The sequence below is a fragment of the Aestuarium zhoushanense genome (assembly GCF_056431045.1).
The window spans coordinates 704471-816121 of record NZ_JBWKMA010000022.1 but is presented as its reverse complement, the minus strand read 5'-3'; the positions used below and the strand labels follow the sequence as shown (position 1 = coordinate 816121).

Sequence of the window (111651 nt, the reverse complement as noted above, 5' to 3'; positions counted from 1 at the left end):
GTCCTCAGCCAAAGAATGATGAGTGGCAAGTCTCAGGTAGTGTTGCCGTGTCATCAACCTCTTGACTGTCGCATCGGATAAACGTGCAACACAAGTGTTCTCTATTTCTTGAACAAGAGTTTCGACTGGACGGAGTGCTAATTTTTTATCTTTCGTTTTAAGCGGCACCCTAAATTCCTGTGTCAAAACTAAAGGAGGCTGTTTCTTCTCAGCTTGCAGATAGCCAGCATCGGCAAGCACTATAATAATCGATCGAGCAAGACGTTCGGGAACGCCAAACTTCATCAGCTCAGATGTCAGGTAGTCCTGTATTCTGATAGCCGACCATCCAAAAATGAGAGAGCGAACAACTTTCATGAAGCCTACATCACGGACAAAAGCGGCATAATTATGACTAATCTGTGGTCCACTAAGGCATCGACAGTTCCGAGCTTACAGAGTCTAAGCAATCAAATGCTCGAGCAGGCAATGGAAGGTGAAGATCATGCGTTTCTATAAACATAATGTGGAGCGACTTGCTCAACTCCTCTCGTCTTCAGATGCTACCGCGCGCATCGATATGAAGCTCAGTGAGCTGGATGGGTATCTGACGGCAGTGTTCTTGTGTCCAGAGTTTATACCTCCATCAAGCTGGCTCACAGATTTATTCAAAGGAAAAGTTCCTGAGAAATTCCCTCGTGGCAAAGTTGCTGATCTGGTCGTTGAAAATATTGTCGGCCACCTCGAATACATCGCCGATAGGGCAAAGACTCGGCAGCGATTGCAGCCTATTTTTTCAAATGTTGAGGACACGGATCAAGTTTCATGGCAGCCTTGGGTTCAAGGCTTCAACCGTGGCGTAGCTCTTCGGAAAGATGTCTGGGAGGCGTTGTTTGATCATAGCGACGAGATAACTCGAAGTGCCTTGAGCCTTTTTTTGGTCCTGTATGAAATCGCAGAAGGTCAAAGTGATTTTGACGATCAGCTCATTCGAGCATTTTCTGAAGAAGCGCTAGACCTCATTCCAAATGCCATAACTGAACTGTTGCAACAGGCTCGTGCGGACTTATTTGAAAACACAACAGCCGGTCAAAAGCGCCGAATTAAAAAGCCCAAACGTAAAGATCCATGCCCTTGTGGGTCGGATTATACATATAGTTCTTGTTGTGGGAAGAACTAGATTTAGAGATATCCATTTGGTTATTATAATTTCTCTATTTGCTCCTTAAGTGTCAATTTTTTGACATAGTATTAAATGTTTTTCCGTGATTTTTTAAATCTACTATTCTTGAATGTGAATCGGAAAAACAGGGTGGGAAAAACTTGGAATTAAGAACTTTATTTTCTGAAATCGAGGATGGTGAGGTTTTCTTTCCATATCGAACGAGGGAAGATATAATTTCTCTCAAGTCAAGGGCTAATGCCTATTTTCACCCCATCACCAAAGATCTCCATTTTGGTATATATAGGCCGTCCCCCAATGTTTGCAATTGGATTTACAGAAAGCGTCTGGGTGTTGAAAGGTATGAGCAGAGGTCATTGATGGTGGCATTGGAGGGCGGAGTTCTTGTGAATTCTCTATCTGATGCCTTTGAGGAATTTAACCGGTATAATGTTAATGTTGGAGTGGATGAAAGTCGCAGAGGAAGAGTGCGTTCAATTTACTATTGTCCTATTTCATCGAGTGCCGATACTTTTGGAAAAATTCTTCTTGATTATTGTGACTGGTTGCAGGTGGCTAGATCAAAAAGTACACATTATGGCGCGGTTGTTTTGCTTAATTATCACATAATTCCTTATTTCGCTAATATGCAGATTTCAGAATTAAGGTCTAGACATCTTGTGGAGGTTGCGAAGAGGATCTATCAGACGCCCCCTAAGCATGGTTTTGTAACACATGTATGTCGAGACAGAAATATTGTTCTCTCGGATGATGACCTCATGAAACGAAGGCGTACTTTTAATTCAATCATGACACACTTGCGTGGCTCCTTGAGGTATGCTGCGGACAATGGTGTGCGGGGTGCTCTTGATGCTTCTTCTATTGTAAAAAATGTTTCAGTTAATACTAAGCCAAAAATATTTTTCTTAAATATTACAGAAGTGCGAAAAGTCTTGGATAATTGCGCGGAGAATTTAAAAAATATTGCCTTGGGTGCTTTGTACAGTGGGTGTAGAGTGGGCGAATTGGCTCGACTAACTGTTGGGGATGTTGGTTGTGGCGGATTCGGTTTGAGAGTGCCTGCCTTCAAACGTGGTGCGGGTAGATTTGTGTTTTTATCGGAGGATGGTATGAATTTTTTTCAAAAAATTATTAAAAATAAGGATAAGGCAGATTTAGTTTTTACGACCGTCAGAGGCAAAAAATGGCGAAAGCACCACGTTGTGCCGTTCCAAGAGGCTGTGCGAGCTGCCGGAGTGTCGGAGAAATTTACATTTCATGGGCTTCGACATACATATGCAAGCTATTTACTTATGAGTGGAGTTTCTTTGGAGGTGGTTGCTAAGCAATTAGGACACAAAAGCATTTTAACGACGGTTCAAACATACGGACACCTTTCTGATAGCTTTCGAGAGCAAGAGGTTCGATCGAAGTTTTCATTCAGTGTTGGTCATTCAGCTCATTTATTGAACTGTGATAGGCCATTTTTGTCAGAGGCAGAGGAACCCTCGATGGAATATAATTATTTTGATACCTTAGTTTAATTATATTGAATTTTCGAGTCTAATTTTATATCTTCAATTTAATTTCAATTTTATTGATGGATTGTAAAATTTCCGGATTTCCGGATTTCCGGATTTCTAGATCTCTGATGTCGATTTATTGTTTAATGTTGGGGTAAGGGGTGGAAATGATGTGAATGTGTCATTCCTGGTGTCTTGTGTGTACATGTATCCGATCTTTTTATTATTTTAGAGAAGGTCTATTGCTCCCTGCACCGTGTGTGGGAATTAGAGGTCCTGTTATGGTTTCTGCGAAAATAGTGGCTCAGTTTTCGAAGGAGGACATCATGGGTTTCGTTCATAAACCTTTTCATCAACGAAGATGAAGTGGTCGCATATACCTGAAGCACTACCAAACATGTCCCTCAACTTTGCATAAGAAAAATTGATAGATTAAAGAGGTGCGGTAGGCTTAGTCAAACTTGTCTGACGTCAGCCCTTGTGGGACAGATTTGAGGATTTGAACAACGGAGGGTTTCTGGTTCATCGTAGCCTTTAGGGAGCGAAGATGAACAAGAAGCCCGGAACATCGAAAGACGCAGCTGACAAGCTTGTCAAAAGCATCCGCCGCAAGACCCGCCAGACCTACTCAGCGGAGGAGATGATCCGCATTCTTTTGGCGGGCCTTCGTGGCGAAGAAAGCATCTCTGCGCTGTGTCGCCGCGAGGGGATCTCTGACAGCCTGAATTACAGTTGGTCTGAGCTGCCCCCCGAAATTCGGACACTGACGTAAGCTACGATTTGTTGTCTGCTGATCTTCGACGAGAAGGAGATCAGAGATGTCGAAACGGAAGCAGCATTCGCCTGAGTTCAAGGCGAAGGTAGCGCTTGAAGCGCTGAAGGGTGAGCAGACGGTGGCCGATCTGGCGAGCCGGTTCGGGGTTCATCCGACGATGATCCACACATGGAAGCGGGCGTTGCTGGAAGGTGCGTCTGGCGTGTTCGAGCGCGGCAGCAGGAAAACCCCCGAGATCGACGAAGAGCAGTGAAAGAATTGCACGCCAAGATCGTGGGGTGAGCCTGTGAACGCCATCGGTTCGAGTGAACAGGTGAACGCTGTGGCCAACGATTTTTTGTCACGAAAGCTCAAACCGTGGACTGGCAAGTGAGGCGCGACATGATTGAGCCGAACACTTCCACTTTGTCCATTGGGCAGCAATGCAGGTTGCTGTCGATCTCGCGCTCGTCATTCTATTACAAGCCTAAGGGCGAGACGGAGCAGAACCTTGGCCTGATGCGGCGGATTGATGAGCAGTTTCTCGAGACGCCGTTCTTCGGTGTCCGACAGATGACTTGGCATTTGCGCAACGACGGCCATTTGGTGAACGAGAAACGGATACGCCGCCTGATGCGCCTTATGGGGCTGATGCCGATCTACCAAAAGCCCAACACCAGCAGGCCGGCGAAAGGGCACAAGACCTATCCCTATCTGCTGAGAGGTCTGCGGGTGGAGCGTCCGAACCAAGTTTGGTGCTCGGATATTACCTATCTGCCCATGCGCCGAGGGTTCCTGTATCTTGTTGCCATTATGGATTGGCACACGCGAAAGGTTTTGTCCTGGCGCATCTCGAATACTCTGGAGGCGGACTTCTGCGTTGAGGCACTGAACGAGGCCATCCACAAGTTTGGCGCGCTGGAGATCATGAACACCGATCAAGGATCGCAGTTCACATCCTTTGCCTGGACAGATCGACTGCGACAGACCGGCGTCCGCATCTCAATGGATGGCAAAGGCCGCTTCCTCGACAATATCTTCATCGAGCGGCTGTGGCGAACCCTGAAATACGAGTGCGTCTACCTGCATGCCTGGGAGACCGGATCAGAAGCGAAGGCAGGCATCCGGAAATGGATGACCTTCTACAACAACCAACGCCCACACTCAGCCCTTGGCGGTAGGCCTCCAGCCGTGCTCTATTGGCTGGGAAATGATAAAACCCAAACCGATCAGCAGGAGCAGAGAGTAGCTTAATTTACGCCAAATACTGTCCAAACATCGGGGAGTAGCTCAGTCCTTCACCGTCGTGTAGCCGCCGGTGAACCCTCTCTCCTCGCAAAGCCGGTCGCAAATCCGCTTCGCCGTGTGGCGCTGTTTCTTCGGGACCTCCAGATCCTTCAAGAGCCACGCATCAATGTAAACGGTGAAACCGTCCAGCTTCGGGCGACGGATTGCCTGCTCCCGCCGATACCCAGGCGGCACCGGAAACGCGCACATCTTGTCAACCGTTCCACGCGCCAAACCAAAATCACGCGCAATCGAACGCTTGCTGCGCCCCTCATCAAAATGTGCTCGACGCACCTGCAAATAAACTTCCACAGTGTAAATCCTCCAGCCCTCCCTGCTCAATCAGTGAGGACAAAAAGTGGACGACTTTTGCGCCGCCCGCACCGGCGAAATACCGGCGCTATTGTGGTCTAATTTTGCACCGCCCTATACACGCACTTTGATTTTTTGATCATAATGCAGGCCTGATATGTCTATAATAATTTAATCATTAACTTTCCGTTAACCTTGTTCAACAATATGCAAGATATCTCCTTTTTGAGATTATTTCTTAATCCAGCCCTCGTCAGAAATGACGGGGGCTGTTGTCGGTGAGGGCATAACCAGAACCTTAATCGTGTGTTAATTATCATGTTCTAAATCTCTTTCATGGAAACGTTTTTCTGTTTGGTTTCGTTTCCGTTGAAGAGGGGGCTGTCACGGGGACGGCTCCCTTTTCTGTATTCGTCGCATCAGCAAGTTGAACGCACTGCTCACTGCAAGGTAAGCTCTCTAAGTGACAAGATCTCTTTCACCTGCCTTTTGAGAACTCGAATGGACTTGTGGGTTGCATAGCTTTCAATAAGTGCGGACTTCTCAGCTTCGTCAAACCCAGGAATGAATCTTGGATCCAACCCATCGTCTAGCGCCAAGTCTTGCCTGATTGTGTTCAGAATTTGAGGAATGTGCTCAAGTTCTGGTGTGGGCATGCGCATAATATGGCACCTACTTTTCAGTGGTTCACTGATAGTGCTCAGCGTGTTTGCCGTCATAAGCCAGCCTACGTAGTAAAGGTTTACTGGAGCCTGGAGGTACGGCTCATGCCAGTTCATCGCTTCTTCCTTCTCAAGCAACCCGAGGAGCTTGTGCTGAACGTTCGCAAACTTGCTCTCTTGTGCCTTGTCGATTTCATCCAAGATGAACACAGGGTTCCCGATTTCCTTGTCATGAATGACAGTTGACATGATTGAGGGCATAGCAGTGGCATAGCCCTTCGAGACGCCAAAAATTTGGTCGTCCTGCATGCCTGCGACAGAAATCTTGCGATGATAAATGTCTAGCTCTTCCAGAAGGCGTGACAGTAGTCTGGTCTTTCCAAGTCCAGGCTCACCCACGAGGATGGTAGGCTCGAACACGATGCCTTCTTTGCCTGCACTCATGCGGCGAAAAGTAGGCTTCAGCAAGTTGTCGATGATGTGGGCTGCGTAGGGGAACTCTTTGACGAGTGCTTGTCTAACTTCAACGAGCCCATCACGATGAAACAGGGGAACGCCAACGCCTTGCAGGCGGGCAAACTTGTCGTGAGCAGTTTTGCTTTCCTTGTTGAAGCTTGCAGGAAGCTTCTCAAGGAAGATGACTTTATTGAACGGGATATCAGGGTTCAGGAGTTCGTCTTCTGAACTCTTGAACAGTTCTTCTACGAGCTCTTCAACAGATTTCTGGAGTGCTTGGGTGGGCTGCTTTGTGGACGCTTTGGGCATGCGAATTCATATCCTTTGGGGGGGGCATTGAGATGTTGCGAGTCATCTCGAAGGATATGAAAAAGAGATCGTTCATAGATTCTGATTATCACGAATTGGTATAAGGTCCAAGCGTCTGAGGTGTGCTTTCCGCAGAGAAGGAAGTCGTTATTTAAGCTAATATTGAATTGTCCGAAAAAGTATTGGGGCTGGACTGTTGGTAGAGCTTTCCGAGTTGCTGTATTTTGCTACACATTTTGCTACACAATACCGAAGTGTTATACCTTATAAACCCATGATAAATAATAAAAAATTTTCCCACATTTTGCTTTGTGGCGCTTCCCCAGTCCGCCATTTAACTCCCCTTACATAAAACGTTTGTAAGCGTGAAATACGCTGCGTCGGTCCTGCTTTGTTTGCTGGTCAAAACATTTTATTTTGTTTATGTTTTGGCATCACATTTCAGAGGCTGACATGTCCAACACTGCGTCCCCACAACTCCGCCATTATCCAGTAACGCTCTTTGCTATCGGCATGGGGATGCTTGGCCTAACCTTGGCTATTCACGCTGCCGAACTTACCTACCGGACCGGGGCGCACTATTCGGCCTATGCGCTATGGGTGAGCGTCGCCTTACTGGCGGTCATCAGCCTTGGGTATCTGGCGAAAATCATCCGTCATCCTGATGCGGTAAAAGCCGAGTGGAACCACCCTGTTCGAATCGCCTTTTTTCCAGCGATTTCAATTTCTCTTCTGCTTTTGTCCGCAGCGCTGCTCACGGACCACAAGGCCATTGCTGGACCTCTGTGGTGGATCGGAATGGCATCGCAGGGTGTGCTGGCTCTCTCAGTGATTTCGGCGTGGATCGGGCATCGTAGTTTCGCGCCAGTCCACGTCAGCCCCGCATGGTTCATTCCTGCCGTTGGCAACGTAATTGTTCCGCTCGCTGGTGTGCCATTGGGGCACACAGAACTTTCGTGGCTGTTCTTTTCCGCCGGTGTGATGTTCTGGATCGTATTACTGACGCTGGTGATCAATAGGCTCATGTTCCACGACCCACTGCCAGGTCGCCTTGTGCCAACCCTTGTCATCCTTATTGCGCCGCCTTCGGTTGCGTTTATCGCGTGGACGCGACTGTCTGGCGGCGTCGATTCTTTTGGCCATATTCTGTTGAGCTTGGCTTACGTGTTTGCGCTGATCGTTTTGACCCAAGCGCCGAAATTTATGCGTTTGCCGTTCGCATTGTCGTGGTGGGCTCTCTCGTTCCCGATCGCAGCGCTGTCGACCGCATCGTTCCTCTATGGCCGAGAGCTGCAATCACAGAGCCACATCGTGATCGGCACAGTGCTCCTGATGCTATTGCTAACTATCGTCGGGGGATTACTCATGCGCACGGCAATCGCTGGGCGACGTGGTGAAATTTGTCAGCCTGAGTGATGGCGATCCCACGAGGACTCGAACCCCGAACCTGCTGATTAGAAGTCAGCTGCTCTATCCAGTTGAGCTATGGGACCGCTGGATGCTCTTTAACTTTGGCGCGCCATGACGTGCAAGCGAAACTCTAAGGCCGTTTCGGCTTTGGTGACGCAACGGTTAACTGATCTGTCGCAGGCAGCCCTTGTCAATCTTGGGGAAGGTTGGCATTAAAACCGTGTTCTCAGGGCGGGGTGAAATTCCCCACCGGCGGTTAAAGCCCGCGAGCGCCCATCAAAGGTGGGGTCAGCAGATCCGGTGAAATTCCGGGGCCGACGGTTAAAGTCCGGATGAAAGAGAACGTTCGGGGCAGCGCAGCAATGCGTCTGTGTTCGGGCGGCTGCGCCTTGGGACCATTTTGATAAGACAAAGGAATGGTTCCATGACTGACAAACTAAAGATCGCCTTCATTAAGGCCCGCTGGCATGCGGAAATCGTCGATCAAGCATTGGTCGGCTTTGAAAAAGGTATGGCTGACGCTGGCCGTGCTGTAGACATCAAATCCTTCGATGTTCCAGGGGCATTCGAAATGCCGCTACTGGCGAAAAAGCTGGGCGCGTCGGGAAAATACGACGCAATCGTCTGCGCTGCGCTGGTTGTTGACGGTGGCATTTACCGTCACGATTTCGTCGCTTCGGCTGTCGTCGATGGCCTGATGCAAGCGCAAATGGAAACAGGTGTGCCGACGTATTCGGTATCCCTGACGCCACATCATTTCCAGCCGACTGAAGAGCACATCGGGTTCTATCACGCACACTTCGTCAAGAAGGGCGAAGAGGCTGCATCGGCTGTTCGAATGATCGCTGATCTCGATATCTGATTTTTGAAGACGGGCCGCCAAAGTGCGGCCCGTTCTACTTTGCTTGGCAAAGACCTTAACCGATTGAGACGGTTGTTTTTCGAAGCCGTAAAGTCTCGTTCGGTCCCATTCCCATCTCATAGCCAACATTTCACAACGCGGCAGTTCCTGCTGCGTCTTCTCCTTTGTTCATGTGGCACGAAACTTGCGACTAATCCCCGCCTGATACCTTCGCATTTTGGCTCTGCGTCGTCGGGCCCTATTGGGCACCTGTCGATACGAAAGAGATGCGGTGGCTTGGCATGGAGAAGTAAAGTTTTTGCCCCTTCGACCGTTACCGACATGTGGGCCAATTAAAATCAGTCCGTTTTGGGCGTGTTGAGGAGAAGAAGTGTACATGTCTGACGTCGAGATTTCTTTGTCAGGAGAACTGTTTCACTCGGATGCGGCTGAACTGCTCGAGTGTCTTAAGGATGCCTTGGACGAAGGTGGATGCATCGTTGATGTGGCTGAGCTGGAAAAGATCGAATTCGGTCCGCTTCAGGTTCTTGTCGCAACAGCGGCAGCAGCACGCGCACGTCAGATCGGTTTTGAGGTTCGTATGTCACCTGAAAACACCACGGTTCTCAATGCTTTGGCGGCCCATGCGCTGAACGCTGAAATGATAGCCGGCTCAATGTCTGGCGCACAAGAATAACTCGGATATCGATATGACTAAAACTGTACTGACCGTTGATGATAGCCCGTCGATCCGCCGGATGATTGCCCTGACGCTCCGCGAAGCGGGGTATAACGTTCTCGAGGCGTCCGACGGCCAAGACGGTTTGGAAAAAGCAACCAGCTCGCGCGTTGATGCCATCATTACCGACCAGAACATGCCGCGCATGGATGGGATTTCCATGATCAAGGCGCTGCGCCAGCACCCGAACGGGCGCGGCGTGCCGATCGTCGTTCTGTCGACAGATTCCGCGGACGCGCTGAAATCTCAAGCTCGCGAAGCGGGCGCATTGGGTTGGATGGTTAAGCCGTTCACCCAAGACAAACTTCTCGCTGTTGTGAAAAAGGTATTGGGCTGATGTCTGATGATCTGATTGCAGTCTTTCAGGAAGAGCTCGCAGAGCTGCTCGAGAGTCTCGAAAGGGGCTTGGTTGATCTTCAGGAGAGCCCTGAGGATGCGGGGCTGATCAATCAGGTCTTCCGTGATCTTCATACCGTTAAGGGAAGCGGCGCGATGTTCGGGTTCACCGATCTTGCGGCGTTTATCCATGATTTTGAAACCGCCTTTGAAAAGGTCCGCGCTGGTGCAGTTCCTGTAACACCTGAATTGGTGCGTCTCGGCCTTGCGGCACGTGACCAAATTCCGGGGCTGGTCAATGGCGACGCTGATCCAGACGGTGATCGTGTCGCGATCCTGAATGCCTTGCGCGATCTGACATCGGGTGGAGGTGTTGCGGCAGCCGATATCGACGATGAAATCGAGGCCGAAGCTGTCGCATCAAACGCGCCCGCGACCCTTCGGTTCAAACTCTCCGAGGATGCCCTCGCGCTGGGCGCACGCCCTGATATTTTGCTATCGGAGTTGAAGGACCTTGGCGCGACCCAAATCGTTGCCGACCTTTCTGACATTCCAGCATTAGACGATCTGAATGCGGATCAGTGCTACGTCGCGTGGCAGATGCAATTGCCTGCTGGTGTTTCAGAGGGTGATGTCGAAGACGTATTCATGTTCGCGGACGCCGACTGGACGCTGACCGCTACCGAGGTCAACGAGGTTGTCGAGCGTGACGAGATTGATGATCTCCTGTCCGAGGCACCCGTCCTCGACACCCCAGCCCCACAACAGCAAGTGCCCTCTGACAAAGCGCTTGCCGCAACTGAACCTGCTGCCTCTATTCGTGTGCCTGCTGCGCGTCTTGACGCGCTTATGGACTCTGTTGGGGAACTGGTGACTGTTGAGGCCCGTTTGACGGAACTGGCGCGTCACAGCCGTGACCCCGCGCTCTTGTCCACCGCAGAAGAAGTCACCCGCCTTGCTGCACGTCTGCGGGATGCGACGATGACCATGCGAATGGTCCCGATGCGGACTTTGGTGTCGCGCTTCCGCCGTTTGATCCTTGGTCTTTCGTCTGATCTGGGCAAACCTGTGGAATTTGTGGTCGACGGTGAGGATACCGAACTCGATAAAACGGTGATCGAAAAGCTCGCTGATCCGTTGGTGCATATCCTGCGCAATGCCATCGACCACGGTATGGAAGATCCCGCTGCTAGAGCGCAGACGGACAAAGATCAGGTTGGGCGGATTGAACTGTCCGCAACTCATGTTGGTGGCGAGGTTCACATCGTTGTTCGTGATGATGGGCGTGGCATGAGCGCCGATAAAATCCGCGCAAAGGCGATTGAGCGCGGCTTGATCACCTCTGAAGCCCAACTGACAGCGGGTCAGGTGTTCGCGCTGGTTCTTGAACCTGGGTTCTCGACCGCCGAAACGATCACAGAGCTGTCCGGTCGTGGTGTCGGCATGGATGTTGTCCGACGCACCATCGAAGGGCTGCGTGGTGTCATCGAAATCGACAGTAAACTGGGTCAAGGAACGACAGTTACCCTGCGCCTCCCACTGACCCTCGCGATCATTGATGGTTTGCTGATTGAGATTGCGGACGAACGCTACACACTGCCGATGTCGTCAGTGAAAGAGATTTTCGAACTGCCGTTGGACAAACGCATTGCGTCTCGCAACGGCGACTACCTCGATATCCGCGGTCAGTTCGTGCCCTTCGTTCGGTTGCGTCATCTGTTTGACTGCGAAGGTGAGCCACCGACCGAACAGAACGTTGTCGTGGTCGAGTCTGGCGACGCCCGCATGGGGGTCGTTGTCGATCGGATTATCGGCACGAACCAAACGGTGATCAAACAGGTCTCTAAACTTCAGCAAGGTGCACGCGCGATTTCTGGCGCGACCATTCTGGGGGATGGCACCGTGTCTCTGATCGTAGACGTTGCGCAGCTTCTCGCGATGTCGGGGCCATTGATCGAACCTAAGAAAGAGGTGGCCGCATGACCCTCGCCGCATCTCATAAAATCGTAATCACCTTTTCGATCGGCCCTCAGCGCCTCGCTATTCCAGCGACCGATCTGCGCGAGATCATCGACCCGCTTCCGACAACCCGCGTTCCGGGTGCAGGTGATTTTGCACCTTGGGTGGTTAACGTCCGTGGGGCAGTTTTGCCACTGGGCGACCTGCGTTTGCCCTTGGGGATCAACGACCCCAATCCAGCCGAACGCCCCGAGGATGCCCGTCGTTTCCTCGTCCTAGAAGCCGTCATCGGCGGCGAACCAACAACGGTCGCCGTGATGGCTGACATCGTCCACGAAGTCGCGACCATCCCGTCGAAATCCATCGAACCACTACCCGCCACGTCTATGTGGCCCTCTGAATTTGTCGAAGGCCTGTTCAAGGGCCCAGAGGGCGAATTCGTTCTCATCCCCGACCTATCCGCAATCTTTACAGCAATGGCGCAGCGCGCCGCTGTTGCCTAACTTGGGAACTGTGACATGCGTCTGAGCATCAAAGTTAAACTCGCCGCCACCTTTTTGTTCGTGTTTATCCTCTCGTCGATTTCGATGGGGATCGCCCTTAGGGACCTCGATAAGGTCAACCAAAACTACGACGCGGTTGTCGCTGACGAACTGCCCGTCTTGTTGCTGATCGAAGATCTGACCCGCATTAAATTGATGGTCCGTACCACTGTTGCGGAAATTCTCATCGGTCTTCCTGATGCGCCAGCGAACCACATTCCGAACCTTCGCGCGCACTTGAATGAGCTGAATGAGGAAGCCAAGCAATATGTGGCTGAAATTCGTGCTGTCGCTACGCCCGACATGATCACGATCTTAGATAATTTCGAACAGGCCGATGCTGAAGCGCTGGCGACCGCTCAGCGTGTCATAGCATATGAACTTTCGGGTCAGGGCGATCCAGCGAACACCATGTTCCACGGCGCTTTGCGCGACGAAACAGAAAATCTGCAGAACATGCTCGTGCAACTGCATGAACTCGTTCACGGTCGCCTCGAAGCCAGCGTCGCTGCAGACCAAGCGAGTTTTGTCGCCGGTCGTCGCAATCTGATTATCATCGTTGCCGCAACGATGCTGGTGGGTGCTATTTCCGCGCTCTTCATCGTTCTGAGTATCTCGCGTCGCCTTGGTGTGGCTTCGGCAATGGCTCGTAGCGTTGCCAAAGGTGATCTTCGCAACACAATTGACGTTCAGGGCCGTGACGAGATCGGTGATCTGCAGACCGCAATCAACGACATGGTTGTAAAGCTGCGTGATATCGTCGGTGAAGTGACCCATTCGGTGCGCAACGTGAACAACGGCGCGACCCAGATGGCCGCGACCTCCGAAGAGCTGTCGCAGGGCGCAACAGAACAGGCATCGTCGACCGAAGAAGCGTCAGCTGCTGTTGAGCAGATGGCTGCGAACATCAAACAGACCGCTGAAAACGCGAGCATCACTGAACAGATGGCTACCAAATCTGCCGAAGATGCGCGCAACAGCGGTAAGGCTGTGACCCAAGCTGTTGATGCGATGCAGACCATCGCTGAACGCATCATGATTGTTCAGGAAATCGCGCGTCAGACCGACCTGCTCGCTCTTAACGCTGCTGTTGAGGCTGCACGTGCGGGTGAGCATGGTCGTGGTTTCGCGGTCGTTGCGGCTGAAGTTCGGAAACTCGCAGAACGTAGCCAAACCGCAGCAACTGAAATTTCGTCGCTCTCTGCGTCGACCGTTCAGACTGCTGCAAGCGCTGGTGAAATGCTTCAAGGTCTTGTTCCTGACATCGAACGCACATCGTCGCTTGTCACTGAAATTTCGGTGGCTGCGCGTGAACTGGCAACAGGTTCGTCCCAGATCAACATGTCGATCCAACAGCTCGACCGCGTGACCCAAGAGAACACCTCGGCGTCCGAGCAACTTTCGGCGAGCGCAGTTGAACTGGCTGATATGTCCTCTGAGCTGGAACGCATCGTTGGGTTCTTTGAGATGGATGGCGCTGCTGCTGAAAAACCTGCACCGCGTAAATCTGCTCCTGCTGCAAATGCTGCCAAGAAACCGATGCGTCCATCGCGTCCGCAAAAGGCTGATGGTGGGTTCGATTTCGATCTGGGTGAAGATGATCTGGACTCGCTCGACGATCAATTTGCTCGCAGTAAATCCTACTGATCCGGAGCGGATGTATGTCGACTTGCACTGACATCGTCACCTTCACAATCGACCGCGCCATCTATGGTGTCGCGGTCGATCGGGTTCGAGAGATTCTGGACATTCGTCCCATCGCACCGTTGCCGAAGGCTCCGAAGTATCTGATGGGCATCATTGATTTGCGCGGGGAAAATATCCCTGTCGTCGATCTGCGGAGTTTGCTGAACCTCGAGCCGTTAGAGGACACGCCCAATACGCGTATCCTCGTGACCTTGATGGACTATGGCACGGGCTCTGGCGTTGTTGGCGTGCGGACAGACCGCGTGATCGAAGTTACCCGTATGGACGACGAAGAAATTCGTCCGTTGACCGAAGCTGAATTGCTGCGGTGGGACGGTGCTGCCATCGCGGGGATCGGGCGTCGCAACGGTGAAATCGTGAGTGTCATCGACCTTGATCATCTGTTTGGTGATCCTGCACTTCTAGCTGGGGTCTCGACTTCTGCTGCGATTGACGCCGCTTGAGGATTCCACCGTGGTCATGACGTCATTGCAAACTGATACCAGCGAAAGGTTCCGGCATATCATCCGGACCCTGACTGGCATTAGCTTGCCCGCGTCAAAGGCTCCAATGATCGAACAGCGTTTGCGCAAGCGGATGGTGATGTGGCAGCTTCCCGACGTGAACAGCTATCTTCAGGCTCTCGTCAACGGGCAGTTGCCCGAAGATGAACTGCGCCAGGTTATTGATCTCATCACTACAAACACGACGAGCTTTTTCCGCGAGAAGGAGCATTTTGACTTCTTGCGCAGCCATATCGTGCCCGAGCTAATCGCCAATGCGGGTATGAAAAAGGCACGCATGAAGGTTTGGAGCGCCGCGAGTTCCGAGGGCGCCGAAGCCTATACAATCGCGATGGTTCTGTCCGAGGCCTGCCGCACAGGCGTGCGATTTGACTGGGGTGTTCTGGGTACTGATATCTCGCGTCGCATGATCAAAAAGGCGACGATTGGCGTCTACGATGAAGAACAGATTTCGACCGTCGCCCCTGATTTAGCGCGGCGCTACATCATGACTGCGCAGACCCCGCGAATGGATGGCAAAGTGCGCATCGTCCCCGAGCTACGTCAGCGCGTTCGGTTCCGTCACATGAACCTGATCGATCTGTCCTACCCCGTTGACCGCGATGTATCTGTGATTTTTCTGCGCAATATCCTGATCTACTTCGATGCGCCTGACAAAGCAGCTGTCGTACAAAGGCTGGCAGATCACTTGCAGATAGGCGGTTATCTGATCGTGGGGCACGCTGAAAGCATGGTCGTTCGATGTGACAGCCTCGAACAAGTAAAACCTACAATTTTTAAGAAGATCGCAAGATGACCAGTGCCGAAATTGACCCCATCAAAGTTCTGATCGTGGACGATTCATCGTCAGCACGCGTCATGATGCGTAAAATCGTTGAAAGCGATCCAGCGTTGAGCGTTCAGGCCATGGCGCAGGATGCTTATTCCGCAGCACGTTTGATGAAAGAAGCGTTGCCTGATGTCATCCTGCTCGACCTTGAAATGCCGGGTGTCGATGGGATCACATTCCTGAAAAAGATCATGGCGCAGCGTCCATTGCCCGTCATCATCTGTTCCTCGCTTACGCAGAGCGGATCCCAGCGTAGTGTCGAGGCAATGGAGGCGGGTGCCGTTGATGTCATCCTCAAGCCGTCGATGGCAGACGCGAAGGTATTCCAAGAGGCGTCGGCCAGAATTTGTGATGCAATCCATGCCGCCGCTCAGAGCAATCGCGCGCCCGGTCGCAGGCTCCCGCGTCGTGCGGCAGCGCCAGTTCAGCCCACGGCTAAACTCTCAGCGGATGTCATTCTACCGCCGCCCAACTTCTCGCGCCCGATCCCAAAGACCGAACCGATCGTTTGCATCGGTGCCTCGACTGGGGGGACTGAGGCTCTGCGCGAAGTCCTTTGCGCTTTACCTGCGGATGCTCCTGGGATCGTCGTCGTGCAGCACATGCCAAAAGGTTTTACCAAAGCCTTCGCCGATCGTTTGAATAGCCTCGCTCAGATCGAAATTTGCGAAGCCGAAGACGGGATGACTGTCACACAAGGGCGCTGCATCATCGCAGCGGGTGATCGTCACATGCTATTGCGCCGTGGTCCTTCGGGGTACCGCGTCCAAGTGGTGGAAGGCGAAAGTGTCAGTCGGCACCGCCCCTCTGCTGATGTGCTGTTCCGCTCTGGGGCCGCTGCGGGTGGCGCGAATATTCTGGGTATCATCATGACGGGCATGGGCGATGATGGGGCGCAATGCTTGGGCGAAATCAAACGGGCGGGTGGGCACACTATCGCCCAAGACGAGGCCACTTGTGTCGTCTACGGTATGCCACGCGAAGCGGTGAACCTCGGTCACGCAAAGCAGGTTCTGCCTCTAGGCCGTCTTGCACTTTCAATCACTACATTTGCCCGTATGCACGGGTATCACGGGGCCGGCTCATGACGCATTTTACCCCTATCCAATCGCCCATTCGCGCGACGATTGACCACTTTGTTCGGCTCAGATCAGAGATCGAAACAACCTTTGTATCAACGAGCTCAAGCCTAGAAGGCGCCCTAGATCGGCTTGGTCATTTGTCGTCGGTGTTTGGCGAATTGCGCGAGGGACTCGGTGCGGAAACCGAAGCGCAACTGTCCGCATTGATCGACACCGTCAACGCGCATCTTTCGACGCTTCAGGCCAACTGCGGCAGCTTTACGACGGCCTCGTCAGAACTGCATAAATCGGTGCGACTGATTTCGTCCGAAGTCCATGAATTGGACCGCGTTGTTCGGACCATCGCCAATATTTCGATTAACGCGCGTATTCAGGGCAACAGCCTTGTTCCCGCACGTCCGCAAGTGACGGCTTTTATCGATAGGCTCGCGGCTATGTCGGAAGAGTCAGAGAACATCCTAAGCGAAATCAACGACTCGATGGCAGAAATTGCCTATGACGTCAGAGCGATGGACTACGAGCAGCGGCTGATGCTGGGCGAATTGCGCCAGAACGTTATGCCGTCCATTGCTGCGTTCTCGACCATGTCGACCAAAATCCGTGACGGTCAGGCAGGCATGGTTTCTGCCGCGCAGGACATGGATGAACAGGCCAATCAGATCGCGTCTGAAGTCGGGCGTATCATCGTGGCGCTTCAAACCGGCGATTCCGCGCGTCAGCGTATTGAGCGGGTCGAAGAAACACTGGCGATTGCGGAAACTGTTGATGGCCGCGATGCGTCCCGACTGGCTGATCTCGCGATTGCATTGTCCGAGCGTATGAAGCTTCGGACCCAAGAGGACATCCAAACGGCGATTGCCTCTTTGCGTGCCGTTCAGGAGCGTGGCGAGCAGGCTATTCTAGCGGCTTCGCGAACGACCTTGGGTGGGACAGGGCTTTCGTCGACGGCGGGTGGGAAGGAACACAAAAAGCTCGAACAGAGCTTGCGTGGGAACGGTGAACACTTCGCCGCCATGAAAGGCCGCGCAGAAGCAGTCCACAACCGTTTGTCAGTTATTCTGAAACACGAAGCGACCCTGCGTGGCATCGCGCATCAGATCCGTCTGTCTGGTATCAACGCGGTGATCATCTGCGCAAAACTCGGTACCGAAGGCCGCGCGCTTCGCGAGCTGGCGCATTGGCTCCGCGATTTGACGGATGAGAGCGACCTCATCATCGCGCGGCTTCAGTCGATTTTGGCCGATACGCGTGAAACGATCCGTGTCTTGACCGAAGATCGTATAGGTGGCCTCGAAAGCTGCCTGTCGGATTTCTCAAACGACGGCCAGTCGCTGTTCAATATGATCGAGACAGCAAATGGGCTGATGGTTCGCACCAGTTCTGGCTTTGAAGCAGCGGCCTCTTCGCTGCCAATTCAGATCGCATCGGCAACGGGTGAGTTGGAGCGCTTTAGCGAACGTCTTGACCGCCTTGGGTCGCATCTGATGGGACTGCAATTGTTCAAAGATACGGTTTCCGATCAGGGCGCGAGTGACCCTGATCGAATGTCGGACATCCTTTCATCACTCCGTTCGAAATACACCATGGAAGGTGAACGGATCATCCACGACGAACTTTTCGGTGGCGATTTCGTAACTCTCGAAGTTGTCGCCGATACCGCGCCTGACGCTGGTTCGGATGATCTGGACGATATCCTTTTTTAAACGTCTGTGAGTTCACGGGCGGCGCGTGCGATCACGAGCTCTTCGTTGGTTGGAATGACCATGACCGTTGTTCGGGACATCTCTGTCGAGATGACCTGCGCATGGGCGTCGTTCTTACTGTGATCGATTTCGATGCCCATCCATGCCGTTCGTTCGCAGACGCGATCACGGATAAAGGCTGAATTTTCACCAATCCCGCCGCAGAATACCAAGGCATCAATCCCGCCCATCGCAGCGGCCATCCCGCCCAGTTCGCGCTGAATGCGGAAGACAAAATAGTCGATTGCCTGTCGGGCCTCGAGGCTATCCGACGCTTCCAACGTCCGCATGTCGTTTGACAAATCAGACAGCCCAAGAAGGCCGGATTTCTTGTAGAGCATGTCTGAAATGTCGGTCGCCGAAAGGCCCTCTTGGTCCATCAGATATAGAACGACACCCGCGTCGAGTTGCCCGCATCTGGTTCCCATCGGCAAGCCATCGAGGGCCGAAAACCCCATTGTCGATGCGACTGACTTGCCGTCTTGGATCGCACACATTGATGCGCCGTTCCCGAGGTGGGCAACGACTACACAACCTTGGGCGATTGTCGGCGCGATGCGGCGTAATTCGCCAGCAATGTAATCATAAGACAGCCCATGAAACCCATACCGCCGCACGCCTTTGTCGTAATAGGCGCGGGGTATAGCAAAGGTATCGTTTACATAAGGGTGGTGACGGTGAAATGCGGTGTCGAAACAGGCGATCTGAGGCGCGTTAGGAAACGCCGCTTTGGCTGCCCTGATCCCACTGAGGTTATGCGGCTGGTGAAGGGGCGCAAACGGTTCGAGTGTGGTCAACCGCTCTAAAACTTCATCCGTGACCATCACGGGTGCATCATACCACAGTCCACCATGAACGACGCGGTGCCCTACGATATCGATCGTCTTTCCATCCAGTTCTGGCTCGATTGCTGAAAGCACAGTGGTGAGCGCTTCTTGATGCGTGCTCAGACCGTCAGTTTTCGTTGGTAGGTCGAACCCCCGTTGATCCTTTAGTTTCAACGTTGCATTCGTCCCGATCCGGTCCACCAATCCAGTGACCAAGGGTCGATCGCTATCTGACGAGTAAACTGCAAATTTCAGCGATGAAGACCCCGCATTCAGCGTTAGAACGGTCGTCATTTCACGCCACCTGCTTTGACGCCATTGAGCCGTGCGTCATGGAGCGCAGCAACAGCGCAGGATGCGAGGCGCGACATTTTGCTGTCAGACCGCGAGTTCAGGATCACGGGCACTTTCGCCCCTAGAACGAGGCCAGCCCCTTCGGCATGGCTGATAAAGGCGAGCTGTTTGGCCAACATATTCCCCGCATCAAGGTTGGGAACAACAAGGATATTCGCGTGGCCAGCCACATCGCCGCTTAGCCCCTTTGTGCGGGCAGCACCTATGTCGACCGCGTTGTCCATCGCCAGCGGGCCGTCAACTTTGCCGCCCGTGATTTGTCCGCGCTCTGCCATCTTGGACAAAAGCGCAGCGTCGATTGAGGACGGGATAGACGGATTAATGGTCTCAACAGCAGACAAAACAGCGGCAAGCGGTTCTTCGGACCCAATAGAAATCGCGAGGTCGATTGCGTTCTGAACAATGTCAACCTTGGTTTCGAGGTCAGGCGCGATGTTAATCGCGGCGTCTGTGACCATCACAGGGTGCCGCATGCCCGGAACGTCCATGACAAAGACATGGGTAAATCGACGGCCGACCCGCAGACCGTTTTGTTTGTCGAGCATCGGGCGCAACAGATCGTCCGTGTGTAGATGCCCCTTCATTACGGCAGCCGCTTTTCCGTCATGGACCAGCTTGCAGGCGATCGATCCAGCTGAGTGATGGTCCGCCGCGATGATTTCAAAGGCAGAGATATCTTCACCCAGTTCGTCTGCCGCGGCTTTGATCTTGGCAGGATTGCCGATCAGGATGGGCGTGATGATGCGCTCTTGCGCCGCAAGTAGCGCGCCCCCCAAGGATTTAACTTCCTCGGGGCAGACGACCGCTGTTGCAAGTGGGGGCAGGGGCTTTGCCTTCTCAAGAAGGGCCTCAAAATGCCGATGCCTTTCGACGATGAGGCGCGGCACGTCTACGTTGTCTTGGTCAAACTTGACCGTTGGGGCATGGACCTGCGCCTCACCACGCAACACGAGGTTGCCGGTGTCAGCTTGGGTGATGTCGGTGGATAGAGTGACTATCCCTTCCTCATCTTTGGCGGTGACAGTGACCGTGCAGATGATTTCTTCGCCAGCATGAACGCGGTCAAAAAATTCGAGCGTCTGGCGTCGATAGAGCGTTCCAGGGCCAGGCAAGCAAGTTCCCAGCACCGCGGAAATCAGCGAGGCCACATACATCCCAGGCGCGACGCTTTCGACCGAACCATCGCCGTCGCCATCGTGTCGCGGCAGGTGCATCGGGTTGTAGTTCCCAGATACGTTGGCGAACACGTACAGGTCGTCCGCCGTCACCAATCGGCGGAGGGATTCGGTCTGACCGATTCTGAGTTCATCGAATGTTTTGTTTACGAGATGCATGGTGGCCCGATGGCTCCCTTGAGTTGGTGTCCGGTCGTTCCTCCCGAGAGGTCACTAGCTGTCACCACGGGCTTTCGCTTTGACCTTAATCATAAAATTATGAAACTGGCTCGACAGTTCAATGGCTCAATCGAGAATGTGGAAAAATGCTGCACAGCAGTATAAAAGTCTCAAAAGTATAGGTTGTATTTGCACTATTTGACATCAGGGTGACCTGCCGTCACGTTGGCGATCGAAACACAGGTTTCACTTTGATGCAGGTCCCTATGCTTTGGAGGAGGGATATGGACTAGCATTAATACCCCCGATCTGATCGCCCAAAAGGCTGAGCGGATCGGGGGTTTTATATTTCTGGCCCCCTAAAATCTCGACTTTCAGGACCTTTGCGCATATCGCTGCGGTCAAAGGGGCATATGAACGTGGGTGGGATGTTCAGAGTTTTACTTCGGTTGGCAAAAGGCTGTGCGATCGTGGGCGGATTGGTTCTGTCAGCGCTCATCGTGATGGTTTGCTTGTCGATTATGGGCAAAATCACTGCTGACATCTCACATGCGATGGTTGAGTTGGCTCCAGCCTTGTCCGATTGGATATTGGCGCTGGGCATTGGGCCCGTGCGCGGTGATTTCGAACTGGTCGAGCTGGGCATGGCGGTTACGATTTCCCTATTCATGCCCCTATGTCAGATGACAGCAGGACATGCGCGCGTCGACCTCTTTACACAAAACATGCCAGCGCCTGTTTTGCGCATCCTCCAAGCATTTGTCGACGTGTTGGTCGCCGCTGTATTGGTGGTGATCGTTTGGAAATTATTCGAGGGTTTAGAGGCAAAACACCGTGCAGGCACGCGGACGACATTGCTGCAGATCCCGCTTTGGTGGGCGTATTTGGTAGCTCTCATTGGGCTGGGGCTCACGGCGCTATGCAGCCTCTACACGGCAACCGTTCGAATAGCAGAGGCACTGACAGGGCGGGCGATCCTGCCCGTTGGTGAAGGGGTGGTTCATTGAGTAACCTCGAAATCGGCCTCTGGTCGTTCCCCGCCCTTCTCGGCCTCATTTTTCTGCGCGTGCCGATCGGCATTTCGATGTTCTGCGCGGGATTTGGCGGGCTTTGGTTGATGATGGGGAACCCCAACCTCGCTTTGGCAAAGCTAAAGACTGAGACCTTCACCACATTTTCCGACTACTCCATGTCCATTGTGCCGATGTTCCTCCTGATGGGGCATTTCGCATCTATTGGCGGCATGTCGCGTGCGTTGTTCAAAGCCGCAGAAAGCTGGATTGGCCATCGCCGCGGCGGGGTGGCCATGGCAGCGGTCGGGGCTTGTGCTGGCTTTGGTGCGATCTGCGGGTCCTCGCTGGCCACGGCGGCCACGATGAGCAAGGTCGCTCTGCCTGAACTCAAACGCGCTGGCTACGCAGGCGGATTTTCGACGGCAACGCTTGCGGCGGGTGGAACGTTGGGCATCCTTATTCCGCCGTCTTTGATCCTTGTCGTCTATGCGATCTTGACCGAGCAAAACATCGCGAAACTGTTCCTTGCGGCCTTCATTCCGGGCCTTTTGGCAGCAGCTGGCTACGCTACCACCATCTCACTCTATGTGCGGCGGTATCCTGATCAAGCGGGCACGCGTCCGCCCGTGTCCTATGCGGATCGGATGCGCGAGCTGGTCAAAGTCTGGCCTGTACTCGCCGTATTCGCGACGGTTGTTGGTGGCATCTACACTGGGCTCTTCACGCCAACCCAAGGGGCTGCCGTTGGCGCGGCTGGGACGGGGATCGTGGCAGCGCTAAACGGAACCCTAGGACGAAGTGCTATCGTCGAGGCGTTTCTGGCGACGGCAAAATCATCCGCGATGATCTATCTGATCGTGTTCGGCGCGAAGTATTATAATGGCTTCCTTGCCCGATCAGGTGCACCGCAAGAGGTGTCGGAATGGCTCTTGTCCCAAGGCTACGCCCCCATCGTTATCCTGATCGCCATCCTTGTGTTCTATCTCATCATGGGCTGCGTGATGGACAGCCTGTCGATGATACTACTGACCGTCCCAATCTTTTTCCCTGCATTGAAAATGATGGAATGGGGGATGACGACCGAAGAACTGGCGATCTGGTTCGGGGTTCTCGTTTTGATCGTGGTTGAGGTCGGATTGATAACGCCGCCTGTGGGGATGAACCTGTTCATCATCAACTCGATGGATCGTGAAACCCCGATGCCAGAGACCTATCGCGCAGTCATTTGGTTCGTCGGTTCTGATCTGATCCGCGTGGCGATTTTGCTTTTGTTCCCAGCGATCACGCTCTTTCTGATATGAAAAAGGCCGCCCGATTGAGGCGGCCTTTGACTGTAATGATGCGTGTTCTTATTCTGGAAGGATACGAACGCCGCCCTTTGCTGCCGACGATGCCAGCATCGCGTAGGCTTTAAGCGCGGTCGAAACCTGACGCTTGCGCGGCTCTGCTGGTTTCCATGGAAGCGGGCCTTTGGCGTCACGGCGTGCGGCCAGAGTCGCTTCATCAACGGCGAGGTTGATGGTGCGGTTCGGGATATCGATCTCGATGGTATCGCCAGTTTCGACCAGACCGATCAGGCCGCCTTCTTCGGCTTCAGGGGAAACGTGGCCGATAGACAGGCCCGAAGTGCCGCCCGAGAAACGGCCGTCGGTGAGGAGCGCGCAGGATTTACCCAAGCCTTTGGATTTCAGGTAGGACGTCGGGTATAGCATTTCCTGCATGCCTGGACCGCCACGCGGACCCTCGTAGCGAATGACTACGACGTCGCCTTCGACCACTTTGCCCGTCAGGATGCCGTTCACAGCATCGTCTTGGCTCTCGTAGACCTTGGCTTTGCCAGTGAACTTGAGGATCGAGTCGTCAACGCCTGCCGTTTTCACGATGCAGCCGTCCAGCGCGATGTTGCCGTACAGAACGGCAAGGCCGCCATCTTTGGAGAACGCGTTTTCTACCGAGCGGATCACGCCGCCTTTGCGATCACGGTCGAGCTCTTTGTAGCGGTTCTGGGTCGAGAACGCTTCGGTCGTGCGAACACCACCCGGTGCAGCGCGGAAGAATTCGTCCACTTTCGGGTCGTTGGTGGTCATCACGTCCCACTTTGCAATGGCTTCGGCCATAGTGGGGGTGTGAACGGTGCTGACGTCGCCATGGAGAAGGCCGCCGCGATGCAGTTCACCAAGGATCGCCATGATGCCGCCAGCGCGGTGCACGTCTTCCATGTGAACATCTGCTTTTGCAGGGGCAACTTTGGACAGGCACGGAACCTTGCGTGACAGACGGTCCATGTCCGCCATCGTAAAGTTCACTTCGCCCTCATGCGCGATAGCGAGAAGGTGGAGAACGGTGTTGGTCGAACCACCCATCGCAATATCGAGCGACATTGCGTTCTCAAACGCTTCAAACGTCGCGATGTCACGCGGCAGAAGCCCCGGCTTCTCTTCTTCGTAGTGGGCTTTGGTGATTTCAACGATCTTGCGACCCGCCTCGAGGAAGAGTTCCTTGCGATCCGCATGCGTTGCGAGAACCGAACCGTTACCTGGCAGAGCAAGGCCGAGCGCCTCAGCAAGGCAGTTCATCGAGTTCGCGGTGAACATACCAGAGCACGAGCCACAGGTCGGGCAGGCGGCTTTCTCAATCGCGTCAACTTCTTCGTCAGTATATTTGTCGTCGGCTGCCGCAACCATCGCGTCAACGAGGTCGAGCGCGTGTTCCAGATCGCCGATCTGAACCTTGCCAGCTTCCATCGGGCCGCCAGACACAAAGATCACGGGGATGTTCAGGCGCATTGCCGCCATCATCATACCTGGGGTGATTTTGTCACAGTTCGAGATACAGACCATCGCGTCAGCGCAGTGCGCGTTCACCATGTATTCGACCGAGTCAGCGATGATTTCGCGGCTAGGGAGCGAATAGAGCATCCCGTCATGGCCCATCGCGATGCCGTCATCGACCGCGATCGTGTTAAATTCCTTTGCAACGCCGCCCGCTTTTTCGATTTCGCGAGCGACCATCTGACCGAGGTCTTTGAGGTGAACGTGACCCGGAACGAACTGGGTGAACGAGTTCACGACTGCGATAATCGGCTTACCAAAATCGCCATCGGTCATGCCTGTGGCACGCCAAAGACCACGGGCACCTGCCATGTTGCGGCCATGGGTGGATTTACGAGAACGGTAATAGGGCATTGGGACATCCATCTGTTGCGCGTTGACTAGATATAACGTCACAAAGCCGATGAACAGGGTTTCGCGGCGATTTCCTGTCTGGCCCAGAACTTGCACTTTCATTGGCTGATTAGGTCAAAGGGAAACGCGTGCAACGTCGTGATGTCATAACAGGATTGATAGCAGGTTTAGCGATGCCATTCGTCGCGCGCCCTGCTGTGGCGACCACGGGGAGCATTTTGGCACGCGGCGCTGGGCCTTTGATTGACCTCGACACAGGCGCGAGCCTTTACGAGATGTACGATCCAGAGCCTGAACCGCTGCAGGAAGGGCCGATGGGCCAATCGCCTCAGGTCGACTTTGCTGCGGGAACGCCCGTTCTCAATATGTGGAATATCCATACAGACGAACGCATCGCGGTGCGCCCTGTGCAGGCCACGGGTGTTGATCACGCCGCGCTGGATCAAGTGAACCGTTTTATGCGGGACTGGCGTAGAAACGAAGTCAAACCGATTGATGCAAACGCTGTGGTCGGTCTGCTTGAAATCCAAGAGCAAGCCCGTCGCCAAGGTTTCTCGGGCGACGTGCGTTTTCTCTCTGGTTACCGCAGTCGTGCAACCAATGACGCTATCCGCGCGGCGGGGGCCAATGCTGCGCGCAATTCGCTTCATATTCAGGCGAAGGCAATTGATTTTAGCCTGCCTGGAGTGTCGATCCGCGATACGATCCAACTCGCCAAAGGACTGCACATGGGTGGGGTCGGGGGTTACGACACATTTGTGCATGTCGACACGGGTCGGGTGAGGTTTTGGGGCACAGCCGCCTAACGTGGTGCCACGCCCCGTTTGCAACCTCGCGCTTTCCTGTTAAAGCCGTTTTGCTCACGGCCAAGGAGACTATCATGACCGCCCGTATCGACGCCTGCTTTGCGAAAGCCCGTGCCGAAAATCGTCCTGTTCTGGTGACTTACACCATGGCGGGTGATCCGGATGCGGAAACCTCTCTCGCTATTCTGAAAAACGTTGCAGCGTCTGGCGCGGATATCGTCGAATTTGGTCTGCCCTTCACCGATCCTGTTGCCGACGGTCCTGCCATTCAGGCGTCTGGCCTGCGCGCTCTTGATGCCGGTCAAACGACCGTTAAGACGCTCGATCTGGTGCGTGAATTCCGCAAGGATTTCCCAGATACTCCGGTCATCTTGATGGGCTACTACAACCCGATTTATTCTTACGGTCCCGAGAAATTCGTCCTCGATGCCAAAGACGCTGGCGTTGACGGCATGATCGTCGTGGATGTCCCTGCTGAGGAAGATGACGAACTTTGCATCCCCGCGATGAAACAGGGGCTGGCTTTCATTCGTCTCGTTCCGCCGACTGCGGACGATAAACGCCTTCCTGTCATTCTGAAGAATTCTTCGGGCTTTGTTTACCACGTGTCGATCAACGGCATTACGGGCGCGGCAACACCAGACTATTCCGTTGTATCGACCGCACTAGAGCGTATCCGCAAATATACTGACCTGCCGATTGTCGTTGGTTTTGGCGTAAAGACGGGTGAACACGCTGCGGCGCTGGGCGAACATGCCGATGGCGTTGTTGTAGGCACCGCTCTGGTCAACCAAATCGCATCGACCTTTGGCGAAGGTGATACCGCTACGGCCGCGACCGCGACTGCCGTGAATGACATGGTTGCTGATCTTGCCGCTGGTGTGCGTCGCGCCAAAAGCAACTGATCTGCGCACAGCCGCACATAAATATCAGTAGCCCGTAGCAGTGCTGCGGGCTATTTCTTTGCCCGACTAAGGGGGATTTCCGAATGGCACCGATCGTACGGGTTAATGACCTGCGCAAAAGCTACGCCTCAGGGTTTGAAGCGCTCAAGGGCGTGACGCTCGATATTGAAGAGGGCGAAATCCTTGCGCTCCTCGGGCCGAATGGAGCGGGTAAAACCACGCTGATCTCGACGATTTGCGGCATCACGATGCCATCGTCGGGGACGGTCACTGTTGGCGGCCATGACATCCTTAAGGACTATCGCGCTGCGCGGTCGATGATCGGACTGGTGCCCCAGGAGCTTAGCCTCGAAGCGTTCGAGACCGTTTTCAACGCGGTTAGTTTTTCGCGGGGCCTCTTTGGAAAATCGCGTAATGACGCCTTGGTGACCGACATTCTTCGGCAGCTTGGTTTGCTCGACAAAAAAGATACAAAGATTATGGCCCTTTCGGGCGGTATGAAACGTCGTGTTCTGATTGCCAAGGCGCTCGCCCACGAACCGCGAGTTCTGTTCCTAGATGAACCGACCGCGGGTGTAGACGTTGAGTTGCGCAAAGACATGTGGGCGGTGGTTGATCGGCTTCGTCAGGATGGCGTGACGATCATTCTGACCACCCACTATATCGAAGAGGCCGAGGCCATGGCTGACCGCGTCGCCGTGATCGATAAAGGTCAGATCATGCTCGTTCAGGACAAAGATGCCTTGATGAGCCACATGGGACAGAAAGAACTGATCATTCAGCTGGACCAATCTTTGGTGGGCGACATTCCAGATGCACTCAGTGCCTATGGGCTTGAGGTAATCGAAGAGGGCGCGCGCCTGCGCTACGTCTACGACACAAAGGCCGACCGCACGGGCATCACGTCCCTTTTGAACGACCTTCAAAAAGCGGGGCTTCAAATGGTGGATATGGAAACACGGCAAAGCAGCCTCGAAGAGATTTTCGTCGGTCTGGTCAAAGGAGACGCAGCATGAACTATCAAGCAATGCGTGCGATCTACATTTTCGAAATGTCGCGCTTTTTCCGCACCTATCGGCAGAGCTTCCTCGCGCCTGTTATCTCGACCTCGCTCTATTTCATCGTGTTCGGCGCGGCGATTGGCAGCCGTATCGATCAGGTCGAGGGCGTCAGCTATGGCGCATTCATCGTGCCGGGTCTGATCATGCTGTCAGTCATGACCCAAGCGACCTCGAACGCATCTTTCGGGATATATTTCCCGAAATTCACGGGCTCGATCTACGAACTCCTCTCAGCGCCCATCAACTTCCTTGAGGCGACAGTGGGCTATGTCGGTGCGGCAGCGTCAAAGGCCCTCATTATCGGGGCAATCATCTTTGTGACCTCGTTTTTCTTTGTCGACGTTCAGGTGATGCATCCCTTGGCGATGGTCGCGTTTTTGATCCTAACCTGTCTGTCGTTCTCTCTGCTGGGCTTCATCATCGGGATTTGGGCTGGGAATTTTGAGCAACTGCAGATCATCCCACTGCTGATCATCACGCCGTTGGTGTTCCTCGGGGGGAGCTTCTATTCGACCACCATGTTGCCGCCGTTTTGGCAGGCCGTGACCCTTTTGAACCCAGTCCACTATCTGATTTCTGGGTTCCGTTGGTCGTTCTTTGAACAGGCAGATGTTCCAGTTGGCGTGTCGCTCATGGCGATTGCGGCGTTTACCGCGCTGTGCCTCGCTGCGATTGCGTGGATTTTCCGCACGGGTTGGCGCATTCGGTCGTGACGGCGGCTTGTTACGGCTGGACCTCGTGCCTATCTGTCATCGTATGAAACGTTGGATCCCCTTTGTGAAATCAGGCCCCCGTGTCGCCGTCGTTCGGCTGCAGGGGCAAATCTCCAATTCGTCGCGCGGGCTCGATGATGTCAGCCTCGCGCCTGTGATCGAAAAGGCGTTTCGCGGTAAACCCGATGCGATTGCGCTGCAGATCAACTCACCCGGCGGATCACCTGTTCAGTCGTCGTTGATTGCGGGACGTATTCGCCGTTTGTCCGAAGAAAAGGGCATCCCAGTTTTCGCATTTGTCGAAGATGTCGCGGCATCTGGGGGCTACTGGCTGGCCTGCGCTGCGGACGAGATTTTCGTGGATCGCGGTTCGATCGTTGGGTCCATTGGCGTGATCTCCGCAGGCTTCGGCTTTAGCGATCTAATCGGTAAATATGGCGTAGAGCGGCGGGTTCATACGGCTGGTAAGTCCAAGTCTCAGCTCGACCCGTTCAAGCCTGAAAACCCAGAAGACATCGAACGTCTGCGCGGCTGGCTGGATGACTTGCATGTCTATTTCATCGACTATGTAAAATCCCGTCGCGCGGGAAAATTGGCTGAAGGTACGGATCACTTCACGGGCGAGATTTGGATCGGCCAGCGTGCCGTCGAAAACGGTCTAGCGGATGGCATTGGGCATTTGGTGTCAGTGATGAAAGACCGTTTCGGCGATAAGGTCTCGTTCCGTCGCTACGAACAGCGTCGTTCGCTGTTCCAACGGTTCGGTGCCCAAGCGGCACAGGATGTGATCGCGGGCGTTGAAGAACGCGCATCCTTTGCGCGGTTTGGTTTGTAAATGTTGGTGCGCGCCGTCTTTTTCTTTCTGATTTTCATGGTCGTTTTGGCCATGTTCGGAAAGTGGCGCTTCCCTGGGCAGGATCGCATTGCATCTGCCAAATGCCCGCGCTGCGGAAAGTTTCGCATCGGCAAATCCCGATGTGGCTGCAAAAAGGACTAAGGTTTTATGGATTGGGTGCTGACGTTTGCAGGTTTGATTATCCTGCTGCTGGCGGGTGATGCTTTGGTCAAAGGGGCGGTGAATCTGTCCCTGCGACTAGGGGTGCCTGCGCTGGTCGTCTCGCTGACGATTGTGGCCTTTGGCACCTCTGCTCCTGAATTGCTGATTTCGGTTCAGGCCATTTTGGATGGCGTTCCAGAGCTCGCTTTGGGGAATGTCGTAGGGTCGAATACGGCGAATATTTTGATCGTCTTGGGTATTCCAGCGATGATCGCGCTCATGCACACGAGCCACTACGATACCCGCGCCAGCTATCTGCAAATGCTCGCGGGTACTGCGTTGTTTATCGGCCTATGTTTTATGGGACCGATCACTTGGGTCAAAGGTCTGATCCTCATCGCTGCTTTGGCGTTGATCTTGGGGCATACTCTTTTGGAGACGCTCAAGCACCGTGCTCAATCGTCTGAGGATGAGGCGGTCGAGGGCGCTGACCCAAGCATGACTTGGAAGAAGATCATCGCGTTTTTGACAGTGGGTCTGGTTGGTCTGCCTTTGGGGGCGAACCTCTTGGTCGAAGGCGCGACGAACATCGCCGTTCGTTATGGGGTCAGCGATGCAGTGATTGGTCTGACCCTCGTCGCCGTAGGCACGTCGCTTCCCGAACTTGCGACGACCGTCATGGCATCCCTGCGTCGTCAGGCGGATGTGGCGTTGGGCAACGTCATCGGGTCGAACATGTTTAACCTTTTGGCAATCGTCGGGCTGTCGAGCTTTTTTGGCGACATCCCAGTACCCACAGAGTTCCTAACCCGTGACCTGTGGGCTATGGCTGCCGCATCTCTTTTGTTGATCCCATTCGTCTTTTTCAAACGTGATCTTGGCCGGATTGCAGGCATTGCCTTGACCGCGCTGTATCTGGCCTATCTCTTTGTCCTGTTGTGACAGGAGTTCGATGATGAAGCGCGCATTGGTAACCGGAGCAGGTGCTCGTTTGGGTCGTGATATGGCCCTTTATTTGGCTGAGCGCGGCTATGATGTTGCTGTGCACTACGCGAGCAGCAAAGAAGGCGCCGAGGAGACGGCAGCGGCTATTCGGGCAAAAGGTCGATCCGCGGTCACGCTTCAAGCTGATTTGCTGATCGAAGCCGAAGTACAAGATCTGTTGCGAAAAGCGGCAGAGGCACTGGGCGGCCCGATCACCTGTTTGGTGAATAATGCGTCAATCTTTGAATACGACAACATCCATACTGCGACGCGCACTAGTTGGGATCGGCATATGGAGTCCAACCTCCGCGCGCCCTATGTCCTGACTCAAGCATTAGCCGCGCAGGCCCCTGATCCGATCGTGGATGATATGGGGGAACCGGTCGCGCAAAGCTTGGTCGTCAATATGATCGACCAGCGCGTCCGGAAATTGACGCCAGAATTTTCGACCTACACCATCGCCAAAATGGGGCTTTGGGCACTGACCCAAACTGCGGCCCAAGGTCTTGCCCCGAAAGTCCGTGTAAATGCGATCGGACCTGGTCCGACATTGCAGGGCGGTCGGCAGACCCTCGATCACTTCCAGCGGCAACGCCGTTCCACGATTCTAGAGCGCGGATCGAACCCAAAAGACATATGTGCGGCGTTAGGTTTTCTGGTCGACTCGGTCGCAGTGACGGGTCAATTGATCTGCGTCGACGGCGGTCAGCACCTAGGTTGGAAAACGCAAGATATACTTGGGGTCGAGTAACAATCTCAAAGATTGCGCGACAAGTTGTGCACTTTGTCAAAATACCGACATGAAACTGTTACTTAATCCTGTGTTTTCAGGTGTTTGAACGGGTGGAAAATTTTTTATCGTTTAATTTCAGGTATTTATTATATTGATTAAAAAATAGGCAAACTAAGGAGTGAGCCGAAAAATAAGGATTTTTTCCATCTGTGCGGCATCACTCCACAGAGTTATCCACAGTTTCAGTGGATGCCTTTCCCCTTGCCGACGGGGATGTAAAATTGCAGCGAACCAAAGAATCACAGGCTTGTGAAGTGAACGACAACAGTGACGCCCCTCTGACCGGATACGACCGCATCGCGGCCTATTTGAAAACGCTCGATGGCTCACCGGGCGTGTATCGAATGTTGGATGAAGAAAGTCGCGTTTTGTATGTGGGAAAAGCGCGAAACCTGCGCAATCGGGTGTCGAACTATGCGCGTCCCGGAAATCACTCGGGCCGCATCGCGCGGATGATTTCGGAAACGGCGTCGATGATGTTCCTGACGACGCGGACGGAAACCGAGGCGCTTTTATTAGAGCAAAACCTTATTAAGCAACTCAAGCCGCGCTACAACGTTCTTCTGCGCGACGATAAATCGTTTCCAAGCGTGCTGGTGACCGATCACGCGTTTCCGATGGTTAAGAAGCACCGTGGTGCGAAAAAAGAGAAGGGCCAGTATTTCGGCCCCTTTGCGAGCGCTGGCGCGGTAAATCGCACCTTAAGTCAGCTTCAAAGAGTCTTTTTGCTCCGCAATTGTACCGATAGCCAGTTTGAGGGACGCACCCGTCCGTGTCTGCAATATCAGATCAAACGCTGCACTGCTCCCTGTGTCGGCTATATCACCGAGACCGAATATCGAAAGTCCGTCAAAGATGCGGCTGATTTTCTATCGGGCAAAACGGCTCAGATCCAAGAGAACCTCGCCGCCGATATGATGGCGGCGTCCGAAGCGATGGAGTTCGAACGCGCTGCATCCCTGCGAGATCGGATTAAGGCGCTGACCCAAGTTCAAACGGCCCAAGGGATCAACCCTCGGACGGTGGCAGAGGCGGACATCATCGCGCTCCATACCGAAAACGGGCAAGCCTGTGTGCAGGTGTTCTTTATTCGCGCGAACCAAAACTGGGGCAATTTCGACTTTTATCCGCGGATCAGCGGAGACGAAGATTTGGCGGAAGTGATGGAGGCTTTCGTCGGTCAGTTCTACTCAGACCGTGATCCGCCAAAGGCACTCATCCTGTCTCATGGCCTCGACAACGAAGACCTGATGGCTGAGGCATTGGCCGAGAAAGCAGGGCGCAAAGTCGAAATCACAGTCCCTCAGCGTGGCGAAAAGGCCGAGCTTGTCAGCAACGCGCTACGCAATGCGAAAGAGAGCCTTGCGCGGAAAATGTCTGAAAGTGCTACGCAGATGAAACTACTTCGTGGCATCGCTGAGGCATTCGACCTTGACGCGCCGCCAGAGCGGATCGAGGTTTACGACAACTCCCACATTCAGGGCACCAATGCCGTCGGCGCGATGATAGTGGCTGGGCCTGACGGGTTCATGAAATCGCAATACCGTAAGTTCAATATTCGGGGCGATAGCATCACACCGGGTGACGACTTTGGCATGATGAAAGAAGTGCTCACTCGTCGATTTGCGCGCCTTCAAAAAGAAGACCCTGATCGGACGTCGGGCAACTGGCCTGACCTTCTGCTGATTGACGGTGGTGCAGGGCAGGTGTCAGCGGTGCAGGAAATCATGGATCAAATGGGCGTCACCGATGTAGCCATGGTCGGTGTCGCAAAAGGCGTTGATCGTGATCACGGCAAAGAAGAGTTTTACCGCACAGGTCAGCGTCCCTTTGCTCTGCAGCGCAATGATCCCGTTCTCTATTTTATACAGCGCATGCGCGATGAGGCACACCGTTTCGCCATCGGCACCCACCGCGCCAAACGGTCCAAAGCGATTGGCGTGACGACCTTGGACGATATTCCAGGGGTTGGTGCGACACGTAAACGCGCTTTGCTTGCGCACTTTGGCAGCGCCAAAGCCGTTCGGGGCGCGAATTTGTCGGATTTGCTGGCTGCTGACGGCATTTCGAGCGCGATGGCAGAGACGATTTACGCATACTTTCACGAAAATGGCTGAACAACCCTACGGTGGTTCAATGTGGGGGCTGTTCGCCGTCGCAGCCGCCCGTTAAGAAGAGGCATGGGACGAAAGGGGCGATTATGAAGTGGACCTTGCCGAATACCTTGACCGTGTTGCGCCTGTTGGCTGCGCCGGGTGTGGCATTGATGTTCCTATACTTCGCACGTCCATGGGCCGACTGGTTCGCGCTGGTTCTGTTCGTGCTGGCCGCGGTTACCGATTTTCTGGACGGCTATCTCGCCCGCGCGTGGAAACAAGAAAGCAAAATCGGCGCAATGCTGGACCCTATTGCGGATAAGGCGATGGTCGTGATTGCGCTCATGGTCATCACGGGGTTCTCTGGTATGAACCCGTGGTTCCTGTTGCCCGCGACAATCATCATGTTCCGCGAAGTGTTTGTGTCCGGTCTGCGCGAATACCTTGGCGATACGGCGGGTCTTTTGAAAGTGACCAAGCTGGCCAAATGGAAAACAACTGCGCAGATGGTGGCGATTTCGATCCTGTTTTCTACGGGAGCATTCGAACATCACGCGCTACGTGATGTGGCCTTTTTGGACTACGCGCGGCACAGTTGGTATCTGGGCGTCGCCATTTTGTGGGTCGCTTCTATCCTGACGTTTATCACCGGTTTGGACTATTTCCGAAAAGCTCTGCCGTATCTAAAGTAGTCGCATGATTGATGTCCTTTACTTTGCATGGGTCCGTGAACGGATCGGAGTGCCCCGCGAACAAGTCGCAACCGATGCGGCAACCGTTGCCGAGCTGATCGAAGAGCTGAAAACCCGTGAAGAGCGGTACGCGCTGGCGTTTTCAGACCTGCGCGCGCTGCGTGTGGCCGTTGATCAAGAACTGACAGATTTCGATGCTTCGCTGGCTGGCGCACGCGAAGTCGCGTTTTTCCCGCCGATGACAGGTGGCTAATGACCGTTCGCATCCAAACCGAAGGCTTTGACGCGGGCGCGGAACTGAACGCGTTTACCGACACCGTTGCAGGTGCAGGCGCAGTTGTGAGCTTCACTGGTGTTGTGCGCGATGTGGACGGTGACCTCGTCGCGATGGAGATCGAACACTATCCAGGCATGACAGAAAAGGCGATTGCCGCGATTGTGTCAGAGGCTCAGTCTCGCTGGGATTTGGCAGGGGCCTTGGTGATCCATCGTCATGGTCGTTTGACTGCTGGCGATCAGATTATGATGGTCGCAACGGCATCGCGTCATAGAGTCGATGCGTTCCAAGCCGCCGAATTTCTTATGGACTACCTGAAATCGCGGGCGCCTTTCTGGAAGAAAGAGATGACCCAATCTGGCGATGGCTGGGTTGAGGCGCGGGACGAAGACGAAGCCGCTCTCGATCGCTGGTAAGAAGTACCTCAAATTCTATTCAATTCCGTTTCCTTTACCGCGTTTTAGGTATCGGTCGGCCAATCTCTATCCGTTGCAAAGGATGGACTATATGGCTGCCGCAGAACCACAGACCCCGCTCGATTATGCTGTGTATGCGCGGGACAGAGACGTGATGAATATGGTGCGCAAGTCTCTCGCTGCGGGACAGGCGCAACTGGCCTTTCAGCCTGTCATAGCAGCGGCGGATGGCACGACTGTCGCTTTTTACGAGGGGCTGATCCGTCTGCGCGACAGCACAGGCCGAATTATCCCTGCGGGTCAGTTCATGGGCGAGGTCGAAGAAACCGTCCTAGGCCGTGAAATTGACTGCGCGTCGTTGCGGCTGGGGCTCGAAGTGCTTCGAAATAATCCGACGATGCGTTTGGCGGTCAATATGTCGGCGCGGTCATTGGCAGATGGGAAATGGCGCAGAACCCTGACGGCGGGCTTGAACCGAGGGCGCGATATTGGGCCGCGGCTGATCCTTGAAATTAGTGAAACTTCTGCGATGCAGCTTCATGAGGTGTTGATCCGCTTTATGGAGGACATGCAGCCCTATGGCGTGAATTTCTCCCTCGATGATTTCGGCGCGGGATTGATCGCGTTTCAGCGGCTCAAAGATTTCTACTTCGATATGGTGAAAATTGATCGCTGTTTTATCCATAACATTCAGGACTCGCCGGACAATCAGGTCATGGCTGAAGCGTTGATCACTGTGGCCCAGCAGTTCGAGATGTTTGCTGTGGCTGAGGGTGTGGAAACGGCAGCAGAGGCAGAATTGCTCTGTGACATGGGAATCGATTGCTTGCAGGGCTATCATTTCGGTGCGCCGCGCCTCTCAATCTAAAGTCTATCTATATTAGCTGCGGCGCAGCGAAATAATGTTGCGCCAAGCAGGCATAATTTGTACATAGATGCCGATGGTGATCAGCAAATTGCCGTTTTTCTGAGCCTTAGAGGAGAGGATTCTCATGACCAATATCGTAATCGCGTCTGCCGCACGAACTGCTGTTGGCAGCTTTGGCGGTTCCTTTGCCAATGTTCCTGCGCATGAACTGGGTGCTGCTGTGCTCGAAGCGGTTGTTGCGCGTGCTGGGATCGAAAAAGGCGAAGTGGATGAGACCATCCTTGGTCAGGTGCTTACCGCTGGTCAGGGCCAAAACCCTGCACGTCAGGCGCACATCGCGGCTGGCCTTCCGATTGAATCCGCTGCTTGGGGCCTTAACCAGGTTTGTGGTTCCGGTCTTCGCGCGGTTGCTCTTGCTGCACAGCACATCATGCTCGGCGATGCGTCGATCGTTGCTGCTGGCGGTCAAGAAAACATGTCCCTTTCGGCTCACTGCGCCCACATGCGCAACGGCACCAAAATGGGCGACATGAAGCTGATCGACACTATGATCAAAGACGGCCTGTGGGATGCGTTCAACGGTTACCATATGGGGCAGACCGCTGAAAACGTTGCAAACCAGTGGGGTATCACCCGCGAGATGCAGGACGAATTCGCGCTTGCGTCGCAGAACAAAGCGGAAGCTGCACAGAAAGCTGGCAAATTCGACGACGAAGTCATCGCGTTCACCGTCAAAGGCCGTAAGGGCGACACCATTGTCGACAAAGACGAATACATCCGCCACGGCGCGACCCTCGAAAGCATGCAGAAACTGCGCCCAGCCTTTACCAAAGACGGCTCTGTCACTGCAGGTAACGCATCTGGCCTGAACGACGGTGCGGCAGCTGTTCTGCTGATGACCGAAGAAGAAGCTGTTCGCCGTGGTCTGACACCGCTGGCACGCATTGCGTCCTACGCGACCGCTGGCCTCGACCCGTCGATCATGGGCTGTGGTCCGATCCCGTCGTCGAAGAAAGCACTGGCCAAAGCTGGCTGGTCGGTTGGCGATCTCGACCTCGTCGAGGCAAACGAAGCCTTTGCTGCACAGGCTTGCGCCGTGAACAAGGACATGGGCTGGGATCCAGCAATTGTGAACGTCAACGGTGGCGCAATCGCAATCGGTCACCCGATTGGTGCATCGGGCTGTCGTGTTCTGAACACCCTGTTGTTCGAACTTCAGCGCCGCGATGCGAAAAAGGGTCTCGCTACCCTTTGCATCGGCGGTGGCATGGGCGTCGCAATGTGTGTTGAACGCCTGTAACATTCGGCGTTTACTCTACGTCAAAGGGGTTCAGCGCGCTGGACCCCTTTTTTGTTCGATGCGGCATTGCAGCGCAATAATATTGCGTATATATGTCGTTTCAAATAATAACGTTACTAACTGAATTTCTTAGGAGGAGAATCAAATGTCCCGTGTAGCTCTTGTAACTGGTGGTTCCCGCGGCATCGGTGCTGCGATTTCTAAAACCCTTAAAGACGCTGGTTATACCGTAGCTGCGACCTATGCTGGGAATGACGAAAAAGCCGCTGCGTTCACTGCTGAAACAGGCATTAAGACTTACAAATGGAACGTTGGCAGCTACGACGAAAGCGCGGCGGGTCTTGCGCAGGTCGAAGCGGACCTCGGCCCGATCGACATCGTTGTGGCAAACGCAGGCATCACTCGCGATGCGCCGTTCCACAAAATGACCCGCGAACAATGGCAGGAAGTGATCGACACCAACCTCACGGGCGTTTTCAACACCGTTCACCCGATTTGGCCGGGTATGCGTGAGCGCAAGTTTGGCCGCATTGTGGTTATCTCCTCGATCAACGGTCAAAAAGGTCAGTTCGGTCAGGTGAACTATGCCGCGACCAAAGCGGGTGACCTCGGCATCGTGAAATCGCTGGCCCAAGAAGGTGCACGTTTCGGCATCACTGCAAACGCAATCTGCCCAGGCTACATCGCGACCGAAATGGTTATGGCTGTTCCGGAAAAAGTGCGTGAAGCCATCATTGGCCAGATCCCGACAGGTCGTCTGGGCGAGCCAGAAGAAATCGCGCGTTGCGTGAAATTCCTCGTCGAAGACGACGCGGGCTTTGTAAACGGCTCGACCATTTCCGCGAACGGTGGACAGTTCTTCGTCTAATCGCTTGCGCGATTGATTTTATTAGTCAAATTGGGCCGGTCACAATGATCGGCCCTTTTCATGTCTAAAACCTCCTACACAGCAGTCGGATTTATCGCGGTCCTTTTGTGGGCGCTTCTCGCGCTATTCACCGTCGGATCGGCCCCCGTGCCGCCGTTTCTGTTGAACGCGCTCTGCTTTGCGATCGGCGGGGGGATTGGTGTCATCTGGTTGCTTGCAACGGGCGGCTTGTCGCAACTTCGCCGCGTTCCAATGCGGGTCTATCTCATCGGAACGGCGGGTCTCTTCGGCTATCACTTCCTGTATTTTTCGGCGCTACGAATGGCCCCCGCCGCTGAGGCGGGCCTGATAGCATACCTTTGGCCACTCTTGATCGTCTTGTTCTCTGGTCTTTTGCCGGGGGAGCACTTGAAACGCGGTCACATTATCGGAGGTGTGATCGGATTCGCGGGCGCAGTTTTGATCGTCGCGCAAGGTGTGACTGGGTTTAATGCTGACGCATTGCCCGGATATGGATTGGCGTTCCTCTGTGCGCTCACATGGTCAGGGTATTCGGTCGTATCCCGCAGTTTCGGGGCGGTTCCGACAGCATCGGTTGTTGTGTTCTGCCTCGCCACAGCAATCCTGTCAGGGGTCGCGCACGTCGCATTGGAAGACACGATCTGGCCGACCACCACGCTCGGATGGCTGTCAGTCATTGGGCTCGGCGTTGGCCCCGTCGGGATCGCGTTTTTTGTCTGGGATGTGGGCGTGAAAAAAGGCGACATCCAATTGCTTGGTGTCGCCTCCTATGCTGCGCCTGTTCTCTCCACATTGGCGCTTGTTGTCGCGGGGATCGCAGCCCCGACTTGGACTTTGTTACTTGCCGCCGCCCTCATTACCGGAGGCGCGGCACTGGCCGCACAAGCGAGCCGTAGGCCTTAGTGGGTTGTCAGGCGCGTAATTTCCTCTTTGACCATCAACTTCTGTTTCTTGAGACGGCTAATCTCTGATGCGTCAATTGCCGGACTGCGCTGTGCACTTTCTACGGCCGCAGAGAGGTTCTGGTGTTTCTTCCTCAGTTCCTCGATGTGCGAACTTAGGCTCATAGTCGTCTCCTCTGTTGTGATGGTTACGACTCGATTGCAGCACAGATTTACAAAACTGTCACGCGGCGCTGCGGCATTTTTCGAGATCGGTCGTTTTCCGCCGATTCCGCGCAATTAAATTAACAATTTATGCTCAATTCAGCGCCATCACGTAAAATAGCGGTGGCTTCGGGCGTATAGCTTTCACCGTCAGCGGTATGGCTCTCTCCGACATGCATGACAAAGGGCGCTGCGAGCTGGAAGGCCGCCCGCCCATTCTTGCGCGCTTGGACGATAAAGAGGCCTGCGTTGCGGCCATTACGGGCCGCGATAGGCTGCACGATGATTGAACCCAGACAGGTCTGAACGGCCGTAAGAACTTCGGGCAAGCGGTTGATTCGTTGGATAAGTGTGAAATAGCCCTTCGGCGCGAGGCGCTTTGCGCCGATCGTCACCCAATCCGCCAAAGGGGTATCCCCGCCGAGTGCAGTATCCCTACCAAGGTCAGTCGCGGCAGTAGATGCGGTGCGATCATAGTAGGGCGGGTTCATAATGACGTGATCGAATTGCTGATTTCTGAGGTCCGCAGGTAGGGCCCGAAGGTCGGCGGTGATCACATCTAATGGCGCTTTGTTCTCGGCAGCATTCTTGCGCGCCAGTTCCGCATACTCTGGCTGTAGTTCGACGCCAGTGATCGACAGTTCTGGAACACGTGCCGAAAGACACAGGGTCGCCGTGCCTACGCCGCAGCCAAGTTCCAATACGGTTTGGCCTGATTTTGCCGGAACAGCAGCGGCGAGCAGAACGGGATCAACGCCAGCGCGGTAGCCATTGATCGGCTGCCAGACCCTAACCTTACCATTCAGAAAGTTATCGCAGCTAAGGTCAGTCACAGGCCCAAATCGATTTCATTGTCGCGTAAAACGGCAGTTGCGATGAAATGATCGGCATCGCGCACCATAATGCGGCGCGGCAAAATGCCGAGGCTTCCGTCGAGGACGCTCATATTTACGTCAAACTCGAAGCAGTCTATACCCTCACCGTCTAAGAGCACCTTTGCAAAGGCGATCACAGTGGGGTCGGTTGTGCGTAAAAGCTCTTTCATACCCAAAGACGTAAGGCGGGAAACCGACTTTGCCAATAGCGCCGTGGAGCCTGTGATGAGCCTCGATGTAACTGCCACCAAACCGCATGAACGTCTGGCAGAGGCGCTGGCGCCTGAAATGGAAGCCGTGAACCTGATGATCCGTGATCGGATGTCGTCGGAACACGCGCCCCGTATTCCTGAAGTGACTGCCCACTTGATCGAAGCTGGTGGAAAACGTTTGCGCCCGATGCTGACGCTCGCGGCGGCGAAACTCTGCGGCTACGAGGGTCCGTATCACATCCATTTGGCGACAACGGTCGAGTTCATTCATACAGCGACCTTGCTGCACGATGACGTTGTCGACGAAAGTGATCAGCGTCGCGGGCGTCCGACGGCGAACCTTTTGTGGGATAACCAGTCGTCCGTTCTGGTCGGCGATTATCTGTTCTCTCGGTCGTTCCAGATCATGGTCGAAACGGGATCGATCCGCGTTTTGGGCATCCTTGCTGATGCGTCTGCGACAATTGCTGAGGGCGAAGTTCTCCAGCTCACCGCGGCTCGTGATCTGTCCACGACCGAAGACACTTATCTGAAAGTGATCCGTGGGAAAACTGCTGCTCTGTTCTCTGCGGCCACTCAGGTCGGCGCGGTGATTGCTGGCGCAGATGAGAGCATCGAGAAGGCGCTATACGATTATGGCGACGCCTTGGGCATTGCGTTCCAAATGGTTGACGATTTGCTCGACTACGGTGGAACTGAGGCGATTGGTAAGAACATCGGCGATGACTTCCGCGAGCGGAAATTGTCACTGCCGTTGATCAAAGCGGTTGCGAAATCAGATGCGGATGAGATGGCGTTCTGGACGCGCACCATCGCGAAGGGCAAGCAAGTCGAAGGCGACCTTGAGGCTGCACTCGACATCATGCGCAAGCATGGTGCGCTGGATGACACTCGGGATGAGGCATTGCAGTGGGCTGCGAAGGCTAAAGCATGTCTTGCGGAAGTCCCCGCACACGACATCCGCGATATGCTGTCCGATATCGCTGACTACGTGGTTGCACGGATCAGCTAAGTAGCGGCGTGGGGACAACCCACCAACTTTGTTCCCGAATTTGGATCATGCGGGCAACCTGACGGGCGGCCCCCATATCCTTGACCACCGCCACGCAAGTCGCTCCTGACCCTGACATCCCTGCCCATAGAACAGCGCGTTGCTGGCGCATCATGGTGAGCGCTTTGTCAATTTCTGGGGCAACTGCTGCGGCAGGCTTATGAAGATCGTTCCGCTGCTCATGCAGCCAGTCCGTAAACCCATTGAGTGTCACGCCAACTGGCAGTTCACCCATAGCCGGGTTTGTTTTCTGCGTTAGCCCACGAAAGGCTTCGGGCGTTGGCACTTCGACATTTGGATTGACGAGGACGAGTGCCGCGCGGGGCAGGGCGGTAAAATCGCTCAACTCTTCACCGATCCCAGCCATGCGACAGGGTGTCGGGGCGCGTAGGCAAACAGGAACATCGGCACCAAGGGCAAGGACCGCGGGGTCGTCATGCGCCAATGGTTCAACATCCCACAGCTCGGCCAAAAGTTTTAGCGTTGCCGCCGCATCAGACGACCCGCCACCAATCCCCGCCGCATGGGGGAGGTTCTTTTCAAGATGAAGGTGCGCCCCCATCGTCACGCCGCGCTCACGGCGGAGGGCTTCGGCGGCTTTCAGAACGAGGTTGCTGCCGTCGACGGGCACACCTTCGGCAAAATGTCCTGTCACCGTCAGTCGCATGTCGACAGCGCGGGTGGCTGAGATCACGTCGCCGACTTCGGCAAAAACGACCAAGCTATCGAGCAGATGATACCCATCGGCCCGCTGGCCAGTGACATGCAGGGTCAGGTTTATCTTTGCAGGTGCTGTTGTCTTAATTGTCGCCACGGGCCACCGATAATGGGTCTTTGCCTTCTTCAATCATCACCGCATCCAAACCAATCGCGATTTTTCGGCGGATTCGGGCAGCTTCGTCTTCTTCTGGATCAAATGACAGCGCACGCTGCCACTGGAATTGCGCTTCGAGTTTCCGACCCACGACCCAAAGAGCATCGCCCAAGTGATCATTCACCACAGGATCGGTGGCTTCCAGTTCGCTCCCTCGTTCGAGGACGGGGACAGCCTCTTCGAAACGTCCAAGTTTGAACAGGGCCCAGCCAAGGCTGTCGATTATCGCGCCATTGTTGGGTTGGGCCGCGACAGCTTGTTCGATGAGTGACAAGGCTTCGTCGAGCTTCTCGCCGCGATCGACGAGCGAATAGCCGAGGTAATTCAGCACTGACGGATGACCAGGGCGCAAATCGAGCGCGGCGCGGAAATCGCTTTCGGCATCATCCCAGCGGTCCAACCGTTCGCGTGAAATCCCGCGTGCGAAATAGATGAACCACGCGCTGGACGCATCCTCACCGTAGAGATCGAGTGCGGTCGTGTAGACGCTGTCGGCCTGTTTGTAGTCCTCGACCCGACGTAAAGAGTCGCCCAAGGTGGCAGCCACATAGCCTGAGTCTGGATAGGTGCGAGCCAATTGCTGCAACACCTCAATGGCGGCATCATTGCGTCCATCCGCTTCGAGGACAGCCGCGCGGCCGATCTCTGCATCGAGGAATGCGGGGTCTTCTGGTGAGATCATCGCGAAGGTCGCACTGGACAGGTCATAGCGGCCCAAGGCGTCGTAGAGTTCCGCCGTGGTCAGGATCGCGTCTGAACGTGTCGGGGCCAGTTCATGTGCTGCCCACGAATAAGCGAGGGTGTAGGCCTCGGGCGCTTCGTCTTGGATGGCGACGGCGACTGTCAGGAACACTTCGGCAAGGCCTTCTTTGGGATTAGTGATCCCGTCGAAAGGCACGGTTTCGCCTGCAGTTAGGCGTGCCAGAAGGTTTTGTATCGCGTTGTCGCTGCCCGATGGGTCGGCTCGAGATAACAGCGCAATCGCATCGTCGGTGCGGCCCAGCTGTCCCAATACTTGCGCTTGCGCGATCAACGCGCGAGTGTTTCGCGACATGCTGGTGTTTGCGGGATCGCCGAACAGGTCTTCGGCCCCTTCGAAATCACCGACATAGGCCAAAGCGAGCGCTTTTTGGTATGATCCAAAGGCGGATAGTCCTTCGGTTGCGATGATTGCATCGAAACCTTCAATCGCATCGCGCACGTTTCCTTGGGCCAATGCACCCCAAGCCTGAACGGCTCCGTCGATCATATCGCTGACGGCTAGTCCAGTCTCGAGGTCCGACTGCACCTTTTTCCAACGATCCGCTTTAATATGATCAAGCATCACGACCATATTCGCGATTTGGCTCACATTGCCTTGGCTTGTTAGGAGTTGCGCAAACGGCAGCGCTGCTTCGAAATCACCGAGTGCCACGAGGGACGACAAGGCGCTATCTGCCATGCCGATATTCTCGGGGTCGATTGCCAATACGCGTTGATAATATTCCGCCGCCTGTTCGAAGTCGCCCGCCGCAAAGGCCCGCTGCGCTGCGAGGTAGGGGCCTGACAAGCTATCTGCCTGAGACGGCAAAGGTGCCAAACCGATATTCGCCACAGTGAGCAGCATCAGACCGAACGTGCGAATTTTCACGAAGTAGCGCCCCTTATCCAGAAGTTTCAAAGGCATCGTAAAGAAATGGCCCGCCGCCTGCAATCAGACGACGGGCCAAATGGGCGTGATCTCGCGGATGTGAGATTACATATTCGGGTAGTTCGGTCCGTCACCGCCCTGTGGGACGGTCCAGTTGATGTTCTGGGACGGGTCTTTGATGTCGCAGGTTTTGCAGTGAACACAGTTCTGGAAGTTCACTTGGAACTTCGGACCGTCTTCGCCCTCAAGGACCTCGTAGACACCTGCGGGGCAGTAGCGCTGCGCAGGTTCATCGAACTTTGGCAAGTTGACCGAGATCGGCACAGAGGCGTCTTTCAGCTGAAGGTGGCAAGGCTGCGACTCTTCGTGGTTGGTGAAGCTGAAAGATACGTTGGTCAGGCGGTCAAACGACAGAACGCCATCGGGTTTCGGGTAGTCGATCTTCTGGTGCTTCGACGCTTCTTCGGTCGAGGCAGCGTCGGTTTTGCCGTGACGCAGGGTGCCAAAGAACGAGAAGCCTAGCGTGTTGGTCCACATGTCCAGACCGCCCAACGCCAGACCGCCCAATAGGCCGTATTTCGACCACATCGGCTTCACGTTGCGGACCTTCTTGAGGTCCTTGCCGATCACGCCTTCGCGGACGCGAGTATCGTAGTCTGCCAGCACATCGCCCGAACGACCCGCTTGGATCGCTGCGAATGCGGATTCCGCAGCCTCGATGCCCGAATGCATCGCGTTGTGGTTACCCTTAATACGCGGCACGTTGACGAGGCCCGCCGAACAACCCAGCAGCGCACCACCAGGGAACGCGGTCTGCGGGATCGACTGATAGCCGCCTTCAGAGATCGCACGAGCACCATAGGCCACGCGTTTGCCACCCTTGAGCAGTTCGGCCACCATCGGGTGGTGCTTGAACCGCTGGAATTCCATGTAAGGGAAGAGGTGCGGGTTTTTGTAGTTCAGGTGAACAACGAAGCCGACGTAAACCTGATTGTTGTCGAGGTGGTAGATGAACGAACCGCCGCCTGCTTCGGACCCCAGGGGCCAACCCATCGTGTGGGTCACTGTGCCCTCTTTGTGCTTAGCTGGATCGATCTCCCAAATCTCTTTCATGCCGATGCCGAACTTTTGCGGGCAGTGGCCTTTGGACAGGTCGTATTTCGCCATAACTTCTTTGGAGAGCGAGCCGCGCACGCCTTCGGAAAGGAAGACGTATTTACCGCGAAGCTCCATCCCCGGCTCGGTGTTCGGACCGTAAGAACCGTCAGCCTCTAGGCCAAAGACACCAGCAACAACGCCAGCGACTTCGCCGTTTTCGCCGTAGACCAGTTCCGAACAGGACATGCCCGGGAAAATCTCGACGCCCAGTTCTTCGGCCTGTTCTGCCATCCAGCGGCAGACGTTCGCCATCGACACGATGTAGTTGCCGTGGTTGTTCATCAGCGGTGGCATCGCAGCGTTCGGCAGGCGGATACCGCCAGCTTCGCCGAGGAAGTAGAAGTTGTCTTCTTTGACTTCGGTTTTGATCGGCGCGCCTTTGGCTTTCCAATCGGGCATCAGGCGATCAAGACCAGAGGTGTCCAGAACCGCACCCGACAGGATGTGCGCCCCAACCTCAGAGCCCTTTTCCAGAACGACGACGCTCAGGTCGGCATCCAGTTGTTTCAGACGGATCGCGGCCGAAAGCCCAGCAGGGCCGGCACCGACGATCACAACATCATAGTCCATTGCTTCGCGTTCGATGGCGGTCATGGCATTTCCTTTTGTTCGCAGCGCGACGCGCTTGGGTAACATTCTTTCGCAAAAGGACTAAACTAGACGCAACTCTTGGGCAATCACGACACGGCGTTATTTTGCTGCATTGCGACATTTGGACGGGGTGTCGACGTTAAAATATCGCGGGCCTTTCTCCGTCTTAGGGTGGAGTAGATCGATATATCGGTCCGTTATCCCCTTAAACGCCTTGGCTTATTGATTTCTTGTAGCTTTAATCGATATGCGGGGCTATTGACTTTTGACCTGCCCGATAGGTTATGGGCAAGAGAACACGACAGACGTGCGACGGAGTAAATTATGGAAAAGATCCCGCTGACTCGGGCCGGTTTTGACAAGATTGACGCTGAACTCAAACACCTCAAATCGGTGGAGCGTCCAGCTATCATTCAGGCCATTGCCGAAGCGCGTGCGCTGGGCGATCTTTCCGAGAACGCAGAGTATCACTCTGCCAAAGAAAAGCAGTCGTTCATCGAGGGGCGCATTAAAGAACTCGAAGGCGTTCTGTCCCTTGCTGAAGTTATTGATCCGTCGAAACTGTCGGGCACAATCAAATTCGGCGCGACCGTTGAGCTGGTCGATGAAGACACTGACGAAGAGAAGAAATATCAGATCGTTGGTGAATACGAGGCTGATCTTGAGAACGGCAAGTTGAACATCAAATCGCCGCTCGCTCGCGCTTTGATCGGTAAAGACGAAGGTGACAGCGTTGAAGTACGCACACCTGGCGGCGACCGTAGCTACGAAATTTTGTCGGTCCTCTTCGTTTAACGCTGGAAGGCGGCACGCCATGGGCACTGGTCTAGGCAAAGCAAAAGAAACCCAAGACGAACCCCGCTCTCTTTCGAGTGCGGAGTTGATTGGCTATTCGGTTACGTTCATTTGGCTCGTTGGTGCGGGCGCGTTTTTTTATTTCGCGCCGTCGAATGGCGACGGGTCGATGGATAGCTTGCGCTTTGTCATGACGCTCGTTGCGCTGTTTCTGCCTGTGGCGGTGATTTGGGTCGCAGCCAGCGCCGCACGGACCGCGCGCATCTACCGCGAAGAAACGGAACGCCTGCGTAGCTCCATTGATGACATGCGTCAGGCGCTGTTTGCCGAGCGTGAGGCGAAGTCCAAAGCGATCACAGGGCAGGTCGAAGAGAAACTGGCCGCGATTGCGCAGTCAGCTCAGAAAACAGAGACGGTATTGGCGACGTTTTCGTCGGCCCGCCAACAGGGCCGCGTGCAACTGCCCTTGGCCAAGCCTGAACCGTCTGACGATCAGCCCAGCCTCGCCTTGGGGACCACAGCAGAAGAGCTGCAGCCGCCCCTTTCGAATGCGATGTTGATCCGTGCGATCAATTTCCCAGAATCGGATCAGGATGCTGACGGGTTTGCTGCCCTTCGTGCTGCGCTCAAGGACCGTCAAGCCCGACAGCTGGTTCAGGCGAGCCAAGATGTCCTTACGCTCTTGTCCCAAGACGGTATCTACATGGACGACATGCGGCCCGACCGTGCTCGTCCAGAAATTTGGCGCCGCTTTGCTAAAGGTGAACGCGGTCGTGCAACAGCCGTTTTGGGCGGTATTCGCGATCGGTCCTGTCTCGCGTTGACCTCTGCCCGTATGCGCGAGGATGCTATTTTCCGCGATGCCGCGCACCATTTCCTACGTCGTTTTGATCAGATGCTTGTGGCGTTCGAACCGCAAGCTACGGATGAGGAAATCGCCGCACTGTCAGAAACCAGAACTGCACGGGCCTTTATGCTTGTGGGCCGTGTGACTGGCGCGTTTGACTGATCAATTTCGTGATCGTCGAGGGGTTGTAAAACTCCGAGTTTGAATAAATGATCAAATTCGACGTTTCACATTCTGGTTGATCATTATGCCCTCCTCTTCGCGTGCGTTGGCCTATCGCCAAGGTTTGACTGGCGGTTTGCCTTTCATGTTCGTCGTCGTACCCTTTGGCCTTTTGTTCGGCGTCGTCGCGATGGATGCGGGGCTCACGCTGACGCAAACCATGGGCATGACGATGCTTGTGATCGCGGGGGCCGCCCAGTTCACGGCGTTGCAAATGATGGTCGATAACGCGGGGCTTTGGTTGATCATTGCTGCGGCGTTGGCGGTGAACCTGAGGATGGCAATGTATTCCGCCGCACTTGTGCCGCATCTGGGTAAGGCTCCACTGTGGCAGCGTGCACTGATCGCCTACATGAATTTTGATCAAACCTATGCGGTTGCCAGCATTGCCTACGAGCAAAATCCAGAGTGGCCCGTTGAACGCAAGGTTACCTTCTTTTTTGGCGTCGCCACTCCGATTGTGCCGACTTGGATTGCGGCGACATTGGTTGGGGCGCTTATTGGCAAAGCTATTCCCACGGACCTTGGCATCGATTTCATCCTGCCGATCACCTTTATCGCGCTGGTTGGGCCAATGCTAAGAACAGTGCCGCAGATGATCGCGGCATCGGTGTCAGTGGCGGTTGGACTTATGCTTTCTGGATTGCCGTCAGGGATGGGGCTTTTGATTGCTGCAGCCTGCGCCATGGCAGCAGGGGCCGCGGCGGAGATTTGGCAAGAGAAACGGAGCGCGACATGGCTGTAGATGCAGTGCTGGTTTGGACGGTCATCGCCATTTTGGCCGTCGGGACATTTCTGATCCGATTTTCATTCTTGGGACTCATCGGTGATCGCCCCTTGCCGCCCATCGTCGTTCGGTTGTTGCGGTTCACGCCAGTGTCTGTTCTGCCCGCACTCGTCGCGCCACAGGTGCTCTGGCCGAATGCGACCGATGGCCAGACCGATCCCGTTCGAATGCTTGCCGCCTTGACCACGCTGGCCGTAGGGATGGTGACGCGTAAGGTTCTTCCTGCGATCGTCGCGGGGAGTGCGGTGCTGATTATCGGCCTACAGCTTAGCGCAGCGGGTTAACCTGAATCTGGTAGAGCACCTGCGCGTTGTCGTCGGAATCATCCTCACGCACTTCACGTGTCCGAACGCCAGGCAATTTACCGAATTGCGTTTCCAACGTTTCAGGAAAGAACGTGACGCGGATGTGTTCAAACCCTTGTAGGGATTTTAGGATGGCCGAGGTCGACCGTGCGCAATTGGCTTTCTGCACGGCACCGTGTGTCATCACCGCCCGAAACGCACGTTCCGCAACATCGGCAGAGACATCAAGCTCTTGGACAACGGTGTAGAACGTCGCACGGGAATGGTAAGAGATATAGTATTCTTCGATCTGTGGCGTGACACCGATGATGACATCGTTGCGTTCAGGGATCGAAGGATGTTTGAACGATCCAGCGGGGTCCCAAATGACTCGTTCGGATGCATTGACCATGAGGCTCGTATGGGCGCCGCGCCCGGAACCTACGTTGCGCATGGTCATAAGGGTAAGGCGGGGCGGGCCATCGTGATGATAGCGCATACTGGCAACCTGATTGTCAGGAGCCCAAACGGGTTCGGCGGCGCAGCCAGCCAATGCCAGCGGCGCGCCTATCAAGAATGATCGCCGATCCATCAATGCGCGCCCCCAAAGCGCGAAATTTGTGACTTGCTGATTAGCCGTTAATCAGAGCAAGCAACACCAGTGCGACAATGCAGATCGTCGCGACGCGGGTTGAGAATTTTACGAAGCCTTCAAAGGTTGCTTCGTGTGTGCTGGCGTCCATGGTGCCGTGCTTGTGTTCAGCCATGTGAGGCTCCTTCTCGAATTCTGTTCGCTTTGCGCGTGGATAGACGATTCAATTCTGTCTGTCACGATGTCAAAATGTCCATCATGCCGTCGTTTCGAGGTCTTTCGCCAATTCAAACCCGATCCGCGTGGGCTCTGCTTGCTCGGTTGGTTTCGGAAGGGCCATCAACATGACGTTCAGTTGAGCCACGTGTTGGATCAATTGAGTGCGTGTGCCCGTGTCGGTGCTGCCGTAGAACGTCACGATATCGGGGTCGAAATACCCCAAACCTTCAATCCGCATCACGCCTGCGTCCGAGCCAGTAAAGCCCATCGCAACCTCTTGGTCTGCGTTCAGCTGCTTTTCGAAGTTCTGAATATACAGGATTAGGCGTTCATAAGCCCACCGCGCTGCGCTTTTCTCTTCACCATTATCTTGAAGATTGGACGGGATCTGCGTCGGTGTTGCGGACTGAGCAGTAGGATTGAGGTGGACTTCATGAAGTGCCGGTAGGACTGCGTTCTCGGCATATTCCGCCGAAGTTTCGATTGTGTCGGAAAGTTCGCTCATTGGTGCCCCCATTGTCAGGGGTAACACTAGCCTTCTCTGCCTCGAGGTCTAGACCCGTTGCCAGAGCCACGCGCCATCGGGACCCATTTCACGGGTCACTCGACCTTGTTTCAAAAGGTGATTGAGATGGGCAACCGTTTCGACAAAGGCCAGTCCGTATTGATCGCCAGTAATCTCGCGCTTGAACAGCGGGATAAAGCAGTCACCGCCGACGCGGGGTGTCGAAAGGTGTTCCTCGATGCGATTTAGCGCACCTTCGTGGTTTTCGATCAATTGCTGCAGCCGTGTTGGCAGCCCGTAGTAGGGCAATTTGTGCCCCCCTAGAACGAAATGCTCATGGCTGGCAATCGGTGCGAACTGACGGCAGGACCAGAGCCATTCGCCCAATGGATCACCTTCGGGTTCGGTCGGGTAGACGCCGATATTCGGGCTGATGGACGGCAGCAGTTGATCACCGCCCAGAACGAGGGTGTCATCGCGGCTCCAGAATGTTGCGTGTTCTGGCGCATGTCCGTCGCCCATCCGAATGTCCCATGTGCGCCCGCCCATGGTGATCGTGTCACCGTCGCAAATGCGCGTGTAGCCCGCAGGGAGCGGCAAAACACAGTCGGCAAAGTTAAACGGACGTTCCGTTTCGCGCTGTTTTAGGACATCGGCCGCCATGCCATTGCGCCGATAGAAGGCAAGATTATGGGCCGAGTAGTTGGGTTGCTCATCCATGGTGAGCATGCGCGTCAAAAGGTAAGCCGTGCGGGGCATGACAAGTTCTGCCCCGAGGTCAGTCAGCCACCCAGCCAAACCCACATGGTCGGGGTGGTGGTGGGTCAGAACGACCCGCGTGATCGGCTTGCCAGCCAGAGGCCCCGCCATCGCAGTTTCCATCGCTGCACGGCATTTCCGCGTGTTGATGCCAGCATCAATAAGCGTCCAGCCATCGCCATCGTCGAGCGCGTAGACATTCACATGGTCGAGCGCCATCGGCAGCGGAAGGCGAATCCAGAGGACGCCTTCGGCTACTTCGATAGCCGCACCATTTTCGGGCGGTGTTTCGTGCGGGTAGCGGATCAGGCTTTTGCTGCCGTCCATCACGCTGCCAGATCGTCTGGCGAGATCGCCATAAGATCATCGCTGCCTTCGCGCACGTGAGCGCAGAGGCTGACATGTTCGGGCAGCAGGCGTTTGATGTAAAACGCAGCCAGTTTCTTGCGAGTTTCGTCGCCTTTGAGAGCCGCTGTCAGGTGGTAGTGGCCACCCAGCACACGAGCGAACGCACGCAGGTAAGGAACCGACACGGCAAAGCGATCCGTCATGTCTTGGCCGACCAACCATTCCGTTGTCTCGCGCAGCGTTTCTGCAGATTGCCAGACAGCTTCGGCGAGTTCGGGGAGGCTCGCTTTTGCGGCATCTGCACCTGCTTCGACCTCGTCGAGTAAGCGATAGGCCGCATCACCGCCGTCCATCATTTTGCGCCCAACAAGGTCCATGGCCTGAATGCCGTTGGTGCCTTCATAAATCGCGGTCACACGAACATCGCGCAAATACTGGGCTGCGCCTGTTTCTTCGACAAAACCCATGCCGCCGTGAACTTGGATGCCCGTATTGGCCACATCAATACCAACATCTGTTCCGAACGCCTTTGCAATCGGGGTGAGTAGGGCCGCACGGGCCTTCCATTTCTCGTCGTTCGTCGCGATGCCCATGTCAATCGCGGTGCCACACGCCAACGCGATCGTGCGTGCGGTAAAGATTTCGGCCTTCATCGTTGCCAACATACGGCGCACATCGGGGTGTTCGACAATGGTGCCAGTGCCGCCAACTTTACCCTGTTTGCGGTCCATCGCGTAGGCCAAAGCAGCTTGATACGCGGCTTCGGCGATCCCGATCCCTTGGGTGCCGACACCCAAACGCGCGTTATTCATCATGGTAAACATCGCGGCCATGCCACCGTTTTCGGGGCCGACTAACCAGCCACGCGCACCTTCATAGCTCATTACAGCAGTGGGCGAACCGTGAAGACCGAGTTTGTGTTCAAGGCTCACAACGCGCAGGTTATTGCGTTCACCCAAAGTGCCGTCCGCGTTCGGGATGAATTTGGGAACGATAAAGAGGCTGATGCCTTTGGTGCCAGGAACACCATCGGGCAAGCGGGCCAAAACAAGGTGGCAGATGTTTTCGCTGAAATCGCTGTCACCCCAAGTGATATAGATTTTCTGCCCCGTGATCGCAAAGCTGCCGTCGCCCAGCGGTTCCGCTTTGGATGACAGCGCGCCAACGTCAGAACCAGCTTGCGGTTCGGTCAGGTTCATCGTCCCTGTCCATTCGCCCGAAATCAGTTTCGGCAAATACAGTTCTTTGATCTCATCGCTTGCGTGATGTTCCAGCGCTTCAATCTGGCCTTGGGTCAGGAGCGGATTGAGGTGAAGAGACAGGCACGCACCCGACAGCATGTCATTGATTGCTGTGCCGATCGTAACAGGAAGGCCCATGCCGCCGTGTTCTGGGTTCGCACATACGCCGATCCAGCCTCCTTCGGCGATGGCAGAAAAGGCCTCAGCGAAACCGGGGGAGGTGCGTACGATGCCGTTCTCCAGCTTTGCAGGGTGCAGATCACCATTGCGCTGGACGGGATAGATGACCTCATCGCAGAGCTTGCCCGCTTCGCCTAGGATTGCGTCGACCAGATCAGGTGTGGCCTCTTCGTATTTGTCTGTTTGCGCAAGAGCGTCAAAATCGACAATGTGATCCATGATGAACCGAAAATCGGAAACGGGGCTACGATACGGCATCTTATGTCCTTCACTTCACGGGATTGGCCAAAGAATGGTCAGTCTATTCCACTTTATCACAGAGTAGGGTAGCCATGCCCTCCGACCCCGCAACTGAAACGCAGCGTCATGACCACCGTGAAGACCATACTACTTTCGTCCAAAAGTGATGATTTGACCCGTGCCGCCCAGATTTGGCGTGACGGAGGGCTGGTCGCGTTCCCAACGGAAACGGTCTACGGGCTGGGCGCAGATGCGCGGAACGATCATGCCGTTGCGCAGATTTACGCGGCCAAAGGGCGCCCGTCGTTTAACCCCTTGATTGTTCACGTTCCTGATGTGGAAACGGCCCGTCAGTATGTGACGTTCTCGACCGAAGCCGAGGTTCTCGCCGCTCAATTTTGGCCCGGCGCTTTGACGTTGGTTCTGCCGTTGCGGGCAGATGCGGGTATTTCACCGCTCGTGACCGCGGGCCTTGAAACGTTAGCGATCCGTGTGCCTCAAGGCGATGTTGCACAGGGTGTTTTGCGCAGCTTTCACGGACCTGTTGCTGCCCCATCGGCGAACCCATCGGGTCGCGTCAGCCCTACATCGGCGGCCCACGTCATTGCTGGATTGTCGGGCCGTATTGATGCGGTCATAGATGGTGGTCAGTGCGGTGTTGGCGTCGAGTCCACAATTGTCGGCTGTGTCGGTGAACCCGCGTTGTTGCGGTTGGGCGGTGTCCCTGCTGAGGCTATCGAGGCTGCGCTGGGCCGTCCCTTGGTCCCTGCGGGAGAGGGAATCGTCGCGCCAGGGCAACTCGCGTCACATTATGCGCCCGAAGGCACCATGCGATTGAACGTCACTGCCCCACAGCCAGACGAAACCCTTCTGGGATTCGGCCCAGTTGAAGGCGCGACACTGTCGTTGTCTGAAACGGGTGATTTGGTCGAAGCTGCGGCGAACCTATTTGATTGCTTGCATCAACTGAACGCACTGGGGGCCGCAAAAATCGCCGTGTCGCCTGTGCCTGACGTTGGGCTGGGTCGCGCGATCAATGATCGCCTTGCTCGCGCAGCTGCCCCTCGGGACTAACGCAATCTCAGCCGAGGTTGTTCTTTTCGATATACATCCGAAGCTCTTCAGCCTCGTGACGCGCGTCACGTAGGCCGTCCATTGCGGCCCGTAATTCTGCTTCTGTCTGCGCGAGTTGGTTGGTGATCTCTGCCTCGCGCTGTTGCAGGTAGGTGATCGCCTGATCGCGGGTTTCTTCGGCTTCGTGCAGCGCTTGTGCCATCCGGTCCAATTCACCGATTTCGGCTTTGGTCACGCGGGTGAAGCGGTTGATCAGCCAGCTTGCGAACCATCCCAAAGAGAAGGCCACAAACAGGATGACTGCCGTTGCAAAGATAAGCTCGGTTCTGTTCATGACGTGTCCCTTATTCGGCGGCTGGGTCGGCGGGCGCGTCCTCGGTCACGGGCGCGGTTTCGTCGGTTGGTGTTTCGGTCGCTTCAGGCTCTGCTGCTGCGTCTTCGGTCGGTTCGGGCTGAACCAAGTGGAATTCGATACGGCGGTTTGCTTCGCGGCCTTCTTCGGTGTCGTTGTCGGCGATCGGATCTGCCTCACCATATCCTTTGGCTGTGAAGCTAGAGGTGATGATGCGGCGCATACGCAGCGCCGACACAACAGATTCGGCGCGATTCTGGCTGAGCCTTGCGTTCATCTCTTCGCTGCCTTGGCTATCGGTATAGCCCGCGATCTCGAGCTCAATATCCACACACTGGCTTAGGATTTCCGCGATGTCGTCCATCACAGGAAGCGTGTCAGTGGTGAGCGTCGCAGAACCAGGATCAAAGGTGATTTTGCGATTTTCGGTGACGACATTGATTTGTGCAACGCAGTCTTCAGACGACGGTGTTTCCACGACGAGGTCAAGCTGCGGTACATATTCGACATCGACGCTAAAGGTTGCGTCCGACCCAAACTTCTCGACCAGCAGGCCTGAAATATTGGCAGAGGCTTCTTCGTCACCAGTTTGACCAGTAATCAAAATCGTGTCGGATTGGATGGTCACGGTACCGTTCGACAGGTTCGACAATGCATCTAAGCCAGCCAGAACGCGGACTTGCCATCCAGCGGGCAGTCCCTCGCTGTCGACCAACGTGCCCATGACGACCTCATCACCAGCGAATTTTGCCCGCGCGTAGTTTTCGATAACCATATTTGTCAGGTCATCTGGTACGCGGCCGCTGAGGTCCAGTTTGGAGTCTTCGCTCAGTGTCGCAATGAATTGCTCGGGGCCATCGGCGCCATTTTCCGTCGTAGTCGGCAGATGGGCTGTGAGTGCGAATAACTCAGGCAGAGCGTTGTCCAAACGACCGATGACGTCGTCGAAAGTCGCCTGATCTGTATTAACTGGCGCGGTCACGGTGACGTCGGCGTCCGAAACGGTCAGTGTCCCGCCGCCCAGCTCGCCCAATGCATTGATCGATTGCGAAACAGCATCGCCCCACGTGCGCGATGGAACGCCCAAAGCCAAGGTGCACGAATCGCGCCCCTCGTAGCCGTTCGCATGGGCTGCGGTCAGGATTTTGTCGCGCGACGCTGCCGTATCTGCTGTGCAGGCTTCAAACCGTGCGCCGTTTTCGTCGATGATGAAGCGCGTGATGTAGGGCGACACAACGGGACGCGGTGCGGTGATTGTCAGAGCAAGAGCTACATTGTCCGGTTTTAGCGACCTGATACGTTGCTCTAGATCGCGTCGTTGATCGCCACTGTCTGCGCTGGCGTTGATTGTCACTGACCCAGCACTGACCGAGATTTTAGAGCGAGGAAGGACCTCCAGCGCCCGCAGAGCAAAGTTCACAGCGCTCCGCCAGCCTTCTGGAACAGGATAATCCGCGCCCTCAAGAAGGTCGGTCACAGTGCTGCCCTTTGCAGCGGTCGCGATACGGCCATTCAGGTTTTGCCGATCCGTTGAAGCGGGGATAAGCCCAATCAGCGACACGCCGCTGTCGTTGCACAGGATTTCGATGGCAAAATCGGGGGCCTCAATGCCGGTCTGATTGGCAACGCCCATATTGCTGATCACGCGACTTGCATCAACCACACCACCCGCCGCGTTCACAGCCCGCAGGCGGAACACTTCGTCAGGGGCTTCGCCTTCTAGGACGACCTGCAAGCCATCACCGATCACGCGAACCCAACCTAGATCAGCATCGAGCAGGGCTTCTTGAACGGCGAGCGTGGATTTGTCTTCGAGAAGGTGCACGGCACTCTGCGCGCCCAAGGTTGCAATCAGGGCAGCCACTCCGAAGGTGCCGACGCGAATGAAAACCGAGGATAGACGCATATGTAGGGCGGCTCTTTTTTGAATTTCGTATTGTCTAGGCCCTACAGCCCAAAGGTGCAATCAAAGTAAAACCGCGCAGGCGAAAAACAGCACAGGAATGAGCCCAGTATCGCGGCTAGATCTGAAAAGTTTCAACAAAATGGCGTTGTCGTCGGAATTGAAACGTGTGAGCTGCCACATCAAATGCCAGCCCATCGCCCACACGCCACAAACGGCTACCACCAGAGATAGCATTGAACGGTCGATCGTGGCCAGAACGGCAGCAGAGCCCAGCAGCGCAACGGTCGCGATCAAGAACCATCTTAGCCACATCGCAGAGCGATCCCCAAACAAACGAGCGGTCGATTTTACGCCGATCAGAGCATCGTCCTCGGTGTCTTGATGGGCGTAGATCGTGTCATAAAACAGCGTCCATGCGATGCCGCCGAGATACAACAGGACAGGCGGCCAACCCAGTGATCCTGTGTGCGCGGCCCAGCCCATAAGTGCGCCCCAGTTGAACGCGATGCCGAGGAACACTTGTGGCCACCATGTGAACCGTTTTGCGAATGGGTAGATCAGTACGGGAATAATCGACACGACACCGAGGGCGATAGTAAAGGTGTTAAAGCTGACGAGGATCCCGAGCGAAATGAGTGCCTGAAGCCCCATCCAGAGGGCTGCCTTCTTTGGGGTGACTTGGCCTGACGGGATCGGGCGGGACCGTGTTCGTGCGACCGCCGCGTCAAAGTCCCGATCCGTGATGTCATTCCACGTGCAGCCTGCACCACGCATTAAGAACGCCCCGACCGCGCAACTGACGGCGATCCAGAGGTCGAATAGACCAACGCTGTTTGTGTGCAGAATGGCGAGCGCAAGGCTCCACCAACATGGCAAGAGCAAGAGCCAAGTCCCGATGGGCCGATCCGCGCGAGATAGCCTGAGGTAGGGGCGGGTCCATGCGGGTGCTAGCGTGTCGACCCAATTGCCTTTCACCGCATCGGCTACTGTGCCCTCTGGCATTTGGTCGGTGTCGCTCATATTGTCCGCCCCATGGCATCTAAAGTTCGGCTATATGTAGAACAGGCCCTTGGTGAAGGGCAAACCGTCTCTCTTGAAAAAGAGCAGGCTCATTACCTTTTTGGCGTGATGCGTTTGACCGAAGGCACAGTCGTGTCGCTGTTCAACGGTCGTGACGGCGAATGGGATGCAGAGGTTGCACAGGCAGGTAAAAAGGCAGGATCGCTTGTGTGCGTGTCACAGACAAAGCCGCTGCAAATGCCGCCTGACCTCTGGTTCTATTTCGCACCGATCAAAAAAGACCGCACTGATTTCATCGTCGAGAAAGCAGCAGAGATGGGCGCGGCGCGGATCATCCCTGTTCAAACCGACTTTACCAACTCTGGGCGTGTGAATGTAGAACGCTTGCAGGCCCACGCGCTTGAGGCGGCAGAGCAGTGCGGCGGCACCTATGTTCCAGAGGTTGGGGAAATGGAGAAACTGTCCAAGGTTCTCGACCATTGGGACGAAAGCCGACAGTTGATGTTCTGTGACGAGGCGCTTGTCGGTGCCCAAGAGGTTCTGACAGGTGCTGGCAAGGGCCCATGGGCGATCTTGATCGGACCAGAAGGCGGGTTTTCCGAGGCAGAGCGCACACGTCTGAAATCTAAACCCTATGCCCATTCCGTGAGCCTCGGTCCGCGCATTCTGCGCGCCGACACAGCTGCCGTGGCTGCCCTTACGGTTTGGCAGCAGCTATTGGGCGATTGGTAAGACATGGCAAACCTGATCAGGCCCGAAGCCAAGGCGGCGCTGCTACGTCATCAGCAAACAATTATGGGTGGCGCAATTGTTGCGCTGGGCCTGTGGCTCGCGTCTTTTAGCTTTGGGATCGTCCTTTGGTTCGCTTATGCGGTCACTCTGGTCGGTTTCGTTGTGGCTATTGATGGGCTTCGTCGGGCACGGTTCAATAAAGCGGCCTCAGGTGACGGTCCGGGGATCGTCGAGATTGACGAACGTCGGATTTCTTGGATGTCGGCGCATTTTGGCGGGGCCGTAGACATGGACCTGCTGAAAATGGTCGAGGTTCAGGTGACTGCGGGCGCAAAGGCGCTTTGGATTTTCACACAGACGGACGGCCAGAGGTTGGCTGTGCCATCTGCGGCTCAGGGCGCTGAGAAACTTATCGATGCGCTTGCGGCGCTAAAAGGGTTCGATTTCGCAACGGCCCTCAAGGCGCTGGAGGCGAAAAAAGAACAACGTTTTGTGCTGTGGCGCGCAGGTGATTTGCACGTGGAAAAACAGGTCTGACCATCCCTTGACTTGACCCGCTAACAAGTCCACCTCAAAGCTTCATTACGAATTCAACAGATCGAGGCGACCCCATGTCTATACCACAATCCGGCGGAGGCCCGATCGAAAGCCATGACCAGCTGGCGGAATACCTCGCCTCTGGGTGCAAACCCAAAGAAGATTGGCGTATTGGCACCGAACACGAAAAGTTCGGATACTGCCGTGATAGCCTACGCCCGATCCCCTATGAGGGCGAACGGTCGGTCAAAGCTATGCTCGAAGGGTTGCGTGATCGCTATGGTTGGGATCCCGTTCACGAAGCGGGGCAACTGATCGGCCTGACCCGCAATGGCGCCAATGTGAGCCTAGAACCGGGTGGGCAGCTGGAGCTATCGGGAGCGCCTCTGGAATCCATCCACCAGACCTGTGATGAAGTGAACGAACACCTGCGTGAAGTGCACTCTATCGCGGATGAAGTGGGCGTCAGCTTTATCGGTCTGGGTGCCGCGCCGATTTGGAAGCACGAAGATATGCCTGTGATGCCCAAAGGGCGTTACAAATTGATGACCGAATACATGGGCCGCGTTGGCACAAGTGGCACGCAGATGATGTATCGGACCTGTACGGTTCAGGTAAACCTCGACTTCGCGTCTGAGGCCGACATGGTGCAGAAATTCCGCGTGGCTCTGGCGCTGCAGCCAGTAGCGACGGCGCTCTTCGCGAACTCGCCCTTCTTTGAGGGTAAACTGAACGGTCACAAATCGTGGCGTTCGCAGATTTGGCGTCACCTTGATGACAGCCGCACGGGTATGCTGCCCTTCGTATTTGAAGACGGCATGGGCTTTGAGCGTTACGTGGATTACGCGCTCGATGTGCCGATGTATTTTGTTTACCGCGATGGCAAATACATCAATGCGCTGGGCCAGTCGTTCCGCGATTTCATGAAGGGTCAATTGCCCGCATTGCCCGGTGAGACCCCGACATTGTCGGATTGGGCCGACCACCTGACCACGGCATTCCCCGAGGCGCGTATCAAGAAATACATGGAAATGCGCGGTGCGGATGGCGGTCCGTGGCGTCGCCTGTGTGCGTTGCCTGCGCTATGGGTTGGCATGATGTATGACCAATCCGCGCTCGACGCTGCTTGGGACTTGGCCAAAGGGTTTGATGCTGAAACCCGCGAAGCTCTGCGTGTTGCTGCGTCAGTTGATGGTCTGCATGCGCAGGTCGGTAATATCAAAATGATGGACCTCGCCAAAGAGGTCGTAGCTATTTCCGAGGCTGGTTTGAAAGCCCGTGCCAAGGTCGGCGCGAATGGCCTCATTCCTGATGAGACCCATTTCCTGAATGCCCTAAAAGAGAGCCTTGAAACGGGTCAAGCGCCTGCGGACGAACTGATTGCTCGTTACAATGGTGATTGGAACGGCGATCTGACTAAAATTTATGGCGATTACAGCTACTGATCAGCCTTTTTGGCCGATCTTACCCTCGGTTCCGCTACGCAGTCTCTGAATATTGGCCCAATGGCGCCAGTAAATCAGGACTGCCAGTAGAACGCAGAGCATGAACAGGTCATGGCGTCCGGTCAGGGCTGCGTAGACGGGCGATAGGCCAGACGCCAAAAGCGCGGACAGCGACGAATAACGGCTGATCACGGCGGTCAAAAGCCATGTCGCGCAGACCATGAGGCCAATCGGCCAAGAGATGGCGAGCATGATGCCGATAAAGGTCGCAACACCTTTGCCGCCCTTAAAACCTAACCACACAGGGAAGCAGTGGCCAAAGAACGCAAAGAGCGCGGCCGCTTGTGCAGCACCTTCGCCAGCGAAAGCGCGAGCGAGTAGAACAGCCACAGCACCCTTGCCACCATCAAAAATCAGCGTAAGCGCAGCGGCTTTTTTGTTGCCAGTCCGTAGAACGTTCGTCGCACCGATGTTGCCCGACCCGATTTTGCGCAGGTCGCCAAGGTTCATCGCTTTGGCGAGGATCATGCCAAAGGGTATGGACCCCAAAAGATAGCCGACAACGGCCCATAGGATGACGGCGGTCGGGGCTTGGCTGAAGTCGGGCATCGGTTACTCCTGATCGACGCGGCGACCCGCGACCCATGTGCCTGCGACTGTGCCTTGAAGACGGGCGCCGTCAAAGGGGGTATTTTTAGATTTCGAGCGGAGTTTAGACCGATCAAGGATAAACGGCGCATCTGGGTCGAACAAAACGAGGTCTGCAGGCGCATCGGCAATCAAACGACCACAGTCGAGGCCGAGTCGACGCGCAGGGTTCAGCGATAGGGCGCGGAACAGTTTGGGCAGCGTAATATGCCCAGCATGTACCATACGGAGCGAGGCGGGCAGCAAGGTTTCTAGCCCGACCGCACCGCTCGCCGCGTCCTCAAACGGCAGTCGTTTGGATTCTTCGTCTTGGGGGGTGTGCATCGAACAAATCACGTCGATCAACCCGCTCTCAATAGCTTGGATGACGGCGATCCGATCTTCTTCGCTGCGCAGAGGCGGTTTGAACTTAAAGAATGTTCGATAGTCCGCGACGTCGAATTCGTTTAGCGTCAGGTGGTGGATGCCGACCCCTGCTGTGACGTCCAGACCGTTGCGTTTCGCACGTTCAAGAGCGGGCAGTGCGCGGGCGGTGGTGATTTGGTCCACATGATACCGTGCGCCTGTCATTTCGATCAGCGAAATATCACGGTCGAGGCCCATACGCTCTGCTATCGGGTTGACCCCCGGCAGGCCGCGAAGGGACGCGAATTTACCAGATGTCACCGATGAACCAGCGGAAAGCGTTGGTTCTTGGACATGACCGATCACCAGTGCGCCAAGGCTTTTGGCGTAAGTCAGTGCGCGGCTGTAAATCTTAGCGTCGGTGACAACGTGATCGCCATCAGTAAAGGCGACAGCGCCCGCATCCAAAAGGAACCCGATCTCTGTCATCTCGCGGCCATCGCGACCTTTGGTCAGCGCGGCCATATGGCAAACGTTGACCTTTGCATCAGCCTGCGCACGACGTGCGACGAATTCGAGCGTTTCAGGGGTATCAATCGCAGCCGTGGTGTCCGGGCGGGTGACAATGGTTGTCACGCCACCGGCCGCAGCGGCACGGCCTGCGGTGCGGTAGGATTCTTTATGACGTTCGCCGGGTTCGCCGACCTTCACGCCCATGTCCACGATGCCGGGCGCGAGGCATAGTCCGCCGCAATCAATCGTCTCTTTTGCTGGACGCGTTTCACCTTTTTCGAGGATGGCTGTGATTTTGCCATCTTTGACCGTGATCGCCCCGAGGCTATCGGTCAGTGTGACCGGATCAATCAGTCGTGCGTTATGAAAAAGAATATCGTCCATGTCCGTCCCTCAGGCCGCCTTTGGTCTTTGGGTATAAGCGAACAAACGCAGGGCGCAAGCGGTGTCAGTGGGAAGTGGCCTGTGCAGCCTGAATCGCGTCTTTCACAGCGTCGGGATCGGCTTGATAGCGGATCAGATGTTTATCACCGTTCAGTGTTACGACTTGGACGGCGGTCCAAATCACGTTGACCTTGGTGATGTTGTCCAAGGTCGTGACCTTGTTTTGTGGGCCCATCATGCGTTGATTTGTCAGAACCCATACGGATTTTCGTTCGTCGGGGCCAAGGTAAAGCGCCCGCACCCCAATTGCCAAAACAGCCCCGACGGTCGCAGTCCACCAGTGCGGATTGCCCATGCCGATCAGAATGCCCGCGCCGACGACTGAGAAAAACAGCGCCATCCACGCCTGTGATCGCCAAAATGTGACGGTGTCAGCCGTCATGCGCATGATCTCTGCTTCGCCGTCGTCGAGAGGGAGCGTCGGAACGAAGTTTCGGTTCATGCCCAAAATGGCATTGTCAGGTTGGTGTTCGCGATTTGCCATCAGCCAGCTATTACGACCATGACCACTACCAAAAGCGCCATCACAGCGAGCGCGGCCATTGCCACCATGCCGCCCATTCGCGCATCTGATTTCCGTTTGTCACTCATCGGTCGTTCCTTTCAAAACCCGCAGTATCGCAGTTTTGCGCCCTTCGGTTTGTTTCAGGTCAAACGGCGACGTTGGTTTGAGCTGCGCGTTTTGCACGCAAGTTCCGAGCTAACAGGTCCATCGCCGCCATGCGCACTGCGACACCCATTTCGACCTGTGTCTGGATCACAGAGCGGTTGATGTCGTCGGCAATGGTACCGTCGATCTCAACGCCGCGGTTCATCGGGCCGGGGTGCATAACGATTGCGTCGTCTTTGGCATAGGACAGTTTTTCCGCGTCCAGACCGTAGCGGTGGAAATACTCGCGCTCGGACGGGATAAACCCGCCGTCCATGCGTTCCTTTTGAAGACGCAGCATCATCACGACATCCACGTCCTGCAGGCCTTCACGCATGTCTTCGAACACTTCGACGCCAAACTCTTGCATCCCGGATGGCATCAGCGTGGGCGGAGCGATCAGGCGAACCCGGTTCTCCATCTTGCCCAAAAGCATGATGTTCGACCGTGCAACGCGGCTGTGCGCGATATCGCCGCAAATTGCGATCGACAGGCGGTGAAGACGGCCTTTCGCACGGCGAATGGTCAGCGCATCCAAGAGCGCTTGGGTCGGGTGTTCGTGGCGACCGTCACCGGCGTTCAACACGGCGCAATTGACCTTTTGGGCGAGCAGATCGACAGCACCCGATGCCCCGTGACGCACGACCAGAAGGTCGGGATGCATCGCGTTGAGGGTTAGCGCCGTATCAATCAGCGTCTCGCCTTTCTTCACGCTCGACGTGGCCATGGACATGTTCATCACGTCCGCGCCCAACCGTTTGCCTGCCAGCTCAAAGCTCGACTGAGTGCGGGTCGAGTTTTCAAAGAACATGTTGATCTGGGTAAGACCTGCCAAAACGTCTTTGTGCTGGATGCCTTGACGGCTTTCTTCGGCGTACCGATCCGCCAAATCCAAGAGCGTGGTGATTTCTGTCGGGTGGAGGTGTTCGATCCCCAGCAGGTGCGCGGCATTGAATGTCATGAAATCCTCCGGTCGAGCCTTGGGTTGCTTATAGGTAAGGGGCGGGCAGGCGGCAAGGGAGCCTAACGCCGTGAGATTACCTCTGCACATCTGGCGCAGAAGGCATTAGGGTCTGCCCCATGGAATCTGCACAAGACTACTGGACGGCACATGCCCTGCTTGAATGGCAGGTCGAAATGGGAGCGGACGAGGCAATCCTCGACGCACCAATGAACCGGTATGAGCTTGTCGATGAAAAGCCAGCGGCCAAAGTGTCGCCTTTGGGCAAAGCTGCGCCGCCACCGATTCCAGTGAAGGAAAAAGTCGATCCTGTTGCTGTTGCCAAGGCCGCCGCTAAGTCAGCAGAGACGCTGGAATCGCTCGCCGGTGCGATGCGGGCGTTCGAGCATTGCGAATTGAAAAAAGGTGCGCGGAACTTTGTCTTTGGCGACGGGGCCGTGAACGCAAATGTGATGATCATTGGCGAAGCGCCGAACCGCGATGATGACCAACATGGCAAACCATTTGCTGGGCCAGTTGGTGAATTGCTTGATAAAATGATCGGTGCCATTGGGCTGAGCCGCAGCCATCCTGATCCTAAGTCTTCCGTCTATGTGACAACCGTTCTGCCGTGGCGCCCCCCAGCAAACCGCGTGCCCGAAGCGGCTGAGCTCGCGATGATGTTGCCGTTTTTGACCCGCCATATTGAACTCGTGGACCCTGCGATTATTGTTCTGATGGGCAATAGTCCGTGTCAGGCGCTGCTTGGTAAAGCAGGCATTTCGAGGCTGCGCGGCCAATGGACCAATGTTTTGGGTAAGCCCGTTCTGCCGATGGCGCACCCTGAACAATTGATGAAAAACCCTACGGCCAAGCGTGATGCTTGGGCGGATTTACTTGACCTCAAAGCACGGCTGTCAAACCCATGACCCAAACCACCGTCCGCGAATTCATCCCCGTACGAATTGCCGTGCTGACGGTGAGCGATACGCGCACATTGGCCGAAGATAAATCGGGCGATACCCTTGTCGCGCGCATTGCTGACGCGGGTCATATTCTAGCCGATCGCAAAATCATTCGGGACGACCGCGATGATATCGCTGCGATTTTGCGGGAGTGGTGCGAAAGCAAAGACGTAGACGTGATCATCTCTACAGGTGGCACGGGTTTGACGGGGCGGGATGTGACCGTCGAGGCCCACCGCGATGTCTACGAGAAGGAGATCGACGCGTTCTCAACGGTGTTCACCATTGTATCGATGCAAAAGATCGGCACCTCAGCGATTCAAAGCCGTGCGACCGCGGGCGTGGCGATGGGAACATATCTCTTTGCGCTGCCCGGTAGCACGGGCGCCTGCAAGGATGCTTGGGATGAAATCCTCGTGAAGCAACTCGACTATCGGCACATGCCCTGTAACTTTGTCGAGATTTTCCCGCGTCTCGAAGAACATAAGCGACGGAAATAGGATCGACGTCCGTTAGACCTATGTTGTGGACCTTCGTGGGGTTTGCACTAAAACATGTCTGAACTTTAATGGGACGCGACCATGCGCTTTTTACGCCGGAGCCTCACGGGTGTTTTTCTTCTAGGTTTGACGCTGGCTCTGCTCGCGATTGCTGGCAACAGTGTTCGTAGCGCAATCCAAGCGCGACTGTCCCAAGAAGCGCCGAACTATGGCCAGCGAGAGCGCATTGCTTCGGTGAATGTCCTAACCGTTCAGGCCGCGACACTCCAACCTGAGATCACGGTTTTCGGTGAGGTTCGCAGTCAGAGAACGCTTGTTCTGCGTAGTCCCGTCGGCGGTAATGTGATCAGCGCCGATCCTGTCTTCGTTGAGGGTGGCGCGGTAAAGGCGGGGCAGACGCTCCTGCAGATCGATCCGACTGAAGCTCAGACGAGCCTTGCCCTTGCGCAGGCTGACCTAAAAGACGCCGAGGCGGAACTGCGTGAAGCTGAGGGCGCGCTGGACATTGCTCGTGACAGCCTCACCGAAGCACAAGCGCAGGCGAACCTTCGCCAAGCTGCGCTCGAGCGGTCCCGTGCCTTGCGCGAACGCGGAACAGTTACGGCATCAGATGTAGAGACTGCCGAACTTGCCGTGGCCGCGGCCAATAGTTCGGTCCTAAGTCAGCGTCAGTCGTTAGCTCAAGCCGAGGCGCGTGTTGATCAGGCAGGCACAAGCCTCGACCGGGTGCGTCTGTCTGTTGCGGATGCAGAGCGGACCTTGAGCGACACCACGATAACGGCCAGCTTTGACGGAACCCTTTCGGATGTATCCGTTGTCGAAGGCGGTCGCGTAACGGCGAACGAACAGATCGCGCAGCTTATCGACCCGTCCGCGTTGGAAGTCGCTTTTCGTGTTTCCACAGCGCAATACGCGCGTCTGATTGATGCGAACGGTGATCTTCTCGACCTGCCCGTTCAGGCAACGCTGGATGTGTCTGGATTTACACTCGAAGCCCAAGGCCGCGTGACGCGCGAAAGCCCGACCGTTGCAGATGGTCAGACAGGGCGTTTGCTTTATGCGTCGATTGATTCCGCTCCTGGTTTGCGGCCCGGTGATTTCGTGATGGTGCGTATTGTAGAACCTCCTCTTGATAATGTTGTGCTTGCGCCCGCAACGGCGGTTGGCTCCGATGGTGCTGTTTTGGCTTTGGACGACGAGGACCGCTTAAAAACTGTTCCTGTCACGGTTCTGCGCCGTCAGGGGGATGACGTCATCCTCGCGGTTGGCGATCTGAATGGCCGTCGAATTGTCGCCGAACGCTCACCGCTCCTCGGTGCGGGGATTAAGGTGAATCCGCTAGGCGAAGCGGGCGCCGAAGCCGCAGCGCCAGAGATGATCGAACTCGACGCGGATCGTCGCGAGAAACTGGTGAGCTTTGTGACGGGCAGCCAAATGCCCGACGCCGTCAAAGCCCGTCTGATCGCTCAGCTTGAACAAGACACGGTCCCCGCCGAAACGGTGCAGCGGATTGAATCGCGGATGGGGAGCTAAGCCATGTCGCGCACGCTTCTAGATCGTGGGGCAGGCGGGATTTTGTCGTATTTCACACGCCACCGCACTGCCGCAAATTTGTTGATGGTCATTATGGTGATCGCGGGATTGGTCGCGTTTCCCAAAATGCGTGCCCAGTTCTTTCCTGATGTCGTCTCGGAAACCATCCGCGTTAGCGTGGCGTGGGATGGGGCAGGGGCTGAGGACGTCGATCGGGCCGTGGTTCAGGTTCTCGAACCCGTTCTCCTTGGTGTTGAAGGCGTTACTTCGAGTGAAAGTCGTTCCTCCGAAGGGGCCGCGCGGATCGATTTGGAGTTTGAGACTGACTACGACCTCGATCAGGCAGAGAAAGACATTGATGCCGCGTTGAGCGCGATTAGCTCTCTGCCCGAAGAGGCCGATGACCCTGTGATCCGTCGAGCAGGCTGGTCGGATGGCGTGAGCGATGTGATCATCACGGGGCCTGTGGGTGTCGATCAACTGTCGCGCTTTGCGGATGAGATGGTCGCACGTCTCTTTGCGGCAGGTGTGACACGGACCACGATCCGAGGGGTCGCGGCGCCTGAGACATTGATCGAAGTAACATCGCTGTCTCTTATTCAGCACGATGTGACGATCAGCGAAATTGCGGCTGCGATTGCGTCCGAGGTCAACGCTGATCCCGTAGGCGATATCGGTGGGGCCTCGCGCGTTCGGGCCGGCACCGAAAAGCGAAGCGCAGATGCCCTGTCGGCTATTGTTCTACGTACCAATGACGACAATTCGGAACTTACCGTTGGCGATGTTGCGACGATCACCGTCGAAGGCCCAGATCGCGACCGTGCCTATTTCGTTGGTGAAAATCCTGCGGTTCAAATCTCGGTCGTGCGGTCCGCATCTGGTGACGCCATTGGTCTGCAACGCTCTGTCGAAGAGGTCGCTGCCGAGATGCGGTCGACTTTGCCCGAAGGTGTGAGCGTCGACATGATCAACACCCGCGCTGAAATGATTACTGGCCGCCTGAATATCCTGATGGAGAACGGTGCGCAGGGTTTGGCTTTGGTGCTTCTGCTGTTGTTCTTATTCTTGAACGCACGCACGGCGGTTTGGGTGGCTATGGGCATCCCCGTCTCAATGCTCGCCGCGATTTCGCTGATGTATATGTCTGGCATCACGATCAACATGATTTCGCTCTTTGCGTTGATCATCACGTTGGGCATCGTGGTCGATGACGCAATTGTTGTGGGTGAACACGCTGACTTTCGGGCCCGACGCTTGGGCGAAACGGGTGCGGTTGCTGCAGAAAACGCGGCGCGTCGTATGTTCAGCCCCGTGTTTTCGGCGACCATTACAACGAACATCGCATTTTTCGGGCTCTTGGTGATTGGTGGCCGGTTTGGGAATTTGATTGCGGATATTCCGTTTACCGTGATCGTTGTGCTCACGGCGAGCTTGGTTGAATGCTTTGTGATCCTACCGAACCACTTGTCCCATTCGGTCGGCACAGGGTTAAAGCAGCATTGGTATGATGCCCCATCGCGGGTTGTGAACCGTGGCTTTGGTTGGGTGCGGGATCGGGTTTTCCGCCCGTTGATGTCCCTGATCGTTAAGGCGCGATACGCAGTGTTGGCGGGGGCGTTGGTGATCCTTGCCGGTCAAGTATCGCTCTTTATCCGCGGTGATGTTCAATGGCGGTTCTTTTCGTCGCCAGAGCAAGGTCAGGTCAGCGGCAATATCGCCATGCTGCCCGCCGCAACGCGCCAAGATACTCTGGCGATGCTCGATGAGTTGGAACGCGCGACCAATGCCGTGGCTGCGCGATATGAGGCCGAGGATGGCATCAATCCGGTGAACTATGTTCTGACCCAGATCGGCGGCAATTCGGGCCGTGGATTGTCTGGCGCAGATACCAAAGAGAGCTATCAGCTCGGCGCGATTACGATTGAGCTAATCGATGCCGACCTAAGGTCAATTTCGTCGAGTGAATTTGTGTCAGCCGTTCAGCAAGAGGTCGTTCAGACGCCCATGACCGAAACGCTCTCGTTCCGGTCATGGGGCGCTGGGCCAGGTGGCAACTCGCTTGAGGTGCAGATTTACGGCGCGGATGCGGATACGCTGAAGGCGGCAGCTGAAGCTCTGAAAACTGAGCTCGCTCGGTTCCCAGAGATATCAGGGCTCGAAGATTCGCTCTCCTACGATAAGGAAGAGTTGATCCTTGAACTGACGCCACAGGGTCAGGCGCTGGGCTTTACGATTGATACGCTGGGCACCGAACTGCGCCGCAGGTTGGGTGGAGTTGAGGCTGCGACCTATCCAGACGGCACCCGTAGCGCGTCAATCCGTGTTGAAATCCCCGAAGAAGAACTGACGGCGGACTTCCTCGACCGCATGTTGTTGCGTTCGACCGCGGGCGTCTATGTGCCACTGGCTGACATTGTGACGGTGCAACGGGAAACTGGGTTTAGCACCGTGCGGCGTGAAAATGGCCTCATGCTCATTTCTGTGACGGGTGATTTGGATGACAAAGACGCGGATCGCGCGTCAGAGGTCAAGCTGTCGATCAACGAAGATATCCTTCCCGATGTGGAGAGCCGCTACGGCGTTTCGACTGATCTGGGTGGATTGAGCGAACAGGAAAACGCATTTCTTGACGATGCAAAGGCGGGCTTGGCCTTTATCCTTGTCGGGATTTACCTGACGCTTGCGTGGATTTTCGCGAGCTGGACCCGCCCGCTCGTCGTGATGTCGATCATTCCGTTTGCATTGGTGGGCACGATCTACGGCCATAATGCATGGGGCATCCCGATGAGCATGTTCACTGTGGTCGGGCTCTTGGGCATGGTCGGGATCGTGATCAACGACTCGATTGTTCTGGTCACGACCATCGACGACTACGCCAAAGAACGCGGCTTGATCCCTGCGATCATTGACGGGACGGCTGACCGTTTGCGGGCTGTTATGCTGACGACGGCCACGACGGTTTTGGGCCTTCTGCCGCTTCTATACGAAGGGTCCAGTCAGGCTGAATTTTTGAAACCTACCGTTGTCACGCTGGTCTATGGTCTGTCCTTTGGCATGGTGATGGTGTTGGTCGTTGTGCCGTCACTGATCGCCGTTCAGGCCGATATTGGAGGGCTGTTCACTGCGGCGCGTCGGGGTGCAATCGCGCGAGCAAACTCTATTCGTGTGCCCGTGGGTGTCGCGCTTGTTGCAATGATCGCGGCCTTTGGTGTGGTTGTGCTGCCCCTGATCGTGTCTGGCGCGCCATTGGTTGCCGCGTTGCCGGCAAGTCTGGGCGCTGCCTTCGCGCTTTATGCAGGTGTCTTGGCTATTGGGACGCTGGCTATTTATGCGGTGTCAGGGATTATGATCGGGCGTGCACGGCGAGCTTAACCCGTGCAGCCTTGAATATCGACGGCCCGACCTGCGCCCAACACGGTTAGTCGAATTTTGGATCGGTCGAGCATGTATCCTTGGACCATCGGCACCACATCGACGGTCGCTGTGAGGATGCCTCCATCGCGGGTGCTGTGGGATTCTGAGACCCACGCGCCCGGTGCCTCGACCACGACGAATTCGTTGTCATCGAAGGTGGGCATTTCAATTGAAGCCGTCAGGCGGAGGCCGTCACGAATGGGAACTGCCGAGCATTGAACCTTTGAAACATTCGCACGATCTGCCGTCATGGGCTGGTCAATCAGCGCACCCGCAATGGCGGCGTTTGGTCCGCCCTTATCGGCCAATAGAGCGTCAAAGTTCAGGGACACAGGCACGCAGATGTCATTGCAGACGCCCATATCAACCTCGCCGCTGAGGTGCATGGTATCGCCATCTCCCGTGAGTTCGATGGGGATCACCACGGTTCCGTGATAGCCGATTGTCACCGCGCCGTTCGTTTCGAAGAGTTCGGGGGTAGGCCAATGGAAGGCGGCGCTAGAGATATTCTCTGACCCTGTCCATTCGAACTGTGGTGGGATGCCTGCGTCACCCGGCGCCCGCCAATAGGTTTTCCAACCGTCGGCCAGTGTGATCTTCAACCCAACCATCCGCGTTCCGGATGGCGTCTGCCAACCGGGGATAATATCAACAGCGGCCACGCCCTGTGGCGCTTCGGCGAAGGCAGGGGGGGTAATTCCGAATAGGGCGATGATGGCTGCTGCGATTCTCATTGCGCCTAAATTACGGACAATGCATGTAATGGGAAGTCACGTTCCGGAGAGTCCTTGTAGCAGAGGGCTTGAACCTGCCTCGTTCGCGACCCATCATCGCCTTATGGACTTTGCATCTACCAATTTGTCGGGAAAACTCCTGATTGCGATGCCCGATATGGGCGACCCGCGTTTTGAACATGCGGTCATCTATATGTGTGCGCATTCGGACGAGGGGGCTATGGGCCTGATCGTCAATAAACCTGCGCCAGACATTAGGTTCCGTGATCTGCTGTCACAGCTAGAGATCCCGACGGGCGATAGTGTGCGTGACATCCGTGTCCATTTCGGCGGCCCCGTCGAGCATGGTCGCGGGTTCGTCCTTCATTCGTCGGACTACGCGTCTGAGACTGGCACTCTTGAGGTGGATGGCCATACGTCGATGACGGCGACAACGGATGTCTTGCGCGATTTGGCGAGCGGCGGTGGCCCGTCGATGTCCCTACTGGCGCTAGGTTATGCGGGTTGGGGGCCGGGGCAGTTAGAGGCAGAGATTGCCCACAACGGTTGGTTAACCTGCGATCCCAAGGACGACATTTTGTTTGGTCGCGCCCACGAGTTGAAATGGACTGCAGCGCTTAAGCAATTGGGGATCGATCCGATCACCCTGTCGTCGACCGCTGGACACGCGTGATTACTGTGCAATAACGCCTTTGATCAGCTCGACCGCCTCAGCACTATGCCAATCGGCCCCGCCAGTCAGACGCGCGATTTCCTGACCGTCCCGATTGATCAGAACCGTTACAGGTAGCCCCGCGACCATCATGGAGCGTGCAAACCGCATGTTGGCGTCGTTGTGTTTTGGCAGGTTCGTGACCCCGATCTCTTCAAAGAATCGGTCGATTGCGGGCGCGGGGTTACGGCCCGTGGCGATAGTGAGGACTTCAAACGCGTCCCCACCCAATTCGTCTTGGAGAGCGGACAGGGCAGGCATCTCTTCGCGGCAGGGAATGCACCATGTCGCCCAGAAGTTTACGAGCAGAACTTTGCCACGATATGGCTCCAAGGTCGTTTCGGTACCGTCCTCGGTCACAAAGCTCGCGTCCGAGCTTTGCATGGGGCTATCGTGCCAGATCAATTTGTCCGAAACGCTGTCTTCTGCGAGGGCGGCATTTGCAACGCAGGCAAACGCCGTATAAAGCAACGCTGACACAAGTTTCCGCATGGGGCCTCCAATATGACTAAGACTTCGAACGCGATGTGGGGCGGACGTTTTTCCGCCGGACCGGACGCCATCATGGAGGCAATTAACGCCTCGATCGACTTTGACAAGCGTCTCGCCCAGCAGGACATCGAAGGATCCCGCGCCCACGCTGCGATGCTCGCCGCGACTGGTATCATTACCGATAAAGATGCAGAGGCCATTCGTGAAGGCCTGCTCACCGTTTTGTCAGAGATCGAAAGCGGAAACTTCGCGTTTTCGAAATCGCTCGAAGATATTCACATGAACGTCGAAGCGCGTCTGAAAGAAATCGTAGGCGAGCCTGCAGGCCGTCTGCACACAGCCCGCAGCCGTAACGATCAGGTTGCAGTCGATTTCCGCCTTTGGGTTCGTGACCAATGTGACGCGGTTGATGGTGCCATTGAGGCGTTGATGAAAGCCCTGCTCGGTCAGGCCGAAGCTGGCGCTGATTGGGTCATGCCGGGCTTTACCCACCTTCAGGTCGCGCAACCTGTAACATGGGGCCATCATATGCTGGCCTATGTCGAAATGTTGAACCGTGACCGTTCGCGTTTCGCCGATGCGCGCAAGCGGATGAACGAAAGCCCGCTGGGCGCTGCGGCACTAGCTGGCACAGGTTTCCCGATTGATCGCCATATGACGGCAGAGGCGCTGCGGTTTGATCGTCCGACGGCGAACAGCCTCGATTCGACATCGGATCGTGACTTTGCGCTGGAATTCCTCGCGGCGGCGTCGATCTGCGCAATGCACTTGTCCCGTTTCGCCGAAGAACTGGTGATCTGGTCCTCCGCTCAGTTCCGTTTCGTGTCGATGTCTGACCAATGGTCCACAGGTTCGTCGATCATGCCTCAGAAGAAAAACCCTGACGCTGCAGAGCTGATCCGCGCGAAAATCGGACGTATCTTTGGTGCGAACGTTGCCCTGATGACCGTGATGAAAGGCCTTCCGCTGACCTATTCGAAGGACATGCAGGAAGACAAAGAACAAGTCTTTGATGCGGCGGACAACCTCATGCTGGCGATTGCTGCGATGACGGGCATGGTCGAAACCATGACCCCGATGAAAGACAATCTGCGTGCGGCAGCGGCGAGCGGCTTCTCGACCGCGACCGATTTGGCGGACTGGTTGGTGCGTGAGCTGAACCTCCCGTTCCGTGATGCGCACCACGTGACGGGTGCGCTGGTCGCGATGGCTGAGAAAAAAGGATGTGATCTCCCTGATCTTAGCCTTGCCGACATGCAGAGCGTGCATCAGGGTATTACAGATGGCGTCTTTGGTGTGCTGACCGTCGAAGCATCGGTCATGTCCCGTCAAAGTTATGGTGGCACCTCGCCGGTGCGTGTGCGCGAACAAATTGCGCGTTGGAAAGAGGCTCTTTCGTGAAAAAAGCGGTCGTTTTGGCGGTTTTGGTTTTGTCGGGATGTGGCGCGGATGGATTTCCGCTGCGGCCCATCGCGAACCTTGGGTTCAATGTGAACGAGCAAGGGCAAGTGGTTCGGAATTGTCAGGTCGGCGGTGCGAATGAAACCGTCCAAATCAACGTGAACTGCTGATGTCTATCCTCCGTCTTCTTTATCTCGCGCTTGCGATTTGGGGCACCATCAAACCGATGTCCCATTTCCTAGCCTATATGGAGGAGACGGGAACAGGGCTGAGCGGATTGATTGACGCGTGGTATGTCAATCAATCCACGGTGGGCCTCACGTGGGACCTGACCATTGCCGCTATTGCGCTGACGGTCTGGGTCATTGCCGAAACGGCTGTTCGTCGCAATTGGTCGGCCTTGATCGCCATTCCAGCGACGTTTTGCATTGGGGTGAGCTGCGGTTTGCCCCTCTACCTTTTCCTGCGCACACGGCCCGCGCGGTAAATTCGCATTAAGGGCTTGGGGTTTTGTGCGGATTTGGTATGACGCCCTGACCCGAGACCGGAGGCTGCAATGGATCATTTCATTTATCGTGACGGTGTTTTGCACGCCGAAGACGTTCCCCTGACCGAAATAGCGGCGCAGGTTGGAACTCCGTTTTACGTATATTCGGCGGCGACCCTGCTGCGTCACTTCCAAGTTTTTGATGAATCCCTTGCTTGGGGTGAGCACCTCGTATGTTTCGCGATGAAGTCGTTGTCGAACGTCGCGGTGCTGAAAATGCTGGGGCAAGCGGGCGCTGGTATCGACGTTGTGTCCATCGGGGAATACCTCCGCGCCAAAGCTGCAGGCGTGTCGGGCGATAAGATTGTGTTCTCGGGCGTGGCGAAAACGCGCGAAGAAATGAAGATCGCGTTAGAAGGCGGCATTCGTCAGTTCAATGTCGAATCCGAGCCAGAGATGGAAGTCCTGTCCGAGGTTGCATTGTCATTGGGTAAGGTTGCGCCGATCACTGTGCGTGTGAACCCTGACGTGGACGCTAAAACCCATGCGAAAATCGCGACGGGTAAAAAAGAAAATAAATTCGGCATCCCGATCAGCCGCGCCCGCGAGGTGTATGCCCGTGCCGCTGAGCTTAAAGGCCTCGATGTTGTTGGTATCGACGTGCACATCGGTAGTCAGTTGACCGATCTAGAGCCGTTCCGCCTCGCCTATCGCAAAGTAGCCGAGCTGACTGAAGTGTTGCGCGAAGATGGTCATAACATTCGCCGTCTCGACCTCGGTGGTGGTTTGGGTATTCCATACACCCGCTCGAACGAGGCACCGCCGCTGCCCGTTGAACTGGGGCAAGTGATCCGCGAAGAAGTTGGGCATCTGGGCTGTGAGGTCGAAATCGAACCCGGTCGTTTGATCGCAGGCAATGCAGGTCAACTCGTGTCGGAAGTTATCTATGTGAAAGAGGGCGAGGATCGTAAGTTCCTGATCCTTGATGCTGCGATGAACGATCTCGTCCGTCCGTCGATGTATGACGCCCACCATGACATCGACCCAGTGATTGAAGCTGAACCGGGTGTTGAGCCAGAAACCTACGACGTTGTGGGCGGTATCTGCGAGACGGGCGATACCTTTGCCAAGGGACGAAACCTTCCGCCGCTGAAGGCTGGCGATCTGGTATCGTTCCGTTCGGCTGGCGCTTATGGCGCCGTGATGGCGAGCGAATACAATTCGCGTCCCTTGGTGCCCGAAGTTCTCGTTCAGGGTGATAAATTTGCGGTTATCCGCCGACGTCCCACCTATGAAGAAATGATTGCCCGCGATATCGTTCCTGAGTGGCTCTGAGCACGTTAAGGTCAGGGCACGACGCATAGGAGTGAACAGCTGGCCGACGTGACCGAAAGCTTGCCGCATCTACGGTTCCCAATCCTCGCAACCTTTGCGGGGATCGTGGCCGAGCGTTTGGTGCGTGCGTTTTGGCCCGTTTGGACAATCCTCTTCCTCATGCTCGCGCCGCTTTTGCTGGGCGTTCACAATGACATGCCTTTGGAACTCGTCTGGACCCTCGCGGTTGCAGGGCTGATCGGTATTGCCGTGTTCACGTGGCGCGGGTGGCGGCGTTTCCGCTGGCCGCTGCGGGCTGAGGCGCTTGCGCGGGTTGATGCGCGTTTGCCAGGTAGACCAATTTCCGCACTTGGCGATGCCCAAGCCGTCGGTGCGGGTGACCCAGCGTCTGAGGCCGTTTGGACGGCCCATCTGCAGCGGATGCAAGATCGAACCAAGGCAGCGCGTTATGTTTCGCCCGACCTCCGTTTGTCCCAAGCCGACCCGTTCGGCCTCCGCTATGTTGCGTTGTTGTTCCTGATGGTTGGGCTTTTGTTCGGTTCTGTCACTCGGATCGGAACCGTGGCTCAAGCCTCGCCCGTGGGATCGGCTTCCACCACTGCGACAGGGCCAACGTGGGAGGGATGGATTGAGCCGCCAGCCTACACGGGCAAACCAACGCTCTATCTACCTGATCTGGACGAAGATCGGATCGAGGTGCCCGAAGGGTCGCGCTTCACCGTTCGGTTTTATGGCGACATTGGCGCGTTAACGTTGTCGGAAACCGTGTCGGGGCGTCGTGCTGACGAACTGCCGCCTGCGTCGGATCAGCATCAGGTTTTTGACGCGCTGCAGCAGGGCGAATTGCGCATTGATGGCTCGGGCGGTCAGGCGTGGGACGTTTCCATTGTGACTGATGGCATACCTTCGGTCGAATTGACGGGGCCGGCTCTTTCGAATGCCGAAGGCCAAATGACCCTGCCGTTTCGCGCGACTGACGACTACGGTGTAACAGGTGGGTCCGCGACGGTGTCGATTGACCTTGCCCAGATCGACCGCCGTCACGGCCTAGCGATCGATCCAGACCCGATTGCGCCTCTGATTGTTGATCTACCCATTCCGATTACGGGCGACAGAGCTGCCTTCGATGAGGCGTTGATCGACAACTTCAGCCAATCAGTCATGGCGAATCTCCCTGTGAAAGTGCGTCTGGAAGTGACAGACGCTAAGGGGCAGGCGGGACAGTCCGTCGAGACCCAGATGGTTCTACCAGGACGTCGTTTCTTTCAGCCTGTCGCCCGCGTGATCATCGAACAGCGTCGAGATCTGCTTTGGTCGACGGCCAACGCAGCGCGCGTTGCACAATTGTTGCGAGCGATTTCAAACCGCCCTGATGGTTTCTTTCGAAACGAGACGCATTTCCCGATGGTGCGTGGTGTCGTTGAAACGCTTGAAGCGAGATACGAAGGTGGTTTGACAGATGAAGAGCGCGATGAGGTTGCGGCTCTCATGTGGGACCTCGCGATTGAATTCGAAGAAGGCGCATTGGCCGATGCGCGCGAACGGCTCCAGCGGGCCCAAGATCGTTTGGCCGAAGCGATGCGCAACGGCGCGAGTGCCGCCGAAATTCAGGAACTGATGGACGAGCTGCGCAACGCAACCAACGACTACATGCAGATGCTCGCCGATCAGATGAACCCCAACGAGAACTCGACGGATCAGCCAGATGGTGGCGGCGAGACGATGCAGTTCACACAGGACGAGCTGAACGCCCTCATGGATCGTATCCAAGAACTGATGGAAGAAGGCCGTATGGCCGAAGCTGCGGTCCTGATGGAACAGCTCAATCAGCTCATGGAAAACATGAAAATGACCCAAGGCGAAGGGCAGGGTGGTCCTCGGTCTCCGGGGCAGAAATCCATGGAAGATTTGGGCGAAACACTTCGCGACCAACAGCAACTGTCCGACGATGCCTTCCGCGATCTGCAGGATCAGTTCAACGGTGGCCAGCAAGAGACGGAGCAACGACCTGGCGAAACCCCGCGTGACGGGGACGGCACGAACGGCGATCCAGGTCAGCAGAACCTAGCGGACCGTCAAGAAGCTTTGCGGCAGATGCTGGAAGAGCAGCGCCGCAATTTGCCGAACCTGTCAGGTGACGAGGCCGAAGCTGCGCGTCGCGCCATCGAACAGGCAGAGCGGTCTATGGACCGTGCCGAGGACGCGTTACGCCGCGGCGATATGGCCGAGGCTATCGATCGTCAGGCCGAAGCGATGGACGCATTACGCGAAGGGCTGCGCGAACTTGGTCGTGCGATTGCCCAGTCTGAGCGCGATGAGAGCGGGCAAGGTCAACAGCAAGGGGATCAAACCGCTCAAGCGGCCCCACGTCAGAGCGATCCGCTGGGACGACAGCTGGGCACCGAAGGGCAATCCGGCACGGATCAGAACCTCTTGCAGGGCGAAGATATCTATCGTCGCGCAGGCGAACTCTTGGATGAAATTCGCCGTCGTTCTGCCGAATTGGATCGGCCAGAGGACGAACGCAACTATTTGCGGCGGCTTCTAGATCGGTTCTGATCGATCAATCGTTGCCAAGACTGGCGAGCATGCCCTGCACGGTTTCATCCAGCGCAATCCGTTGCCCATCAACCCAAGCAACGTAGGTCTCTAACGCAGGCTGAGATTGCGGAACCATCGCTGCGATGCGGTCAGCGAACACATAACCGCCAGCACCAATAACCGCGATCAAGAGCACGCCAAGGAAGCCCGTTTTGAACCCGCTTTTGCGACGAACGACTTGCGCGGTTTGGGCGACGGCATTGTCAGGACGCTCTGATGCCGACCGGAGGGTGGAATTGATCTCATCAATGTCGGGGAGGCGGTCGCTCCGCGGTCCGGCATCGTTAAGTTCAGTTTCTCCCTTGAGCAGCGACATGCGACGACGTGCTTCTTCGGCGCGCTTTGCTTCGGGGCTCGGCGGTTCATCTAGGCCCAGATCGGGCTGGCTTTCCATCGGGTCTTGTTGCGACTCTCGACGGCGTTCCTCGGCTCGGTCTGCTTCTTCTTGCAGAATGCTGGCGATTTCTGGGTCAATGGTCCGACGAGGGCGGCGGGGCGACAGTGTCGGCGGCGGAAGGTCGTCCTCATAGTCTTCGTCGTAGTCGTCTGATGACCCAAAGACAGGTGCTGGTTCCGGACCAAAGTCTGGTTCGGGCATCACCAATTCGTCGTCTTCTTGAGCGCCTTCGGGTTCTGGAGCGGCCTGAGCGACGGGGATATCAGTCGTGAAAACTGCATCGTTTTCTTCGCGGTCAGAGTCTCCGGGTCGTTCAAACCACGTTGAGCCACAGTTTGAACACTGCACGTCACGTCCGGCCTCCGGAATGACGTCATCTGGGACTTCGTATTGGGCGCCGCAATTGGGGCAGATCAGCCGCATTATACCATCTCCGCCGTCCGGTTTGTCCGAACAGTAAGTCTTTGTTCGAGTATTAGTAACAATCTGAGAGGAAATGGAAAAGCAAAAGCACGCCCATGCCCGTCAAGTGCGATTGAATTCTGCGAGTGTTTTCGGCAGAACACAGCGGTGGGGGCGTGAAAGGATCTTTCTGTGATCGAATTAGACCGTGTGGCCTATTCCTACGGCGGGGGCGAACTGTTTTCAGACGTTTCGCTCAACCTCGCGCCGGGGTCGTTCCAATTTTTGACCGGCCCATCGGGTGCCGGCAAAACAACTTTGCTCAAACTCTGCTATGGTGAGCTGCGTGCGACCTCTGGGCACGTACGTTTGTTCGGTCAAAACGCTCGTGAAATGGGGCGCGATGAGGTCGCATTGGCGCGGCGTAAAATCGGCGTAGTGCATCAGGATTGCCAGTTTTTGGATCACCTCCCCGTGGCGGAGAACATCGCATTGCCGCTTACGGTCGCGGGTCGTGCCCAAGAGGCGGGTGATTACCTCGAAGACCTGCTGCGCTGGGTCGGCCTCGCGCATCAGGCAGGACAATTGCCACCGGAACTGTCGGGCGGCGAGCGTCAGCGTGCCGCTTTGGCACGGGCAGTGATCATCTCGCCTGACGTTATCATTGCGGACGAGCCGACAGGGAATATCGATTGGGAAATGTCGCAGCGGCTTTTGCGGTTACTGATCGAGTTGAACAAGATGGGCAAGGCCGTGTTGATCGCGACCCACGATATGAACCTCATTCGGGCCGCAAAAACGCAGGTTCAATCGCGTGTTCTGCGTCTCAACAATCGCCGCCTTCAAGCAGCGGGGGTCGACCTATGATCACCGCATTTGGACGTTTTATTGCTATGTTGGCAGGCGACCCGCTTGCCGATCGTTCGGTGCCGCCGACGGGATATACGGCACGTCTGACCTTGTTCACCTCTGGCGCTATGGCGTTTCTCGCAGTGTTCGCTTTGGCGCTCTCATTGGCCACGGGCCGTCTGGCCGATCGTTGGTCTGCGGAACTGGCGCGGACCTCGACCCTTCGGATTTCGGCGCCTGCGGATCAATTGGACGCACAACAGGCCGCCGCGATTAAGCTGTTGGAAACCACACCAGGTGTCGCCTCTGCTCGTGCGTTGAGCGCCGAAGAACAGCAAGAGCTTCTTGAGCCGTGGTTTGGTCCTGACATCCCGATTGCCAACCTTCCGATCCCTCGCCTTATCGAAATCATCGAAGAGGGCGACGGCTATGATCCAACGGGCCTTCGTGCGCGACTTCAGGCTGAGGTGCCGGGTGCGATCTTGGACGATCACACGCGCTGGCGGGAGCCGTTGATTGATGCGGCTGGTCGGCTGCGGTTGCTGGCGGTCACGGCGATCCTTTTGATTGCAGCGGCGATGGGGGCGATGATCACCTTGGCCGCACAGGCGGCGTTGTCGGCGAATGCGCAGGTTATTCGTGTGATGCGCCTTGTTGGTGCACGCGACCTTTACATCGCGGGCGCCTTTGTCCGTCGCTTTACCATCCGCGCCTTTGCGGGGGCTGCGGCAGGGTCTATCGTGGGTATGCTGGCTGTTCTTTTGTTGCCCAGCACCGAAGTCGCGGGTGGTTTCCTCACGGGGCTCGGTTTCCAAGGCGCAGGGTGGTTTGCACCGCTGTGTATTCCTGTGCTTGCGGCGGTTGTCGCATTTTTTGCAACCCGTGCAGCGGCGCTGCGCACACTAAGGACCCAGTCATGAAACAGTCGATCCAGTGGGTCCGTTCCGTCATCTTCCTCGGTTTGATCTATTTCAACCTAATGGTCGTGGGGATTGTGTTCCTGCCATGGGCGTTGGTTTCTCGATCCGGTGCATTTGCGGCGGCCCATACTTGGTGTCGGTCTACGATGTGGCTTGCAGGTTGGATGGTTGGCATCAAGACAGAGGTCCGTGGCACGCCACCGACGGGTGAAGTTATCGTCGCGGCGAAGCACCAGTCGTTCCTTGATATCATCATGATTTATGCGTCGCTTCCGCGCGGCAAATTCATCATGAAAAAAGAACTGATCTACACGCCTGTGATCGGGATTTATGGCCTGCGGATGGGCTGCGTTCCTGTGGATCGTGGTAAACGTGGCGCAGCGATCCGTAAAATGGTTGCTCAAGTTGTTGCGGGGATCGGTAACCCCGGTCAGTTGATCATCTTTGCCCAAGGGACGCGCGTGCCGCCGACGGAAAAGTTGCCCTACAAGATCGGCGCGGGCATTCTTTATAAAGAACTCAAGCAAGACTGCGTGCCCGTTGCGGTGAACGTCGGTGCGTTTTGGCCGGCCCATGGGATCATGCGGACGCCAGGCACTGCCGTGATCGAATTTTTGCCGACCATACCTGCGGGCAAATCCTTGAGCGATTTCATGGAAGAGCTCGAAAATGTGGTCGAAACGAGATCAGAACAACTGCTGGTCGAGTCTGGATATTACGACCGCCAAAAATGATCCGCTTGGTTCAAAACCCACTGCATCCTGAATCGGCTTTTGTCGATGAGGATGCGTTGGTGGTGGGTGATGATTTGGATGAACTAGGCGTTCCCGATGGCTACGAACGTGTGCGACTGATCCTGCCTGAAGGGTCCGAATTACGTCCGCAAAACTGGCAGGTCGTGCGCCGCTCTGCTGTGTTCGAACTGCCCCCACATCATGAACTTTGCCCCAATGCGGTTCTCGTAAAACCTGCAGAGTGGGCTGCGTGGTTTGAGGCACACTGGGAATATTATCGCGATTGTCATTCCGACAATCCTCCTGCCCGACCCGCTGATCTGCGTCGTGCATTTGGAGATGCCATTGAGGACGGAACCGCTGTCTTCATTGGAACAGGCTTTGCTTCGCTGCGCGGTATGACTGCAGGGGTGAGCGAGGCAGGGTGGATTGGCGGAAATAAGGCCGAGGTCGAAGAGGGTGTCCGATGGTGCCGCGCTAAAGCCCATGAAATCGGTGCGAAGGCTGTTAGGTTCGATGCTGACGATACCGATCCGTTCCTTTGGTCGGCCTTGCATAGACTGGCTGATCCGATCGAAGTCTTCGAGACCTTTGAATTATCCTAAACGAAAAAGGCAGCGGGGTTTCCCACGCTGCCTTTTCAAATGGATGTAGCAATCCCGCTGATTAGGCGGCCAAGCCTTTGGCGCCCATTGCAAGGAATTTCTTGCGGCGATTGTTGCGGACTTCTTCGCCCGTCTGACCAGAAAGATCGTCGAGCATTTTTTCGATTGCAGCACCGACAGCTTTGATCGCGGTTTTGGGATCGCGATGCGCACCACCTAGCGGCTCTTTGATGATTTTGTCGATGATGCCGAGTTCGTTCAGGTCTTGCGCGGTCAGACGCAGCGCCTCTGCCGCTTCACGCATTTTTTCTGCATCTTTCCAGAGGATCGATGCGCAGCCCTCAGGCGAAATCACGGAATAGATCGAATGTTCGAGCATCGCGACACGGTTCGCCGTCGCAAATGCAACCGCACCACCAGAGCCACCCTCGCCGATCACGACAGAGATCAGCGGAACTTTGAGCGACAGGCATTTTTCGGTCGAACGGGCGATGGCCTCGGACTGGCCGCGCTCTTCGGCACCTTTGCCAGGGTAAGCGCCTGGGGTGTCGACGAGCGTGATCACCGGAATGCCAAAACGGTCAGCGAGGTCCATTAGGCGGATCGCTTTGCGATAGCCTTCGGGGCGTGCCATGCCGAAATTGTGTTCAATACGGCTCTTAGTGTCGCTACCTTTTTCATGACCGATCACCATCACCGAACGACCGTTGATCCGCGCGAGACCACCCAAAACAGCGTTGTCCTCGGCAAAGTTACGGTCACCTGCAAGTGGGGTGTAATCGGTGAAAAGCGTCTCGATGTAATCGCGGCAATGCGGGCGTTCCGCATGACGGGCAACCTGACATTTACGCCAAGGTGTCAGCGAGCCGTACAGTTGGCTCAGCATGTCTTCGGCCTTTTTCTGGAGGCCTGCGGCTTCTTTTTCGACGTCCATCTCTGGATTTGCACGGGCAAGGGCGCGCAATTCTTCGACTTTGCCCTCAATCTCAGCGAGGGGTTTTTCGAACTCGAGGTAAATCGTCATCTCTTGCCTCTCGGGACGTTACGTTTCGTCTGGATATAAGGCCGCATGGCGGTGCTTTGCAACTCGCCTTGTCGTCTTGAGGCTGTTTGTTGCGCCGAACACGGGCTTTTGCAAAGGTGAGTTGATTGATTTTGGAGATTCTCATGCGAGTAGTTTTAACCGCAGCGGCGATTGCACTTTTGGCCGCGAACCCCTTGGCGGCGCAGTCTATCAACTTTGGCGATGATGCCAGCCAGTGGTCGAATGACGGCGAATGTGACGACCCTCGTTTCGAGGGGAAGGGGATGACGACGACCCCGCTTTTGGACTCGGACATCATGCATGACGCGAGCGACTGCGAAGCCGCGTTTAATGCCGGCACGATTACACTATCGGCCTCTGCACAAGCAGGCGTGAAGGGTGGACGCGTCACGGCGCCCGAACCTGTCATCGTCGATGGCATCAACTTTGGCGACGATAGTGGTGAATGGTCGATGGATGGCGAATGTGATGACCGTCGGTTCTATGGATCAGCGATGGCCAGTAGTGTGAGCTGGACCTACGTCGGTGCAGACGCAACCGATTGTTCGGTGGCGTATCTCAACGGTGACGTAAAACTTTGGGACTTCAACGACGCGAAGGCCATGACCAACTGCGCGGCCGTCGATTTTGGCGACGACAATGGCGAGTATCCGCAGGATATGGAGTGCGATGATCCACGCTTTGAAGGGCCGGCATCCGCTATGTCAGTCGCGATTGAAAACCTCGGCCACGATGCGAGCGATTGTGCGAAGCTTTGCGCTTTCGGTGTGGTGTTCATGCGCGACTACTAATCGCGAGGGCGTTCAAACAAAAACGGCCGGCTCAATCAAAGCCGGCCGTTTGCATTTTGTAGGTTTGCCTTAGCTGCCAGCAATCATCTCGGACTGGCGGACAATCACTTCTGCCTGTTTGATCGACGCGATGTCGACCAGACGGCCCCTGTAGACGGTTGCGCCTTCGCCGCGGGCTTTAGCCTCTTCCATAGCTGCGAGAATTTCGCGGGCTTCGGTCACTTTGGCTTCAGACGGAGTGAATACTTCATTGGCCAATGCGATCTGTTTCGGGTGGATCGCCCATTTGCCGACCATGCCGAGGGTCGCAGAGCGCTTGGATTGCGCGATATAGCCTTCATCATCAGAGAAGTCGCCGAACGGGCCATCAACAGGCAACAGGCCATGTGTGCGGCAAGCGGCAACGATAGCGGTCTGCGCCCAGTGCCACGGGTCCGACCAGTATTTCGCGCCATCGCGCAGCATGTAGTAGTCTTCCTGTGTGCCGCCGATGCCTGTGGTTTGCATTCCCATCGAGGCAGCAAAGTCCGCAGCGCCCAGGCTGATTGCCTGCATACGCGGCGAGGAGGCTGCGATGGCCTCAACATGGGCGATACCAGCAGCGGATTCGATGATGACTTCGAACGAGATCTGCTTGGTCCGGCCTTTTGCGCGTTCGATTGCGGTTACGAGCGCATCCACAGCATAGACGTCTTCGGCGCAGCCCACTTTGGGGATCATGATCTGGTCGAGGCGGTCGCCAGCTTGCTCCAGCAGATCGACCACGTCGCGATACCAGTAAGGTGTGTCCAAGCCGTTGATCCGTACGGAGAGGTATTTGTTGCCCCAATCAACGGTGTTAATGGCCTCAATCGCATTGGCGCGTGCCATGTCTTTGTCGGTCGGAGCAACGGAATCTTCGAGGTCGATGTTGATCACGTCTGCGGCGCTGGCAGCCATTTTCGCAAAAAGTTTGGTGTTCGATGCGGGGCCAAACAATTGGCAACGGTTCGGACGAGCCGGAGCGGCAGGCTGAATGCGGAAGGACATCTCGATTCCTCTCGGTAATGAAATTACGTTTGTCTTGATTGATTGGTTAGGAAATTGCGCGATTGTCTGCAAGGATATTCTGCACCTGCAGCATGCGACATTAGGGCGTTCTTTCTGCAGTGCGACGTAATTTTGCGCGGCAGGACGGCTGTGGACTTGACGTAACGCGAGGCATGACCCAAGACCGATCACGTCATTTTCTGGAGGATCCCACCATGACCCGCATTGTCTACGTCAACGGCGACTACGTTCCCGAAACCGAAGCCAAGGTTTCTATTTTCGACCGTGGGTTCCTGATGGCGGACGGCGTCTACGAGGTGACCTCAGTCATCGGTGGAAAGCTGGTTGATTTTGCTGGTCACGCAAAGCGTCTCGAACGCTCTCTGAGCGAGCTCGAAATGGCGTCGCCAGTGACTATGGATGAACTGCTGCAAATCCACCGTGACCTGATCGAAAAGAACGACCTTGTTGAGGGCGGTATCTACCTTCAGATCACCCGTGGTGCGCCCGCTGACCGCGATTTCGCGTGGCCTGATCCTGCAAAGGTCCCCTCGGGCATCGTGTTGTTCACGTTTGCGAAGAACCTCGTGGATATGCCGTCGATCAAAACGGGGATCAAAGTGATCTCGATCGAAGATATCCGCTGGGGCCGCCGTGACATCAAAACCGTTCAACTACTCTACCCGTCGATGGGCAAGATGATGGCAAAGAAAGAGGGTTGCGATGACGCGTGGATGGTCGAAGACGGCTATGTGACCGAAGGTACCTCGAACAACGCGTATATCGTCAAAGGCAACAAGATCATCACGCGCGGCCTGTCGAATGACATCCTCCACGGGATCACGCGCGCTGCTGTTCTGCGGTTTGCAGCAGAAGCACAGATGGAAGTCGAAGAGCGTAACTTTACCATCGCTGAAGCTCAGGATGCCGATGAGGCATTTATCACCTCCGCGACCACCTTTGTTCAGCCAGTTGTTGAGATCGACGGGGCAAAAATTGGTGACGGCGTACCGGGCAAAATGGCGCTGCGTTTGCGTGAGATTTACATCGAAGAGAGCCTGAAAACGGCCGTCTGACTAGACGGCTTCCGTAATCGGAGGCACTTCGACGATATTGAGGTCGGCAACTGTAAAGGTTGCCGGCCCCTGCACCAAAAGGATTTGAACGGCGTTCAGTTCAACCATCCAGCCATCGGCAGTTTCGGTGATGTTCAGTGAAATTGGCGTGCCTTCTTCGACTGTGATGACAATCGCGTCTTCTGCCGGGTCATAGTCTGCAATGCCAACGGGCTGGTTCAGCCAATCGACTTCGACGTTGAATTCATCAGCGCCCGCGCCACCTGCAGCAACCGCACCCCGCATCATGTAGAATACATCGTCACCGTCGTCGCCGAACATCGCAGTCGTTCCTGCGCCCCGAAGGATATCGTTCCCGTCACCGCCGTGAAGGGTGTTCGTGCCAAAGGTGTCGATCAGTTTGTCGTGGCCCGCGCCACCTTCAATCAGGTCATCGCCGCCACCGCCGAACATGATGTCATTGCCACTGCCGCCGTAGATGCGGTCGTTGCCGTTGCCACCGTGGATGAGGTCGTTGTCGCCGTCGCCGAACAGAGTGTCAGCGCCATCTTGCCCGTTGATCGTATCGTCGCCTGCGCCGCCAGAAACCCAGTCTTGGTCTTTACCTGCGTGGATGAGGTCACTGTCGGCACCGCCGAGCAACACGTCATCACCTGGACCGCCGACGATGATGTCGCTTCCTGCACCGCCGTCCGCGAAGTCATCACCTTCGCCCATAAATAGGCTGTCGTTCCCGTCTTCACCCGTCATGCTGTCATCGCCAGCCCAAGTGCGCACGATATCGTCGCCCTCGGTTCCAGTACCGACGTCATCAGTTGTGTTGGTTTCAGCATTGGGGATAACCACCCCGCTTAGCAGGGCAGCGCCGACCGATGCGAGGAGGAGCGCCAGAAGCATTTTTGCAAGCCTAATTACACTTTCACTCCCCTTAACGGCATGAAAGCGGGCTATCTGAGTCTCTGGCAGAAATTTATTTGTTAGACTTTTGTGCCGACGTTTTCGGCAAATGACTTCTCGAACGCCTTTTGAGTTTCGGCTGTCGCTTCGGTTTGGAACTGATCGCGCCACTCTTCGTAGGGCATGCCGTAGAAAATCTCACGGGCTTCGTCTTTGGTCATGTCGATGCCGCGTTCGTTTGCGGCCTCTTGATACCAACGCGACAGGCAATTCCGACAGAATCCAGCGAGGTTCATCATGTCGATGTTTTGGACGTCTGTGCGTTTTTCCATGAGGTGATGACGCATGGCGCGGAAGGCTGCTGCTTCGAGTTCGATACGGGTTTGGTCATCCATCTTAGCCTCCAAAGTCGAATTACTCCGACAAACTGCCCACATTTCGCGGGAATGTCACCGTCCGTTGATGTGAATATCGCGTGATTGCCAACAGAATAGTTGAGGAATGGAATGAATTCGGTAATAAGGGACCGAAATGAGCGTTAGCGGTAACGGACGCTCCAGATGTTTAGAATGAGGACTGCACCATGAGACGCCAACGCAACGTAAAAATCGTTGCTACGCTGGGCCCTGCTTCCAGCAGCTACGAGATGATCCGTGCTTTGCACGAAGCGGGGGCAGACGTCTTTCGCCTGAACATGAGCCATGGTGAGCACGCCGAAATTCGTGAGCGTCACGAAATCATCCGTCAGGTCGAAAAAGATTGTAACAGCCCGATCGGCATTTTGGCTGACCTTCAGGGGCCGAAATTGCGCGTTGGTAAATTCGCGAACGGTGAAGAGCTGCTCGTCGAAGGTCAGGACTTCCGTCTGGACCTGAGCGACGAAGAGGGTGACATCAATCGCGTCCAGCTTCCGCACAAAGAGATTTTTGATGCGTTGGAACCTGGTGCAAACCTTCTAGTCAACGACGGTAAAATTCGCCTCCGCGTCAAAGACTGCGGTCGTGATTTTGCAAACTGTGAAGTGACCGTTGGCGGCGTGATCTCGAACCGCAAGGGCGTGAACGTGCCTGACGTCGTTCTGCCTGTTGCTGCTCTGTCTGACAAAGACCGTAAGGACCTCGAGTTTGTTTGCGAACTCGGTGTGGACTGGCTCGCGCTGTCGTTCGTTCAGCGTCCTGCTGACGTTGATGAAGCGCGCGCGCTGGCCAAAGGTCGCGCTGCAGTTCTGGCGAAAATCGAGAAGCCTGCCGCAGTCAAAGCCTTCGACGACATCCTTGCTGTGTCTGATGGCATCATGGTTGCCCGTGGCGATTTGGGCGTTGAACTGCCTGTGTCGAGCGTTCCGCCGATCCAGAAACGTCTGATCCGCAAATGCCGCACCGCTGCGAAGCCTGTGATTGTTGCGACGCAGATGCTCGAGTCGATGATCGAAAGCCCGATGCCGACCCGCGCAGAAGTCTCTGACGTTGCGAACGCGATCTATGAAGGCACTGACGCGATCATGTTGTCCGCCGAATCGGCTGCTGGTCAATACCCGATCGAGGCCGTTCGCACGATGAACAACGTGGCGATGGAGGTCGAGTGCGATCCGAACTACACCGAGATCATCGAAGCGTCGCGCCGTATTGATCACTCGACCGTTGCTGACGGTATCGTATCCGCCGCGCGCGAGATCGCAGAAAAGACCGACGTTAAAGCGATCTGCTGCTACTCCGAATCTGGCACCACTGCGCTGCGCGTCGCCCGTGAACGTCCCCGCGTTCCGATCATTGCCCTGACCACAAAGCCCAAGACCGCAGGTCGCTTGTGCCTCAGCTGGGGTGTGAACACTGTGATGTCGGGCGAAGTAGACCGCTTTAAAACTGCAGTTATCTACGCAGTCCGCGCTGCAAAGGCCGAAGGACTTGCAACTGAGAAAGACATGGTTGTCGTGACCGCGGGCGTTCCGTTTAACACGCCGGGTTCCACGAACATCCTTCGCGTTGCGCCCTGCGAGGAACGTTTGATTCACAGCTCTGAAACAGAGTAACGTTTCCACAAATCGATTTGTGGGAGAGCGAAACATGGATGCAGACCTTTATCTAACGATAGGGTTAGTGCTGTTGGCTTTCGCTCTCCCGCCCATTCTAGGAGCATTGACTGAGGGTCGTGCACCCCGCGCTGCGGCCATCGTTGTTTTGGTTGGCGGCACCCTCGTCGTGATGGCGTTAAACGACCGCCAATATACGCTCGATGATATTCCACATGCTTTTGTCCGCGTTGTGGGAAGATTCATAAACTAGCGCTTGCCATCATTCAGGATCAGCCCTATACGGCGCGCTCTAACCGTGCGACCGGCCGACAGTGGCATGCCGAGTCGTGCGAAAACCAATCCTCTTCAAAGGAGACGGAAATGCCCAAGATGAAGACCAAGTCGAGCGCCAAAAAGCGCTTCAAGATGACTGCATCCGGTAAGGTAAAATGCGGTCAGGCCGGTAAGCGCCACGGCATGATCAAGCGCACCACGAAGTTCATCCGCGATGCACGCGGGACTACGACTCTGTCCGCTCCGGACGCGAAGATCGTTAAGTCCTACATGCCGTACGACCGCTAAGGAGGCCTGAACAATGTCGCGCACCAAAGGTGGTACCGTTACCCATCGTCGTCACAAGAAAGTCCTTGACGCTGCTAAAGGTTATTACGACCGCCGCAGCCGGACCTTCAAAGTCGCTCGTCAGGCCGTAGACAAGGCCAACCAATACGCAACTCGTGACCGTAAGGCACGTAAGCGTAATTTCCGCGCACTGTGGATCCAGCGTATCAACGCTGCTGTCCGTGCGTTTGACGAATCGCTGACATACTCGAAATTCATCAACGGTCTGGCAAAAGCTGGCATCGAAGTTGACCGCAAAGTTCTGGCCGATCTGGCCGTTCACGAGCCGGAAGCTTTCAATGCTATCGCTGCTAAGGCACGTGAAGCTCTGGCATAAGCCTTAGCGAATGAATTACGAAAGGCCGCTCTGAAAGGAGCGGCCTTTTTCGTTTGGGCATTCGGATGGTTAATCGGGCGTCCAATGCTTGCCCCTCGCTGCGTGTCGCGGTAATTGCGGGCAAGCAAGATGCAAAGGGCATGTGATGGACGACCTCAAAGCCAAATATCTGGACCTGATCGCTAAGGCCGCTGACGAAGCAGCCATCGAAGAGGTTCGCCTCGCCGCGCTCGGCAAGAAAGGCGAAATTAGCCTTCAGATGCGTGAATTGGGCAAAATGACCCCCGAAGAGCGTCAGGTCGCTGGTCCTGCGTTGAATGCGCTCAAGGATGAGATCAATGATGCTATCGTCGCAAAGAAGACGGCGCTGGCAGATGCTGCCTTGGATGCACGTCTGAAAACAGAGTGGCTGGATGTGACGCTTCCGACGCGTCCGCGCCGTACAGGCACCATTCACCCGATCAGCCAAGTGACCGAAGAGGTTATGGCGATCTTTGCAGACATGGGCTTTGCCGTGGCTGAAGGTCCGCAGATTGAATCCGATTGGTATAACTTTGACGCGCTGAACATTCCGGGTCACCACCCAGCACGCGCTGAAATGGATACTTTCTATATGAAGTCCGAAGGCGATGAGCGTCCTCCGGTACTGCGCACGCACACTTCGCCTGTTCAGATTCGCGCGTTGGAAAAAGAAGGTGCACCGATCCGTATCATCGCGCCGGGTCGCGTGTATCGCGCGGACTACGACCAGACCCACACACCGATGTTCAACCAAGTCGAAGGTCTTTGCATCGGCAAAGACGTCTCGATGGCGAACCTGAAGTGGGTTTTGGAAGAGTTTCTCTCGGCCTATTTCGGTAAACGCGTTAAGACCCGTTTCCGTGCATCGCACTTCCCGTTCACAGAGCCGTCGGCTGAAGTCGACGTACAGTGCCAATGGAACAACGGTTCGGTCACCGTGGGCGAGGGCGACGATTGGCTCGAAATCCTTGGGTCGGGCATGGTTCACCCGAAGGTTCTGCAAAACGCTGGCGTTGATCCGCAGGAATATCAGGGCTTTGCGTTTGGTATCGGCATCGACCGGATTGCGATGCTGAAATACGGCATCCCTGACCTGCGTGCGTTTTTTGACAGCGATCTGCGCTGGCTGCGCCACTACGGCTTTACGCCGCTGGATGTGCCAACCTTACACGGTGGCTTGAGCCGCTGAGTTGGTTCCCAAAATACAAAGGCCGCGCTCCTCTGCGCGGCCTTCGTCAATTCTGCTCTCGGTATCGAACGTTAGTTGCCGATTTTGATAAAGTTCATGCGCGGTGTCTCTAGCATTGCGACTGCCGCTCCTGTGTCGTTTTTGTGGATCTGAACTTCGACGCCTTTCAGTGCGAAGGGCGACAGAAGCAGGGTCAGACCCATAACCAACAACATCTCTCCACGAATATACATTTACTTGCCTCAACTGTTTACTGTTACGTGACTAATGGCACCCTAGGTTTCCATTCGGGCAACAATTGGGCATGAGTAGGGTCTTTTGCGTTCGGACTGCTTTCCCCGCTGCCACAGATGCGGTAAGAGCGCCTCAAATGTAAACGACGGGTTAAAGCCATGAAATTCACGCTGTCCTGGCTCAAGGAACATCTTGAGACCACCGCCACGGTTGACGAAATCTCTGAAGCCCTGACCGACCTCGGTCTCGAGGTGGAAGGCATCGAAAATCCTGCTGACCGTTTGAAGGCTTTTACCATCGGTAAAGTGGTCAGCGCCGTTCAGCACCCAGACGCCGATCGCCTGCGCCTGTGCAAGGTTGCGACCGACGAAGGCGAACTGCAAATCGTCTGCGGCGCACCGAACGCTCGCGAGGGCATCACGGTCGTTGTTGCGAAACCAGGTGACTATGTTCCTGGTATCGACGTGACCTTGTCCGTTGGGAAAATTCGCGGTGTCGAATCCCACGGTATGATGTGTTCCGAGCGCGAGCTGGAACTGTCAGACGAACACAATGGCATCATCGAACTTCCATCCGGAGAAGTTGGTGAGCGCTTTGTCGATTGGCTCGCCAAACAAGATGCGTCCAAAGTCGATCCAGTGATCGAAATTGCGATTACACCGAACCGTGGTGATGCGCTGGGCGTTCGCGGTATCGCCCGCGACCTCGCCGCGCGTGGCTTGGGCAAGCTCAAAGACCGCACAGTTGATCCTGTGCCCGCATCATTCGAGTCTGAACTGACCGTGACCATTGATGACAACACGTTGGATGGCTGCCCGCTGTTCTGTGGCCGCCTGATCAAAGGCGTGAAAAACGGCCCGTCGCCCGAATGGCTTCAGACCTGTCTAAAGGCGATTGGTCTGCGTCCGATTTCGTTCCTCGTCGATGTCACCAACTTCTTCACCTACGACCTGAACCGTCCGCTTCACGTGTTTGACGCGGATAAGGTCGCGGGCAATCTGCGTGTTCACCGTGCGGCTGGTGGCGAAACTATCGTGGCGCTCGATGAAAAGACCTACACGCTGCCGTCGGGCGCTATGGTGATTTCTGATGATAACGGTGTTGAGAGTATCGCTGGCATTATGGGTGGCGACCACACTGGTTGCACCGATGAGACTGTGAACGTCTTTGTCGAATCTGCGTGGTGGGACCCGATCCAGATCGCAACCACGGGACGCGCGCTCAAGATCAACTCTGATGCGCGTTATCGTTTTGAACGCACTGTTGATCCTGAATTCACAGCCGAAGGTCTGGAACATGCAGTTCGCATGATCGTTGATCACGCAGGTGGTGAGGCGTCTGAGGTTGTTGTTGCGGGCGCTGTGCCGAATTTTGCGCGCTCGTATAAGCTGGACGCAAAGCGTGTGCAGAGCCTTGTTGGCATGGACATTCCAGAGAGCGAACAGCGCCAGACACTGACCGCGCTGGGCTTCCGTATGGATGGTGATCAGGCGCACGTTCCGTCGTGGCGTTCCGACGTTCAAGGTGAGGCGGACCTCGTTGAGGAAGTCGCGCGTATTGCGTCTTTGACAAAGCTTGAGGGTAAACCTTTGCCCCGCGCCACTGCAGGCGTGCCAAAACCTGTGCTGACACCGCTTCAGGTGCGATCGTCCGCTGCGCGTCGCACCACCGCGTCGCTCGGCTACAATGAATGCGTGACCTACACCTTTATCGACCGCGAAGCGGCTGCGTTGTTTGGTGGCGGTACCGAGGCGACCGAGTTGGAAAACCCAATTTCGTCGGACATGAGCCACATGCGTCCTGACCTCTTGCCTGCCCTGCTTCGTGCAGCAGCACGCAATCAGGCACGTGGCTTTGCCGATTTGGCCTTGTTTGAGGTCGGCCATGCCTTTGCCGGCGGTAAACCGGGTGAACAGCAGCTGCAGGTAAGCGGCGTTCTTATCGGTCGGACTGGCCCCAAAGACGTGCATGGCGCGTCGCGTGCGGTTGATGTTTATGACGCCAAAGCCGATGCCGAAGCGATCCTCGCTGCAATGGGTGCGCCTGCCAAAGTTCAGATCATGCGCGATGGTCCAGCGTGGTTCCACCCCGGCCGTCATGGTAAAATCTGCCTCGGCCCGAAAAAGGTCTTGGGCATCTTTGGTGAACTTCACCCGAAAATCCTGCGTGAGATGGACATCAAAGGTCCTGCCGTTGCGTTCACTCTCTTCCCTGAAGAGATCCCGCTGCCGAAAAACGCATCGGCCAGCCGTCCCGCAATGGATATCTCCGAACTGCAAGCGGTTGAGCGTGACTTTGCGTTCGTTGTCGATGCAGAGGTAGAGGCACTGACCTTGGTTAACGCAGCGGCGGGCGCGGATAAGGCACTGATCGAAGATGTTCGTGTGTTCGACGAATTCTCGGGCGGTAGCTTGGGTGAAGGCAAAAAATCCCTCGCGATTACGGTTCGTTTGCAGCCCAAAGAGGACACCCTCAAAGACAAAGATATCGAAGCCGTAAGCGCCAAGATCGTTGAGAAAGTGACCAAGGCGACAGGCGGCACCCTTCGCGGATAACGACAAAGGCGGCCTTAGTGGCCGCCTTTTTTGTTTGCCCTGTCAGATGGGTTTGCACAGTCGGGTTCGGCGTGTCAGACATTCGCCATGACACACGAGCCCACATTTTCTTTTTCTGGTTCAGGCTGTGATCGCGCAGCCGAAGTGCGCGGCGATCTCGATCCGATCCGAAATAACCCGACAGCCACAACAATCGTAACGTGGCGTGGTAAAGTTCTTACAGAAAACAATGCCTTGGTGCGGTTGCCGCTTAATCACGACACATTGGCCGCCCCAGTGATTGAGATATTTTTGGGACGCACTCCTTCGGGGCCAATCTTTGCGACCGACATTTCGAAATGGGAACCTGATGCCGATCTGACAGAGTTGGGTTCGTTTTTCGATCAATCGTTGCAGCACCACCCTGACCTGCCCGACTCCATGGGCTTTGCGGAACTTCGGGCTGTGATGACGATGCTTAGCGCGCTTGATGCGGAACTCGCCGCAACAGCACGGGCAATAATCGGGTGGCATGACTCGCACCGTTTTTGTTCCCGCTGTGGGGCGGAATCAAAACCCGTTATGGGTGGCTGGCAGCGCGGGTGTGATGCCTGTGGCGGGCAGCATTTCCCACGCACGGACCCTGTCGTTATCATGCTCGTCACACATGGTGATCGCGTACTTTTGGGGCGTTCCCCTGGTTGGCCCGATCGCATGTATTCCGTTTTGGCTGGGTTTATCGAACCGGGCGAAACGATGGAGGCTGCCGTTCGGCGCGAAGTAAACGAAGAGACAGGCGTTAAGGTTGGAGAGGTCCGCTATGTGGCGAGTCAGCCATGGCCGTTCCCAGCGAATCTGATGTTTGGATGTGAAGCAGAGGCCGAGACCGATCAAATCACCATCGACCCGAACGAATTGGAAGATGCCCTCTGGCTTGATCGTAGCGAACTGGCACAAGTGTTTGAGGGCACACACCCTTTGATCAATCAGCCGAGAAACGGCGCTATAGCGGGTTTTCTGCTCAAGCGGTGGTTGAGTAACGTAGATTAAACGGTCAAAAGAGAACAAAGTTCGAATGAGCGATTCAATTTGAGGCAAGCAAGTGCGGTTTAGCGCTAGAGAAGATATCGAAGCACCGATCGACTACGTTTACGGCAAAATCACTGATTTTGATGGGTTTGAGCGTTCGGCGATGCGCCGTGGCATTGATGTGGAACGCAAGGATAGCCTTGCTGGCATTGAGGTTGGTGCCAATTGGCATGTCGGGTTCAAATTTCGCGGAAAATCGCGGGCGGCTGAATTGACCTTGCAAAAGGTTGATCACCCAAACGGCGTTGAAATCGGCTTTACCTCGGGTGGGGTGGAAGGCAGCACCAATATTGAATTGGTGCCGCTGTCGCCAGCGCGCACACGGTTGATCATTCGCCTCGATATGACACCGCGCACATTGGCAGCGCGTCTTCTGCTACAATCGCTCAAGCTGGCAAAGAGCAATCTGACCCAAAAGTTCAAAACGCGGATCGCTGACTTTGCCGAGGATGTTGAGACGTCTTACACGGGCGTTTAACGTGTTTCGTGGCGGCGTGCCGCTGCAGGGAAGGTGCCGATCACACGCACATGATCGGTGAAATAGTCCAGCTCCTCCATGGCGAGACGGACATTTTCGTCTTCGGGATGTCCCTCGATTTCCGCATAGAACTCGGTCGCGGTGAATTCGCCGTCAACCATATAGCTTTCTAGCTTGGTCATGTTGATGCCGTTGGTCGCGAAACCGCCCATCGCTTTGTAGAGCGCTGCAGGGATGTTCCGAACGCGGAAGACAAAGCTCATCATCATGCCATTGGTGCCACGACGGGTCGTATCGGGTTCACGAGCCATAATGATAAAGCGGGTCGTGTTGCGGGAATGGTCCTCAATGTGACGCGCGACAACGTCCAGACCGTAGATTTCGGCGGCGAGTTCGCTGGCGAGCGCGGCTTTGCTCACGTCGTTTGCTTCGGCCACTTCACGAGCGGCACGCGCGTTATCGGTGCTGACTTTGCCAGTGATGTTGTGATTCTTTAGAAAACCAGCGCATTGCGGAAGGATGACGACGTGGCCATGCGCTTCTTTAACGTCTGACAGCGCTGCACCTTTGACGCCGAGAAGGTTCACGTGAACGCGAACGAATGCCTCGTCTACGATGTGAAGGCCCGATTTTGGCAACAGGCTATGGACATCAGCCACGCGGCCATAGGTCGAGTTCTCGACCGCGATCATACCCAAATCAGCCGCGCCAGACCGAACGGCCTCCATCGCGTCTTCGAATGTGTCACAGGGAAGCGGGTCGAAATCGGGGCGTGCTTCGACGCAAGCCTGATGACCATAGGCACCAACTTCTCCCTGAAACGCGATTTTCTGGGTCATTTCTGTCCCCTCTACTGTTCTTTTGTCTACTTTGGGCAATAAGTCGCGGTTCTACTGCTTGCAAGAGTGGACAAGAAACTTGTAGATAGCCGCGAAACTGTGAACGGAATGGAACGCGACATGTTCGACACAATGACGATGACCAAGGTGCTGGGCGGCGTTTGCGGCACTTTCCTCGTTTTCTTGCTTGGTGGCTGGGCTGCTGAAAGCATTTATTCTGCTGGCGAAGGTGCTGGCCACGAGGGCGAGCACGCTCAGGCGTATGTAATCTCGCACGGCGACGGTGAAGTTGCTGTTGTAGAAGAAGGCCCGTCCTTCGAAGAAATCTTTGCAAATGCTGACGCAGCTGCTGGTGAGCGTGTTTTCCGCAAATGTGCGGCATGTCACTCTGCTGCTGAAGGCGAGAACGGCACAGGCCCGACCCTTTACGGCGTCGTGAACCGTCCTGTCGACTCGATCGCTGGCTTTGCATACTCGGGCGCTCTCGAGGCTGTGGCTGACGTTTGGTCGCCTGAGCACCTCAACGGATTCCTCGAGAACCCCAAAGGCTATGCACCGGGCACCGTAATGTCGTTCTCGGGTCTGGCAAAGGTTCAGGACCGTGCAGACGTGATTGCGTACCTGCAGAGCGTCTCTAACTAATTTAGTGAATATCACTTAGGCAAAGGCCGTCCCGAGGGGCGGCCTTTTGTCGTTTCACAATGCGATAACGCTTTCTCGTCTTGCCCTTTATGTATTGCCCGCCGTAGCTTTGTTTCAGGGTTTCAAAGGGGAGAAAACCATGACGAATTTCACCACCAAAGCTGCTGTTCGCGACACCGATCTGCGTCGCGTTGTGCTTTTGGCAGGTGCTGCGCTGATTGCGGGCGCATCATGGGCGAGTTCGGTGTTTGCTGAAACGCCCATCATTCAGACCCATGCCATTTCAACCTATGGCAATTTGAAATACCCCGGCCCTGATTTCGCGCATCTTGATTACGTAAACCCTGACGCGCCCAAAGGCGGTGAGTTTTCGACTTGGTTCACAGGCGGGTTTGACAACCTGAACCCCTATGCGACCCAAGAAGGTAAGCCCGCCTATCTGTCATCGTCCATGTTCGAATCGGTTCTGCAGGGCACATCGGACGATGTGGATGGGAATTACTGTTATCTGTGCACGACGATGGAATACCCCGAGACCAAAGATTGGGTGATCTTCTATTTGCGCGACGATGTCGTGTTTTCGGACGGCACCCCAATGACCGCGAACGACGTAGTCTTTAGCCATAACCTGATGATGGAACAGGCCACCGAATCGTATCGTTTCGCGGTGGCGCAGATGGTCGATAGCGTTGAGGCGCTGGACGATTACACCGTGAAATTCACCTTTGCGGCCGATTATCCAAAGCAATCAGTGATCGAACAGGTCGGTGGTCAGCCAGTGTTTAGCCAGAAATGGTACGAGGAAACGGGTGCGCGTTTGGATGAAAGCCGCCTCGAAACGGGACCGGGTACGGGGCCTTATATGGTCGGTAGTTTTGAGGTGAATCACCAGATCATCTACGTTCGCAACCCTAACTTCTGGGGCGCTGATCATCCGCTGAACATCGGTCAGAATAACTTTGATTCGATCCGCATCGAATACTTCGCGGACACCACGGCCGCGTTTGAGGGATTCAAGGCAGGTGAGTTCACCTTCCGACAGGAAAATTCCTCGCTGTCTTGGGCGACCTCCTATGATTTCCCCGCGATTCAAAATGGTTGGGTCGTGAAAGAGACGCTGCCAAATGGAAATGTGCCTGGCGCGACGGGGTTTGTGTTCAACATGAAGTCGGGCAAATTCGACGATCTGCGCGTCCGTCAGGCCTTGGCCCTGATGTATAACTTCACGTGGACCAACGAAGAACTGCAATACGGGCTGTTCAAACAGCGCGAGAGCTTTTGGCAGAACGCGGATCTCGCGGCGCGCGGCGTTCCTGAGGGGCGCGAGTTGGAACTGCTTCAGTCAGTTTCTTCACTCATCGATCCGTCGATCCTGACGGATGAAGTTACCGTGCCGCACGTCTCTGGTGAATCGCAGCTCGACCGTCGGAACCTCCGCAGGGCCTTGGCGCTGATGGAGGAAGCAGGTTGGGTGCCCGGTGCCAACGGGATGCTGGAGAAAGACGGTGAACCGCTGAAGGTCGAATTCTTGGGCTATAGCCCGACGTTCGACCGCATCATTCTGCCCTATGTCGATAACCTGCGGAAATTGGGTGTCGATGCCGAGTGGAACCGTATTGATCCTGCGCAATACACTGAACGCACCCGCAATTTCGATTTCGACATGATCTTTGACGGTTACCGTGTCGGTCCGATCGAGGGTGAAGGCTTGGGCCAAAAGTTCGGGTCGGACGGTCTGGGCGATGTATTTAACCCCGCCCACTATTCAAACCCAGCCGTCGATAAACTGGCCGAGTCGATCAAGGACGTCGAAACCTATGATGATATGGTGGCCCATGTCCGTGCGATTGATCGCATCATGCGTCGCGACCTGTTTGTCGTCCCGACATGGTATCTGGGCGATTACTGGGTGGCCTATTACGACATGTACGAACACCCCGAGACTCTGCCGCCCTATGCGCTGGGCGAGATGAGCTTCTGGTGGTATAACGCCGAAAAAGCCGAAGCACTAAAGGCCGCAGGGGCCCTCCGCTAAGGACTAATAAGGCAGGTAGATGGGCGCTTATATACTTCGCAGATTGCTGCTCGTGATCCCGACGCTGCTCGGGATTATGATCCTCAATTTTGCGATCATCCAATTCATGCCGGGTGGTCCGATTGAGCAGGTCATCGCGCGGATGCAGGGCAATGGGGATGTGTTCGAAAACATCTCTGGCGGGGCAGGGGATGCCGAATTCCAAAGCGCGGGTGTCGAACTCCAAGGCGCCTATCCGGGTGCGCAGGGGCTAGATCCACGCTACCTCGCTGAATTGGAAAAGCGATTTGGGTTCGATAAGCCACCTCTTGAGCGGTTCCTGAACATGATGTGGAACTACGTCCGCTTTGATTTCGGGGAGAGCTATTTTCGCAAAATTTCGGTGCTCGATCTTGTTCTGGAAAAGATGCCCGTTTCGATCACACTTGGTCTTTGGTCGACGATCATTGCTTACCTTGTGTCGATCCCATTGGGCATCCGCAAAGCGATCAAAGACGGATCGCAGTTCGATACGTGGACTTCTGGGGCCATCATCGTGGCCTACGCGATCCCAGGCTTCCTCTTTGCAATCCTCCTGATCGTTCTTTTCGCGGGCGGTAGTTATTGGCGGATATTCCCATTGCGCGGCCTCACTAGTTCAAACTGGGAAGAACTGACCATGTGGGGCAAGGTTATTGACTACCTTTGGCACATCACGTTGCCCGTGCTGGCCTCAACGATTTCGGCCTTTGCGACGCTGACCTTGCTGACCAAAAACAGCTTCCTTGATGAGATCAAAAAGCAATACGTAATGACCGCTCGGGCCAAAGGGCTGACGGAAAACCGCGTCCTCTATGGCCATGTGTTCCGAAACGCGATGCTGATCGTGATCTCTGGGTTTCCAGCGCTTTTCGTCGCGGTGTTCTTTGGTGGTTCGGTGATTATCGAAACGCTGTTCAGCCTCGATGGGTTGGGGCGGATGGGTTACGAGGCGGCGATTGCGCGGGATTATCCCGTGGTCTTTGGGACGCTTTATGCGTTTTCGCTGATGGGGCTGGTCGTCGGGATTATCACCGACATCACCTACGTGTTTATCGATCCGCGGATCGATTTCGAAAGCAGGGGGTAGGGCATGCGTCTGTCTCCACTCAATCAGCGGCGCTGGCGCAACTTCAAACGAAACCGTCGTGCGGTTTGGTCTCTGATCATCCTAGGTGCATGTTTCATTCTCAGCCTTTTTGCCGAGTTCATCGCCAACGATAAACCGATCCTTGTTAGCTACCGTGGCGAACTGCGCAGCCCCGTTTTGTCGTTCTATTCGGAGAAGGACTTCGGCGGCGATTTCGCGACTGAGGCCATTTATTCCTCAATCGAGGTGAAATGCCTGATCGTGTCTGGCGGCGCGGTGGAGTGTTTTGATGACCCAGAAGGCATCTACGACACCGTAACGACGGGCGGCACACCTGAGGTTGAGGATTTCGCCAAGGGTTGGATGGTCTGGCCCGTCATCCCTTATTCCTACGATACGATTGTCGATGTGCGTGGCGTCGCTCCTGCACCTCCATCGGACACGAACCTCTTGGGCACAGACGATACTAAACGCGACGTTCTGGCACGCGTGATCTATGGTTTCCGACTGTCGATCTTTTTCGCAATGATGGTCGTTGGCGTATCCTCAGTCATCGGTATCGTTGCTGGCGCGGTCCAAGGATACTTCGGCGGCTGGGTCGACCTTGGTTTTCAGCGGTTCATTGAAATTTGGGGCGGGATGCCGTCGCTCTATGTGATGATCATCCTTGTCGCCATATTGGGAAAATCCTTCTGGCTCTTGGTCTTTATTACCGTGCTGTTCGGTTGGCCTGCCTTGGTCGGTGTCGTACGGGCTGAGTTTCTCCGTGCCCGCAATTTCGAATACGTGCGTGCCGCGCGTGCGCTTGGGGTCGGTGACAGGACAATCATGTTCCGCCACGTGCTCCCCAATGCGATGGTGGCGACCGTGACGATGTTGCCGTTCTTGGTCACGGGTGCAATCGCGACGCTGGCCAGCCTCGATTTTCTAGGCTTTGGCCTGCCATCGTCGGCGCCGTCGTTAGGTGACTTGACCCTTCAGGCAAAACGCAACCTTCAGGCGCCGTGGCTTGGCTTTACGGCGTTCTTTACCTTTGCATTTATGCTTTCGCTCCTCGTGTTTATCTTCGAGGGCGTGCGCGATGCCTTTGACCCGCGAAAGACCTTCTCATGAGTTTGCTCGAGGTCACAAACCTCTGCGTCGATTTCCGACAGGACAGCCAAACAACGCGGGCTGTCCGTGGCGTGTCCTTTACCGTCGAAAAGGGTGAAACCGTCGCACTGGTCGGTGAGTCGGGTTCTGGCAAATCGGTGACGGCTTTGTCGACGGTAGACCTGTTGGCGGATAGTGCTCAGGTGTCGGGGTCGATCCGCTATAACGGCGAAGAAATGGTGGGCGCATCAGACGCCACTCTGCGCCGCGTGCGGGGCAATGACATCAGTTTCATTTTCCAAGAGCCGATGACATCGCTCAACCCGCTGCACACGATTGAAAAGCAATTGGGCGAGTCCATCGAATTGCACCAAGGTTTGCGTGGTCCAAAGGTGCGCGACCGCATCATCGAGTTGCTCGACCGTGTGGGTATCCGCGATGCCGAGTCGCGATTGACGAGCTATCCGCACGAGCTTTCGGGGGGGCAGCGACAGAGGGTCATGATTGCGATGGCGCTAGCCAACGGGCCTGACCTGCTGATCGCTGACGAACCAACGACTGCGTTGGACGTGACCATTCAGGCGCAGATCCTCGACCTGATGGAGGACCTAAAGCGCAAAGAGGGCATGGCGATGCTCTTTATCACGCATGACCTGACGATCGTTCGAAAGATCGCGGACAAGGTCTGTGTGATGAAAGACGGTGAGATCGTTGAGACCGGGCCGACGGCTGAGATTTTCAGCAATCCGCAGCATCCCTACACTCAGATGCTCTTGGCGGCTGAGGCGGCTGGTGAGCCAGCGCCTGTGCCAGAGAACGCGCCTGTCATTGCAGAGACCCAAAACCTCAAGATATGGTTCCCGATCAAACGCGGATTGATGCGGCGCACCACGGGCTACGTCAAAGCTGTGAACGATGCGACCCTAACCGTCCATGCGGGCGAAACATTGGGGATCGTGGGTGAATCAGGATCGGGGAAAACGACGCTCGCTCTCGCAATCATGCGATTGATCCGATCTGAAGGGCGGATTGTGTTCATGGGTCAGGCTGTTGATGGGTTGAACCAGAAGCACATGCGGCCCTTGCGCAGCGGCATGCAGATCGTGTTCCAAGACCCCTTTGGCTCTCTCTCGCCGCGTATGACCGTCGAACAAATCATCGCCGAGGGTCTAACCGTACACGGTGTCGAACGCGGTCAAAGCCCGCGCGAGATGGTTGCTGAGATCATGGCTGAGGTTGGGTTGGACCCTGAGATGATGCACCGATATCCGCACGAATTTTCGGGTGGTCAACGGCAGCGTATCGCAATTGCACGGGCGATGATCTTGCGGCCGAAACTTGTGGTCCTGGACGAACCGACCTCTGCGTTGGATATGACGGTGCAGGTGCAAATCGTCGACCTGTTGCGCGACCTACAGCGCAAGCACGGGCTGGCCTATTTGTTCATCAGCCACGACCTCAAGGTCGTGCGTGCATTGTCCCACAAGATCATGGTGATGCGTGCTGGCGATGTTGTAGAGGCAGGCATTGCGGCGCAAATCTTTGACGCTCCGCAGTCGGACTACACCAGTGCGCTCATGGCTGCTGCCTTTGAAGGTCGGGCAGCGACCTAACCTTCGCTGCCGATCATAAAGCAGTTTTGACCACGTGCTTGTAGGCGACGACAGGCGAGTTCAGCCGTTTCGCGTGACATGCCCATAAAGTTGGCGTCGAACCCACGGGGGCTTTGCACCACGCGGCGCAGCGATCCATCTAGGGTCGCCATTTCGTTCAGAGCAACGCGAACGAGAATACGTTCCGCTTCATAGCGCGATCCAAAACGACCTACGTTGATGCCCCAGTGACGCCCGCCAGATGTGGAGACACGGGTGACGACTTCGGGACCCGTTGCAGCAGCCACAGCGACGGCAACATCGGCGGGATCAGTGACGACCTCTTCGATTTCAACTGGAGCAGAGGCTTGGATAAAGGCTGCGGGGCGTGCTTCGGGACGCGGGACCGATTGGGCAACGACGACTTGTGGGGCTTCTTCGATGACTTCAGCCACAGGTTCGATCGTGGCGACTTCCATCGCGGCAGCTAGAGCGTTCTCGATGTCCGCGGCGTCTGCGACAACGGCCACAACCGCTTGCTCGGATACTGGGCGCGGGGTCGGACGTGGGCTGGATGTCACGGCACCGGTTACGCGAATGGTGCGGCCCGCTGCGCCTGGAACATCGGTCACGTTCGCGGCGATCATTTGCGGCTCATCATTCGAGCTGCTACCAGGCTGATAGGCGGGCAGGGGTGGGCGTTGGATGCGTGCGTTACGCGGCGCTTGAGCAAAGCCCATGTCCAGCAGTTCTGCAGCCCGCGCGTTGCGTGCGGCGACAGAGGACGCGCCAAAGACGGATGCAATAATGCGCACGTTGCCACGCTGTGCAGAAGCGACAAGGTTGTAGCCAGCAGCGCTGGTAAAGCCGGTCTTAATACCGTCCGCGCCCTCGTAAGCATTCAGGAAACGGCGGTTGGTGTTATACACTTCTGCCATGCCAGCGTCGGTCGAGCGGCGCGAGAAGATGTTATAATACTGCGGGAAATCGTAGACGAGGTGACGGCCAAGAATAGCCATGTCGTGCGCGGTGGACATGTGACCGTTCTGAGTGAGACCGTTCGCATTGCGGAATGACGACCGCGACATGCCCATCGATTGCGCCATACGGTTCATTCGACGCGCAAAGGCTGCTTCGGACCCTTCGAGCGCGATACCGATCGCAGTCGCCGCATCGTTTGCAGACTTCACAGCCGCAGCGCGGATCAAATACCGAAGTCGGATTTCCTGACCCGTGCGCAGACCGAGCTTGCTGGGCGGTTCTGCTGCAGCCTCAGACGTGATTTTGACCATCGTGTCGGGGCTGATCTCTCCGCGTTCGATGGCTTGGAACGCGATGTAGAGGGTCATCATTTTGGTGAGTGAGGCTGGGTGAAGCGGTGTGTCAGCGTTATAGGACTGGATCACTTCGCCAGTGCGCGCGTCCATCACATAGGTTGCACCAGGGCCTGCCACAGCAGTCTGCGGAACCCACATCGCAAAGACCAATGCGACTGACACGAATAGACCCATTAGGGCCCGAAATTTCGGACGACCTGCCACGGTTTGCCTCATACTGCCTCATGGCTCCAATCTGACGCTGGATGCCTTATTAATTGAGGAGACAGTAACACGGTCGGATTCAGCCGAAAACACCTTATTTCAAAGCACTTTCATCGGGTGGTTGAACTGCAACGCCATATCTGGTGGTCGATAATTGGTAATCCGCTATATCGGCGATTGTGGCGGAAATGGGGCGGCGCGTCAGGCGAGTTCGGCTATCAACTTGGGTAGGTCGCCCAGACTTTCGAGTCGGTGATATCGGGCGTGTTCAGGCTCTTCGGCGTGTTCTAATTCCCACGTCAGCTCGTGTGGGACGTAAATTCCCCAGCCACCTGCCTCGATCGCGGGGATAATGTCGGACTTCAACGAATTGCCGACCATCATGACGCGAGGGGTCTCAAATCGTGCAAAAATACGTTGATACACGGCGGCGGTCTTGTCGCTGACAATTTCGACGGACGAGAAGTAGTCCCCAAGGTTGGATTGGGCGAGCTTGCGCTCTTGATCCAAGAGATCGCCTTTGGTGATTAGGACGATCTGCGTTGAATTTGCCAGTTCGGGGATCACCTTCTCAACGTGAGGCAGCAAATTGATCGGATGCGCCAGCATATCGCGCCCCATATCGATCAGCGCCAAAGTGATATGCCCTGGTAGTTTTGCATCGGTCACAGCAAGAGCGGTTTCGATCATCGAAAGGGTGAACCCTTTGATCCCATACCCATAGAACCGCAAATTACGCCGCTCCGCCGCCAAAAGCCGCGCCCGAAGGTCATGAGGATCAACATAATCTGCCAGCAATTCGGCAAATCGGTTCTGACTCATTTGAAAGAATTTTTCGTTGTGCCAAAGGGTATCATCTGCGTCGAATGCGATCGTCCAACGGTGTGGCATGCCTTAGCTCCTGCTGGGGGTTTTCTTAGGCCCCAATAAGATTATATAACGCAGCGGACAGTTACGACTAGTGAGCGCATGAAGCGAACTGACTTCTTTATGATGGCCGAGGGGAATGACGACGATAATGATATCGGCGTCAAACTTGACGTGCGGCCCAAGACCAAGCGTCCGCCGTTGTATAAGGTGCTCATCCTGAACGACGACTACACGCCGATGGAATTCGTCGTGCACGTGTTGGAACGTTTCTTTGGTATGAACCATGCCCAAGCGTTCGAATTGATGCTCACCGTTCACAAAAAAGGCGTCGCCGTCGTCGGCGTCTATTCCTACGAAATTGCTGAAACCAAAGTGACGCAAGTGATGGATTTCGCGCAGCGTCATCAGCACCCGTTGCAATGCACAATGGAGAAAGAGTGACGCCCCGCGTCACCGTTCACAGATGTCCAAATCCAGATTAGCTACTGCCCTGAATGATGGGCTCATCGTCCTGCCCGAAGGTCCAATTCGCGTCATGCGTCCCGCGGCGGATTACGATTTGTCGATGTTCGCTCGTGAAAACCTGTGGATTGATACAGGGTTCAAGCCAGATGCGGTTTCGTGGTCAGGAGCGGGCTATAGCCTCGATCCAGTTGAGGCGCCTGTAACGATTGTCGTTGTGCCGCGGGCCAAGGCTCTGGCGCGTGCGATGGTTGCTGAGGCTGCGAAATCGTCCTTGGTTCTGATCGACGGTCAGAAGACCGATGGGACCGATAGTCTGTTCAAAGAATGCCGCAAGGCGCTGGGCGATCTGCCAAGCGTGACCAAATCGCATGGCCGCCTGTTCTGGTTCGGCGGCGAAAACCAATTCGCAGATTGGGCGCTGGGCGATCCGATCAAAGGCGAGAACGGGTTCTATACCAGCGCAGGTGTGTTCTCTGATGGTCAGGTGGATCGCGGCTCGAAACTGCTTGCCTCTGCTTTGCCTGATAAATTGCCCAAACGGATGGCCGATTTTGGCGCAGGCTGGGGCTATCTGTCTGACACGGTTCTGAAACGCGAAGGGGTTGAGAGCATCGATCTGATTGAGGCGGAAAAAGTCGCCCTCGATTGTGCGCGTCTCAATGTGCCTGATGATCGTGCGGCGTTCCATTGGGTGGATGCCACTACATGGAAGGCGCCCGACAGTTATGGTGGCATCGTCATGAACCCGCCCTTCCACATTGGCCGCGAAGGAAGCCCGACATTGGGCCGTGCCTTTATCGCCAATGCCGCGCGGAACCTCACGACCTCTGGGCACTTGTGGATGGTTGCGAACCGACACCTGCCTTATGAGGCTGCGCTCAATGACCATTTCAAAGAAGTCAAAGAGATCGGCGGCGATGGTGCATTTAAATTGTTCCACGCTTTCCGCCCAATCCGCTAAGCTCTGACAGTCGACACTCGGGAGAGTCCAATGTCTTTTTCCATCGAAGGTAAAACCGCGATTGTGACGGGCGCTGCAAATGGCGTCGGTTTGGCAATCGGACGGCATTTCATCGAACAGGGCGCGAATGTGGTGTTCGCGGACATGGACGAAGCCGCGCTTCAGCGCGAGATCGGCGTGGAGATCGAGGCTGACAGCGGGCCTGCCCGTATCTTTGCGGGTGATCTTCGTAAGAAGCTGACGATCAAGAACCTGCTCTCCGCGACAGTGGATGCGTTTGAACAGATCGATATCCTCGTGAATGCGGCCCGTCAGATCGTCCTGACGGACCCGCTCAACCCTGATGATGACAGCGTTTCGATGTTGCTAGAGCAGAACATGCTCGCGGGTCTGCGGTTGTCGCAGGCGGCAGCGCGCCGGATGGTGAAACTGGCAGAAGGACAGGATAAACCGCAAGTCGGCGCGATCATCAACTTGTCGTCCATTGCTGCGCGGCGCACCCATCCTGATCTTTTGGCCTATTCGGTATCGACGGCTGCGGCTGACCAAATGACACGGTCGCTGGCTGTTGCGCTGGCTCCGCATCGTATCCGCGTTAACTCTGTCGCGTTCGGCAGCGTTATGAGCGCGAGCCTAAAGGGTGCGTTGAAAGAGCATGATGGATACCGCGAAGACATCCTGTGTCACACGCCGCTGAACCGCATCGCGAGCGCCTCTGAGGTTTGCGATGCTGTTCAATATCTCGCGTGCGAGGCGTCTGGCTTTGTCACGGGTCAGATTATCACCGTGGACGGTGGGCGCACCCTGATCGATCCCGTCGGATGCGCCGCCCACTAAACCCGTTTATTCAGGGTGAATCGCGACGCACTGGTTGATGCCGTCTTGAACGGTTGAGGCCATCGCCTCGCGGCGTTGGAGCAGCGACTGAAGCTTTGCCTGTTCTGCGTTCAGATCAATCGCCACAGGTACTTTGTATTCGCGGGTCATCACTTCGTCGCAGGGGAAACGAACCTGTTCGCCAGACTCGAGCGTTTGCGTGCAAGTCCGATCAATCGTCACAACTTCGGACCGTTCAGCGAGCGCATAGCCGCGATCAATGTTTGCTTGGGTTTCAGCGATCAGGGCGTTCAGCGTGCGCTGGTTCGAGGTCACCTCGTTGATGCAACGTTCGCGAGGTGTGCCACAAGCTGCCAAGGCAACGAGTGGCAAAAGGATCAGGGCAGCACGCATATCGAATCTCCGTCAATTGGTCACACATCTGCGGTGTGGTTTCGCCCTCATATCAATGCTATGGCCGAGTGATATTCAATAGCACGACGAAAGGTGTCCCGATGACAGAGCAAATGGCTGATGAAAAAGCACGCGCATCCGCATGGTTCCGTCAATTAAGAGACGACATCGTCGCGGCTTTTGAAAACCTTGAAGACACCCAGACAGAAGGCCCGACGGCTTCGCTACCTGCTGGCCGTTTTGAAGTCACGGAAACGAAACGTCAGGGCGACGCAGGCGAGGATGCTGGCGGCGGTCTTATGAGCGTGATGCGCGGTGGTCGTGTGTTCGAAAAAGTCGGCGTGAATGTCTCAACCGTTTACGGGTCGCTGGGCGTAGCCGCGCAAAAATCGATGGCAGCTCGTGGCGTTCCCGGTGTCGAAGAAGACCCGCGGTTCTGGGCGTCTGGCATTTCGCTCGTGGCGCATATGCAGAACCCGCATGCTCCCGCTGTCCATATGAATACCCGTATGTTCTGGACCCCAGCTGCGTGGTGGTTTGGTGGTGGCTCGGACCTTAACCCATGCATCGAATATTCCGAGGACACCCAGCATTTCCACGACGTGCAAAAGCAGCATCTCGACCCGCATGGCGACCACCTCTACCCCGAACTAAAGGCTTGGGCGGATGAGTATTTCTACGTTCCGCACCGTGGTCGCGCACGTGGTGTTGGCGGTATCTTTATGGACGACCGCAATTCTGGTGATTGGGAAGTAGATTTCGCCCTGACCCAAGACATCGGTCGTGCGTTTTTGCCTGCGTATCTTCCGGTGACCGAAAAACGGCGCAACACGCCGTGGACCGAGGCGGATAAGGACACGCAGCTGATCCACCGTGGCCTCTATGCCGAGTATAATCTTGTTTACGATCGTGGCACCAAATTCGGTCTCGCCACTGGTCACGATGCTAACGCGGTTCTGATGAGCCTACCTCCGATGGCGAAATGGATCTAACCCAGTCGATCCTGCAATTTGCCCTAGCGTCGTTCTTGATCGAACTGACGCCTGGGCCGAACATGGCCTATCTTGCCGTTGTCGCGGCCTGTGAAGGGCGGCGTTATGGTTTCGCGGCTGTGGCAGGTGTTGCGCTGGGGTTGGCCTTGGTCGGGATCGCGGCGGCGCTGGGCGTCGGGGCTATGATCAATGCCTCGCCCGTTCTGTATCAAACCCTACGCTGGGGCGGAGTGCTCTATCTGCTCTGGTTGGCCTATGACGGTTGGCGCGATTCTGATGAAGAGATCGAACACGCCGCGCTCGGCTCGCCGTTGGTGTTGTTCTTTCGGCGCGGTCTGATCACAAACCTTTTGAACCCAAAGGCAGCCGTATTCTACATCGCCGTTTTGCCAGGTTTCGTCGTCGATGGCGTCGCGGTGACGTCGCAGACAGTTACGCTATCAATTGTCTATGTGGTCGTCGCCACGGCGATCCATGCGGCGATTGTCGGCTTGGCAGGGACGGCACAGACCCTTCTCGAAAACCCGAGAAAAAGGTTGGTCCTGCGGCGAGTCTTGTCGGTCGCTCTGGCCTTGGTCGCGTTTTGGTTTGCGTGGAAAACGCGGGGCTAAGGCAAAACGGGGACCCGAAGGTCCCCGTTTATAAAATCTCTAACGATCAGGTTACGCACCGCGCACGGTATCGATCATCAATTGAACGTTGTCAGGGCTCGCATCAGGCGTGATCCCGTGACCGAGGTTAAAGATGTGCGGACCATTAGACAGCGCATCCACAACTTTACGCGTTTCGCGGATCAGGTCGTCGCCACCCGTTACCATGTGATGAGAGGCGAGGTTGCCTTGAACGCAGCCGCCGGTTTGCACGTGAGTTGCCGCCCATTCGGGCGACACGCCGTCGTCGAGCGCAATACAATCGGCGCCGATCTTTTCGTGCAGCCCCTCATAGCGTTCACCGGCACCACGCGGGAAGGCGATGACGGGCAAATCAGGGTAGCGGTTTTTCAGCGCTGCGGTGATCCGTCGGGCGGGTTCAACCGCGAAATCGTAGAAGTCCTGACCCTGAAGGCTACCAGCCCAACTGTCGAAAATCTTAACGACCTCTGCCCCTGCGACGACCTGTTTGGACAGATATTCGATGGTTGCATCTGTCAGAAGGTCGATGAGCGCCGCAAAGGTCGCGCGGTCGGCGGCTTTCAAAGCGTGTGCAGGGCCCTGATCCGGCGTCCCGCGGCCTGCGATCATATAGGTCGCAACGGTCCATGGTGCGCCAGCGAAACCGATCAGCGTCGTTTCCTTGGGCAATTCACGCGAGAGGATTTTGACCGTTTCGTAAACAGGGTTCAGAACTTCATCGATCTGATCAATCGGCTTGAGCGCCTTGAGTTCCGCAGGTGTCGTGACCGTTGTCATTCGCGGGCCTTCGCCCGTTTCAAACCAAAGATCGACGCCCAAGGCCTGCGGCAAAAGCAAAATGTCTGCAAAAAGAATCGCTGCATCGAACCCGTAACGGCGGATCGGTTGCAAAGTGACCTCTGCGGCGAGTTCCGAATTGTAGCAAAGTGACAGGAAATCCCCTGCTTGCGCGCGGGTTGCGCGATATTCAGGGAGATACCGTCCTGCTTGCCGCATCATCCAAATCGGCGGGGTAGGCAGTTTTTCACCGGCAAGAGCGCGCAAGATCGTCTTTGTCATGGTCATTCCTTTTCGTTCCCGTGGTTGGTCGCCAATGACGCAGGGCAAGTCAAGCCATTGCTGGCACGCAAAGGCGCGGCTAGAAAGCGCATATGACCATGATTTTGCCCACACCCGCTGAACCGCTTATGATCGGAACCCGTGGTTCGCCACTGGCGCTGGCGCAAGCCTACGAAACCCGCGACCGTTTGATGGCGGCCTTTGATCTGCCCGAGGGTGCCTTTGAGATCGTTGTGATTAAGACTACAGGCGATGATCGTTCGATGATCGATGCGGATCGTCCGCTCAAGGAAATCGGCAATAAGGGTCTGTTTACCAAAGAAATCGAAGAGGCCATGTTGTATGGTCGGATCGATATCGCGGTTCATTCGATGAAAGACATGCCAGTCGCACAGCCTGATGGTCTTGTGCTCGATTGTTATCTCCCGCGTGAAGATGTGCGTGACGCCTTTGTGTCGTTGAAAGAGGGTGGCTTGGCCGCTCTGCCCGAAGGTGCCGTGGTTGGGACGTCGTCCCTGCGCCGTAAAGCACAGCTTCTGAATCGCCGTCCCGATCTGAAAATCGTGGAATTTCGTGGTAACGTTCAGACTCGTCTGAAAAAACTGGGCGATGGTGTTGCGGACGCGACTTTCCTCGCGATGGCTGGGCTCAATCGTTTGAACATGACCGATGTGCCGCGAGTGGCCATCGAAGTGGAAGAAATGCTGCCCGCCGTTGCGCAGGGTGCAATCGGGATCGAACGCCGCGTAGATGATGAACGTGCAGCTATGATGCTGGCTGCGATCCACCACACCCCGACAGGGCAGCGACTCGCTGCTGAGCGGGCGTTTCTAGCGGCTCTGGATGGGTCGTGTGAAACACCCATTGGCGGTTTGGCAGAACTACAGGGCGACACTCTGCGCCTTCGCGGAGAGATTTTGCGCATCGACGGTTCGGAATCCCTGAGCGATGAAGTCTCTGGTCTGATCAGCGAAGGCCCCGCTTTGGGCCAAGCCTTGGCTAAAACCTTGCTCGATAGGGCAGGCGGACGCTTCTTTTAATAGAGTTTCAAGGCCGCCAAAAATGGCGGCTTTGTTTTTTCGTCGGTCGGAATGAAAAAAGCTGGCTTTGCCTCTTGACGCGGACCCCAGCCAATAATATTCCGCCCGCACTTTCGGCGGTGTAGCTCAGTTGGTTAGAGCAGAGGAATCATAATCCTTGTGTCCGGGGTTCGAGTCCCTGCACCGCCACCATATCCCCCAGATATAAATGGAAATTGCCGAAAAGTGATCGGGTAAGCCGTTAACCGTTCAGGCTATAGCGGCGAATGGTTTCAAACTGACCGTCAGGGCGCTCGCCGACCAGTGCGATGGCGTCGATGATGAACGGGCGGGGGAGTGCGCCGAGGCTCAGCGCTTCGATAGCGGCCATCGAACGTGTCGCTGTTTCTGGGTCTAGTTTGCCTGAGAGCGTCATGTGGAATTTGAATTCCTCCATGACATAGGGATAGCCCCATTGCATCAATAGCTCTGTCTGTCTGTTGGTTAATCCTGCCGCCTTGCGCCGTTCGATCTCTGACGCTCTAGCTGGAGCGCGGAAGTGGTCGAGTTCGCGAACGCAAGCCGCGGCTAATGTATTGAGGCCCGATTGCGATCCTTCGACCGTAAAGGCAAGGAAAGAGCCGATCTGGCTCAGCTTGAGGCCGTCGAGCGTCACTGGAGCCAATACATCCGCGAGGTCGGCCACTGCGGCTTGCAGTTCGACTTCACCATGCGCCTCAGCCAGTCGGAAGGGTGGCTTCAGCGTCGCGTGAAATCCATATTTCCGTGGTGTTTCAGTGACGGCCTCAAGGTTGAGGCCGTCCACTGGCGGGTGCGGAACTGCGCTGCCTGTCGCGATATCCCATCCCAGCCAAGCTGCGCCGAATTGCTCGAGCGGTCCCGCAGGGGGAACATAGTAAATAGCGAAGCGGGTGAAATCGGACATGGCTTACTCCCTTTTAGACTGGGGATTTCGCAGAGTTGCGTGAAACCTTAATGACATCGACTATAGTGTAAACCGATGCACAAAAAGATGTTCACGGTCCGTTTAGTCGGCAGCTTCAGCGTCAAATCCGATCACATCGAGGGCTTCGATGACTTCGGCAGAGGTCTTATCGGTCGCGACTGTGATCTTGCGCGCATCCATGTCGAATTCGACGGTTGCGGCACCATCTAGGCCAGCGATCGCTGTCCCAATGGATGATTTACAGTGACCGCAGCTCATTTCGGGAACGTAAAGTTTCATTCTAGTCTCCATGCTATGCACATTAGATGGCGCTTCCACCTGCTGGAAGGTCAAGGGGCTATTGACCTTCCAGTTACTGGAGGCACTAAATACAGCCAAGACCTAGGAAAGAAGGTGACCAATGGCCCGC

115 protein-coding genes, 2 tRNA genes, 2 pseudogenes and 1 riboswitch (2 of these 120 only partly in view) are annotated in these 111651 nt (G+C 55.7%); of the genes and pseudogenes, 79 read left to right on the top strand and 40 right to left on the bottom strand.

Annotated features, from left to right (window positions below; all coding sequences use genetic code 11):
* Positions 1-357 carry the 5' portion of a hypothetical protein gene (locus AC07ED_RS11520; protein ID WP_105235897.1) on the bottom strand. The gene continues 3 nt to the left of window position 1, outside the view, so only the first 357 of its 360 coding nucleotides appear in the window; its start codon is at positions 355-357; its stop codon lies beyond the left edge, outside the window.
* A gap of 127 nt (positions 358-484) precedes the next feature.
* Between AC07ED_RS11520 and AC07ED_RS11515 the strand changes: the two genes are divergently transcribed.
* The 5 genes and pseudogenes from AC07ED_RS11515 to AC07ED_RS11495 all read left to right on the top strand — a co-directional run.
* Positions 485-1159, top strand: coding sequence for a UPF0149 family protein (locus AC07ED_RS11515; RefSeq protein WP_105235896.1), 675 nt, complete (start codon positions 485-487; stop codon positions 1157-1159).
* A gap of 143 nt (positions 1160-1302) precedes the next feature.
* Positions 1303-2685 (top strand): site-specific integrase, encoded by a 1383-nt coding sequence (locus tag AC07ED_RS11510; protein WP_158664552.1) that lies wholly within the window; start codon positions 1303-1305, stop codon positions 2683-2685.
* Positions 2686-3211: 526 nt separating this feature from the next.
* Entirely contained in the window at positions 3212-3436 is a 225-nt protein-coding gene (locus tag AC07ED_RS11505) for a hypothetical protein (protein ID WP_105235894.1), read from the top strand.
* Positions 3437-3482: 46 nt separating this feature from the next.
* Entirely contained in the window at positions 3483-3692 is a 210-nt protein-coding gene (locus AC07ED_RS11500) for a transposase (protein WP_478242209.1), read from the top strand.
* 59 nt (positions 3693-3751) lie between these two features.
* Positions 3752-4618, top strand: a pseudogene (locus AC07ED_RS11495) (IS3 family transposase); the annotation flags it as partial.
* Between the two features lie 93 nt (positions 4619-4711).
* On the opposite strand, the pseudogene AC07ED_RS11490 reads toward AC07ED_RS11495, so the two are convergent.
* Both AC07ED_RS11490 and AC07ED_RS11485 read right to left on the bottom strand, forming a co-directional pair.
* Positions 4712-5017: pseudogene (locus tag AC07ED_RS11490) on the bottom strand (IS21 family transposase); the annotation flags it as partial.
* Positions 5018-5457: 440 nt separating this feature from the next.
* Positions 5458-6444, bottom strand: a complete 987-nt coding sequence (locus AC07ED_RS11485; protein WP_105235892.1) for an AAA family ATPase — start codon at positions 6442-6444, stop codon at positions 5458-5460.
* A gap of 453 nt (positions 6445-6897) precedes the next feature.
* On the opposite strand from AC07ED_RS11485, the gene AC07ED_RS11480 reads away from it, so the two are divergent.
* Positions 6898-7860: an SLAC1 anion channel family protein gene (locus AC07ED_RS11480; protein ID WP_105235891.1), complete on the top strand. Its 963-nt coding sequence runs from the start codon at positions 6898-6900 to the stop codon at positions 7858-7860.
* On the opposite strand, the gene AC07ED_RS11475 is transcribed toward AC07ED_RS11480, so the two are convergent.
* Positions 7861-7937, bottom strand: a tRNA-Arg gene (locus tag AC07ED_RS11475). It lies immediately after the preceding gene.
* 135 nt (positions 7938-8072) lie between these two features.
* A riboswitch (FMN riboswitch) is annotated at positions 8073-8202 on the top strand.
* A 76-nt stretch (positions 8203-8278) separates the two neighbouring features.
* Between AC07ED_RS11475 and AC07ED_RS11470 the strand changes: the two genes are divergently transcribed.
* The 10 genes from AC07ED_RS11470 (at position 8279) to AC07ED_RS11425 (ending at position 18095) form a co-directional block, all read left to right on the top strand.
* On the top strand, positions 8279-8716 hold the full coding sequence (locus AC07ED_RS11470) for a 6,7-dimethyl-8-ribityllumazine synthase (RefSeq protein ID WP_105235890.1): 438 nt from the start codon (positions 8279-8281) through the stop codon (positions 8714-8716).
* A 376-nt stretch (positions 8717-9092) separates the two neighbouring features.
* Positions 9093-9392, top strand: a complete 300-nt coding sequence (locus AC07ED_RS11465) for an STAS domain-containing protein (protein ID WP_105235889.1) — start codon at positions 9093-9095, stop codon at positions 9390-9392.
* A gap of 13 nt (positions 9393-9405) precedes the next feature.
* The gene (locus AC07ED_RS11460; RefSeq protein ID WP_105235888.1) at positions 9406-9771 is read left to right on the top strand and encodes a response regulator; all 366 of its coding nucleotides are present in this window, start codon (positions 9406-9408) and stop codon (positions 9769-9771) included.
* A complete protein-coding gene (locus AC07ED_RS11455; RefSeq protein ID WP_245918076.1) occupies positions 9771-11753 on the top strand; it encodes a chemotaxis protein CheA in 1983 nt (660 codons plus the stop codon). Before AC07ED_RS11460 ends, AC07ED_RS11455 begins: the two co-directional genes overlap by 1 nt.
* Entirely contained in the window at positions 11750-12232 is a 483-nt protein-coding gene (locus AC07ED_RS11450; protein WP_105235886.1) for a chemotaxis protein CheW, read from the top strand. The genes AC07ED_RS11455 and AC07ED_RS11450 overlap by 4 nt, the downstream gene beginning before the upstream one ends.
* Positions 12233-12247: 15 nt before the next feature.
* Positions 12248-13918, top strand: a complete 1671-nt coding sequence (locus AC07ED_RS11445) for a methyl-accepting chemotaxis protein (RefSeq protein ID WP_245918075.1) — start codon at positions 12248-12250, stop codon at positions 13916-13918.
* A gap of 14 nt (positions 13919-13932) precedes the next feature.
* On the top strand, positions 13933-14421 hold the full coding sequence (locus AC07ED_RS11440) for a chemotaxis protein CheW (protein WP_105235885.1): 489 nt from the start codon (positions 13933-13935) through the stop codon (positions 14419-14421).
* A gap of 16 nt (positions 14422-14437) precedes the next feature.
* Positions 14438-15277, top strand: coding sequence for a CheR family methyltransferase (locus tag AC07ED_RS11435; protein WP_105235884.1), 840 nt, complete (start codon positions 14438-14440; stop codon positions 15275-15277).
* On the top strand, positions 15274-16398 hold the full coding sequence (locus AC07ED_RS11430) for a protein-glutamate methylesterase/protein-glutamine glutaminase (protein ID WP_105235883.1): 1125 nt from the start codon (positions 15274-15276) through the stop codon (positions 16396-16398). The genes AC07ED_RS11435 and AC07ED_RS11430 overlap by 4 nt, the downstream gene beginning before the upstream one ends.
* Positions 16395-18095, top strand: coding sequence for a hypothetical protein (locus tag AC07ED_RS11425; RefSeq protein WP_105235882.1), 1701 nt, complete (start codon positions 16395-16397; stop codon positions 18093-18095). Before AC07ED_RS11430 ends, AC07ED_RS11425 begins: the two co-directional genes overlap by 4 nt.
* On the opposite strand, the gene AC07ED_RS11420 is transcribed toward AC07ED_RS11425, so the two are convergent.
* Together AC07ED_RS11420 and AC07ED_RS11415 are read right to left on the bottom strand one after the other, a co-directional pair.
* The gene (locus AC07ED_RS11420; RefSeq protein WP_105235881.1) at positions 18092-19255 is read right to left on the bottom strand and encodes an acetate/propionate family kinase; all 1164 of its coding nucleotides are present in this window, start codon (positions 19253-19255) and stop codon (positions 18092-18094) included. The genes AC07ED_RS11425 and AC07ED_RS11420 overlap by 4 nt on opposite strands.
* Positions 19252-20649, bottom strand: a complete 1398-nt coding sequence (locus AC07ED_RS11415) for a bifunctional enoyl-CoA hydratase/phosphate acetyltransferase (RefSeq protein ID WP_105235880.1) — start codon at positions 20647-20649, stop codon at positions 19252-19254. Before AC07ED_RS11415 ends, AC07ED_RS11420 begins: the two co-directional genes overlap by 4 nt.
* Positions 20650-21077: 428 nt before the next feature.
* On the opposite strand from AC07ED_RS11415, the gene AC07ED_RS11410 reads away from it, so the two are divergent.
* Both AC07ED_RS11410 and AC07ED_RS11405 read left to right on the top strand, forming a co-directional pair.
* Positions 21078-21656 carry a TRAP transporter small permease subunit gene (locus AC07ED_RS11410; RefSeq protein ID WP_158664551.1) on the top strand — a complete coding sequence of 193 codons (579 nt, stop codon included), beginning with the start codon at positions 21078-21080 and terminating at the stop codon, positions 21654-21656.
* Positions 21653-22963 carry a TRAP transporter large permease gene (locus tag AC07ED_RS11405; protein WP_105235878.1) on the top strand — a complete coding sequence of 437 codons (1311 nt, stop codon included), beginning with the start codon at positions 21653-21655 and terminating at the stop codon, positions 22961-22963. Before AC07ED_RS11410 ends, AC07ED_RS11405 begins: the two co-directional genes overlap by 4 nt.
* Before the next feature lie 48 nt (positions 22964-23011).
* On the opposite strand, the gene ilvD is transcribed toward AC07ED_RS11405, so the two are convergent.
* Positions 23012-24847, bottom strand: coding sequence for a dihydroxy-acid dehydratase (gene ilvD / locus AC07ED_RS11400; RefSeq protein ID WP_105236402.1), 1836 nt, complete (start codon positions 24845-24847; stop codon positions 23012-23014).
* 173 nt (positions 24848-25020) lie between these two features.
* On the opposite strand from ilvD, the gene AC07ED_RS11395 reads away from it, so the two are divergent.
* The 15 genes from AC07ED_RS11395 (at position 25021) to yddG (ending at position 38547) form a co-directional block, all read left to right on the top strand.
* A complete protein-coding gene (locus AC07ED_RS11395; RefSeq protein WP_105235877.1) occupies positions 25021-25653 on the top strand; it encodes a YcbK family protein in 633 nt (210 codons plus the stop codon).
* A gap of 74 nt (positions 25654-25727) precedes the next feature.
* Positions 25728-26558 carry a tryptophan synthase subunit alpha gene (trpA, locus tag AC07ED_RS11390; protein WP_105235876.1) on the top strand — a complete coding sequence of 277 codons (831 nt, stop codon included), beginning with the start codon at positions 25728-25730 and terminating at the stop codon, positions 26556-26558.
* 83 nt (positions 26559-26641) lie between these two features.
* On the top strand, positions 26642-27574 hold the full coding sequence (locus tag AC07ED_RS11385; protein WP_105235875.1) for an ABC transporter ATP-binding protein: 933 nt from the start codon (positions 26642-26644) through the stop codon (positions 27572-27574).
* The gene (locus AC07ED_RS11380; protein ID WP_105235874.1) at positions 27571-28332 is read left to right on the top strand and encodes an ABC transporter permease; all 762 of its coding nucleotides are present in this window, start codon (positions 27571-27573) and stop codon (positions 28330-28332) included. The genes AC07ED_RS11385 and AC07ED_RS11380 overlap by 4 nt, the downstream gene beginning before the upstream one ends.
* Positions 28333-28375: 43 nt before the next feature.
* Positions 28376-29167 carry a S49 family peptidase gene (locus AC07ED_RS11375; protein WP_105235873.1) on the top strand — a complete coding sequence of 264 codons (792 nt, stop codon included), beginning with the start codon at positions 28376-28378 and terminating at the stop codon, positions 29165-29167.
* A 168-nt stretch (positions 29168-29335) separates the two neighbouring features.
* Entirely contained in the window at positions 29336-30271 is a 936-nt protein-coding gene (locus AC07ED_RS11370) for a calcium/sodium antiporter (protein WP_105235872.1), read from the top strand.
* Positions 30272-30284: 13 nt separating this feature from the next.
* Complete coding sequence (locus AC07ED_RS11365; RefSeq protein WP_105236401.1) at positions 30285-31064, top strand: SDR family oxidoreductase; 780 nt, start codon at positions 30285-30287, stop codon at positions 31062-31064.
* 296 nt (positions 31065-31360) lie between these two features.
* On the top strand, positions 31361-33223 hold the full coding sequence (gene uvrC / locus AC07ED_RS11360) for an excinuclease ABC subunit UvrC (RefSeq protein WP_105235871.1): 1863 nt from the start codon (positions 31361-31363) through the stop codon (positions 33221-33223).
* Positions 33224-33306: 83 nt separating this feature from the next.
* Positions 33307-33894 carry a CDP-diacylglycerol--glycerol-3-phosphate 3-phosphatidyltransferase gene (gene pgsA, locus AC07ED_RS11355; protein WP_067550312.1) on the top strand — a complete coding sequence of 196 codons (588 nt, stop codon included), beginning with the start codon at positions 33307-33309 and terminating at the stop codon, positions 33892-33894.
* A 4-nt stretch (positions 33895-33898) separates the two neighbouring features.
* Entirely contained in the window at positions 33899-34147 is a 249-nt protein-coding gene (gene moaD / locus AC07ED_RS11350) for a molybdopterin converting factor subunit 1 (protein ID WP_105235870.1), read from the top strand.
* A complete protein-coding gene (locus AC07ED_RS11345) occupies positions 34147-34587 on the top strand; it encodes a molybdenum cofactor biosynthesis protein MoaE (protein WP_105235869.1) in 441 nt (146 codons plus the stop codon). Before moaD ends, AC07ED_RS11345 begins: the two co-directional genes overlap by 1 nt.
* A 91-nt stretch (positions 34588-34678) precedes the next feature.
* Entirely contained in the window at positions 34679-35455 is a 777-nt protein-coding gene (locus tag AC07ED_RS11340) for an EAL domain-containing protein (protein WP_245918074.1), read from the top strand.
* Between the two features lie 124 nt (positions 35456-35579).
* Positions 35580-36755 carry an acetyl-CoA C-acetyltransferase gene (locus AC07ED_RS11335; protein WP_105235867.1) on the top strand — a complete coding sequence of 392 codons (1176 nt, stop codon included), beginning with the start codon at positions 35580-35582 and terminating at the stop codon, positions 36753-36755.
* 145 nt (positions 36756-36900) lie between these two features.
* Entirely contained in the window at positions 36901-37623 is a 723-nt protein-coding gene (gene phbB, locus AC07ED_RS11330) for an acetoacetyl-CoA reductase (protein ID WP_067550302.1), read from the top strand.
* 60 nt (positions 37624-37683) lie between these two features.
* The gene (yddG, locus tag AC07ED_RS11325) at positions 37684-38547 is read left to right on the top strand and encodes an aromatic amino acid exporter YddG (protein WP_105235866.1); all 864 of its coding nucleotides are present in this window, start codon (positions 37684-37686) and stop codon (positions 38545-38547) included.
* Here yddG and AC07ED_RS11320 read toward each other — a convergent pair.
* From AC07ED_RS11320 to AC07ED_RS11310, 3 genes are all read right to left on the bottom strand, one after another.
* Positions 38544-38711, bottom strand: a complete 168-nt coding sequence (locus tag AC07ED_RS11320; protein WP_067550298.1) for a YdcH family protein — start codon at positions 38709-38711, stop codon at positions 38544-38546. The genes yddG and AC07ED_RS11320 overlap by 4 nt on opposite strands.
* Before the next feature lie 119 nt (positions 38712-38830).
* Entirely contained in the window at positions 38831-39583 is a 753-nt protein-coding gene (locus AC07ED_RS11315; RefSeq protein WP_105235865.1) for a tRNA1(Val) (adenine(37)-N6)-methyltransferase, read from the bottom strand.
* On the bottom strand, positions 39580-39795 hold the full coding sequence (locus tag AC07ED_RS11310; protein ID WP_105235864.1) for a putative signal transducing protein: 216 nt from the start codon (positions 39793-39795) through the stop codon (positions 39580-39582). Before AC07ED_RS11310 ends, AC07ED_RS11315 begins: the two co-directional genes overlap by 4 nt.
* Before the next feature lie 55 nt (positions 39796-39850).
* Between AC07ED_RS11310 and AC07ED_RS11305 the strand changes: the two genes are divergently transcribed.
* Positions 39851-40849 (top strand): polyprenyl synthetase family protein, encoded by a 999-nt coding sequence (locus tag AC07ED_RS11305; RefSeq protein ID WP_105235863.1) that lies wholly within the window; start codon positions 39851-39853, stop codon positions 40847-40849.
* Here AC07ED_RS11305 and AC07ED_RS11300 read toward each other — a convergent pair.
* The 3 genes from AC07ED_RS11300 to AC07ED_RS11290 form a co-directional block, all read right to left on the bottom strand.
* A complete protein-coding gene (locus AC07ED_RS11300; protein ID WP_105235862.1) occupies positions 40842-41702 on the bottom strand; it encodes a 4-(cytidine 5'-diphospho)-2-C-methyl-D-erythritol kinase in 861 nt (286 codons plus the stop codon). The two genes, AC07ED_RS11305 and AC07ED_RS11300, sit on opposite strands and share 8 nt — an antisense overlap.
* Positions 41689-43428 (bottom strand): tetratricopeptide repeat protein, encoded by a 1740-nt coding sequence (locus AC07ED_RS11295; protein WP_105235861.1) that lies wholly within the window; start codon positions 43426-43428, stop codon positions 41689-41691. Before AC07ED_RS11295 ends, AC07ED_RS11300 begins: the two co-directional genes overlap by 14 nt.
* A gap of 69 nt (positions 43429-43497) precedes the next feature.
* Entirely contained in the window at positions 43498-45144 is a 1647-nt protein-coding gene (locus AC07ED_RS11290; protein ID WP_105235860.1) for an electron transfer flavoprotein-ubiquinone oxidoreductase, read from the bottom strand.
* Positions 45145-45465: 321 nt separating this feature from the next.
* Between AC07ED_RS11290 and greA the strand changes: the two genes are divergently transcribed.
* From greA to AC07ED_RS11270, 4 genes are all read left to right on the top strand, one after another.
* Positions 45466-45936 carry a transcription elongation factor GreA gene (gene greA / locus AC07ED_RS11285; RefSeq protein ID WP_067550290.1) on the top strand — a complete coding sequence of 157 codons (471 nt, stop codon included), beginning with the start codon at positions 45466-45468 and terminating at the stop codon, positions 45934-45936.
* 19 nt (positions 45937-45955) lie between these two features.
* On the top strand, positions 45956-46945 hold the full coding sequence (locus tag AC07ED_RS11280) for a hypothetical protein (RefSeq protein ID WP_105235859.1): 990 nt from the start codon (positions 45956-45958) through the stop codon (positions 46943-46945).
* A 145-nt stretch (positions 46946-47090) separates the two neighbouring features.
* Complete coding sequence (locus tag AC07ED_RS11275; protein WP_245918073.1) at positions 47091-47750, top strand: AzlC family ABC transporter permease; 660 nt, start codon at positions 47091-47093, stop codon at positions 47748-47750.
* Entirely contained in the window at positions 47741-48076 is a 336-nt protein-coding gene (locus AC07ED_RS11270) for an AzlD domain-containing protein (RefSeq protein WP_105235857.1), read from the top strand. The genes AC07ED_RS11275 and AC07ED_RS11270 overlap by 10 nt, the downstream gene beginning before the upstream one ends.
* Here the strand turns inward: AC07ED_RS11270 and AC07ED_RS11265 are convergent.
* From AC07ED_RS11265 to AC07ED_RS11245, 5 genes are all read right to left on the bottom strand, one after another.
* On the bottom strand, positions 48060-48668 hold the full coding sequence (locus AC07ED_RS11265) for a hypothetical protein (RefSeq protein ID WP_105235856.1): 609 nt from the start codon (positions 48666-48668) through the stop codon (positions 48060-48062). The genes AC07ED_RS11270 and AC07ED_RS11265 overlap by 17 nt on opposite strands.
* A 40-nt stretch (positions 48669-48708) precedes the next feature.
* The gene (locus AC07ED_RS11260) at positions 48709-48843 is read right to left on the bottom strand and encodes an aa3-type cytochrome c oxidase subunit IV (RefSeq protein WP_105235855.1); all 135 of its coding nucleotides are present in this window, start codon (positions 48841-48843) and stop codon (positions 48709-48711) included.
* Between the two features lie 81 nt (positions 48844-48924).
* Entirely contained in the window at positions 48925-49392 is a 468-nt protein-coding gene (locus AC07ED_RS11255) for a DUF6173 family protein (protein WP_105235854.1), read from the bottom strand.
* A gap of 48 nt (positions 49393-49440) precedes the next feature.
* Positions 49441-50478, bottom strand: a complete 1038-nt coding sequence (locus tag AC07ED_RS11250) for an MBL fold metallo-hydrolase (RefSeq protein WP_105235853.1) — start codon at positions 50476-50478, stop codon at positions 49441-49443.
* Positions 50478-52178 (bottom strand): acyl-CoA dehydrogenase, encoded by a 1701-nt coding sequence (locus AC07ED_RS11245; protein WP_105235852.1) that lies wholly within the window; start codon positions 52176-52178, stop codon positions 50478-50480. Before AC07ED_RS11245 ends, AC07ED_RS11250 begins: the two co-directional genes overlap by 1 nt.
* 108 nt (positions 52179-52286) lie before the next feature.
* Here AC07ED_RS11245 and AC07ED_RS11240 point away from each other — a divergent pair, with 108 nt between their 5' ends.
* A complete protein-coding gene (locus tag AC07ED_RS11240; protein ID WP_105235851.1) occupies positions 52287-53234 on the top strand; it encodes an L-threonylcarbamoyladenylate synthase in 948 nt (315 codons plus the stop codon).
* 7 nt (positions 53235-53241) lie between these two features.
* Here AC07ED_RS11240 and AC07ED_RS11235 read toward each other — a convergent pair whose 3' ends face one another.
* Genes AC07ED_RS11235 through ubiA form a run of 3 tightly spaced genes read right to left on the bottom strand, consistent with a single transcriptional unit; the run spans position 53242 to position 56512 of the window.
* The gene (locus tag AC07ED_RS11235) at positions 53242-53568 is read right to left on the bottom strand and encodes a hypothetical protein (protein WP_067550271.1); all 327 of its coding nucleotides are present in this window, start codon (positions 53566-53568) and stop codon (positions 53242-53244) included.
* Positions 53569-53578: 10 nt separating this feature from the next.
* Positions 53579-55492 (bottom strand): OmpA family protein, encoded by a 1914-nt coding sequence (locus AC07ED_RS11230; RefSeq protein WP_105235850.1) that lies wholly within the window; start codon positions 55490-55492, stop codon positions 53579-53581.
* A 60-nt stretch (positions 55493-55552) separates the two neighbouring features.
* On the bottom strand, positions 55553-56512 hold the full coding sequence (gene ubiA / locus AC07ED_RS11225; protein WP_105235849.1) for a 4-hydroxybenzoate octaprenyltransferase: 960 nt from the start codon (positions 56510-56512) through the stop codon (positions 55553-55555).
* A gap of 12 nt (positions 56513-56524) precedes the next feature.
* Between ubiA and AC07ED_RS11220 the strand changes: the two genes are divergently transcribed.
* The 3 genes from AC07ED_RS11220 (at position 56525) to AC07ED_RS11210 (ending at position 59226) form a co-directional block, all read left to right on the top strand.
* Positions 56525-57244 carry a 16S rRNA (uracil(1498)-N(3))-methyltransferase gene (locus AC07ED_RS11220; RefSeq protein ID WP_105235848.1) on the top strand — a complete coding sequence of 240 codons (720 nt, stop codon included), beginning with the start codon at positions 56525-56527 and terminating at the stop codon, positions 57242-57244.
* A gap of 3 nt (positions 57245-57247) precedes the next feature.
* Positions 57248-57781, top strand: a complete 534-nt coding sequence (locus AC07ED_RS11215; RefSeq protein ID WP_105235847.1) for a hypothetical protein — start codon at positions 57248-57250, stop codon at positions 57779-57781.
* 74 nt (positions 57782-57855) lie between these two features.
* The gene (locus AC07ED_RS11210) at positions 57856-59226 is read left to right on the top strand and encodes a glutamate--cysteine ligase (protein ID WP_105235846.1); all 1371 of its coding nucleotides are present in this window, start codon (positions 57856-57858) and stop codon (positions 59224-59226) included.
* On the opposite strand, the gene plsY is transcribed toward AC07ED_RS11210, so the two are convergent.
* The 4 genes from plsY to AC07ED_RS11190 form a co-directional block, all read right to left on the bottom strand.
* Complete coding sequence (gene plsY, locus AC07ED_RS11205) at positions 59227-59835, bottom strand: glycerol-3-phosphate 1-O-acyltransferase PlsY (protein WP_105235845.1); 609 nt, start codon at positions 59833-59835, stop codon at positions 59227-59229.
* Positions 59836-59838: 3 nt separating this feature from the next.
* A complete protein-coding gene (pyrC, locus tag AC07ED_RS11200) occupies positions 59839-61116 on the bottom strand; it encodes a dihydroorotase (protein ID WP_105235844.1) in 1278 nt (425 codons plus the stop codon).
* Between the two features lie 64 nt (positions 61117-61180).
* The gene (locus tag AC07ED_RS11195; protein ID WP_105235843.1) at positions 61181-61660 is read right to left on the bottom strand and encodes a hypothetical protein; all 480 of its coding nucleotides are present in this window, start codon (positions 61658-61660) and stop codon (positions 61181-61183) included.
* Between the two features lie 166 nt (positions 61661-61826).
* Entirely contained in the window at positions 61827-62786 is a 960-nt protein-coding gene (locus AC07ED_RS11190; RefSeq protein ID WP_067550255.1) for an aspartate carbamoyltransferase catalytic subunit, read from the bottom strand.
* A 119-nt stretch (positions 62787-62905) separates the two neighbouring features.
* Between AC07ED_RS11190 and AC07ED_RS11185 the strand changes: the two genes are divergently transcribed.
* From AC07ED_RS11185 to AC07ED_RS11170, 4 genes are all read left to right on the top strand, one after another.
* A complete protein-coding gene (locus AC07ED_RS11185) occupies positions 62906-63694 on the top strand; it encodes a uracil-DNA glycosylase (protein WP_105235842.1) in 789 nt (262 codons plus the stop codon).
* Positions 63691-64230, top strand: coding sequence for a molybdenum cofactor biosynthesis protein B (gene moaB / locus AC07ED_RS11180; protein WP_105235841.1), 540 nt, complete (start codon positions 63691-63693; stop codon positions 64228-64230). The genes AC07ED_RS11185 and moaB overlap by 4 nt, the downstream gene beginning before the upstream one ends.
* An 81-nt stretch (positions 64231-64311) precedes the next feature.
* Positions 64312-65763, top strand: coding sequence for an efflux RND transporter periplasmic adaptor subunit (locus AC07ED_RS11175; RefSeq protein WP_105235840.1), 1452 nt, complete (start codon positions 64312-64314; stop codon positions 65761-65763).
* Between the two features lie 3 nt (positions 65764-65766).
* On the top strand, positions 65767-69135 hold the full coding sequence (locus AC07ED_RS11170) for an efflux RND transporter permease subunit (protein WP_105235839.1): 3369 nt from the start codon (positions 65767-65769) through the stop codon (positions 69133-69135).
* On the opposite strand, the gene AC07ED_RS11165 is transcribed toward AC07ED_RS11170, so the two are convergent.
* Entirely contained in the window at positions 69132-69911 is a 780-nt protein-coding gene (locus tag AC07ED_RS11165) for a protein-disulfide reductase DsbD domain-containing protein (RefSeq protein WP_105235838.1), read from the bottom strand. The two genes, AC07ED_RS11170 and AC07ED_RS11165, sit on opposite strands and share 4 nt — an antisense overlap.
* Positions 69912-70014: 103 nt before the next feature.
* On the opposite strand from AC07ED_RS11165, the gene AC07ED_RS11160 reads away from it, so the two are divergent.
* Complete coding sequence (locus AC07ED_RS11160; RefSeq protein ID WP_105235837.1) at positions 70015-70584, top strand: YqgE/AlgH family protein; 570 nt, start codon at positions 70015-70017, stop codon at positions 70582-70584.
* Here the strand turns inward: AC07ED_RS11160 and AC07ED_RS11155 are convergent, their stop codons facing one another.
* On the bottom strand, positions 70585-71115 hold the full coding sequence (locus AC07ED_RS11155) for a TlpA disulfide reductase family protein (RefSeq protein ID WP_105235836.1): 531 nt from the start codon (positions 71113-71115) through the stop codon (positions 70585-70587). It abuts the gene before it with no gap.
* A 12-nt stretch (positions 71116-71127) separates the two neighbouring features.
* On the opposite strand from AC07ED_RS11155, the gene argH reads away from it, so the two are divergent.
* The 5 genes from argH to AC07ED_RS11130 all read left to right on the top strand — a co-directional run bounded on the left by argH (position 71128) and on the right by AC07ED_RS11130 (position 76897).
* Positions 71128-72516 carry an argininosuccinate lyase gene (argH, locus tag AC07ED_RS11150; RefSeq protein WP_105235835.1) on the top strand — a complete coding sequence of 463 codons (1389 nt, stop codon included), beginning with the start codon at positions 71128-71130 and terminating at the stop codon, positions 72514-72516.
* A complete protein-coding gene (locus AC07ED_RS11145) occupies positions 72513-72686 on the top strand; it encodes a hypothetical protein (protein ID WP_158664550.1) in 174 nt (57 codons plus the stop codon). The genes argH and AC07ED_RS11145 overlap by 4 nt, the downstream gene beginning before the upstream one ends.
* Positions 72686-73003, top strand: a complete 318-nt coding sequence (locus AC07ED_RS11140) for a DUF2834 domain-containing protein (RefSeq protein WP_105235834.1) — start codon at positions 72686-72688, stop codon at positions 73001-73003. The genes AC07ED_RS11145 and AC07ED_RS11140 overlap by 1 nt, the downstream gene beginning before the upstream one ends.
* 69 nt (positions 73004-73072) lie before the next feature.
* On the top strand, positions 73073-74338 hold the full coding sequence (gene lysA / locus AC07ED_RS11135) for a diaminopimelate decarboxylase (RefSeq protein WP_105235833.1): 1266 nt from the start codon (positions 73073-73075) through the stop codon (positions 74336-74338).
* Between the two features lie 48 nt (positions 74339-74386).
* Positions 74387-76897 (top strand): TIGR02302 family protein, encoded by a 2511-nt coding sequence (locus AC07ED_RS11130; protein WP_245918072.1) that lies wholly within the window; start codon positions 74387-74389, stop codon positions 76895-76897.
* 4 nt (positions 76898-76901) lie between these two features.
* Here the strand turns inward: AC07ED_RS11130 and AC07ED_RS11125 are convergent, their stop codons facing one another.
* Complete coding sequence (locus AC07ED_RS11125) at positions 76902-77759, bottom strand: zinc-ribbon domain-containing protein (protein ID WP_105235832.1); 858 nt, start codon at positions 77757-77759, stop codon at positions 76902-76904.
* A 171-nt stretch (positions 77760-77930) separates the two neighbouring features.
* Between AC07ED_RS11125 and AC07ED_RS11120 the strand changes: the two genes are divergently transcribed.
* Genes AC07ED_RS11120 through AC07ED_RS11105 form a run of 4 tightly spaced genes read left to right on the top strand, consistent with a single transcriptional unit; the run spans position 77931 to position 80846 of the window.
* Entirely contained in the window at positions 77931-78605 is a 675-nt protein-coding gene (locus AC07ED_RS11120) for a cell division ATP-binding protein FtsE (RefSeq protein WP_067550232.1), read from the top strand.
* The gene (locus AC07ED_RS11115; RefSeq protein WP_105235831.1) at positions 78602-79507 is read left to right on the top strand and encodes a cell division protein FtsX; all 906 of its coding nucleotides are present in this window, start codon (positions 78602-78604) and stop codon (positions 79505-79507) included. The genes AC07ED_RS11120 and AC07ED_RS11115 overlap by 4 nt, the downstream gene beginning before the upstream one ends.
* A complete protein-coding gene (locus tag AC07ED_RS11110; protein ID WP_105235830.1) occupies positions 79504-80241 on the top strand; it encodes a lysophospholipid acyltransferase family protein in 738 nt (245 codons plus the stop codon). Before AC07ED_RS11115 ends, AC07ED_RS11110 begins: the two co-directional genes overlap by 4 nt.
* On the top strand, positions 80238-80846 hold the full coding sequence (locus tag AC07ED_RS11105) for a hypothetical protein (RefSeq protein WP_105235829.1): 609 nt from the start codon (positions 80238-80240) through the stop codon (positions 80844-80846). Before AC07ED_RS11110 ends, AC07ED_RS11105 begins: the two co-directional genes overlap by 4 nt.
* A 61-nt stretch (positions 80847-80907) precedes the next feature.
* Here the strand turns inward: AC07ED_RS11105 and AC07ED_RS11100 are convergent, their stop codons facing one another.
* The gene (locus tag AC07ED_RS11100; protein WP_067550224.1) at positions 80908-81870 is read right to left on the bottom strand and encodes an acetyl-CoA carboxylase carboxyltransferase subunit alpha; all 963 of its coding nucleotides are present in this window, start codon (positions 81868-81870) and stop codon (positions 80908-80910) included.
* Positions 81871-82013: 143 nt separating this feature from the next.
* On the opposite strand from AC07ED_RS11100, the gene AC07ED_RS11095 reads away from it, so the two are divergent.
* Complete coding sequence (locus AC07ED_RS11095; protein WP_158664549.1) at positions 82014-82682, top strand: hypothetical protein; 669 nt, start codon at positions 82014-82016, stop codon at positions 82680-82682.
* A gap of 69 nt (positions 82683-82751) precedes the next feature.
* On the opposite strand, the gene AC07ED_RS11090 is transcribed toward AC07ED_RS11095, so the two are convergent.
* Positions 82752-83711 carry an L-malyl-CoA/beta-methylmalyl-CoA lyase gene (locus AC07ED_RS11090; protein ID WP_105235827.1) on the bottom strand — a complete coding sequence of 320 codons (960 nt, stop codon included), beginning with the start codon at positions 83709-83711 and terminating at the stop codon, positions 82752-82754.
* 215 nt (positions 83712-83926) lie between these two features.
* Here AC07ED_RS11090 and AC07ED_RS11085 point away from each other — a divergent pair, with 215 nt between their 5' ends.
* Complete coding sequence (locus AC07ED_RS11085) at positions 83927-84787, top strand: D-amino-acid transaminase (RefSeq protein ID WP_105235826.1); 861 nt, start codon at positions 83927-83929, stop codon at positions 84785-84787.
* Here AC07ED_RS11085 and AC07ED_RS11080 read toward each other — a convergent pair whose 3' ends face one another.
* The gene (locus AC07ED_RS11080; protein WP_105235825.1) at positions 84788-85684 is read right to left on the bottom strand and encodes a calcium-binding protein; all 897 of its coding nucleotides are present in this window, start codon (positions 85682-85684) and stop codon (positions 84788-84790) included.
* A gap of 80 nt (positions 85685-85764) precedes the next feature.
* Positions 85765-86079 carry a DUF1244 domain-containing protein gene (locus AC07ED_RS11075; RefSeq protein WP_105235824.1) on the bottom strand — a complete coding sequence of 105 codons (315 nt, stop codon included), beginning with the start codon at positions 86077-86079 and terminating at the stop codon, positions 85765-85767.
* Positions 86080-86267: 188 nt separating this feature from the next.
* Between AC07ED_RS11075 and pyk the strand changes: the two genes are divergently transcribed.
* From pyk to pheS, 5 genes are all read left to right on the top strand, one after another.
* Positions 86268-87713 (top strand): pyruvate kinase, encoded by a 1446-nt coding sequence (pyk, locus tag AC07ED_RS11070; RefSeq protein WP_105235823.1) that lies wholly within the window; start codon positions 86268-86270, stop codon positions 87711-87713.
* A 34-nt stretch (positions 87714-87747) separates the two neighbouring features.
* Positions 87748-87966 carry a hypothetical protein gene (locus AC07ED_RS11065; protein WP_067550212.1) on the top strand — a complete coding sequence of 73 codons (219 nt, stop codon included), beginning with the start codon at positions 87748-87750 and terminating at the stop codon, positions 87964-87966.
* A 110-nt stretch (positions 87967-88076) separates the two neighbouring features.
* Positions 88077-88277: a 50S ribosomal protein L35 gene (gene rpmI / locus AC07ED_RS11060; RefSeq protein WP_067550210.1), complete on the top strand. Its 201-nt coding sequence runs from the start codon at positions 88077-88079 to the stop codon at positions 88275-88277.
* A 13-nt stretch (positions 88278-88290) separates the two neighbouring features.
* Positions 88291-88653 (top strand): 50S ribosomal protein L20, encoded by a 363-nt coding sequence (rplT, locus tag AC07ED_RS11055; RefSeq protein WP_067550208.1) that lies wholly within the window; start codon positions 88291-88293, stop codon positions 88651-88653.
* 145 nt (positions 88654-88798) lie between these two features.
* Positions 88799-89863, top strand: a complete 1065-nt coding sequence (gene pheS, locus AC07ED_RS11050) for a phenylalanine--tRNA ligase subunit alpha (RefSeq protein WP_067550206.1) — start codon at positions 88799-88801, stop codon at positions 89861-89863.
* 71 nt (positions 89864-89934) lie between these two features.
* Here the strand turns inward: pheS and AC07ED_RS11045 are convergent, their stop codons facing one another.
* Entirely contained in the window at positions 89935-90096 is a 162-nt protein-coding gene (locus AC07ED_RS11045; protein ID WP_158664548.1) for a hypothetical protein, read from the bottom strand.
* Positions 90097-90255: 159 nt separating this feature from the next.
* On the opposite strand from AC07ED_RS11045, the gene pheT reads away from it, so the two are divergent.
* From pheT to AC07ED_RS11030, 3 genes are all read left to right on the top strand, one after another.
* Complete coding sequence (gene pheT, locus AC07ED_RS11040; protein WP_105235822.1) at positions 90256-92652, top strand: phenylalanine--tRNA ligase subunit beta; 2397 nt, start codon at positions 90256-90258, stop codon at positions 92650-92652.
* Positions 92653-92739: 87 nt separating this feature from the next.
* Positions 92740-93681 carry an NAD(+) diphosphatase gene (gene nudC / locus AC07ED_RS11035; RefSeq protein ID WP_105236399.1) on the top strand — a complete coding sequence of 314 codons (942 nt, stop codon included), beginning with the start codon at positions 92740-92742 and terminating at the stop codon, positions 93679-93681.
* 52 nt (positions 93682-93733) lie between these two features.
* Positions 93734-94198: an SRPBCC family protein gene (locus AC07ED_RS11030; protein ID WP_105235821.1), complete on the top strand. Its 465-nt coding sequence runs from the start codon at positions 93734-93736 to the stop codon at positions 94196-94198.
* Here AC07ED_RS11030 and AC07ED_RS11025 read toward each other — a convergent pair.
* Positions 94195-95037: a prephenate dehydratase gene (locus AC07ED_RS11025; RefSeq protein WP_105235820.1), complete on the bottom strand. Its 843-nt coding sequence runs from the start codon at positions 95035-95037 to the stop codon at positions 94195-94197. The genes AC07ED_RS11030 and AC07ED_RS11025 overlap by 4 nt on opposite strands.
* Before the next feature lie 120 nt (positions 95038-95157).
* Here AC07ED_RS11025 and AC07ED_RS11020 point away from each other — a divergent pair, with 120 nt between their 5' ends.
* The 5 genes from AC07ED_RS11020 (at position 95158) to AC07ED_RS11000 (ending at position 101527) form a co-directional block, all read left to right on the top strand.
* The gene (locus AC07ED_RS11020; protein ID WP_105236398.1) at positions 95158-95679 is read left to right on the top strand and encodes a c-type cytochrome; all 522 of its coding nucleotides are present in this window, start codon (positions 95158-95160) and stop codon (positions 95677-95679) included.
* A gap of 139 nt (positions 95680-95818) precedes the next feature.
* Complete coding sequence (locus AC07ED_RS11015; protein ID WP_105235819.1) at positions 95819-97714, top strand: extracellular solute-binding protein; 1896 nt, start codon at positions 95819-95821, stop codon at positions 97712-97714.
* 19 nt (positions 97715-97733) lie between these two features.
* On the top strand, positions 97734-98822 hold the full coding sequence (locus tag AC07ED_RS11010; protein ID WP_067550196.1) for a microcin C ABC transporter permease YejB: 1089 nt from the start codon (positions 97734-97736) through the stop codon (positions 98820-98822).
* 3 nt (positions 98823-98825) lie between these two features.
* A complete protein-coding gene (locus AC07ED_RS11005; RefSeq protein WP_105235818.1) occupies positions 98826-99935 on the top strand; it encodes an ABC transporter permease in 1110 nt (369 codons plus the stop codon).
* Positions 99932-101527, top strand: a complete 1596-nt coding sequence (locus AC07ED_RS11000; RefSeq protein ID WP_105235817.1) for an ABC transporter ATP-binding protein — start codon at positions 99932-99934, stop codon at positions 101525-101527. The genes AC07ED_RS11005 and AC07ED_RS11000 overlap by 4 nt, the downstream gene beginning before the upstream one ends.
* Here AC07ED_RS11000 and AC07ED_RS10995 read toward each other — a convergent pair.
* Positions 101524-103059, bottom strand: a complete 1536-nt coding sequence (locus AC07ED_RS10995) for a D-alanyl-D-alanine carboxypeptidase family protein (protein ID WP_478242191.1) — start codon at positions 103057-103059, stop codon at positions 101524-101526. The two genes, AC07ED_RS11000 and AC07ED_RS10995, sit on opposite strands and share 4 nt — an antisense overlap.
* A gap of 189 nt (positions 103060-103248) precedes the next feature.
* On the bottom strand, positions 103249-103938 hold the full coding sequence (locus AC07ED_RS10990) for an HAD family hydrolase (protein WP_105235816.1): 690 nt from the start codon (positions 103936-103938) through the stop codon (positions 103249-103251).
* 99 nt (positions 103939-104037) lie between these two features.
* Between AC07ED_RS10990 and clpS the strand changes: the two genes are divergently transcribed.
* The 3 genes from clpS to AC07ED_RS10975 are packed head-to-tail and all read left to right on the top strand — an operon-like array spanning position 104038 to position 106180.
* Positions 104038-104358: an ATP-dependent Clp protease adapter ClpS gene (gene clpS, locus AC07ED_RS10985; RefSeq protein ID WP_435404524.1), complete on the top strand. Its 321-nt coding sequence runs from the start codon at positions 104038-104040 to the stop codon at positions 104356-104358.
* 22 nt (positions 104359-104380) lie between these two features.
* Complete coding sequence (locus AC07ED_RS10980; RefSeq protein ID WP_105235815.1) at positions 104381-105343, top strand: class I SAM-dependent methyltransferase; 963 nt, start codon at positions 104381-104383, stop codon at positions 105341-105343.
* A gap of 30 nt (positions 105344-105373) precedes the next feature.
* Positions 105374-106180, top strand: coding sequence for an SDR family NAD(P)-dependent oxidoreductase (locus AC07ED_RS10975; protein ID WP_105235814.1), 807 nt, complete (start codon positions 105374-105376; stop codon positions 106178-106180).
* A 6-nt stretch (positions 106181-106186) separates the two neighbouring features.
* Here AC07ED_RS10975 and AC07ED_RS10970 read toward each other — a convergent pair whose 3' ends face one another.
* Entirely contained in the window at positions 106187-106573 is a 387-nt protein-coding gene (locus tag AC07ED_RS10970) for a hypothetical protein (RefSeq protein WP_067550185.1), read from the bottom strand.
* Between the two features lie 101 nt (positions 106574-106674).
* Between AC07ED_RS10970 and hemF the strand changes: the two genes are divergently transcribed.
* Positions 106675-107565, top strand: a complete 891-nt coding sequence (gene hemF, locus AC07ED_RS10965; RefSeq protein WP_105235813.1) for an oxygen-dependent coproporphyrinogen oxidase — start codon at positions 106675-106677, stop codon at positions 107563-107565.
* Positions 107556-108176: a LysE family translocator gene (locus AC07ED_RS10960; protein WP_105235812.1), complete on the top strand. Its 621-nt coding sequence runs from the start codon at positions 107556-107558 to the stop codon at positions 108174-108176. Before hemF ends, AC07ED_RS10960 begins: the two co-directional genes overlap by 10 nt.
* 51 nt (positions 108177-108227) lie before the next feature.
* Here the strand turns inward: AC07ED_RS10960 and hemE are convergent, their stop codons facing one another.
* Positions 108228-109262 carry a uroporphyrinogen decarboxylase gene (gene hemE / locus AC07ED_RS10955; protein WP_105235811.1) on the bottom strand — a complete coding sequence of 345 codons (1035 nt, stop codon included), beginning with the start codon at positions 109260-109262 and terminating at the stop codon, positions 108228-108230.
* 86 nt (positions 109263-109348) lie between these two features.
* Between hemE and hemC the strand changes: the two genes are divergently transcribed.
* The gene (hemC, locus tag AC07ED_RS10950; RefSeq protein ID WP_105235810.1) at positions 109349-110296 is read left to right on the top strand and encodes a hydroxymethylbilane synthase; all 948 of its coding nucleotides are present in this window, start codon (positions 109349-109351) and stop codon (positions 110294-110296) included.
* 115 nt (positions 110297-110411) lie between these two features.
* Positions 110412-110488: transfer RNA gene (locus tag AC07ED_RS10945), tRNA-Met, on the top strand.
* A gap of 49 nt (positions 110489-110537) precedes the next feature.
* Here the strand turns inward: AC07ED_RS10945 and AC07ED_RS10940 are convergent.
* Both AC07ED_RS10940 and AC07ED_RS10935 read right to left on the bottom strand, forming a co-directional pair.
* Positions 110538-111221 (bottom strand): DUF1045 domain-containing protein, encoded by a 684-nt coding sequence (locus AC07ED_RS10940; RefSeq protein WP_105235809.1) that lies wholly within the window; start codon positions 111219-111221, stop codon positions 110538-110540.
* Positions 111222-111323: 102 nt separating this feature from the next.
* Positions 111324-111521, bottom strand: coding sequence for a heavy-metal-associated domain-containing protein (locus tag AC07ED_RS10935; RefSeq protein WP_105235808.1), 198 nt, complete (start codon positions 111519-111521; stop codon positions 111324-111326).
* A gap of 121 nt (positions 111522-111642) precedes the next feature.
* On the opposite strand from AC07ED_RS10935, the gene AC07ED_RS10930 reads away from it, so the two are divergent.
* Positions 111643-111651 carry the beginning of a heavy metal translocating P-type ATPase gene (locus AC07ED_RS10930; RefSeq protein WP_105235807.1) on the top strand. The gene runs 2424 nt beyond the window's last position, so the window shows 9 of its 2433 coding nt (coding positions 1-9); the start codon lies at positions 111643-111645; its stop codon lies beyond the right edge, outside the window.

Coding starts and splice junctions, on each gene's coding strand:
- AC07ED_RS11190 (WP_067550255.1), bottom strand. CDS start 62,786: ATGACATTCAATGCCGCGCACCTGCTGGGGATCGAACACCTCCACCCG.
- AC07ED_RS11245 (WP_105235852.1), bottom strand. CDS start 52,178: ATGCCGTATCGTAGCCCCGTTTCCGATTTTCGGTTCATCATGGATCAC.
- rplT (WP_067550208.1), top strand. CDS start 88,291: ATGTCGCGCACCAAAGGTGGTACCGTTACCCATCGTCGTCACAAGAAA.
- AC07ED_RS11080 (WP_105235825.1), bottom strand. CDS start 85,684: ATGCTTCTGGCGCTCCTCCTCGCATCGGTCGGCGCTGCCCTGCTAAGC.
- AC07ED_RS11290 (WP_105235860.1), bottom strand. CDS start 45,144: ATGACCGCCATCGAACGCGAAGCAATGGACTATGATGTTGTGATCGTC.
- AC07ED_RS11435 (WP_105235884.1), top strand. CDS start 14,438: ATGACGTCATTGCAAACTGATACCAGCGAAAGGTTCCGGCATATCATC.
- AC07ED_RS11085 (WP_105235826.1), top strand. CDS start 83,927: ATGACCCGCATTGTCTACGTCAACGGCGACTACGTTCCCGAAACCGAA.
- AC07ED_RS11305 (WP_105235863.1), top strand. CDS start 39,851: ATGAGCCTCGATGTAACTGCCACCAAACCGCATGAACGTCTGGCAGAG.
- AC07ED_RS11295 (WP_105235861.1), bottom strand. CDS start 43,428: ATGCCTTTGAAACTTCTGGATAAGGGGCGCTACTTCGTGAAAATTCGC.
- AC07ED_RS11100 (WP_067550224.1), bottom strand. CDS start 81,870: ATGACGATTTACCTCGAGTTCGAAAAACCCCTCGCTGAGATTGAGGGC.
- AC07ED_RS11380 (WP_105235874.1), top strand. CDS start 27,571: ATGAACTATCAAGCAATGCGTGCGATCTACATTTTCGAAATGTCGCGC.
- AC07ED_RS11025 (WP_105235820.1), bottom strand. CDS start 95,037: ATGACCCAGAAAATCGCGTTTCAGGGAGAAGTTGGTGCCTATGGTCAT.
- ubiA (WP_105235849.1), bottom strand. CDS start 56,512: ATGAGCGACACCGACCAAATGCCAGAGGGCACAGTAGCCGATGCGGTG.
- ilvD (WP_105236402.1), bottom strand. CDS start 24,847: ATGCCCTATTACCGTTCTCGTAAATCCACCCATGGCCGCAACATGGCA.
- nudC (WP_105236399.1), top strand. CDS start 92,740: ATGACACACGAGCCCACATTTTCTTTTTCTGGTTCAGGCTGTGATCGC.
- AC07ED_RS11270 (WP_105235857.1), top strand. CDS start 47,741: ATGGCTGTAGATGCAGTGCTGGTTTGGACGGTCATCGCCATTTTGGCC.
- AC07ED_RS11460 (WP_105235888.1), top strand. CDS start 9,406: ATGACTAAAACTGTACTGACCGTTGATGATAGCCCGTCGATCCGCCGG.
- AC07ED_RS11090 (WP_105235827.1), bottom strand. CDS start 83,711: ATGTCCTTCCGCATTCAGCCTGCCGCTCCGGCTCGTCCGAACCGTTGC.
- AC07ED_RS11105 (WP_105235829.1), top strand. CDS start 80,238: ATGATCCGCTTGGTTCAAAACCCACTGCATCCTGAATCGGCTTTTGTC.
- AC07ED_RS11185 (WP_105235842.1), top strand. CDS start 62,906: ATGGAATCTGCACAAGACTACTGGACGGCACATGCCCTGCTTGAATGG.
- hemE (WP_105235811.1), bottom strand. CDS start 109,262: ATGACCATGACAAAGACGATCTTGCGCGCTCTTGCCGGTGAAAAACTG.
- AC07ED_RS11450 (WP_105235886.1), top strand. CDS start 11,750: ATGACCCTCGCCGCATCTCATAAAATCGTAATCACCTTTTCGATCGGC.
- AC07ED_RS11455 (WP_245918076.1), top strand. CDS start 9,771: ATGTCTGATGATCTGATTGCAGTCTTTCAGGAAGAGCTCGCAGAGCTG.
- AC07ED_RS11215 (WP_105235847.1), top strand. CDS start 57,248: ATGGCAAACCTGATCAGGCCCGAAGCCAAGGCGGCGCTGCTACGTCAT.
- AC07ED_RS11265 (WP_105235856.1), bottom strand. CDS start 48,668: ATGGATCGGCGATCATTCTTGATAGGCGCGCCGCTGGCATTGGCTGGC.
- AC07ED_RS11230 (WP_105235850.1), bottom strand. CDS start 55,492: ATGCGTCTATCCTCGGTTTTCATTCGCGTCGGCACCTTCGGAGTGGCT.
- AC07ED_RS11165 (WP_105235838.1), bottom strand. CDS start 69,911: ATGAGAATCGCAGCAGCCATCATCGCCCTATTCGGAATTACCCCCCCT.
- hemC (WP_105235810.1), top strand. CDS start 109,349: ATGACCATGATTTTGCCCACACCCGCTGAACCGCTTATGATCGGAACC.
- AC07ED_RS11000 (WP_105235817.1), top strand. CDS start 99,932: ATGAGTTTGCTCGAGGTCACAAACCTCTGCGTCGATTTCCGACAGGAC.
- AC07ED_RS11410 (WP_158664551.1), top strand. CDS start 21,078: ATGTTCAGAGTTTTACTTCGGTTGGCAAAAGGCTGTGCGATCGTGGGC.
- AC07ED_RS11470 (WP_105235890.1), top strand. CDS start 8,279: ATGACTGACAAACTAAAGATCGCCTTCATTAAGGCCCGCTGGCATGCG.
- AC07ED_RS10990 (WP_105235816.1), bottom strand. CDS start 103,938: ATGCCACACCGTTGGACGATCGCATTCGACGCAGATGATACCCTTTGG.
- AC07ED_RS10975 (WP_105235814.1), top strand. CDS start 105,374: ATGTCTTTTTCCATCGAAGGTAAAACCGCGATTGTGACGGGCGCTGCA.
- hemF (WP_105235813.1), top strand. CDS start 106,675: ATGACAGAGCAAATGGCTGATGAAAAAGCACGCGCATCCGCATGGTTC.
- pgsA (WP_067550312.1), top strand. CDS start 33,307: ATGAAGTGGACCTTGCCGAATACCTTGACCGTGTTGCGCCTGTTGGCT.
- AC07ED_RS11125 (WP_105235832.1), bottom strand. CDS start 77,759: ATGCGGCTGATCTGCCCCAATTGCGGCGCCCAATACGAAGTCCCAGAT.
- AC07ED_RS11505 (WP_105235894.1), top strand. CDS start 3,212: ATGAACAAGAAGCCCGGAACATCGAAAGACGCAGCTGACAAGCTTGTC.
- AC07ED_RS11045 (WP_158664548.1), bottom strand. CDS start 90,096: ATGTATATTCGTGGAGAGATGTTGTTGGTTATGGGTCTGACCCTGCTT.
- AC07ED_RS11280 (WP_105235859.1), top strand. CDS start 45,956: ATGGGCACTGGTCTAGGCAAAGCAAAAGAAACCCAAGACGAACCCCGC.
- AC07ED_RS11235 (WP_067550271.1), bottom strand. CDS start 53,568: ATGAACAGAACCGAGCTTATCTTTGCAACGGCAGTCATCCTGTTTGTG.
- AC07ED_RS11465 (WP_105235889.1), top strand. CDS start 9,093: ATGTCTGACGTCGAGATTTCTTTGTCAGGAGAACTGTTTCACTCGGAT.
- AC07ED_RS11260 (WP_105235855.1), bottom strand. CDS start 48,843: ATGGCTGAACACAAGCACGGCACCATGGACGCCAGCACACACGAAGCA.
- AC07ED_RS11440 (WP_105235885.1), top strand. CDS start 13,933: ATGTCGACTTGCACTGACATCGTCACCTTCACAATCGACCGCGCCATC.
- AC07ED_RS11420 (WP_105235881.1), bottom strand. CDS start 19,255: ATGACGACCGTTCTAACGCTGAATGCGGGGTCTTCATCGCTGAAATTT.
- trpA (WP_105235876.1), top strand. CDS start 25,728: ATGACCGCCCGTATCGACGCCTGCTTTGCGAAAGCCCGTGCCGAAAAT.
- moaD (WP_105235870.1), top strand. CDS start 33,899: ATGATTGATGTCCTTTACTTTGCATGGGTCCGTGAACGGATCGGAGTG.
- AC07ED_RS11320 (WP_067550298.1), bottom strand. CDS start 38,711: ATGAGCCTAAGTTCGCACATCGAGGAACTGAGGAAGAAACACCAGAAC.
- AC07ED_RS11445 (WP_245918075.1), top strand. CDS start 12,248: ATGCGTCTGAGCATCAAAGTTAAACTCGCCGCCACCTTTTTGTTCGTG.
- pyk (WP_105235823.1), top strand. CDS start 86,268: ATGAGACGCCAACGCAACGTAAAAATCGTTGCTACGCTGGGCCCTGCT.
- AC07ED_RS11255 (WP_105235854.1), bottom strand. CDS start 49,392: ATGAGCGAACTTTCCGACACAATCGAAACTTCGGCGGAATATGCCGAG.
- AC07ED_RS11415 (WP_105235880.1), bottom strand. CDS start 20,649: ATGCATCTCGTAAACAAAACATTCGATGAACTCAGAATCGGTCAGACC.
- AC07ED_RS11395 (WP_105235877.1), top strand. CDS start 25,021: ATGCCATTCGTCGCGCGCCCTGCTGTGGCGACCACGGGGAGCATTTTG.
- AC07ED_RS11250 (WP_105235853.1), bottom strand. CDS start 50,478: ATGGACGGCAGCAAAAGCCTGATCCGCTACCCGCACGAAACACCGCCC.
- AC07ED_RS11310 (WP_105235864.1), bottom strand. CDS start 39,795: ATGAAAGAGCTTTTACGCACAACCGACCCCACTGTGATCGCCTTTGCA.
- AC07ED_RS10935 (WP_105235808.1), bottom strand. CDS start 111,521: ATGAAACTTTACGTTCCCGAAATGAGCTGCGGTCACTGTAAATCATCC.
- AC07ED_RS11345 (WP_105235869.1), top strand. CDS start 34,147: ATGACCGTTCGCATCCAAACCGAAGGCTTTGACGCGGGCGCGGAACTG.
- AC07ED_RS11015 (WP_105235819.1), top strand. CDS start 95,819: ATGACGAATTTCACCACCAAAGCTGCTGTTCGCGACACCGATCTGCGT.
- AC07ED_RS11095 (WP_158664549.1), top strand. CDS start 82,014: ATGCGAGTAGTTTTAACCGCAGCGGCGATTGCACTTTTGGCCGCGAAC.
- AC07ED_RS11110 (WP_105235830.1), top strand. CDS start 79,504: ATGAAACAGTCGATCCAGTGGGTCCGTTCCGTCATCTTCCTCGGTTTG.
- AC07ED_RS11275 (WP_245918073.1), top strand. CDS start 47,091: ATGTTCGTCGTCGTACCCTTTGGCCTTTTGTTCGGCGTCGTCGCGATG.
- argH (WP_105235835.1), top strand. CDS start 71,128: ATGACTAAGACTTCGAACGCGATGTGGGGCGGACGTTTTTCCGCCGGA.
- AC07ED_RS11075 (WP_105235824.1), bottom strand. CDS start 86,079: ATGGATGACCAAACCCGTATCGAACTCGAAGCAGCAGCCTTCCGCGCC.
- AC07ED_RS11010 (WP_067550196.1), top strand. CDS start 97,734: ATGGGCGCTTATATACTTCGCAGATTGCTGCTCGTGATCCCGACGCTG.
- pheS (WP_067550206.1), top strand. CDS start 88,799: ATGGACGACCTCAAAGCCAAATATCTGGACCTGATCGCTAAGGCCGCT.
- AC07ED_RS11220 (WP_105235848.1), top strand. CDS start 56,525: ATGGCATCTAAAGTTCGGCTATATGTAGAACAGGCCCTTGGTGAAGGG.
- AC07ED_RS11480 (WP_105235891.1), top strand. CDS start 6,898: ATGTCCAACACTGCGTCCCCACAACTCCGCCATTATCCAGTAACGCTC.
- greA (WP_067550290.1), top strand. CDS start 45,466: ATGGAAAAGATCCCGCTGACTCGGGCCGGTTTTGACAAGATTGACGCT.
- AC07ED_RS11005 (WP_105235818.1), top strand. CDS start 98,826: ATGCGTCTGTCTCCACTCAATCAGCGGCGCTGGCGCAACTTCAAACGA.
- moaB (WP_105235841.1), top strand. CDS start 63,691: ATGACCCAAACCACCGTCCGCGAATTCATCCCCGTACGAATTGCCGTG.
- AC07ED_RS11515 (WP_105235896.1), top strand. CDS start 485: ATGCGTTTCTATAAACATAATGTGGAGCGACTTGCTCAACTCCTCTCG.
- AC07ED_RS11175 (WP_105235840.1), top strand. CDS start 64,312: ATGCGCTTTTTACGCCGGAGCCTCACGGGTGTTTTTCTTCTAGGTTTG.
- AC07ED_RS10980 (WP_105235815.1), top strand. CDS start 104,381: ATGTCCAAATCCAGATTAGCTACTGCCCTGAATGATGGGCTCATCGTC.
- AC07ED_RS11385 (WP_105235875.1), top strand. CDS start 26,642: ATGGCACCGATCGTACGGGTTAATGACCTGCGCAAAAGCTACGCCTCA.
- AC07ED_RS11115 (WP_105235831.1), top strand. CDS start 78,602: ATGATCACCGCATTTGGACGTTTTATTGCTATGTTGGCAGGCGACCCG.
- pheT (WP_105235822.1), top strand. CDS start 90,256: ATGAAATTCACGCTGTCCTGGCTCAAGGAACATCTTGAGACCACCGCC.
- AC07ED_RS11240 (WP_105235851.1), top strand. CDS start 52,287: ATGACCACCGTGAAGACCATACTACTTTCGTCCAAAAGTGATGATTTG.
- yddG (WP_105235866.1), top strand. CDS start 37,684: ATGTCTAAAACCTCCTACACAGCAGTCGGATTTATCGCGGTCCTTTTG.
- AC07ED_RS11170 (WP_105235839.1), top strand. CDS start 65,767: ATGTCGCGCACGCTTCTAGATCGTGGGGCAGGCGGGATTTTGTCGTAT.
- AC07ED_RS11160 (WP_105235837.1), top strand. CDS start 70,015: ATGGACTTTGCATCTACCAATTTGTCGGGAAAACTCCTGATTGCGATG.
- AC07ED_RS11375 (WP_105235873.1), top strand. CDS start 28,376: ATGAAACGTTGGATCCCCTTTGTGAAATCAGGCCCCCGTGTCGCCGTC.
- AC07ED_RS10995 (WP_478242191.1), bottom strand. CDS start 103,059: ATGAGGCAAACCGTGGCAGGTCGTCCGAAATTTCGGGCCCTAATGGGT.
- AC07ED_RS11065 (WP_067550212.1), top strand. CDS start 87,748: ATGGATGCAGACCTTTATCTAACGATAGGGTTAGTGCTGTTGGCTTTC.
- AC07ED_RS11335 (WP_105235867.1), top strand. CDS start 35,580: ATGACCAATATCGTAATCGCGTCTGCCGCACGAACTGCTGTTGGCAGC.
- AC07ED_RS11210 (WP_105235846.1), top strand. CDS start 57,856: ATGTCTATACCACAATCCGGCGGAGGCCCGATCGAAAGCCATGACCAG.
- AC07ED_RS11485 (WP_105235892.1), bottom strand. CDS start 6,444: ATGCCCAAAGCGTCCACAAAGCAGCCCACCCAAGCACTCCAGAAATCT.
- AC07ED_RS11370 (WP_105235872.1), top strand. CDS start 29,336: ATGGATTGGGTGCTGACGTTTGCAGGTTTGATTATCCTGCTGCTGGCG.
- AC07ED_RS11340 (WP_245918074.1), top strand. CDS start 34,679: ATGGCTGCCGCAGAACCACAGACCCCGCTCGATTATGCTGTGTATGCG.
- AC07ED_RS11430 (WP_105235883.1), top strand. CDS start 15,274: ATGACCAGTGCCGAAATTGACCCCATCAAAGTTCTGATCGTGGACGAT.
- phbB (WP_067550302.1), top strand. CDS start 36,901: ATGTCCCGTGTAGCTCTTGTAACTGGTGGTTCCCGCGGCATCGGTGCT.
- AC07ED_RS10970 (WP_067550185.1), bottom strand. CDS start 106,573: ATGCGTGCTGCCCTGATCCTTTTGCCACTCGTTGCCTTGGCAGCTTGT.
- AC07ED_RS11425 (WP_105235882.1), top strand. CDS start 16,395: ATGACGCATTTTACCCCTATCCAATCGCCCATTCGCGCGACGATTGAC.
- rpmI (WP_067550210.1), top strand. CDS start 88,077: ATGCCCAAGATGAAGACCAAGTCGAGCGCCAAAAAGCGCTTCAAGATG.
- AC07ED_RS11195 (WP_105235843.1), bottom strand. CDS start 61,660: ATGGCAAATCGCGAACACCAACCTGACAATGCCATTTTGGGCATGAAC.
- AC07ED_RS11365 (WP_105236401.1), top strand. CDS start 30,285: ATGAAGCGCGCATTGGTAACCGGAGCAGGTGCTCGTTTGGGTCGTGAT.
- AC07ED_RS10960 (WP_105235812.1), top strand. CDS start 107,556: ATGGATCTAACCCAGTCGATCCTGCAATTTGCCCTAGCGTCGTTCTTG.
- clpS (WP_435404524.1), top strand. CDS start 104,038: ATGATGGCCGAGGGGAATGACGACGATAATGATATCGGCGTCAAACTT.
- plsY (WP_105235845.1), bottom strand. CDS start 59,835: ATGCCCGACTTCAGCCAAGCCCCGACCGCCGTCATCCTATGGGCCGTT.
- AC07ED_RS11155 (WP_105235836.1), bottom strand. CDS start 71,115: ATGCGGAAACTTGTGTCAGCGTTGCTTTATACGGCGTTTGCCTGCGTT.
- AC07ED_RS11140 (WP_105235834.1), top strand. CDS start 72,686: ATGTCTATCCTCCGTCTTCTTTATCTCGCGCTTGCGATTTGGGGCACC.
- lysA (WP_105235833.1), top strand. CDS start 73,073: ATGGATCATTTCATTTATCGTGACGGTGTTTTGCACGCCGAAGACGTT.
- pyrC (WP_105235844.1), bottom strand. CDS start 61,116: ATGGACGATATTCTTTTTCATAACGCACGACTGATTGATCCGGTCACA.
- AC07ED_RS11020 (WP_105236398.1), top strand. CDS start 95,158: ATGTTCGACACAATGACGATGACCAAGGTGCTGGGCGGCGTTTGCGGC.
- AC07ED_RS10940 (WP_105235809.1), bottom strand. CDS start 111,221: ATGTCCGATTTCACCCGCTTCGCTATTTACTATGTTCCCCCTGCGGGA.
- AC07ED_RS11500 (WP_478242209.1), top strand. CDS start 3,483: ATGTCGAAACGGAAGCAGCATTCGCCTGAGTTCAAGGCGAAGGTAGCG.